The organism is Kitasatospora sp. NPDC034533 (assembly GCF_055575155.1).
Map to the genome: position 1 here is coordinate 1 of NZ_JBVITE010000030.1, position 97,319 is coordinate 97,319.

Consider the following 97,319-nt stretch of genomic DNA (forward strand, 5'->3'; position numbering starts at 1 on the left):
GATGGGAGGGGGGGTGTGGCACCGCGGAGGGTACGGGGGGGGGGGAGGGGGGGAGAGGGAAGAGAGGGGGGGAACCGGAAGCGCCCCCCCCTCCTTCCCCCGCTGCCCTCCTTGTCCGAACCGTCGGTCCGCCCTCGCCGGCGGGCCGACGGGCTACCGCGCCGGGTGCTCGACCGTCCGCACGGCCGCCGCACGGGCGTTCGCCCGACGGGCCGTCACTCCACCTGGGCGCCGGCCTCGACCGGCGCGCCGGGCCGCTCGGCCGGCTCCTGCCCGGCCCGCGCCTCCTCGGCCTTCCCGCCGGACCCGGGCACCGGCCCGGCCGACTCGGCGTGCACCTCGACGGTGGTGTCCACCGCGACCACCACCTGCTCGCCCGAGCGCTGCCCGGCCCGGATCGAGTCGATCCTGGCCAGCACCTTGCCGCGCAGGTCCGCCGGGGTGTCGTCGCACCCGCAGGAACGCTTGATCAGCGCCTTGATGGCCTGCTCCAGCCCGTACTGCTTCAGGCACGGCGAGCACTCCTCGAAGTGCACCCGCAACTTTGCGCAGTCGCCCTCGGGCATCTCGTTGTCGAGGAATTCATAGAGGTGGTCGAGGACCTCGCCACACTCGGTTTCGTGCGGATCGCCGCAGCTCATGAGCCCGAGCCCTTCGCTTCCTGCCCTGCCCCGCTGCCGGCCGGGACGAGCCCGCGCTCACGGGCGTAATCCTCCAGCATGCCGCGCAGCTGACGGCGGCCGCGGTGCAGTCGGGACATCACCGTACCGATGGGAGTACCCATGATGTCCGCGATCTCCTTGTACGCAAAGCCTTCTACGTCCGCGAGATACACGGCGATCCGGAATTCCTCCGGAATGGCCTGGAGCGCGTCCTTCACATCGCTGTCGGGGAGGTGGTCGAGCGCCTGGGTCTCCGCCGAGCGCAGACCCGTCGACATGTGCGACTCGGCCCGGGCCAGCTGCCAGTCCTCGATCTCCTCCGCCGCGGTGCGCTGGGGCTCCCGCTGCTTCTTGCGGTACGAGTTGATGAACGTGTTGGTGAGGATGCGGTACAGCCAGGCCTTGAGGTTCGTGCCCTCACGGAACTGGTGGAACGACGCGTACGCCTTGGCGAACGCCTCCTGGAGCAGGTCCTCCGCATCGGCCGGGTTGCGCGTCATGCGCAGCGCCGCCGAGTACATCGGATCCAGGTAGCCCAGGGCGTCGCGCTCGAAGCGCTCCCGCCGGGCCTCCTCGCTCTCCTCCGCCGACACCCGGTAGGTGTCCTCACCGATCGCCTCGGCCAGCTCCTCACCGGTGAGCGCCTCACCCGCAGGCAGGGCCTCCTCCGGGCCACGGCCCGGGTCGGCCTCGTGCTCGGTCCCGACGACCGGACCCACCTCCTCGGCATGACGGGAACGGCCCACGGCGGGCCGCCCAGAAATGGAGGATATCGGGCTGACGGGCTTCTCGCCCGCGTCGAGCCACTCCGACCAGGAGGGGGCGAACGCCGTGGCGGCCTCGCGCTCCTCAGGCCGTTCGGGGCACGCGATCGAACCCATCTGCCCTGCCTCTCACCGGTGACTCGTTGCTGACGGACACGACAACCACCGCCACCCCGCGCACATTCCCGCCCATCCACACCATTCACTCGCACGAGTGATCGAGCGGCAGCGGCCCGCGTCCACGGGCACGGACACGGACACGACCGCGGTCACAGCAGCGCCAGCACCCAGTCCCCCACCGACGAGCAGATCAGGTCCAGCACCTCCTGCTGCCCCACCGACGCCCGCTTCGGCACCTCGAAGCCGTGGTTGCCGTACGGCAGCGCCACCAGCTCGTGCCCCCGCGGCAGCTCCGGGAACTCCTGCGGCCCTCCGAACGGATCCGCCGCCCCCTGCACCACCAGCGTCGGCAGCCCCGACCCCAGCAGTTCCTCGGCCCGGCTCTTCTCCGGCCTGCCCGGCGGGTGCAGCGGGAACGCCAGCGCCACCACCCCCACCGCCCCGGTCTCCGCCCCCGTCCGGCACGCCACCCGCGCCCCGGCGCTGCGCCCGCCCACCACCAGCGGCAGCCCCTGCCCGGCCAGCAGCTCGGCCACCGGCCGCCAGCCCAGGTCCAGCGTCCTCGGCGCCGGGCCCACCTTCCGGCCCGCCACCCGCCACGGCTGCTCGACCAGCGCCACGGTGATCCCCCGGGCCGGCAGCCGCCCGGCCAGCGCCACCAGGTCCCGGGCCCCGGTCCCGCCGCCCGCGCCGTGCCCGAGCGCCAGCACGGCCCGGGGCTCGGCGGCCCGGTGGTAGGTGATCCGGGCCTCGCCGGCCTCGGTGGGGACGAGTTCGGTGGTGCTCATCTCGGTGACTCCAGGAACGTGACGTGGCGTGCGGAACGGCCTCGGAACGGCGGCCCCAGGCCGGGGCGGCGGTCTCAGAACAGCGTGGACTCGACCTCCTCCCAGGGCTCCTTGAGCTCCGGGCCGTTGTTGCGGATGCTGCCGACCGCCGGCGACACCGGGGTGGCCAGCAGGGCGCCCGGCGGCGGGGGCGTCAGCAGCCGGCGCGCGGCGTCCGGGTCGGTCAGCCGCGGGTCCAGCCACGCGTCCCAGTCCCCCCGGTCCAGGAACAGCGGCATCCGCTCGTGGATCGGCGCCAGCGACTCCTCGGCGTCCGTGGTGACGATCGTGAACGTCACCAGCCAGGCCCGCGGATGCCCCGGCGGCACCGCCCGGTCGCGCCAGAACTCGTACAGCCCGGCCAGCGCCAGCGGAGCGCCGTCCACCCGGGAGACGAAGTACGGCTTCTTGCGCGCCCTGCCGCGCTCCCCCGGCACCGTCTGCCACTCGTAGTAGCCGTCCACCGGCAGGATGCACCGGCGCGCGGCGAAGGCCTGCCGGTACGAGGGCTTCTCGTGCACCGTGTCCGACCGGGCGTTGATCATCTTCACCGCCGTCTCGGCGGAGTCCGACCACTGCGGCACCAGCCCCCAGCGCAGCACCCGCAGCTGCCGCACCGCCCGCGGCCGCTCCTTGGCCAGCCGCTCCAGCACCACGAAGGCGCTGTTCGTCGGCGCCACGTTCCAGTTCGGGTCCAGGGTCTCCTCGGGCTCCCAGTGCTCCACGTCGAACAGCTCGACGAGGTCCTCGGGCTTGCTGCTGGCTGCGAACCGACCGCACATGCGGGCCAGCTTGCCATGCCGCCGGTCCTCGGGACCTCCTCGTCCCCACACCGCAACCGCCCGCTCCCGCCCGGCCGTCCCCCCATGGGAGGCTGCCCCGAACGGCCCAACGCGACGGGCCCGGCGCGACGGGCCCACACGACTTGGCCCGGCACAAAGGCCCGGCACGACGGACGGAGGCGGAGAGACACCGATGAACGCGAACGACCAGACCCTCGGCGACCTGTGGAACCAGGTCAGCGGCACCCAGACCGCCCCACCCGGCTGGCTGGTCCTGGCCACCGGCGCCGCCGCCCTGCTCACCGTCCTCGCCCGCCCGCTCTGGCACGTCGCCCGCAACGCCGTGACCATCGCCCACGAGGGCGGCCACGGCCTGATCGCCCTGGTCACCGGCCGCAGACTGGCCGGCATCCGGCTGCACTCCGACACCTCCGGCCTCACCCTCTCCTACGGCCGCCCCACCGGCCCCGGCATGGTCCTCACCGCCGCCGCCGGCTACACCGCCCCCGCCCTGCTCGGCCTCGGCTGCGCCGCGCTGCTCGCCGCCGACCGGATCACCCTGCTGCTCTGGCTCGCGGTCGCGCTGCTGCTCGCCCTGCTCGTGCGCATCCGCAACGCCTTCGGCTTCCTCACCGTGCTGCTCGCCGGCGCCGCCTTCTTCCTGGTCTCCTGGTTCGGCAGCGCCGAGGTCCAGGCCGGCTTCGCCTACCTCGGCTGCTGGTTCCTGCTCTTCGGCGCCGTCCGCCCCGTCCTGGAGCTCCAGCACCAGCGCCGGATCGGCTGGGCCCGCGACTCCGACGCCGACCAGCTGGCCCGGATCACCCACGTCCCCGCCCTCGCCTGGGTCACCGTCTTCCTGCTCGTCGCCCTCGCCTGCCTGGGCCTCGGCGCCTCCTGGCTCCTCCAGCCCCTGCACTAGGCCGCCCCCGTCCGAGCGACACGGGTCGTTCCGGTACGGCCCCTAGACTTGCCCCATGACCGAGACCCTGTGGCCCGCCCCCGTCGCGACCAGCCCCGTCGACGCCACCGTCACCATCCCCGGCTCCAAGTCGGTCACCAACCGGGCCCTGGTGCTGGCGGCACTCGCCGACGGACCGGGCTGGGTGCGCCGCCCGCTGCGCAGCCGCGACTCCCAGCTGATGGCCGACGGCCTGCGCGCCCTCGGGGTCACCATCGAGGAGAAGGTCAACAACGACTCCGGCGGCACCGGCGGCGGCGAGGCCTGGCGGGTCATCCCCACCCCCGTGCTGCGCGGCCCGGCCTCCGTCGACGTCGGCAACGCCGGCACGGTGATGCGCTTCCTGCCGCCGCTCGCCGTCCTCGCCGACGGCCCGGTGCACTTCGACGGCGACCCGCGCTGCTACGAGCGCCCCCAGCACGGCGTGATCAACGCCCTGCGCGAGCTCGGCGCCCGGATCGAGGACGGCGGCCGCGGCGCCTTCCCGCTCACCGTGCACGGCACCGGCTCGCTGGACGGCGGCCCGGTCGAGCTGGACGCCTCCTCCTCGTCCCAGTTCGTCTCCGCCCTGCTGCTCTCCGGCGCCCGCTACAACCACGGCATCGAGGTCCGCCACGTCGGCGGCCCGGTCCCGTCGCTGCCGCACATCCGGATGACGGTGGAGATGCTGCGGCTGGCCGGCGCCCAGGTCGACGCCCCCGAGGACGGCGGCGAGAAGGACGTCTGGCGGGTCACCCCCGGCGCCCTGATCGGCCGCGACCTGGTGGTCGAGCCGGACCTCTCCAACGCGGCGCCGTTCTTCGCCGCCGCCCTGGTCACCGGCGGCCGGGTCACCGTGCGGGACTGGCCCGCGCACACCACCCAGCCCGGCGACCGGCTGCGCGAGATCTACACCCGGATGGGCGGCGCCTGCGAGTTCACCGACGAGGGCCTCCAGTTCACCGGCACCGGCCGCGTCCACGGCATCGAGGCCGACCTGCACGACGTCGGCGAGCTCACCCCGGTGATCGCCGCCGTCGCCGCGCTCGCCGACTCCGAGTCCCACCTGTACGGGATCGCCCACCTGCGCCTGCACGAGACCGACCGGCTCGCCGCGCTCGCCAAGGAGATCAACGACCTCGGCGGCGACGTCACCGAGACCGAGGACGGCCTGCGCATCCGCCCCCGCCCGCTGCGGGGCGGCATCTTCCACACCTACGAGGACCACCGGCTCGCCACCGCCGCCGCCGTCCTCGGCCTCGCCGTCCCCGGCGTCGAGGTCGAGAACGTGGCCACCACCGCCAAGACCCTGCCCGACTTCCCCGGAATGTGGGCCGAGCTGCTCGGCGAAGCGGCGGCGGACCTCTGAGCGGAGACTGAGCACATGCGCCGCTACGGCAAGGACGCCGACGAGGACGACATCCGCAACCGCCCCGCCCGCCGGGGCTCCCGGCCGCGGACCCGGATCCGGCCCAAGCACGAGGACGCCGCCGAGGCGATGGTGCTGACCGTCGACCGCGGCCGGATCACCTGCCTGATCGACCCGGGGACGAAGCAGGAGCGCGAGGTCGTCGCCATGAAGGCCCGCGAGCTGGGCCGCAAGGGCGTCGTCGTCGGCGACGTCGTCAACCTGGTCGGCGACCTCTCCGGGGACGCCGACACCCTGGCCCGGATCGTCCGGGTCGAGGAGCGCAGCTCGGTGCTGCGGCGCACGGCGGACGACGACGACCCGTACGAGCGGATCGTGGTCGCCAACGCCGAACAGCTGGCCATCGTCACCGCGCTGGCCGACCCGGAGCCGCGCCCCCGGCTGATCGACCGCTGCCTGGTGGCCGCCTACGACGCGGGCATGGAGCCGCTGCTGGTGCTCACCAAGTCCGACCTCGCCCCGGCCTCGACCCTGCTGGACTCCTACGCCCCGCTCGGCATCACCTACGTGGTCACCCGCCGCGACGAGCTGGAGACCACCGGCGCCGAGGCCGTGCGCGAGCACCTGCGCGGGCGCTCCACGGTGTTCATCGGCCACTCCGGCGTCGGCAAGACCACCCTGGTCAACGCGCTCGTCCCGGACCGCCGGCGGCAGACCGGCCACGTCAACGCCGTCACCGGCCGCGGCCGGCACACCACCGTCTCCGCCCTGGCGCTGCGGCTGCCCCCGCCGCCCGGTGCCAAGCCGGGCTCGAAGAAGGCGCTGAACCCCGGCTGGGTGATCGACACCCCCGGCTTCCGCTCCTTCGGCCTCTCGCACATCGACCCGTCCCGGGTCATCCACGCCTTCCCCGACCTGGAGCCCGGCACCGTCGACTGCCCGCGCGCGTGCAGCCACGACGAGCCGGACTGCGCGCTGGACGCCTGGGTGGAGGACGGCCACGCCGAGGCCGCCCGGCTCTACTCGCTGCGCCGCCTGCTGGCCAGCAAGGAGGGCGAGGCGGACTGAGGGCGTTTCCCGCCCCCGGGAAGGTTGTCACCCGTTCGAGGTGTCGGAGCGGCCCGCCCTGGCGATCATAGGAAGGTCGGGCCGAGTTACGGTCCGATCTTCGATCCGACAGGGAGGGCACGCGATGGCATGGGCCCTGGTGGTCCTGGCAGGCCTGCTGGAGACCGGCTTCGCGGTGAACCTCAAGCTCAGCGAGGGCTTCACCAAGCTCTGGCCCACCGTCAGCTTCTGCGTGTTCGCCCTCGGCAGCTTCGGTCTGCTCACCCTCTCCCTGAAGAGCCTGCCGGTCGGCCCCGCCTACGCGGTGTGGACGGGCATCGGCGCGGCCGGCACCGCGATCTACGGCATGGTCTTCCTGAACGAGACCAGCTCGGTGCTCAAGCTGGTCTCGATCTCCCTGGTGATCGCCGGCGTCATCGGCCTCCAGCTCAGCGGCACGGCGCACTGAGCGGCAAGCACGCCCGCACCCGCCCGTCCGCCCGCACCGACGCCCGCCGCGTCCCGCTCCGCGAGCCCGGCTGTGCCGATCGGGGGAGGCTCGCTAGGGTTTCGGACATGGCCGACTACCACGACGATCTCCGACTCGCCCATGTCCTCGCCGACTCGGCCGACTCGGTCACCCTGGAGCGCTTCCGCGCCCTCGACCTGCTGGTCGAGACCAAGCCCGACCTCACCCCGGTGAGCGACGCCGACAAGGCCGCCGAGGAGCAGGTGCGCGGCGTGCTCCAGCGCGCCCGCCCGCGCGACGCCGTGCTCGGCGAGGAGTTCGGCCTCCAGGGCTCGGGCCCGCGCCGCTGGGTGATCGACCCGATCGACGGCACCAAGAACTACATCCGCGGCGTCCCGGTCTGGGCCACCCTGATCGCCCTGCTGGAGGACGGCCCGGACGGCGTCGAGCGCCCGGTGGTCGGCATCGTCTCCGCCCCGGCGCTCCAGCGCCGCTGGTGGGCGGCCAAGGGCCTCGGCGCGTTCGGCGGCCGCAGCCTGGCCAAGGCCTCCCGGCTGCGCGTCTCGGGCGTCTCCCGGATCGAGGACGCCTCCTTCTCGTACTCCTCGCTCACCGGCTGGGAGGAGCGCGGCCGACTCGACCCGTTCCTGGACCTCACCCGCGCCTGCTGGCGCACCCGCGCCTACGGCGACTTCTGGTCCTACATGATGGTCGCCGAGGGCGCCGTCGACATCGCGGCCGAGCCCGAGCTGTCGCTGTGGGACATGGCCGCCAACTGCGTCATCGTCGAGGAGGCCGGCGGCCGCTTCACCGGTCTGGACGGCATCCCGGGCCCCGGCGGCGCCGACGCCGTCGCCTCCAACGGCCTGCTGCACGAGGAGGCCCTGCGCCGCCTCTCGGTCTGAACGTGGTCGCGGCCCCCGTGGCCGGCTCGCAGCCGGTCACGGGGGCCGCCGCTCGTCCGGTCCGGCCTACCGCTCGCGCAGCTCCCGGACCGCCGCCTCCAGCCGCTGCCCGAAGTCGGCGTCGGCCTTGCGGAAGTTGTCGATCGCCCGCTCCACGATGTCCTCGCGGCCGGGCGAGACCTTGGCGATGAAGCCCGCCAGGTTGCCGATCAGGCGCTGCTTCTCCTCCTCGGAGTACAGCCGGTAGAGGGCGCCCGCCTGCCCGAAGTCGTCGTCCTCGGCGTGCGAGGGCGCGACGTGGTTGCCGGTGACGCCGTCGACGGCGGTCGCGGCCCACAGCGGCCGGCCGGTCTGCACCGGGCCGCCGAAGCTGTTCGGCTCGTAGTTCTTCTGGCGCCCGTGCCGGCCGTCGTACAGGTGGCCGTCGCGGCCGTGGGTGCGCGCCTCGGTGGCGTGCGGACGGTTCACCGGCAGGTGGTCGGCGTTGATGCCGACCCGGTAGCGGTGGGCGTCCGCGTACGCGAACAGGCGGCCCTGGAGCATCTTGTCCGGGGACGGGCCGATGCCGGGCACGAAGTGCGCCGGGGAGAAGACCGACTGCTCGACCTCGGCGAAGATGTTGTCGGGGTTGCGGTTGAGCTCCAGCTTCCCGATCTCGATCGGCGGGTAGTCGGCGTGCGGCCAGACCTTGGTCAGGTCGAAGGGGTTGAAGCGGTAGGTCGCCGCGTCGGCCGCCGGCATGATCTGGACCTGCACCGTCCAGCTGGGGAACTCGCCGCGCTCGATCGCCTCGCGCAGGTCGCGCTGGTGGCTGTCCGGGTCCTCGCCCGCGAGGACGTTGGCCTCGGCCTGGGTGAGGTTGCGGATGCCCTGGTCGGTCTTGAAGTGGTACTTGACCCAGAAGTGCTCGCCGGCCTCGTTCTGCCACTGGTAGGTGTGCGAGCCGTAGCCGTTCATGTGCCGGTACGAGGCGGGGATGCCGCGGTCGCCGAACAGCCAGGTCACCTGGTGGGTGGCCTCGGGCGACAGGCCCCAGAAGTCCCAGACGTTGTCCGCCTCCTGCGAGCCGGTGTACGGGTCCCGCTTCTGGGTGTGGATGAAGTCGGGGAACTTGATGGCGTCCTTGATGAAGAACACCGGGGTGTTGTTGCCGACGAGGTCGTAGTTGCCCTCCTCGGTGTAGAACTTCACCGCGAAGCCGCGCGGGTCGCGCACCGCGTCGGCCGCGCCGAGGTTGCCGGCCACGGTGGAGAAGCGCAGGAAGACCTCGGTCTGCTTGCCGACCTCGGACAGGAAGGCCGCCCGGGTCCAGGGCGTCACGTCGGCGGTGACGGTGAAGGTGCCGTACGCCCCCGCGCCGCGGGCGTGCACCACGCGCTCCGGGATCCGCTCGCGGTTGAAGTGCGCGAGCTTCTCGAACAGCAGCTGGTCCTGGATGAGCGCCGGACCCCCGACACCCGCCGTCTCGGTGTTCTGGTTGTCGGCGACGGGGGCGCCCGCCTCCGTGGTCAGGGTCGGGCGCAGCTCGTCCTGGGTCGTCATGGCAGTGCCTCCGCGGTATCCGGTCGTAATGACACGATCCTAACTTGGACTCTGTCCAAGTCAATACTGGAACCAATCCCGGAGCCTGACTTACTCTGGATGGCATGAGTGACCTGCTGGAGAGACTGCGCGCGAGAGGCTGGCGGCTGACCTCGCAGCGCCGGGTCGTGGCCGAGGTCCTGGACGGCGACCACGTCCACCTCACCGCCGACGAGGTGCACGCCCGCGCGACGGCCCGCCTGCCGGAGATCAGCCGCGCCACCGTCTACAACACGCTCGGTGAACTGGTCGTCCTCGGCGAGGTCCTGGAGGTCGCCACCGACGGCCGCGCCAAGCGCTACGACCCCAACGCCCACCGCGCACACCAGCACCTGGTCTGCTCCGGCTGCGGCGCGGTCCGCGACGTCCACCCCCGCGGCGACCTCCTCGCCGCCCTCCCCGCCGACGAGCGCTTCGGCTTCACGGTCACCGCCGCCGAGGTCACCTACCGCGGCCTGTGCCCCGCCTGCCGCCCCTGACGCAGCCTGCCGCCCGCCGCCCCTGACCGGGCGGCCGCCGCTCGGGCCCGGGAGCGTTACGCGCTCAGCTCCGCGCTGAGCGCGCCCAGCAGCCGGCCGGCCCGCTCGGACACCTCGGCCGGGCCGTAGTCGATCGCCCGCCGGCACCAGTTCTCCGCCTGCGTCGGCTCGCCCCGGCGCAGCGCCAGCAGCGCCAGGCGCAGCGCCGCCCGGCCGTGCCCGGCGTCCGCCGCCCGGGTGTACCAGAGCATCGCCTCGGCCTCGCTGTCCTGCCGGGCCAGCAGCAGCCCCAGGTTGAACGCGGCACTGCGGCTGCCCGCCTCGGCGGCTCGCCGGTACCAGCTCTCGGCGATCTCCAGCGCCCCGCGCTCGGCCGCCCGCACGCCCATCCGCACCTGCGCCCGGCGGTGCCCGGCGTCCGCCGCCACCGCGTACCAGTGCTCGGCCTCGGCGTCCGCGTCCCCGCGCCGGTCCAGCAGCGAGGCCAGCCGGAACGCCCCCTCGGCCGAACCGCCGGCCCCCGCCTGCCGGTAGCGCTCCAGCGCCCCGGCCAGGTTGCCGCGCTGCTCCTGGACGACCGCGAGTTGCAGGGCCGCCTCGCCGTGCCCCTCGGCCGCGGCCCGCGCGTACCACTCCTGGGCCTGCTGGTGCTCGCCGCGCCCGGCGTGCAGCACGCCCAGGTTGAACGCCCCGTCCACGCTGCCGGCCTCGGCGGCCTTGGAGAACCAGGGCTGGGCGCCGGACTCGTCGCCGCGCTGGAGCAGGACGACGGCCAGCGCGTTGCAGGCCTCCCGGTGCCCCGCGTACGCGGCCCGGCGGTACCACTGCTCGGCCTGCTGCTCGCGGCCGGTGCCGGCGCAGAGCAGGCCGAGGTTGAACGCGCCGTTCTGGTCGCCCGCGTCCAGCGCGAGGCGGTACCAGCGCTCGGCGGCGGCGGCCTCGCCGCGGCTCGCGTGCAGCGCGCCCAGCGCGTTGGCGGCGTTGCCGTCCCCAGCCTCGGCGGCCTCCTGCCACCACTCGGCGGCGGCGGCCGTGTCCCCGGAGTCGCGCAGCAGGAAGCCCAGCGCACAGGCCGCGCGCGGCTCCCCGTTCTGCGCGGCCTGCCGGTACCAGCGGGCCGCCTCGTCGAGCAGCGACTGGTCGGTGCGGGCGCGCTCCTCCAGCAGCACGCCCAGGCGCAGCGCGGCGCGGGCGTGGCTGCGGGCGGCGGCGGTGCGGTACCAGGCCTCGGCGGTCTCCTTGTCCCCGGCGGCCTCGCGCATCCGGGCCAGCCGGTAGGCGGCCTCCCGGTGCCCGGCGTCGGCGGAGACCTTGAACCAGCGCTCGGCGCGCACGTCCCGCCGGTGCTCCATCAGGTCGCCCAGCGCGTAGGCGCCCAGCGGGTGGCCGTGGTCGGCGGCGAAGTGCAGCCAGTACTCGGCGGCCTCCTCCTCGCCCTGGTCGCGCAGTTGCAGCCCGAGCGCGTGGGCGGCCGGCGCGCTGCCGGAGACGGCGGCCTGGCGCCACCACTGACCGGCCTCGGCCCGGTGGCCCTGCTGGTGCAGCAGCACGCCGAGGTTGTTGGCGGCGGCGCGCAGCCCGGCGGCCGCGGCGGTGCGCAGGTAGGGCTCGGCGTCCTCCAGTTCGCCGCGGCGCAGCAGCAGGGTGCCGAGCCGGCAGGCGGCGTCCGGGTCCCCGGCGTCGGCGGCCTGCCGGTGGCGGGCCTCCAGGGCGGCGGACTCCCGGGCGGCGAGGGCGGTCTCGAAGCTGGTCGTGTCGAAGCCGGCCGAGTCCAGCGCGGTGCCGGCCGTCCGGTCCCCGTCGGCCTGCTCGCCGTAGGCGCCGACGGCGGCGGCGAACTGACGGGTCGAGACGTGGACCAGGCTGTCGGGCCCGTAGCCCGGGGTCGGGGGGCGCTCGGACAGTCCGCTGGTGCGCTGGGCGGGAAGGGCTCCGGGGCGGTTCTCGGGGCTCTCGGCGCTCTCCGACCAGGCGTCGGTGTCCGCTTCGACGGCCGCCGCGGACTTGGCGCCTGACTTGCCGATCAGCCTCATGCCGACTCCCGCTCCCCCAGAGTGTCGCGGCATCGTGCCCCGGCGTGCGGCCGGGGGGACTCCCAGGGGAGGCGCCGGACCCGACGGGCGGTCAGCGACCGTGCACCGTCCCCCATGTGTCCCATCGTCGCATCACCCAGTACCCGCGTACACCTGCCCCGGCCGAATTCCGGCGGGGCCGACCCGAAGCCGACGAAATTGCTTCGGCGCTTTGTCGATTTCCCGACACTTCAACCCCACAAACCCCGCGGCCGTCCTCCTTGGCGACGGTCGATAGTACCGGAGCGGTTCCCACCGCTTCCGGGCGTGAACGGCCCGGAAACACCAGAGGCCCGGAGGAAGGATCCTCCGGGCCTCTGGCCTTTGTAGCGGGGACAGGATTTGAACCTGCGACCTCTGGGTTATGAGCCCAGCGAGCTACCGAGCTGCTCCACCCCGCGTCGGTGGTCAAACCATAGCACGGACGCGGGGTGGAACGGAAAACGGTTGCCGCAGCTCAGCGGGCTACGGCTGGGCCGGGGGCGATCCGCCGTTCGTGGCGCCCGGGGCCGGTGCGCCGGTCGGGGCCCCGGCCGGGCTGCCGCCGCCGGCCGCCGAGATCGCCTTCAGCGCGTCGCCGAGCGCCTTCTGGGCGTTGCCGTACGCCGCCCAGTCACCGTTCTTGATCGCGGTCTGGCTGTCGGTGTACGCCTTCTGCGCGTCCGTGATCGCCTTCTGGAGCTCCGGCGAGATCGTCCCGCCCGGCGCCGGCGTCGGCGGAGTGGTGGGCGCGGTCGGCGTCGCCGGGGGCGTCCCGGTGCCCGGCGCGGACGGCACGGTCGGCGTGGTCGACGGGGACGCCCCGCCGAACACCTTCTTCAGCGCGGCCTCCAGGGTGTCCTCGAACGCCACGTTGTCGTCCCCGTACACCGCCAGGACCTTCTGCATCGTCGGGTACTTGGCACCGCGACCGCGCACGTACACCGGCTCGATGTTCAGCAGACCGCCGCCGACCGGCAGGGTCAGCAGGTTCCCGTACTCCAGCTCGGCGTCACCGCCGCTCTTCAGCGCGAAGATCTGCTGGGCCACCTCCTGCCGGGAGTTGAACTTCGACTGCACCAGGCCGGGGCCGGGCGCGCCGCTCTCACCCGTCATCTTCAGGATGCGGATCTTCCCGTAGTCGTCCCCCGGGTCCGCGTTGACAGCCATGAACGCCGCCAGGTTGGGCCGCCCGTTGGGCACGAAGGTGCTGGTCAGCGAGAAGCTCGCCGCGCTGGTGTCCGGCATCCGCACCGTCACGTAGTACGGCGGCTGGACCTGCTTGGTGTCGCTGGTCGGGTCCACCGGCGTCTGCCAGATGTCACTGCCGTTGAAGAAGGAGTTCGAGTCGGTGACGTGGTACTGGCCGAGCAGGTCGCGCTGCACCTTGAACATGTCCTGCGGGTAGCGCAGGTGCGGCAGCAGCGTCTGCGGGATGTCCGCCTTCGGCTCCACGGTGCCGGGGAAGGCCTTCATCCAGGTCTTCAGCACCGGGTCCTTCTCGTCCCACTGGTAGAGCTTCACCTCGCCGGTGTAGGCGTCCACCGTGGCCTTGACCGAGTTGCGGATGTAGTTGACCTGGTTGGCGGCGGTCAGCAGCTCACCGCGCTGGTTGGTCAGCGAGTCCTTGGTCGCGGTGCCCAGCGTCGTCTTCGAGGAGAACGGGAAGCCGTCCGAGGTGGTGTAGCCGTCCAGCACCCACAGCACCCGGCCGTCCTGCACCACCGGGTACGGGTCGGCGTCGATCGACAGCCACGGCGCGACCTTCTCCACCCGCTCCTTCGGCGTCCGGTTGTAGATCACCTTCGCGCCGTCGGTGATCGCCCCCGCGTAGAGGATCTGCGGCTCGGCGAAGCGCACCGCGTACGCGGCCCGGGTCAGCGGGTTGTCCAGCGAGACCCCGCTGCCGCCGGTGTAGGTGTACTCGGCGTTCTGGCCGGTCTTGGGATCGGTGTAGTCGATCTCCTTGTTCGAGCCGCCGACGATCGAGTACGTCGAGGTCTTCTCGCCGTAGTAGATCCGCTGCTGGTAGTCGCCCAGCGTGCCGGAGGCCGGCAGGCCCGACTCGGTGAACACCGGCTGGCCCTTGTCGTCGACCTGGTTGCCCTTGGCGACCACCGCGCCGTACCCGTGGGTGTACTTGAAGTGGTCGTTGATCCAGTTGCGCTGCACGCCGTTGAGGTCGAGCTCGCGCAGGCCGATCACGCTGTCCTGCTTGTCCTGCCCGGTGCCGTAGCGGTCCACGTCCAGCGTGTTCGGGAAGGCGTAGTAGTTGCGCTGCTGCTCCAGCGACTGGAACGCCGGCGAGACGACGTTCGGGTCCAGCAGCCGGATGTCCGCGACGGTCTGCGCGTCCGGCTTGAGCGCCTCCGCGGTGGTCGTGCCCTGCGGCGAGTACTGGGTGGTCTGCGCGTCCGCGATCCCGTACGCCTGGCGCGTGGCGTCGATGTTCTTCTGGATGTACGGCGTCTCCTTGGCCTGCTCGTTCGGCTTGACCTGGAACTGCTGCACGATCGCCGGGTACAGCCCGCCGATCAGCACCGCCGACAGCACCATCAGCCCCAGGCCGATCAGGGCCGGCGCCCAGGTGCGGCGGATCGGGGTCAGGAAGAACAGCACCGCGCAGATGATCGCGACGAAGAACAGGATGGTCTTGGCCGGCAGGAACGCGTTGGCGTCCACGTAGCGCAGCCCCGTCCAGCCGGAGACCCCCTTGTACGAGCCCGTCTTCACCGCCAGCGCGTACCGGTCCAGCCAGTACGCGACGGCCTTCAGCAGCACGAACACGCCCAGCAGCACCGCCAGGTGCCCCTGCGCGCCCGCGCTCGCCCGACGGCCCGGGCCCTGGAGCCGCAGCCCGCCGTACAGGTAGTGCACCAGCGCCGACGTCAGCAGCGAGACGATCACCGCGCTGAACGCGAAGCCCAGCACGAACTCGTAGAACGGCAGGTCGAAGGCGTAGAACGAGACGTCCATGCCGAACTGCGCGTCCTTCTCGCCGAAGGAGGTCGCGTTCGTCCACATCAGCCAGGTCCGCCACTGCCCGGAGGCCGCCGCACCGGCCACCAGGCCGATCACCAGCGAGATGCCGATCAGCGCCCAGCGCTTGAACGGCGCCAGCCCCGACCGGTAGCGGTCCAGGCTCTGCTGCTCCACCGACATCGCCGACAGCGGCGGCCGCAGCCGGTGCGCCAGCCAGATGTTGAAGCCGACGATCACCGCCATCAGCAGCCCGAACACCGCGAACAGGCCGACCTTCGTCCACAGCTGGGTGGTGAACACCGAGGAGAAGCGGACCGACCGGAACCACAGCCAGTCCGTCCAGAAGCCCGCGAACATGATGAACAACAGGAAGAGCACCGCGAGCACGCCCAGGGTCAGCAGGGCCACCCGCGCCCGCCGGGAGGGCGGGCCTACCCTGCGCCGGAACACCGGCCCTGACCGTTCGGGCATCTGGAAGACCACGGTGGCACCTCGGCTGTGTCGTCTGGATGGGCTAGGTCGTCAGAGAAACTTAACCAGGCTTTGGCCGAGTTCCCACCGTTAGCAGACGGTTACGACCGTCACCCGCCCCGGCCGCCCAGGGCCGCGGCCCCGGGCGGACCGCCCGGCGAGCGCGCCCCGCCCGCCGTGTGAGGATTGAGGCATGTCCGACGCGTCTGATCTCAACAACTCCCCCGACGACGTCTCCAAGCTCCCGGCCGCCACCCCGCTGACCCGGGCCGCGCTGGAGATCGACGAGTACGCCGCCACCCTCGGCTGGGACCTCCCCGCCCGGCTGTTCGCCCTGGTGGACAGCGCCGCCCTGCGCAAGGCCAACCCGAAGATCGCCGAACAGCTCGGCCTCGCCGAGGGCGACGAGAGCGGCCTCACCCCGATCGAGCAGGACGAACTGCCGGCCGGCATGGAACTCGACAAGTTCCTCGGCACCATCGCCTGGCCCGACGCCGTGGCCGGCTGCGCCCTGGTCGTCGAGCGCCTGATGCTGCCGCCGGGCGCCGAGCAGTCCCGCCCGCGCGGCGCCTCCGACGCCCAGCTCGCCGACTGGGTGGCCAACCACCCCGACCGCGAGGAGGTGCGGATCACCGCCGCCGTGCTGCGCGACGGCAAGAAGGAGATCGCCCTGCGGCTGCGCTCCAAGGACGTCGCCCGCGAGGTGCTGACCGGCCCGGACCTGGTGCCCGGCCTGACCGACGCGCTGCTGGCGACCTTCGCGTAGGCCCCGCCGCCGCGGCGGGCCCCGTCATCCGGCCGGGCCCGCTGTCCGACGGGCCGCTGGTCACCCGGCGGCCCCGCTTACCGGGCGGCTCCGTCTACCCGGCGGCTCCGTTTACCCGGCGGCGCAGGACGGCAGCGCGGAGGTCTGCCCGGAGCGGACCTTCTCCAGCGACTTCAGCGCGCCGTCCAGCGTGTCCGCCTTGATCAGGGTCAGCCCGGACGGGACGTTCTTGGTGGCCTCGGCGCAGTTCGAGGACGGGGTGAAGAAGTACTCGGCCCCGGCGTCCCGGGCGGCGATCAGCTTCATCGAGATGCCGCCGATCGGCCCGACCTTGCCGTCGTCGTCGATGGTCCCGGTGCCGGCCACGAACTTGCCGCCGGTGAGGTCGCCGCCCGGGGTCAGCTTGTCGATGATGCCGAGCGAGAACATCAGGCCGGCGCTCGGGCCGCCGACGTCCTGGAGGCCGATGTCGATCTGGAAGGGGTAGGTGTGCCGGATCCCGGTGCCGATGCCCACCACCGCGAGCTCCGCCCGCTCGGCCGGGGCCTTCGGGTCGAGGTCCTTGGCCCGTACGGTCGGGACGGTGACGTCGGTCCTCGTTCCGGGGCTGGCGCCGTCGGCGTCCTTGACCCGCGGCACGACGGTGAAGACCACCGACTCGCCCGGCTTGTGCTTGGTGACGGCGGCGACCACCTGGTCGACCGCGCCGACCGGGGCGCCGTCCACGGCCACGATCTGGTCGCCCGCGTGCAGCCGCCCCTCGGCCGGGGCGCCCGCGGTGACCGACTTCACGATCAGCTCGTCGCCCACCGGGATGCCCAGCTGCTTGAGCGCCGCGGTGCGCGCGCTGTCCTCGGAGGAGGCGAACTCCTCGGCGTTCTGCTTCTTGGCGTCCGCGTCCGACTGCCCCTTCGGGTAGACGTTGTCGTGCGGCACCACCAGCACGTCGTCCCGCAGCCAGCCGACCACCGCGTTGACCAGGCTGGGCTCGTACTTGGCCCCGGTGACCTGGACGGTGGTCATGTTGAGGTGCCCGCTCGTCGGGTACGAGTCGTGCCCGCTGATGCTGATCACCGGCTTCCCGCCCTGGTCGCCGAGCGTGTTGTACGTCGGCCCCGGGCTCATCTCCGTGTACGGCACCTTCATCAGCACCGAGACGCAGAGCAGCGCTATGAGCAGCAGGGTGGCAGCGAGCATCGTCGCGGAGCGGCGTGGCATGCCTCGACAGTACGGGACGGGCGCGACGGGACGCCCGCCGGGCCTACCTGCCGGAGCGCTCGTTCGGAGCGGCGGTGCCGGCGGTGGTGCGCTCCATGGCGGCCATGAAGCGCTGGTGTTCGGCGAGTGAGGCGGGGTCCCCGGCGGCCTTCGGGGCCCGCTGGGCCCACAACGCCCAGAGGCCGGCGGCCACGCCGGCGACACCCGGGATGATCAACCAGGCGAGCGCACCCATAGCAGTACTCCCAGCTCGTCGTGTCTATGAGCAGATTAACCACTCCGGCGGACAACGCGGCCGACGCCGTCCGGGTTACGGGACGGCCGATCGGCTCACTTCCAGGGAGTATTCGGGGCTCCGCCACCGACCCGTTCGAGTGAGACCACGGCGCGCCTGACCCGACGGACGCGCGGGATGTGCGGATCGGTTCCGGCGGATTCCCTCCGGCCGCTCGGTTCCGGCCAACCCGGACGCGGCCGTACCGGTTCCGGTGCGCCGGCCCCGTGCCCGTGTCGGTGCCCGCTGCCCGGTGCCGGTGCCTGGTGCCCGTCTCGCGGCGACCGGGTCAGCAGCCGCCCGCGCCGACCCACTCCTCGGCGCCGTCCGAGAAGACCTGGTGCTTCCAGATCGGCACCTCGCGCTTGAGGTCGTCGATCAGCCGGCGCGCGGCCGCGAAGGCCTCGCCGCGGTGGGCGCAGGAGACGGCGACGATCACCGCCTTGTCGGAGATCTCCAGCCGGCCCACCCGGTGGACCGCGGCGAGCGCCCTGACGGGGAAGTCCGCGGCCACCTTCTCCGCGATCCGGCGCATCTCCCGCTCCGCACTGGGGTGGCAGCTGTACTCCAGCGCGGAGACCGACTTGCCGCCGTCGTGGTCCCGGACCGTCCCGACGAAGACGGTGGTGCCGCCGGCCGCGTCGTCGCCGACCGCCTCGTACACCTCGTCCAGCGACAGCGGGGTGTCACGGATGGCGAGCAGGCGGATGGGGTCGTGGTTCTCGGACATGGCCCCATGATTCCCCATCCGGGACGGTGGGCGGCAAACGCCTTCCGCACCATGCCGCCGGGCTCCCCTTCCCCGCACGGCGCCTCTCGCCCCGCCTCGCCTCGCGGGAGTCGAGCGCCCCGCCGCCGGCGGCCGGTTCCCCGGACGCTCAGAACCTCCGCCGCTTGCGGGCCCGGCGCACCAGCGCCGCCGTCCCGACCAGCGCCACCGTCGCCCCGGCCGCGCCCAGGCTGGTCGCCGCCTCCTTGCCGCCCAGCCGCCGCCCGGCCACCGCGTGCTTGCCGGACACCTGCTCCAGCAGCTCCGCCAGCACCTGCTCGTTGGTGTGCTCCGGGCGCCAGCCCGCCTCGTGCAGCCGGCTGCCGGACACCACCCACGGGTACATCGTGTACGCCAGGTCCCCGGCCGGGGCCGGGGTCAGGCCCAGCCGGTGCAGCCGCGCCGCCGTCCCGAGCGCCAGTGAGGCCGGCAGCTCCATCCGCCGGATCCCGGACAGCCGCTCGACGTCCTCCTGTTCCAGCCAGCCGTCGCAGCCGACCGTCACCTCGCCCTCGACCAGCCCCAGCGCCGCGTACTCCAGCGCCGCCGCCAGGTCGTCCACGTGACAGAACTGCCAGCAGGGCCGGGATCCCGCCACCACCAGCAGCCGGGGCGCCTCGAAGTGCCGGGTCAGCACGGTGTCCACGCCCGGGCCCACCACCACGGCCGGACGCAGCACCGTCACCTGGAGGCCCGGGTGGGCGCGCGGCGCCCGGCGGGCCAGCCGCTCGATCTCCAGCAGGTCCCCGACCAGCGAGGCCTCCTCGGTGGCCCGCAGCTCGGAGTCCTCGGCCAGCGGCACCTCGTTGTCGGCCAGCGCGCCGTAGACCATCGCCGAGGTGCACAGCACCACCCGGTGCACCCCGGCGGCCGCCGCCGCGGTCAGCACGGTCTGGGCGCCGCGCACGTTGTAGGCGCTGCGGGCCCGGGGGTCGGACTCCATCCCGAAGTCCATCGCCAGGTGCACCACCACGTCGACCCCGGCCAGCCGCTCGGCCACCGCAGGGTCCCGCACGTCGAGCACCCGCCACTGCACCCCGGGGACCTCACCGCGCCGGTCGTCCACGGCGAGGACCCTGCGCACGTACGGGGAGGCCACCAGCCGGGCGGCGACGCGCTCGCCCAGCACGCCTGCGGCGCCGGTGACCGCCACGGTCAGCGGCCGTCCGCCGTAGGCTGGAGACGGTGACGCCGTGGTGTCCGACGCGTCCTCTCCTCCGGTCAGCCCAGAGCGAACGTCCGAGGGCGGGGAACTCACCGGCCATCCTCCACGGTTAGCTTTATGTGCGTACGGACGTGTGTCACGTACGTCCATCCTGCCCGAGGCGAAGGCCCGGCGGTGCACCCGGCGCGGGCCTGCCGCGCGGGAGCCGCCCCCGAGTCCCCCACTCCGCCGCCGCCCCGGGCGCAGATTTTTCCGCCACACCCGTATGACGGCCGACCGGATCGAGGACCCCGTGAGCGACCTTCCCTTCGGATTCGGCGTTCCGCCCGAGGAGCCCGAGGACGGCAAGGCCAAGCCCGACGACGCCCAGAAGAAGAAGGACCAGGACCCGGCCGGCGGCCAGCAGCCGTTCGGCTTCGGGGGCGGCAACCCCTTCGGCGCGATCTTCGGCATGCCCGGCGCCCCGGGCGGCCCCGGCGGCGCCGGCGCCGACAACCCCTTCGCCGCGATGTTCGGCGGCATGAACCCCGGTGACCTCGGCGCCGCGTTCCAGCAGCTCGGCCAGATGCTCTCGTTCGAGGGCGGCCCGGTGAACTGGGACCTCGCCACCAACATCGCCCGCCAGACCGTGGTCGCCGAGCCCGCCGAGGGCAAGAGCAAGGACCGCTCGGTCAGCGCCGCCGAGCGCTCCGCCGTCGCCGAGGCCGTCCGCCTGGCCGACCTGTGGCTCGACGGCTCCACCGAGTTCCCCTCCGGCGCCGGCACCGCCGTCGCCTGGAGCCGGGCCGAGTGGATCGAGGCCACCCTCCCGGTCTGGAAGGACCTGGTGGACCCGGTCGCCGAACGGGTCGGCAACGCCATGGGCGGCGTCCTGCCCGAGGAGATGCAGGCCATGGCCGGCCCGCTGATGGGCGTGATGCGCTCGATGGGCGGCGCCATGTTCGGCACCCAGATCGGCCAGGCGCTCGGCGCGCTCGCCGCCGAGGTGGTCGGCTCCAGCGACGTCGGCCTGCCGCTCGCCCCGGCCGGCAAGGCGGCGCTGCTGCCGCAGAACGTCGCCGAGTTCGGCGAGGGCCTGAACGTTCCTGCGGACGAGGTCCGCCTCTACCTCGCCCTGCGCGAAGCCGCCCACCAGCGGCTCTTCGCCCACGTGCCGTGGCTGCGCGCCCATCTGCTGGGCTCCGTCGAGGCCTACGCCCGCGGCATCAAGGTCGACACCTCCCGGATGGAGGAGCTGGTCGGCCAGCTCGACCCGAGCAACCCGGAGGCCCTCCAGGAGGCGCTGGCCGGCGGCCTGCTCCAGCCCGAGGACACCCCCGAGCAGAAGGCCGCGCTCGCCCGCCTGGAGACCGCGCTCGCACTGGTCGAGGGCTGGGTCGACGCCGTCGTGCACGCCGCCGCCGAGCCGCACCTGCCCCAGTCGGGCGCGCTGCGCGAGACCGTCCGCCGCCGCCGCGCGGCCGGCGGGCCCGCCGAGCAGACGTTCGCCACCCTGGTCGGGCTGGAGCTGCGCCCGCGCCGGCTGCGCGACGCCTCCCGGCTCTGGGCGCTGCTCGCCGACGCCCGCGGCATCGAGGGCCGCGACGCGCTCTGGGAGCACCCGGACATGCTGCCCACCGCCGCGGACCTGGACGACCCGGACGCCTTCGTGCACCGGGGCTCCGCCGACGGTCTGGAGGGCGGCATCGACTTCGACGCGTTCGACAAGCTGCTCGGCGAGGCCGCGGCCGGCAGGCCTGACCTCAGGAAGCCCGACCCGGGCAAGGAGGGCCTCGGCCAGGAGGAGCGGCCGAAGACCGACGAGGACGGCGGCACCGACGGAAAGGGCGAGCCCACCGCATGACGGCCACCGACACGCCCGCCGCCACCCTGCACGCGGACGCCGTCCGCACGCTGTCCGGGTGGCGGCCCGCCGACGAGGACCAGGACCGGCTGCGGCTGGACTACCTGGAGCACCTCGCCGCGCAGCCCGAGGGCCTCTACCGCTCCTGCCTGCCCGCCCACATCACCGCGAGCGCGGCGGTCGTCGACCCGGCGGCCGGGCGGGTGCTGCTCACCCTGCACCCCAAGGTCGGCATGTGGCTCCAGATGGGCGGGCACTGCGAGCCCGGCGACCGCGACCTCGCCTCCGCCGCGCTGCGCGAGGCCGTCGAGGAGTCCGGCATCCCCGACCTGGTGCTGCTGGAGGCGGACGGCGGCCCGGTGCCCGCCAAGCTGGACCGGCACCTGGTGCGCTGCACCGGCAAGGACCGGCCGGAGAACACCCACCTGGACGTCCAGTACATCGCGCTGGCCCCGGCCGGCGCGCAGGCGCTGATCAGCGAGGAGTCGCTGGACCTGCGCTGGTTCGACTACGACCGGCTGCCGGAGCTCACCGACCACTCGGTGCGCGACCTGGTGGCCCGGGCGAGGCAGCTGACCGGCTGAGGTGTGGCACGGGGAAGGGGCGCGGACCGACATGGTCCGCGCCCCTTCCCGTTGCGCCCCCGATCGGCCCGTCCCTCCCCCGGTCCCGGTCCGCCTCCGTCCCGGCCCCGTTCCGCCCCGGCCTCAGCCTCGTGCCGTTCCGTCCTCAGCCGCAGGAGGCGGCCTGGTCCGCCCCGGTCGGGCCCGGGCCCGCGTGCCGCGCGCCGGGGATGTGCGGCAGCCGGCCGGCGGACACCACGCCCTCCAGGTAGCCGCGGGCCCGCTCGGTCCGCGGGTAGGCCTCCAGCAGGGCCCAGAACGCCGGCCCGTGGTCCGGCACCAGCAGGTGCGCCAGCTCGTGCAGCAGCACGTAGTCCAGCACGTACTCGGGCATGCCCTGAAGACGGTGGGAGAGGCGGATCGTCCCCTCGCTCGGGGTGCAGGAGCCCCAGCGGGAATTCTGGTTGGTGACCCAGCGGACCTGGCTGGGCCGGGCACGATCGCCCAGGTAGGCGGCCGACAGCTCGCGGGCCCGGGTCATCAGGGCCTCGTCCCCGGGGATCCTCCGGGACTCCTGGGCGGCGAGCTTCTCCAGCATCTGCGTGACCCAGCGCTGTTCCTCGGCGTGCGACATCCGGGCCGGGATCAGCACGACGGTGCGGTCGCCCTCGCGGTAGGCGGAGACGGTACGGCTGCGGCGGGCACTGCGGCGCACCTCGACCCGGCTGCGGTCGTGCGCCTCGGGCGCAACGGCGCCGGGCGGTGGCTGCGGCGGCGCCGGTCTCGGCTGCTGCCGCTGGTCCGGGCGGCCGCGCGTGTTCGGCGCCGCGACCTGCGACCCGGACGCCGCACGGGCACGCCGACGCGACGCCGGTGGATGGGAGTCCCGCTCGGCTGCCATGGCACACGACGTTACCGGCTACCCAGGACAGAAGTCCGCTGCCATGGCCGGAATCTTTCATGGAATGATCGGGAACGGAAAGTCGACGGCGGGTGTCCGGAAAGCGGCGCCGGAGAGGATGGCCGGTTATCCACAGGGTGTGCAAACCGATGGTCTGATCATGCGGGCAGGCCTGTGGATAACTTTCCGCACCGCCTCCCCACGATGGGGCATGCTGCGGTCAGCCGTCCGGAAACGATCCGAAGGGAGATCGTCGTGCGCCTCGCCCTCAAGCCCGCGCTGTCCCGCAGCTGGCGGGACTCCGCAACTTTGCAGTTCGGCACCGTCACCCGCTTCGCCGGGGTGCTCGGCAACGCCGACAAGACCCTCTGCGACTTCCTCGCGCTGCTCGACGGGACGCGCGACCGGCCGGAGCTCCTGGACGAGGGCGAACGCATCGGGCTCGGCCGCGAACCGGCCGACGCCCTGCTCACCGGCCTGGAGGAGACCGGCCTGCTGGACGACGCGGCCGCGGCCACCCGGGCCCTGGCCCGCTACCCCGATCCGCACCGGGACCTGCTCGGCCCCGACCTCGCCTCGCTCTCCCTGGTCCACTCCGGACCGGGCGCGGCGCCGGCGATCCTGGGCCGCCGGGCCGACACGCGGATCGAGGTGCGCGGCGCGGGCCGGGTCGGCGCCGCCGTGGCCGCGGTGCTCTCCGCCGGCGGCACCGGCACGGTCACCGTCGCGGACAGCGGCCGGGTCAAGCCCGACGACTGCTCGCCCGCGGGGCTGCCGGCCGCGGACATCGGGCGGCTGCGCTCGACGGCCGCGCGGGAGGCGGTGCAACGGGCCGCGGGCCGCAAGCCGGTGCCACTGCCACGGCACAAGCCCGACGGCCATCCACCGGACTTCGTGGTCCTCGCGCCGCGGGACGGCAGCGCCGCCTTCGCCGGCGGGACGTACGAGGCCCGGCTGCTGCTCCGGGCCGGGGTGCCGCACCTGTACGTGGGCGTGGTCGAGGAGTTCGGCGTCATCGGTCCGCTGGTGATCCCGGGGATGTCGGCCTGCGGGCACTGCCTGGTGCTGCGGCGGGAGGACGAGGACGAGGCCTGGCCACGGGTCCTGGCCCAGCTGGCCGACGGCGGCCCGGGGCGCGCCCGGACACCGGCCTGCGACACGGCCCTGGCGACGGCGGTCGCCGGCCTGGCGGCCCTGCACGTCCAGGTCTACCTGGACGGCGGCCGGCCGCCGAGCGTCGACGGGTACTGCGAAGTCTCGGCGCGGGACGGGATGTTCCGGCGGCTTCGGCTTCGCGGACATCCGGACTGCGGGTGTCTGTGGCAGCCACTGCCACCGGCGTGAGGAGGTGAGGGCGGACGACGGGAGGAGGGAGGACACAGGACGGAGGGTCGTCCCCGGGCGCGGGCCCGGCGGCTGCGAGGCTCGGCAGCCGCCGTACCCGGCCCCGGGACGGCCCAGGACGACCCGAGCGGGCGCCCGGCCGTGCGAGCCTGCGGCCGGTGAGCCGCCGACCGTACGAGCCGACGGTCGACGGCGGCAGCGGAAGCCCGCTCGACGGGCCCGCCCCCGCACGGGGCGGCGCGCGGGCCGAGGGCCGGGGCCGAGGCGCGGGACGGGCGATGCGGCATGGCCGCAGGGCCGGGACCGGGGTTCGGGTTCGGGGTCGGGGTCAGGGAATCGGGGCCCAGGGTGCGTGGGACGGGTGAGAGGTGGGTGTGGGCGGAGGGTGAGGTGGGTGTGGGCGGAGGGTGAGGTGGGTGGGCGGGAGGGGGAGGGGGGAGGGGGCCCCGGGGAAGCGAGCACCACCGCACCGCGCAGGAAGTCGGCCCCGCCGACTTCCTGCGCAGACCCTCCCCAAAGCCCACCCCCCACCCCCACCGGACCAAGCCTCCCAACTCCCCCCAAAAAGCACCGCGCTCCCGACCGCGCCCAGCCGAATTCCGCCAGGCAGGAGACGGCGAGCGGGCACAATGGCGTAGAGATGGTCGGCCGTCCGGAATCGGGGGGCCAGGGAATGGAGGCCCGGGTGAGCGATCTTCCGCGCAAGGCAGTGACCCGCACGGCACGGCTCGCCGCCCTGCCGCTGGGGATAGCCGGTCGCGCCACGCTCGGCCTGGGCAAGCGCATCGGCGGCCGCTCCGCCGAGGTGGTCACCGCCGAGCTCCAACAGGCCACCGCCGACCAGCTGTTCAAGGTCCTCGGTGAACTCAAGGGCGGGGCGATGAAGTTCGGGCAGGTGCTGTCCGTCTTCGAGGCCGCGCTCCCCGAGGAGGTCGCCGGGCCGTACCGGGCGGCGCTCACCAAGCTCCAGGACGCCGCTCCCCCGATGCCGGCCGCCAAGGTGCACACCGCGCTCGCCCAGCGGCTCGGCGACGACTGGCGCGAGCTGTTCCGCCAGTTCGACGACCGGCCCGCCGCCGCCGCTTCGATCGGCCAGGTGCACCGGGCGGTGTGGCACGACGGCCGCGAGGTCGCCGTCAAGGTGCAGTACCCGGGTGCGGGTGACGCGCTGCTCGCGGACCTCTCACAGTTGAGCCGGGTGGCCTGGCTGCTGGGCCCGTTGATCCCGGGGCTGGACATCAAGCCGTTGATCACCGAGCTGCGCGAGCGCGTCTCGGAGGAGCTGGACTACGAGTTGGAGGCGCAGGCCCAGCGCCGGCACGCCGAGGAGTTCGCGGGCGACCCGGACATCGTGGTGCCGCGCGTGGTGGCCCAGGCCGACCAGGTGCTGGTCACCGAATGGATGGGCGGCACCCCGCTGGCCGAGGTGATCGTGGGCGGCACCCAGGAGGAGCGCGACCGCGCCGGGCAGTTGCTGGCCCGGTTCCTGTTCGCCGGCCCGTCCCGCACCGGCCTGCTGCACGCGGACCCGCACCCGGGCAACTTCCGGCTGCTGAAGGACGACGGCCCGGTGTCGGGCTGGCGGCTGGGCGTGCTGGACTTCGGCACCGTGGACCGGCTTCCGGGCGGGTTGCCCGCGCCGATCGGCGCCTCGCTGCGGATGGCGCTGGCCGGGGACGCGGCGGGGGTGCTCCGGATGCTGCGCGACGAGGGCTTCGTGAAGCCCTCGATCCGGCTGGACCCGGACGCGGTGCTGGACTACCTGCTGCCGATCATCGAGCCGGCGGCGGTGGAGAACTTCCACTTCACCCGCGCCTGGATGCGTGCCCAGGCGGCCCGGATCGCCGATCCGCGCTCGCCCGCCTACAACCTGGGCAAGCAGCTGAACCTGCCGCCCGCGTACCTGCTGATCCACCGGGTGACGCTGAGCACCATCGGGGTGCTCTGCCAGCTGAGCGCCAAGGCTCCCTTCCGCGCGGAGATGCTGGAGTGGCTGCCCGAGTTCGCCGAGCAGCCACCCGTGAAGCCCACGGAGCCCGTGCAACCCACGAAGCCCACGAAGCCCACGAACGCGAAGACGACCGAGCCCGCAGAGCCCACGGAGACCACCAGGCTCGCGAAGCCGGCCAGGCAGCCCCGCCCGGCCCGCGAGGGCACCGAGCCCGCCCGGGCCCGCAAGGACTGAGGCGGCCCGACCGCACCACCGCCGCAACGACCGCAGGCCGCTCCCCACCAAGGGGAGCGGCCTGCGGCACGACGAAGGTCGGACCGGAGTCCGGCGGGGCGGGCACGGCCCACGCCCTGCGGCCGGGCGCCTTACATCAGCGCCACGGCGAGCGCCTTGCGCGCCCGCAGCGAGGCCCGCTCGGCCCGCTGCTTGAGCTTGCGGGCACGGACAATCCGGCCGACGAGGCGTTGGTTCTCGGCCTCGTGCATCCTGTCTTGCATATGGGCACGGGCCAGGGATTCGTGGAGAAGTTGCATCTCAAGGATCCTGTTCTGGGTCTGACGTTCGGTGGCCTGCTCGGCGCGGGCGGTGGGATCGACGGCGGCGGGGTTCATGTCGTGGTCCTGCTCGTGGTGCGTGCTCGGGAACGGGATGCTGGCTGCGGCGTCGGCCTTGGCGGCGGCGATCCGCACGGAGCGGCGGAGGGCGCTGTCCAGCGGGGGCTGCTCTCCCCGACGGACGGCCCTGGCCTCGTGGGCGGGGTTCACGCCATGACCTCGGTCTTGCGCGGACGGCCACGGGGACGCTTGCGGGCCACGACGACGCCCTGGACGAACAGCTCGCCACCCCAGACGCCCCACGGCTCACGCCGCTCCAGGGCGCCGGCCAGGCAGGCGTCCTTCACCGGGCAGGTGCCGCAGAGGGACTTCGCGTACTCGACGTCGGCGGGCGTCTCGGCGAAGAAGACCTCGGGGTCGAAGGCGCGGCAGGGGATGGGGAGACCGAGGGACTCGGCCTGCTCGATCGAGCTGAGCTGCATGGAAAGAACCTCCGGAGGGTCGGCCTGGTCGGCCGTGGTGATCTGGCTTGTCGGCGGTACGGACGGGGTGGGCGGTGTGATGACCGTGGACACTGTGGGCGTCTTCCTCGTCTTCTCAGTGGTTCCGGCCCAGCGGACTGGTGGTGCTGGGCCGGAGGCCCCGGAGGGCCTGGGTGGTCTTGCGTACCGGACAAAACAGAAGGGCCGCGGATCCCGGTGTGACGGGTTCCGCGGCCCTGGAGGTGCCGACCTGAGGATGCTCAGGTTCGTTCTCTCCAGGGTTCAGGGCCGCGGAAGGCCTGCATCCGGATGGCCTTGGCGCCCGCGAAGGCGGCCATGGCCTGGTTAATCTGCTGCTCGTTCTGCTTCGGGGCGTTTCCGGCACCGACGACCTGCGCATAGCCGCCATGCATGGCGGCGGCTACTGCTGCCTTCGGTGCCTGGGTCGGTCGCTCGTCGCGCACGGGACGCGACGTGCCGACCGACGCCCAATCACGGGACAGACCGGTCTCGACAAAGGTCCCCTCGACGCTTCCACTGCCCGTGCAGCACAGGTCAGTCTGACCAAGGCCACTGACAACGGAGACGACGCGGACACCGGTGGTGTCGAGACCCAGACCGGTTCCACCGAGTTCGGCGAGCGCCCGCAGACGGGCGGCACGCAGGGAGGCAGCGACAACGGTCTGGCCAGTCATTTTGGTGATCATGATGTTTCCCACTGTCTTCGCCTCCTCTCGGCGTCTCGCGGAGCCTGGTCTCCCTGGCTCCGAATGTTCGGATGTCTGTCTCGGTAAAGCTCTCGGACGAGGGGCATCCGCACAGGTTTCACCCCGTGCGACCGCGTCCCCTTGACCGCTCCGGCAGGCTATTGCGCTCCCGGTACGCGGCGCAAACTATTTTTCACGCGAGTTCTTCGGCACGTCACACGACGGGTTCCGTAGCCGCCCGAGCGGCCTCCCCGACCGCACCCGGACCGGCTCAGGCCGGATCGACCGGGCCGCCGTCCTCGACGTCGTCCGGATCCTCTTCGGGTTCCTCCCCCGCGCACAACGAGAGCACGTCGGCCCCGTACTTGTCCAGCTTCATGGCGCCGACCCCGGAGATGACGGCCAGCTCCTGGCGGTTGGCGGGCACGTCCTCGGCGATCGCCATCAGCGTCGCGTCGGTGAACACCACGTAGGCCGGCACGCCCTGCTTCTTCGCCTGCCGGGCCCGCCACTCGCGCATCCGCTCGTACAGCCCCTCGTCCATCGTGGACGGGCAGCTCTCGCAGCGGCGCAGCTTGCGCTCGACGGCCTCGGTGAGCACCTTCTCGCAGACCCGGCACTTGACCGGTCCGCGGACCCGCCGTGCGGCAGAGCGCTCGCCGGGCTCGACGCCCCCTCTGCCGCCTCGCGCGCCGGTGCGCGCGCCCGGTACGGCGGAGCCGGGGCGCAGCCCGTCCAGGAAGCGGCTGGGCTTGCGGGAGGCGCGGCCGCCCGGGGAGCGGGAGAGGGCCCAGGAGAGGGTGAGGTGCTTGCGGGCGCGGGTGACGCCGACGTAGAGGAGGCGGCGCTCCTCCTCGATCTGTTCGTCGGTCTTGGCGTAGATGATCGGCAGGGTGCCCTCGGTGAGGCCGACGAGGAAGACGGCGTCCCATTCGAGGCCCTTGGCGGCGTGCAGGGAGGCGAGGGTGACGCCTTCGACGGCCGGGGCGTGCTGGGCGGCGGCGCGGGCGTCGAGTTCGGCGACGTAGTCGGCGAGGGCGGTGCTCTGGCCGGCCGCGGCGCGGGTGCGTTCGAACTCCTCGGCCAGCCGGACGAGGGCGGCGAGCGACTCCCAGCGGTCGCGGACGGCGCCGGAGCCGGCCGGGGGCTCGGGGGTGAAGCCGCGGGCGGCCAGGACGGCGCGGACCTGGCCGGCGAGGTCGGGGGCGCCGTCGGTGAGCGGGTCGGAGCCGGCCCGGGCGGCGCCGCGCAGCAGGACGCCGGCGTCGCGGACCTCGGGGCGTTCGAAGAACCGTTCCGCGCCCTTGAGCTGGTACGGGACGCCGAGGTCGGCGAGGGCCTGTTCGTAGACCTCGGACTGGCCGTTGGTGCGGAACAGCACGGCGATCTCGCTGGCGCGCACCCCGGCGGCGAGCAGTTCCCTGATCCGGCGGCCGGTGGTCTCGGCCTCGGTGGGCTCGTCCTCGTACTCGGTGTAGACGGGCTCGGGGCCGGCCTCGCGCTGGGAGACCAGTTCGAGGCGGTGCCGGGCGGCCTCGCCGCGGGCCTGGGCGAGCAGTCCGTTGGCGAGGTGGACGACCTGGGGGGTGGAGCGGTAGTCGCGGACCAGTTTGACCACCGTCGCCTGCGGGTGGCGGCCGCGGAAGCCGAGCAGGTAGTCGGGGGTGGCGCCGGTGAAGGAGTAGATGGTCTGGCTGGCGTCGCCGACGACGCACAGGCTGGCGCCGCCGTCGGGGCCGGTCCACTGGTCGAGCAGGCGCTGCTGGAGGGGGGAGACGTCCTGGTACTCGTCGACGGTGAAGTGCCGGTACTGGGAGCGGACCTGGTCGGCGATGTCCGGGCGGTCCTCCAGGATCGCGGCGGTGAGCAGCAGGACGTCCTCGAAGTCGATGCTGCCGCGGCGGCTCTTGGTCTCCTCGTAGACGCGGTAGACCTGGGCGGTCTCGGCCGGGTCGCGGGGGGCGTCGCGGCCGGACTTGGCGACGGCGGCGGGGTAGTCCTCGGGGGCGGTCTGGGTGACCTTGGCCCACTCGATCTCGGCGGTGAGGTCGCGCAGTTCGGTGCGCTGGACGCGCAGGCCGCAGCGGCCGGCGGCTTCGGCGACCAGTTGGACCTTGCGTTCGAGGAGTTGCGGGACGGGGCCGCCGACGGCGCGGGGCCAGAAGTACTGGAGCTGGCGCAGTGCGGCGGCGTGGAAGGTGCGGGCCTGGACGCCGTCGGCGCCGAGTTGGCGCAGCCGGCCGCGCATCTCGCCGGCGGCGCGGGCGGTGAAGGTGACGGCGAGGACCTGCTGGGGGTGGTAGACGCCGCTGCGCACGCCGTAGGCGATCCGGTGGGTGATGGCGCGGGTCTTGCCGGTGCCGGCGCCGGCGAGGACGCAGACGGGGCCGTGCAGGGCGGTGGCGACGGCGCGCTGTTCGGGGTCGAGCCCGGCGAGCACGGCGTCGGGGCCGGTGGCGGCGCCGGGGTCGGCCCAGGGGGAGCCGGCGTGGGTGCCGTCGTGGAGGCTGCCGCTCAAGAGGTCTTCCTGCATGCGTTCCATCCTCTCAGCCCGGTGGGACAACCCGGGCGGAGTTGTCCACAGGCCGGGTGTGATCGCAGGATGATCACTCCGCGCGACGGTCGTCGGCGTGACGGAATGTCCGGCGCCCGGCGGGCGTTGCCTCCGGTGACCGTACGCATCCTCTTTCCGAAGGAGCCCCCTCGATGTCCGGCACCGTGACGATGTACAGCACGACCTGGTGTGGGTACTGCAACCGCCTCAAGAGCCAGCTGGACCGTGAAGGCATCGGCTACACCGAGATCAACATCGAGGAGGACCCGGCGTCGGCGTCCTTCGTCGAGTCGGTGAACGACGGCAACCAGACCGTCCCGACGGTGCTGGTGACGCCGGCGAGCGGTGGCGAGCAGGTCGTGATGACCAACCCGAGCCTGATCCAGGTCAAGAAGGCGCTGGCGGCCTGAGTCCGCTCGGCCGGGCACGGGTCCGTCCGGGGCCGGCGCGCGTCACGGCGCGTCGGCCCGGGCGGGGTCGACGGGCGCGGCGGGGGCGGGCAGGGTGGTGCGCGCGCCGAGGTCGCCGACGCCGTAGACGAGCCGGCTGCGGTCGGCCGAGTAGCGGGTCTCGATGACCCGGACGGGTCCGCGCCGGTCGTAGGTGACGCGGGTCTGGACCATGAGCGGCACGCCGGGGCCGCCCTGGAACCACTGGGCCTCCTCGGGGCCGGGCATGCGTGCGACCAGGTGGTCGACGGCGCCGATCTCGGTGCGTCCGAGGGTGGCGAGCACCGCCTCGTCGCCGCCTTCGACGGGGTCGGGTTCCATCAGCGGGGTGCCGGCGGCGAGGCCGGCCCGGTAGTGGCTCTCCTCGATGGAGTACGGCTCGCGGTCGAGCAGGCGCAGCTGGCGGCGGACGACGATGGCCTCGCCGGGGCGCAGTCCGAGGCGCTCGGCGATGTCCACCCGGGCCCGGACGATCATCATCTCGAAGTCGGTGCTGAGTTCCCGCCCGGCTTCGGCGGCCTCGCCGAGGTAGCCGGCGGAGGGTGCGGCGAGGCAGTCGCGGGGGGACGGGGGCAGGGTGGGCCCGTAGGCGTGGTGGTCCAGGACGGGGTGTTCGCGCAGGTAGGTGCCCTTGCCCTGGAGGCGGACCAGGCGGCCTTCGTTGACCAGGACGTCGACGGCGAGCCGGACGGTGTTGCGGGCGACGCCGTACTGGCGCTCCAGTTCGCTCTCGACCGGCAGGGCGGCGTCGGCGGTGAACTCGCCTTCGGCGATCCGGCGGCGCAGGTCGGCGGCGAGGCGCTGGTATTTGGGGGATTGGGCGGTGCCCCGGGGGATTGTCACCCTGGTGAATGTAGCGAGCGCGGGGAGGGGGTTTCAGCCGTTTCCGGCAATATCGTCCGTGCGGGTTGGTCGTGCGCCCCCGGACCCGATACCCGGTAGCAGAACTGGCCCGTCCGAACACGAACAGACGGGCGCGAGGAATTCCGGAAGGGCTTGGAAAGGGAAAAGGGGGCGCATGGAATTGACCACGCGCCCCCCGTGTGGGCCCTTGACGAGGCGTCTTTACCGCAGGACCACCGGACCGCAGGACCGTAGAACCACCTGACCGCGGAACCACCGGACGACGGGACCACGGGACCGCAGGACCACCGGACGACGGAACCACCGGACGACGGGACCGCCCGGACTACCAGCGCGCCGCCGAGGGCAGCGGCTCCCCGTACCAGAGCTCGACCAGGTGCCGGGCGATCGAGATGCCCGACGGCGGCAGGATCTCCCCCGCCTCCATCCCGGCCCGCAGCTCCTCGCGGGAGAACCAGCGCGCCTCGGCCAGCTCCTCGCCGTCCACGGTGATCTCGGTGCCGCCGGGCAGCGCCCTGCCCTGGAAGCCGAGCATCAGGCTGGACGGGAACGGCCAGGGCTGGCTGGCGACGTAGCGCACCTCGCCGACCCGGACGCCCGCCTCCTCGTGCACCTCGCGGGCCACCGCCTGCTCGATCGACTCCCCCGGCTCGACGAAGCCGGCCAACGTCGACCAGCGGCCCTCCGGCCACAGCGCCTGGCGGCCGAGCAGGCAGCGGTCCTGCTCATCGGTGATCACCATGATCACCGCCGGGTCGGTGCGGGGGTAGTGCTCGGCCGCGCAGGAGGTGCAGCGCCGCACGTGCCCGGCCCCGGCCTTCTCGGTCGGGTGCCCGCAGCGCGAGCAGAAGCTGTGCAGCCGGTGCCAGTGCTCCAGCGCCACCGCGTGCACCAGCAGCCCGGCGTCCCGGTCGGACAGCAGTCCGCCGACCTCGCGCAGCCCGGCCGGACGGGCGTCGCCGTCCAGGCGCCCGGGCAGGCTCTCGCCGGCCAGCGCGAAGTAGGAGACGCCGTCCTCGTCGGTGCCGAGGAAGTACCGGTCCCCGGTCTGCGGCGCCTCGAAGGAGGGCAGCAGCACGAGTTCGGTGCCCTGCGCGGTGTCGACCACGAACGCCTCGCCGCCGGCGATCGGCAGGACCCGGGTGCTCGGGTGGCTCCAGGCGGCCGCCAGCCACGGCTCGTCGAACCGGTGCTCGGCCGCCCGGTCGACCCCGGACCGGGCCAGTGCCAGGTGCAGCGGGCGCTCGGTCTCAGGCACGGTGCTCACGTCTGTTCCATCCCCACGTGGTGAATCATCCGGATGAGTGATCTGGCTGCCATGGTGCGCGCGGCGGGGGTCATGCCCCCGGCCGGAAGTTCTCGGCCAGGTCGCCCCAGAGGTACGCGGCGGTCTCCACGCCCTTGGCCAGCAGGTCCAGCTCGACCTTCTCGTTGACCGAGTGCCAGCCGTCCGAAGGCACCGAGATGCCGAGGAACAGCACCGGCGCGCCCAGCACGTCCTGGAGGTCGGCGGCGGGGCCGGAGCCGCCCTCGCGGGTGAAGAGGATCTTCTGCTCGAAGGCCCGCCCCATGGCGCGGACGGTGGACTGGAGCGCCGGGTGGTCCAGCGGGGTCAGGCAGGGCCGGGTGGCGCCCGGGAAGACCAGCTCGTACCGCACGCCCTCGGGCACCCGCTCGGCCACCCAGGCGCGGACGGCGTCGCGGACCTTCTCGACCTCCTGCCCGGCGACCAGCCGGAAGGACAGCTTGAGGTGCGCCGAGGCCGGGACGATGGTCTTGCCGCCGGGGCCGGTGTAGCCGCCCCAGATGCCGTTGACCTCGGCGGTCGGGCGGGCCCAGATCCGCTCCAGGGTGGAGTAGCCGGCCTCGCCGCGGGTGCCGTACGACTTGGCGACCTTCAGCCACTGCTCCTCGTCGAAGGGCAGCTCGGCGAACAGCTCGCGCTCGCGCTCGGTCAGTTCGATGACGCCGTCGTAGAAGCCCGGGATCGCGACCTTGCGGTCGCCGTCGTGCAGGGCGGCGGCCATCTCGGCCGCGACCTGGGCCGGGTTGGGGACGGCGCCGCCGAAGGAGCCGGAGTGGATGTCGGTGTCCGGCCCGTACAGGTCGATCTGGGCGTCGGCCAGACCGCGCATGCCGGTGCAGACGGTCGGCGTGGTCGCGGACCACATGCCGGTGTCCGAGATGACGACCACGTCCGAGGCCAGCCGCCCGGCCTCGCGCCGGACCAGGTCGGCGAAGTGCGGCGAGCCGGACTCCTCCTCGCCCTCGATCAGCAGCTTCAGGTTGACGGCCGGCGCGGTGCGGCCGGTGGCGGCCAGGTGGGCACGCACGCCCAGGGTGTGGAAGAACACCTGGCCCTTGTCGTCGGCGGCGCCGCGCGCGTACAGCCGGCCGTCGACCACGGTCGGGGTGAACGGCTCGGTCTCCCAGCCGTCCTCCTTCGCCGCGGGCTGCACGTCGTGGTGCCCGTAGACCAGGACGGTGGGCGCGGCCGGGTCCCCGGAGGGCCACTCGGCGAACACCGCCGGGAGTCCGTCGGTCTCCCACACCTCGGCCACCGGGAAGCCGGTCTCGCGCAGCTTGGCGGCGAGCCACTCGGCCGATCGCCGCACGTCGCCGGCCCGGGCCGGATCGGCGGAGACCGAGGGGATGGCCAGCCACTCGGAGAGGTCGGCGAGGAAGGCGGCCTGGTGCTGGTCGATGTAGGAGCGGACGGCGCTGTCCGGGGTTTTCGTCATACCGACGACTGTAGTTCGCCGGTGCGCCTGCCCGCCCCGGCCGTCCGGCTGCCGGGCCCCGTCAGGGCTGTAACCTCCGTCACCCCCGCCTCCCCGTCACCGCCGGAAGCCCGCCGCCCCCGCCACCGGAAGCGGCGGACGGGGGCGGCGGGCGAACGGCGGACGGGCCGACGGGCCGACGGGCGGGACGGCCGGGAGCCGGGCGCGGCCCTCAGCCCGAGCGGCGCAGCAGGGTGATCCGCGAGCGGGTCACCAGCGCCGCGAGGGCGGCGGCGAGGACCGGCAGCAGCACCACGGTGGCGGCGATGACGGGCCACGGGAAGACCAGGATCGCCTTGTCGGCGAGCTCCTCGCCGCCGCTCCCGGAGCCGCTGCCCGCCGCGGCCTGGACCTTGCGCAGCGCCACTCCGGGCACCAGCCCGCTGACCACGCCGAGCAGGGCGCCCATGGCGGCGATCACGCCGCACTGGAATCCGGACAGCGAGCGCCGGATGCGTGGTTCGGCGCCGACCGCCGCGAGGGTGGTCAGGTCGCGCTGGGAGTCGGCGGCGGCCAGCCCGGTGGCGATGCCGGCCGCGCCGAGGGCGACGAGCGCGGCGAAGACGTTCAGGCCGAGCCGGATCAGGTCGGTCCGGCTCTGGTAGCCGCGTTCCACCTCCAGCACGTCGTGGCTGCTGAGCTTGCCGAGCGCGCCGTTGGCCTTCTGCTGGGCGCTGTCGGTGGGCGCGGTCGCGGGCAGCCAGACCGAGCCGGCCGGGACCGTGCGGAAGCCGAGCCGGGCGGTGGTGTCCGGGCTGATCACGGCCATGCCGGAGGCCGGAACCGCGGCGTCGGCGACCACGGCGTCCACGGTGATCTCGGTCTGGACGGGCTTGTCCTGCGAGGCCGGGGAGGAGGGAGGGAGGGGAAGGGTCACCCGGAGGACGGCCTTGCCGTCCTTGACGTAGCGCGGGTCGAAGAGCACGGCCTTGCCGGCGGCGAGGGCCTGGGCGGCGCCCTGGTCGGTGACGCCGAAGAGGTTGCGCAGCAGGGTGGCGTCGCCGGCCGTCAGCTCGGGGAACCGGATGCCCCGGTTGCTGGTGATCTGGCAGCGCTTGTCCGATTTCAATGTCCGCGCCTGCTCCTCGGGTGAGGAGTCGTCGGCCGCTTCGAAGACGGGGCAGCGCTGTTCCTTGGGCAGTTCGACGCTGATGTTGCCGCAGTAGGCGCCTTCGACGCAGTCGGCCCTGGGGTCGACGCGCTGGACGTCGGCGCGCGGGCCGAGTTCGGGGATGCTGCGTTCGACGGCCTCGCGCATCTGCGGCAGCAGCTTGCTCTCGGGGCCGTCCATCCAGCCGTTGCCGAGCATGACGGCGCCGGCCGGGCCGGAGGGGAGGTAGTCGCGGCGCTGCTGCTCGTCGGAGCTGGCCACGTAGACGCTGACCGCGACGGAGCCGGCGACGGCGGCCATCACGGCGGCGACGGCGGGTGCGGTGCGGCCGCGGTGGCGGACCGAGTCGCGCAGGGCGAGCCGGGGGCCGAGCGGGAGCACGCGGCCGATCCGGCCGAACAGTCCGACCAGGTAGGGCACGAGGGCGACCATGCCGAGTTCGGCGACGGCCGAGCCGCCGAGGACGGCGAAGCTGCTGTTGCCGATGCCGCTGGTGGCGCCGTACAGGGCGAGGGCCGCGCCGCCGGCGAGCATCAGCAGGCCGAGGAGGGCGAGCTTGCGGCTGGGCGGCTTGAGGGTGTCGCGGCCGGTGAGCGCGGCGACGACGTCCTGGCGGGAGGCCTGGACGGCGGGCACGACGGCAGCCAGCAGTCCGGTGGCGAGGCCGACCAGGAGGATGCCGAGCAGGTCGAGCGGCGGCAGGGCGAAGTGGCCGAAGCGCTGGCCGGAGTACTCCTCGGCGTTGGTGCGCAGCAGGGCGACGAGGCCGATGCCGAGGCCGAGGCCGACGGCGGCGCCGGTGAGGCCGAGGACGATGCCGCCGCCGAGGACGACGGCGCGGACGTTGGCGCGGTCACCGCCCGCGGCGGCGAGCAGTCCGAGCTGGCGGCGGGAGCGGCGGGCGCCGACGGCGAAGGCGGGGCCGGCCAGGAGGACGATCTCCAGCAGGGCCATGCCGGCGACGGTGGCGAGGATGACGATGTCGGTCCGGTCGAAGTAGCTGGTCGGCGGGCCGCCGCGCTGCCTCGCCTCCGAGTAGTAGGGGACGTCGGCGCGGGCGGGCGGGTTCGCGAGGACGGCGCGTGAGGTGACTTTGAAGCCGTGCTCGTTGAGTTCCTTGACCTTGGGCCAGTCGAGGGTGGTGCCGGCCGGGAGCTTGACCAGCCAGCGGCTGGGTTCGTCGGAGTCCTTGCCGCCGGTGGTGACGGTGCCTGCCGACGGCTTGGGGAGCCGGCTGAGCAGGGTGCCGGGGCGGGCGGTGATCTCGGGGGCGGTCAGGTCGCCGGGGTACTCGTAGACGCCGGTGATGGTGAAGGGGGTGGCTTCCAGGCCGCGGACGGCGGTCCTGTCGCCGATCTTGAGTCCGGAGCGCTTGAGGAAGTCCCGGGTGACGGCGGCTTCGGTGTCGGCGGCGGGGGCGCGGCCCTTGACCAGGTCGATCCGGCCCTGCCAGACCGGGTCGGTCAGGTCGGCTTCGCTGACCCGGGTGTTGAGCAGGCCTTCGGCGCTGCTCGCGGCGGTGAAGGGGCCGGAGAGTTCGGGGACCAGGACCGCTCCGGCCGGGAGCAGCCGGCGGGCGAGGTCGGCGGGCGGGGTGTCGAGGGCGCGTTGCTGCGCGGGGGTGTACGTGGGGGCTGCGCCGTTCTTGGTGTCCTCCTTGGGGTCCTTGAGGCTGAATCCGTCGTCGGGGTCGGGGGCCTGGGTGACGGCGGATCCGCGTTCGACCATGGTGAGTTCGCCGGCCGCCTGGCCCATGAGCCGGACGGTGCGTTCGGCGGTGGTGAGTTCGGCGCTGCGGAAGACCACGTCGGCGCCGGTGACGCCGAGGACGGGCAGCGCCACCATGGCGATGACGAGGGCGCTGCGGCCCTTGGCGCGCAGGGCGTCGCGGCGGGCGATGCGCAGGGCGACCCTCCAGGCGCTGAGCTTCACTCGTCCACCTTCAGGCTGTTGCCGGCGGCGCTGACGAGCAGGCTGGCGGCGTCCTGGCTGGTGGACTCGTCGACCATCCGGCCGTCGCGCAGGAAGACGACCCGGTCGGCCCAGGCGGCGTGCCGGGCCTCGTGGGTGACCATCATGGCGGCGGCGCCGGCGTCGCAGCGGGCGCGCAGCACGGCGAGGACGGCTTCGCCGGTGGTGGAGTCGAGGGCGCCGGTGGGTTCGTCGGCGAGGACGAGGCGGCGGTCGCCGATCAGGGCGCGGGCGATGGCCACGCGCTGCTGCTGGCCGCCGGACATGTCGTCGGGGAAGCGGTCGGCGAGTTCGGGGATGCCGAGTTCCTGGAGGGCGGCGAGGGCCTCGCGGCGGGCGGCGCGGGTGGACAGCCCGTCGAGTTCGCGCGGCAGGGAGATGTTCTCGGCGGCGGTGAGCGCCGGTATCAGGTTGTAGTCCTGGAAGACGTAGCCGACGGAGCGGCGGCGGACCTGGGCGAGTTTCTTGCGGTTGAGGTCGCCGAGGGCGGTGCCCTCGACGAGGACCCGGCCGCTGCTCGGGGTGTCGAGGCCGCCGGCCAGGGTGAGCAGGGTCGACTTGCCGGAGCCGGAGGGGCCCATGACGGCGACGAACTCGCCGGGGTGGACCTTGAGGTCGACGCCGCGCAGCGCCTGGACCTCGGCGGCGCCGTGGCCGTGGACGCGGGTGACGTTCTCCAGGTGGAGCACCGGCGTCCGCCTGGACGGTTCGGTGTGGGACATGGATTCCCCCCTTGTGCTGGGTGTACGCCCGGTGTCGGGACCGGGTCTGGTGGTTCGGGTGCCGGGATCAGGCGCGCAGGCGGCGGCCTCGCCTGGTGGGCGCGGCGCCGTCGCGGGCGGCCTCGGCGGTGCGGGCCTGCCGCAGTTCGGCCTGCTGGGCGAGCCGGGTCTCGCAGTGGTCGAGCCAGCGGATCTCGGCTTCGGTCTGGAAGATCAGCTGGTCGAGGACGAGCAGCCAGGCGAGGTCGTTGCTCTCGGAGGAGGCGGTGCCGGGCCCCGGCTCGCCGGCCAGGGCGCGGCCCTTGAGCCGGGTGTAGTCCTGGAGCGCCTTGACGCTGTGGCGGCGCTGGCCCTGGACGACGGCGGAGACGTCCACTCCGGGGACGGTCACCGCCATGGCGAGCTTGATCGCCAGTTCGTCGCGCGGGGGGTTGGTCCGGGGCACCGGGGTGTCGAACCAGTTCCGCAGTTCGGCGCGGCCGGCGTCGGTCACGGCGTAGAACTGGTGGCCCTCGTCGTCCTCCCCCGCGGCTTCGACCAGTCCGTCGCGCTCCAGGCGCGACAGCGTGGTGTAGACCTGCCCGACGTTGAGTGGCCAGGTGGCGCCGGTGCGCGCCTCGAACTCGGTGCGCAGCTGGTAGCCGTAGCGCGGGCCCTGGTCGAGCAGGGCGAGCAGACCGTGACGGATGGACATACCGAGTATGTATACCCGGTATGCAGCACCGTCTCAAGCCGGACCCCCCTCCCCCGGCGACCGGGTACCGTCGTGCGGTGTGAGCCAGTTGCGCATCGCCACCTTCAACCTGCTGCACGGTCAGCCGCTCGCCCCGGACGGCGCCCCGCGGCCCTACCCGTCCGACGCCGGCGGCCCGTTGGCCGAGGCGGTGGCCGCCCTGGACGCCGACGTGCTGGCGCTCCAGGAGGTGGACCGGCACCAGTCGCGCTCGGGCGGCACCGACCAGGCCGCGGTGGCGGCCGCGGCGATGGGCGCCGGGGACTGGCGCTTCGCCGCGGCGCTGCACGGCCGCCCGGCGCCGGTGGCCGGCTGGGTGCCGGAGCCGGGCGGGCCGAACGGCCTGCGGGTGTACGGGCCGGGCGAGGTGGGGGACGGCGCCCTGCCCTCGTACGGGACGGCCCTGCTGACGAGGCTCCCGGTGCGGCACTGGCGGGCCCGGCGGTTCGCCCCGGCGCCGTTCGGGCTGCCGCTGCGGGTGGCCGGGCGGCGCGGGCTGACGCCGGTGCCGGACGAGCCCCGGGCCGCGCTGGCGGCCGTCCTGGAGGGCGAGCGCGGCCCGTTCACCGTGGTGGCCGCGCACCTGTCCTTCGTGCCCGGCTGGAACATGGCGCAGCTGGCGGGCATCCGGCGCTGGATCGCCGACCTGCCGCAGCCGTACCTGGTGCTGGGGGACTTCAACCTGGTCGGCGCGGTGCCGCGCACGGTGCTCGGCGGGGCGACGGCGCTGGAGCGCGGCGCGCCGCGGGTGCGGGTGCGCGAGCTGCGGGCGGCCCGGCGGGCCCGGCCGGCGCTGGCCGAACCGCGCCGGCGCCGGGTGCGCGAGCCGCGCGCCCGGCTCCAGGGCTGGTACGACCTGGCGCGCACTCCGACCTATCCCTCGCACCGGCCGGCGGTGCAGTTCGACCACGTCCTGGCGATCGGCGTGCCGCGCGCGGCGGTGGGCCCGGCGGCGGCGCCGCGCGCGGCGGTGTCGGACCACCGGCCGCTGCTGGTCGAGGTGTCCCTGTAGCGCCTGCCGGGTGCGCCGGGGCCCGTCTACTGGTGGGTCAGGACCCCGGCCTGCTGGGGGAGGTGGACGGCGTTCGCGAGCCGGACGGGGCCGCCGAGGGAGGGCGGGGGGTCGAACTGGAGGAGCAGCATGGCCGCGTCGTCGCCGAGTTGGCGTCCGACGTGGCGCACCACGTCCTCGTGCAGGCGCTGCAGGACGTCGGCCGGGCGGCCGTCGGCGCAGCGCGGGAAGCGTTCGGCGAGCGGGTAGAAGACGCCGGCGCGGTTGCGGGCCTCGATCACCCCGTCGGTGAACAGCAGGACCCGGTCCTCGTCCTGGAGCAGGATCCGGTGCACCGGCGGGCGGACGTCGGCCGGATCGAGGACGCCCAGCGGCGGTACGGTCTCGGCGAGTTCGAGCGGGCGGACGTCCTCGCCGCGCAGCAGCAGCGGAGCGGGGTGGCCGCAGTTGACGATCTCCGTGGTGCCGTCGGGGCGGACGCCGATCAGCACCAGGGTGACGAACTCCTCCTCCACGCCGGGGTGGTCGTTCTCGTGCAGGGCGCGGTCGAGGCTGTCGGCGAGCCAGCCGGCCACCCTGTCGAGGGCGGGTTCCTGGTGGGCGGCCTCCCGGAAGGCGCCGAGCACGGCGGCGGCGGTCTCCACCGCGCCGAGCCCCTTGCCGCGGACGTCGCCGACCACGGCCCGCACCCCGTGCCGGGTGTTGACGACTTCGTAGAGGTCCCCGCCGATCCGGGCGTGGGCGGCGGCGGCCTCGTAGTGGACTGCGGCCCGGACGGTGCCGACGCGTTCGGGGACGGGCCGCAGCAGGACCCGGCGGGCGATGGAGGCGACGAGCTGGGCGTCGGCCAGGGCCCGTTCCTGGCGCAGTCTCAGGGTGGCGCTGACCCAGCCGATCGCGGCCACGAGCAGGATCGCGAAGACGCTGGCGACGTGCACGGACTCGTCGAGGGTGTCGCTGCGGAAGGCCATCAGGAAGGCGGCGGCCTCGGTGCCCAGGCCGATGGCGAGCGGGTACCAGGTGCGGCGGCTGACCACGGCGGCCAGCGCGGGGACGGCGGTGAGGGCCGGTTCGACGGTCACCTCGGTGCCGCTGAGGTAGTCGAGGGCGACGATCAGCACCATGCCGATGAACGGCAGCGCCAGCGCCGTCCTCGGCCAGGTGCCGGTCGCGCGCGGAGCGGGGCCCGGGGTCGGCCCGGTGAACCGCTCTCTGATCCATCCGGTCGCGCTCAACTTCGGTTTCTCCAGCAGAAGACGCCGATGCCCAAGGGCACCTGCGGTGATGACTGAGGGTTAGGGAATGCGGGCCTCGCTGGCGGCCGGAGCTCGGGGGTTGACCGGTTACCGACCCCACAATAGGCGCGAAACGTGCACGACGCACAGGTTTCGGGCGCCGGCGTGATGACTTGGATGCTCTGCGTGACTCAATAGTCACTGTTCCCGATCAGAAGCCGTTCCAACTCTTTTCGGGCGGGAAGTCCTGCCGGGCGGACGATCCGGCCGCTGCGGACGTACAGGAACGAGGCCGTGACCTGCTCGGGATCGACGCCCGCGTGCTCGGCCCAGGCCAGCCGGTAGACCGCGAGCTGCAACGGGTCGGCGGTCTCCTCCCGGTGGGTCTTCCAGTCCACCACTTCGTAGCGTGACCCACCACCGGATTCCGACAACCCGTCATCTTCCCGGTAGACCGCGTCGATGCGACCCCGCACCACCCGGCCCGCCAGCACCAGCTGGAACGGCGCTTCCACCCGGTGGGGCTTGCGCTGGGCGTACGGGGTGCGCAGGAACGCCTCCTTGAGCCGCTCCAGGTCCTGCTCGTCCTCGATGCCGTCGTCGTCGGCGCCGGGCAGCGCGCCGGGCTCGACCAGCAGCAGCGGCTCGATCCGGGACTGCACCCAGGCGTGGAAGCGGGTGCCGCGCCGGGCCGCGGGCTGCGGGGGGCGGGGCATCGGGCGGGCCAGGTCGTGGGCGAAGCCGTCCGGGTCGGCGGCCAGCCGCAGCAGCTGGGTGGCGGAGAGCGCGGCGGGCAGCGGCACCTCCCGGGCGGTGCGCCGGGAGCGCTCCAACTCGCCCAGCAGCGCGGTCAGGTCGCGGTCCCAGGAGGCCACCTGGCGCTGGTCCTCGGGAGCCATCTCCTCGGGCTCCGGGGCCGGCGCCCCGGCGAGGCGGGCGCGCACCACCTCGGCGACCCGGCGGCGGGCGTGCTGGGCGGCCGGGTCCAGCGGCAGCGGCCAGGGGCGCTCGACCGGGGCGGCCAGCGCCGGGTTCTCGGCGCCCTTCTCCGGCTGCTCGGCCCAGTGCTCGACCTCGCCCGCGCCGGGCCGCTCGCAGTGCTCGCGCAGTGCCTCCAGGAAGGCGGAGGGGCCGCGGACGGTCTTCTGGCTCGGGCCCCACCAGTGCCCGGAGGCCAGCAGCAGCGACCGGGGCCGGGTGAACGCCACGTAGCCCAGGCGCAGTTCCTCGGTGGCGGAGTGCTCGGCCAGTTCCTTCCTGAACGCCGTCATCGACTTCCCGTTCCAGCCGCCGCGCACGTCGGGCAGGGTCGCGGCGTCGCCGCGCAGGGCGTGCGGGAGCACGCGCTTGGCGCTCGTCCAGCGTTCGCGCGGGCTCGACGACGGGAACGCGCCCCGCACCAGGCCGGGGACGGCCACCACGTCCCACTCCAGGCCCTTGGACTTGTGCGCGGTGAGCACCTTCACGGTGTCCTCTCCGCCGGGCAGGCTGCTGTCCAGGCCGCGCTCGTACTCCTGGGCGGCGCGCAGGAAGCCCAGGAAGGCGGCCAGGCCGGGGTCGCCGTCGAGATCGGCGAAGGAGGCGGCGACGTCCAGGAAGGCGTGCAGGGTCTCCCGCCGCCGGGCGGCCAGGGCCCGCGGGGAGGCGGCGAGTTCGACCTCCAGGCCGGTGACGGACAGCACCCGGTGCAGCACGTCCATCAGCGGGTCGGCGAGCGAGCGGCGCAGCTCGCGCAGCTCGGCGGCGAGGCGGGCGAAGCGCACCCGGGCCTCGGCGGAGAACGGCAGGTCGTCGGGCTGGTCGGGATCGAGGAAGGTCTCCACCGCGTCGGCCAGCGAGACCACCTCGGTCGGGTCGGCCTCGGCGACGGCCGCGGCCAGCGCCTCGACGCCCTCGGAACGGTCGGTCCGGACCAGGTCGGCGGCCCGGCGGCCGAGCAGCGCGAGGTCCCGCGGGCCTATCCGCCAGCGCGGGCCGATCAGCAGGCGCACCAGCGCGGCGTTGGCGGTCGGGTCCTGCAGCACCTCGCAGACCGCCACCAGGTCGGCCACCTCGGGCAGTTGCAGCAGCCCGCCGAGGCCCACCACCTCGACCGGCACCTCCCGGGCGACCAGCGCGGCGTGGATGTCCGGGAAGGCCGCGCCGCCGCGGCACAGCACGGCGATCCGGCCCGGCGCGGTGCCGGTGCGCACCAGGTGGGCGATCGAGTCGGCCAGCCAGCCGATCTCCTCGGCGTGGGTGGGCAGCAGCGCCGCCCGGACGAAGCCGTCCTGCTCGGCGCCGGGGGCCGGGCGCAGCGCCTCGACGCCCTCGTGCATCTCGCGCAGCGGGGCGGCGAGCTCGTTGGCGAAGGCGAGCAGGCGGCCGCCGCTGCGGCGGTTCTCGCTGAGCGCGTAGCGGTCGGCGGGGCGGCCGTCGGCCTTCGGGAAGTGCCGGGGGAAGTCGTCGAGGTTGGCGACGGAGGCGCCGCGCCAGCCGTAGATCGCCTGGCAGGGATCGCCGACGGCGGTCACCGGGTGGCCGCCGCCGGTGCGGGCGCCGTCGGCGGGCGCGGCGCCGTCGCCGGAGGAGGAGGAGGAGGCGCCCCCGGGCCCGGCGCCGAAGAGGCCGGCCAGCATCAGCCGCTGGGCGACCGAGGTGTCCTGGTACTCGTCCAGGAGCACCACCTTGAACTGGCCGCGCAGCAGCTCGCCGACCTCGGGGCGCTGCTGGGCCAGGCGGGCGGCGGCGGCGATCTGGTCGCCGAAGTCCATCAGCCCGGCGGAGCGCTTGCGCCGCCGGTAGTCCTCGACCAGGCGCAGCAGTTCCAGCCGGGCCCGGGAGGTGGCCGGGACGGCCCGCAGGTCGTCGTTGGTGAGCTTGACGGTGGCGAGGGTGTCCAGCAGCCGTTCGTCGAAGTCGCGCAGGGTCTGCGGCTCGACGAGGTGTTCGGCGAGTTCGCCGTCCAGCGCGGTCAGGTCGGCGACCAGGTTGGCGAAGGTGCCGGTGAGCGCGGGGAACGGGCCGCGGGCGGTGCGCAGCACCTTGGCGGCGAGCTGGAAGCGGGTGGCGTCGGCGAGCAGCCGCACGTCCGGTTCGATGCCGATCCGCAGGCCGTGCTCCTTGAGCAGGCGGCCGGCGAAGGCGTGGTAGGTGGAGATCTCCGGGTCGCCGAGCGGTTCGGCGGCGTCCCGGTCGCTGACGCCGGCGCGCAGCAGGGCGGCGCGGACGCGTTCGGCGAGTTCGCCGGCGGCCTTGTTGGTGAAGGTGAGGCCGAGCACCTCCTCGGGCCGCACCGCGCCGGAGCCGACCAGCCAGACCACCCGGGCGGCCATCACGGTGGTCTTGCCGGAGCCGGCGCCGGCCACGATCACGGCCGGTTCCAGGGGGGCCCCGATGGCCGCCATCTGCTCCCGGTTGAACGGGATCCCCAGCAGCTCCTTGAGCTGGTCGGGATGGCTGAGCACGGCGGTCACCACGCAACGGTAACCGGAGCGGCGGACATTCCCGGCCGACCGGCCTCACTCCACCAGCTGGGCACCGTCGCGCTGGGCGGAGCAGCTGCGGCGGAAGGAGCAGCGGTCGCAGCCGCCGCCGGTCCGCGGGACGAAGCGTTCGGCGAGGACCTTCCCGGCCGCCTCGGCGAGCAGGTTCTCGATCCACGGCTCGCCCTCGGGCGGCTCCTGGCGCTGCACCTTGGGGGTGTCCTGGGCGGCCTTGGCGGCGGGCTCGCGCAGGTGGACGAGTTCGGCGCCGCCGGTGTCCGGCGCCTTCCCGTCGAAGCCGGGGAGTTCGTTGAGGGCGCCGGCCCGGACGGCGAGCTGGTAGACGGCGAGCTGCTTGTGCTCGGGCAGCGACTTGTCGGCGGGTATCTGCTTGCCGGTCTTGAAGTCGACGACGTAGGCGCGGCCGGCGGTGTCCTTCTCCACCCGGTCCATCGAGCCGCGGATGCGGACCTGGACGCCGCCGACGTCGAGGGTGACGTCGAAGCCGTGCTCGGTGGCGACCAGGTCCCGGCCGCGTTCCAGGACGTGCCAGTTGAGGAAGCGCTCCAGGGCGGCCCGGGCCTCGGACTTCTCCTGCTGGGACTTCCAGGGCGCGTCGAAGGCCAGCGCGTCCCAGACGGTGTCCAGCCGTTCCATCAGCACGGCGAGGTCGGCGGGGGTGCGGCCGGAGCCGACCTCGTCGGCGAGGGCGTGCACCACGTTGCCGAAGCCCTGGGCGGCCGAGCCGGCTCCGCGCGCCTTGACCTCCTTGTCCAGGAACCACTGGAGGGAGCAGTTCTCCAGCTGTTCCAGGCCGCTGCCGGAGAGCCGGACGGGGGCGTCGGCGCTGCGCAGCGGCTCGGGGGCGGCGGTCGGGTCGTCCAGGCCCCACCAGCGCTCGGGGTGGGCGGCGGGCACCAGCGGCTGTCCGTCCTCGTCGGTGGCGGCGGCGAGGGTGGCGAGGCGTTCGGCGGCGGCGCGGCGCAGTTCGGGCGAGCGGGCGGGGTCGACGGTGACGGCGCGCAGTTCGGCGACCAGCGCGGCGACGGACAGCGGGCGGCGCGGGCGGTGGGTGACGTCCTCGACGGTGACCGGCGGGGTGCGGCGCACCGTCCTGCCGGTGGCGGGGTCGACGTCCTCGCGGTAGAGCTCGCGCAGGAAGCGGGAGGGTTCGTCGCCGTCGTCGGCGGGGGCCTTGACGGCGGTGACGATCAGGCGTTCCTTGGCGCGGGTGGCGGCGACGTAGAAGAGCCGGCGCTCCTCGCCGAGCAGGGCGCCCGGGGAGAGCGGTTCGGCGAGGCCGTCACGGCCGATCCGGTCGGCTTCGAGGAGGGAGCCGCGGCGGCGCAGGTCGGGCCAGAGGCCGTCCTGGACGCCGGCCACCACGACCAGGCGCCACTCCAGGCCCTTGGAGCGGTGGGCGGTCATCAGCCGGACGGCTTCGGGGCGTACGGCGCGGACGGTGAGGGTGTCGGCGGCGATGTCCTGGGCTTCGAGTTCGGCGAGCAGGTCGAGGGCGCTGCGGTGGCCGGTGACCTGTTCCTCGGCGCGGGCGGCGGTCTCGAACAGGGCGCACAGCGCGTCCAGGTCGCGGTCGGCGTTGCGGCCGGCGGCGCCGCCGCGCAGGGCGGCCCGTTCCAGGCGCTCGCGCCAGCGGCGGCTGCCGTCCCAGAGCTCCCAGAGCGCCTCCTCGGCGGTGCAGCCGCCGGCCAGCAGTTCCCGGACCTTGCGCAGCAGGGTGCCGAGGTCGCGGGCGCGGCGGGCGTGCGCGGGGTCGAGGGCGACGAGCCGCTCGGGTTCGGCGAGGGCCTCGCGGATGAGTTCGCCGGCCGGGCGGGGCGCGGTGGAGGGCCGGCCGTCGGCGCGCAGCGCGGCGCGTTCCTCCTCGCGCAGGGCGCGGCCGAGGCGGCGCAGGTCGGAGCCGTCGAGGCCGCCGAGCGGGCCGGTGAGCAGGGCGTGGGCCAGGTCGGTGGTGAGCGGGTCGGGGGCGTCCGGGTCGCCCTGCTTGTCGCGGGCGGCCTGCTGGGCGCAGACCCGCAGGGCGAGCAGCAGGTGGGCGACGGCCGGTTCCTCGCGCAGCGGCAGGTCGTCGCCGTCGATCTCCAGCGGGACGCCGGCGGCGCCCAGGGCCCGCCGCACGCCGGGGATGGAGCGGGCGCCGGCCCGGACCAGGACGGCCATCTCGCCCCAGGGGACGCCGTCCTCCAGGTGGGCGCGGCGCAGCAGGTCGGCGATCGAGTCGAGTTCGGCGCCGGGGGTCGGGTAGGTGTAGACCTCGACCCGGCCGCCCTCGCGGGAGGGCAGCAGGGCGCGGTGCTGGGCGAGCTTGTCGGCGGGCAGCCGGCCCATCGGCATCCGGCGGGCGATCTCGCGGGAGGCGGCGAGCAGGACGGCGCCGGAGCGGCGGGAGACCCGCAGGACCTTGACCTCGGCGGGGGTTCCGTCGGCGTTCCGGAAGGTCTGCGGGAAGTCGAGGATGCCGTTGATGTCGGCGCCGCGGAAGGCGTAGATCGACTGGTCCGGGTCGCCGACGGCGACGAGGTCGCCCCCGCCGCCGGCGAGCCGGCGCAGCAGCCGGACCTGGGAGGGGTCGGTGTCCTGGTACTCGTCGACGAAGACCACCTCGTAGCGGCGCCGCAACTCCTGTCCGACCTCGGGGCGTTCGGCGAGCAGCACGGCGCGGTGGACGAGTTCGGCGTAGTCGAGGACGCCGCGCAGGTCGAGGACGTCGAGGTAGTCGGCCAGGAAGTGCGCGGCGGCGGCCCAGTCGGGGCGCTGGACGCCCTGGGCGAAGCGTTCCAGTTCGGCCTCGCCGAGTCCGAGTTCGCGGCTGCGGGCGAGGACGGCGCGGACCTCGTCGGCGAAGCCGCGGGTGGTCAGGCAGGCCCGCAGGTCCAGCGGCCAGGCGATCCGGCTCAGGCCGCGTTTGGCGTCCTCGGCGCCGCCGGCGAGCAGTTCGCGGACCATGACGTCCTGTTCGGGGCCGGAGAGCAGCCGCAGGGGTTCGGCGTAGTCCTGGGGGTCCTGGTGGGCGCGCAGCAGGGCGTAGCAGAAGGAGTGGAAGGTGGTGGCCTGCGGGGCGGCGGCGGAGCTGCCGAGGCGGCCGGACATGCGGTCGCGCAGTTCCATCGCGGCCTTGCGGCTGAAGGTGAGGACGAGGATCCGCTCGGGGTCGGTGCCGTCCGCGATCCGCCGGGCGACGGCCTCGACGAGGGTCGTGGTCTTGCCGGTGCCGGGCCCGGCCAGGACCAGCAGCGGTCCGCCGGCGTGCTCGACCACGGCGCGCTGGTAGGCGTCCAGCACGGGCGGGTCGGGCTGGACGAGCGGGCTGCGCACGAGCCGGTAGGGGGAGGTCACGAACTCGGTCCTGGGGTCGAACGGTGGGGCGGGGCGGGGCACGGCGGGGGCGGGCCGCGACGGGCCCGCCCGCATCGAGCCTACGATCCTGCCCCGTCAATCCGGTCCGTGCGGCGGTTTCCGCTCACTCGCCCGTTCGCCCTCCCCGTTCACCGGCCGGGGAGCTCGCCGTTCCAACGGGCCCGCTTGAGGTCGACCCGGACGGGGTCGGCGAGCTCGCGCAGCGGGGTCCCCTCCTCGCCGTAGTGGGCGAGGGCGCGCCGTTCGTGGCCGGGCAGCAGGCGGCCGTCGGCGCGGACCACCCGCCACCAGGGCACCGAGCCGCCGTACAGGGCCATCACCCGGCCGACCTGCCGGGGGCCGCCCTGGCCCAGGTACTCGGCGACGTCGCCGTAGGTCATCACCCTGCCGGGTGGAATCCGCTCGGTCAGGTCGAGCACCAGTTCGGCGAAGGGGGGCAGGGCATCCGGGAGGCCGTCCTCTGTCGCGTCCGTCACCTGCGGCATTCTTCCCCAAGGAGGCGCGTCCGGGGGCCCGTGCGAACGATCCGCCGCGCCCGATCCGCCCCCTGTCCCGCGCGGGGAGCCGGAGCATGCCACCATCTTCCGGGGCGGTGAGTGGTGATACGAGGACAACAAGACCAGATGACCGGGACGGCTGACGTGGGCGTGGACAAGGACTCCGACGAGTCCTCCGCCGCCGTGCCCCCGGCCGCCGGCGACGAGGGTGAAGGCCGGCCCGGACCGGGGCCGACGCCGGAAGTCTCCCTGATCAAGGACCGGATGATCAAGACCCCCACCCCCTCGAAGACCCCCGGGAACACCTCCGGGAAGCCCCCCGCCCAGGAGCCCCCGGAGGAGACCCCCGCCCAGGGGCCCGGCCCCCAGGAGCCCGACGGCCCGCCCGGGCCCCGCGGCGAGGACCACGACGACGTCCACGGCCACGACCCGCTGGACGACGCCCCGCACCTGGACGTCGACGAGCCGCTGCTCGCCGCCCGCGCGCACCGCCCGTCCGACCTGATCCGCTTCCTGGCCGGCGTCCTCGGCATCGTCGCCGTCTTCGTGCTGGCCGGCATCGCGACCTCGACCACCACCGGCATCGAGCAGGACATCGCCACCAACGCGCCGCACTTCTCCGCGGTGCTCTCCACCATCACCGGCCTGGTCTCCAGCGTCGCCGTGCTCGCGGTGCCGCTGGCCTTCGCCGTCGAGCGGCTGATCAAACGCGACGGCCTGCGGGTCGCCGACGGCGTGCTCGCCTCGGTGCTGGCGTACGGCGTCTCGCTCGGCATCGACTGGTGGGTGGCCGAAGGCGCCTCCCCGCACATCCGGGACGCGCTGACCCGGCTGCCGCTGGACAGCAACGGCAGCCTCACCGACCCGGTGCACGGCTACCTCGCCCCGGTGATCGCCTACATGACGGCCGTCGGCATGTCGAGCAGACCGCGCTGGCGGGTCGCCCTGTGGGTGGTGGTGCTCTTCAGCGGCGTCACCGAGCTGCTCGGCGGCTACACCACCCCGATGTCGCTGCTGCTCACCGTGCTGATCGGCTGGTCCGTCGCCTACGGCACGCTGTACGCGATCGGCTCCCCCAACATCCGGCCCACCGGCCAGCACCTGATGATCGGCCTGCGCAAGGTCGGCTTCACCCCGGCCGGCGCCGTCCGCGCCCCCGACGCCCCCGGCGGCACCCGCCGCTACCACGTCACCCAGCAGGGCGGCCCCCCGCTGGACGTGCACATCATCGACCGCGAGCAGCAGGCCTCCGGCTTCTTCTACCGGGCCTGGCGGCGGCTGCGGCTGCGCTCGGTGGCCGTCCGCCGCAGCCCCCAGTCCCTGCGCCAGGCGCTGGAGCAGGAGGCCCTGATCGCGTACGCGGCGGCCGCCTCCGGCGCCCGCGCGCCGCAGTTGGTCGCCACCTCCGAGCTCGGCCCGGACGCCGCGATCCTGGTCTACGAGAACCTCGACGGCCGCACCCTCGACGAGCTGGCCGACGAGGAGGTCACCGACCGGGTGATGGCCTCGATCTGGCAGTCGGTGGCCGCCCTGCACGAGCGCCGGATCGCGCACCGACGGCTCACCGGCGAGTCGCTGCTGGTGGTGGACGAGCGGAGCGCCTGCCTGGTCAACCTCTCCGGCGGCGACATCGCCGCCACCGACCTGACCCTGCGGATCGACGTCGCCCAGCTGCTCACCACCTTCGCGCTGCGGATCGGCCCGGAGCGGGCCGTGGCCACCGCCAACGCGGTGCTGGGCGCCGAGCGGGTGGCCCAGGCCCTGCCGCTGCTCCAGCCGGTCGGGATGAGCCGCTCCACCAGGGTCGACCTGGCCAAGCTCACCAAGGAGCGCAAGGCCGCCGCCCGGGCCCGGGCGCTGGAGCAGGTCGCGGCCGGGGAGCGCACCCAGGAGCAGGCCGAGGAGGACATCGCGGCGGCCGGCGAGGACCTGCTGAGCCGCATCCGCGGCCAGATCCTCCAGATCGCCCCCGAGGCGCCGATGGCCCCGGCCAAGCTGGAGCGGCTGAAGCCGAAGAGCCTGATCATGGTGATCGCGCTCACCTTCGCCGCCTACCTGGCCCTGACCACCATCAAGCCGGCCCAGCTCAAGCTCTCCCAGATGAACTGGGCCTGGGCCGCCGCCGCCCTGCTCGCCGCCGCCTTCAGCTACGTCGCCGCCGCGATGAGCCTGACCGGCTTCGTCCCCGAGAAGCTGCCGTTCCGGCGCACCGTCGCCGCCCAGCTGGCCGGCTCCTTCGTCAAGCTGGTCGCCCCCGCCGCGATCGGCGGCATCGCGCTCAACACCCGCTACCTCCAGAAGGCCGGCATCCGCTCCGGCCAGGCGGTGGCCTCGGTCGGCGCCTCCCAGCTGGCCGGCCTGGCCGGGCACCTGCTGCTGCTGTTCAGCTTCGGCCTGATCACCGGCAGCCAGACCAACGGCGACCTCTCCGCCTCCCGCGCGGTGATCATCGGGGTGCTGACGGCCGCCGTGCTCGCCCTGGTGGTGGCCGCCGTCGCGCCGCTGCGCCGGTTCGTCCTGGGCCGGCTGCGCTCGCTGTTCTTCGGCGTGGTGCCGCGGATGCTCGACCTGATGCAGACGCCCAGCAAGCTGGTCACCGGCTTCGGCGGCATCCTGCTGCTGACGCTCTCGTTCACCGCCTGCCTGGACTTCTCGGTGCAGGCCTTCGGCGGCGACGTCAGCTTCTCCGCCGTCGCGGTGGTCTTCCTGACCGCCAACGCGGCCGGCTCGGCGATCCCGACCCCCGGCGGCATCGGCCCCGTCGAGGTCGCCCTGATCGGCGCCCTGACCGTCGCGGACGTCTCCCCCACCATCGCCACCCCGGCCGTCTTCCTCTACCGGGCGCTCACCTTCTGGCTGCCGGTGCTGCCGGGCTGGATCGCCTACAACGTGCTCCAGCGCAGGAACGCCCTCTGAGGGTCCGGGCCGACACGACGGAGGGCCCGCCGTTCCCGGCGGGCCCTCCTCACGTGGGTGTCGGTCAGTAGACCGGCTTGTGCGGCTCGATCTGGTTCACCCAGCCGAGCACGCCGCCGCCCAGGTGGACGGCGTTGGCGAAGCCCGCGGCCTTGACCACGGCCAGCACCTCGGCCGAGCGCACGCCCGACTTGCAGTGCAGCACGATCTTCTTGTCCTGCGGCAGCTTCTCCAGCGCGTCGCCCATCAGGAACTCGTTCTTCGGGATCAGCACCGCGCCGGGGATGTTGACGATCTCGTACTCGCCGGGCTCGCGGACGTCGATGAGGTAGATGTCCTCCTCGTCGTCCTGCCACTGCTTGAGCTGCTGCGAGGTGATGGTCGAACCGGCGGCGGCGGCCTGCGCCTCCTCCGAGACGACGCCGCAGAAGGCCTCGTAGTCGATCAGCTCGGTGACCGTCGGGTTCTCGCCGCAGACGGCGCAGTTCGGGTCCTTGCGGACCTTCACCTGGCGGTAGTTCATCTCCAGGGCGTCGTAGATCATCAGCCGGCCGACCAGCGGGTCCCCGATGCCGGCCAGCAGCTTGATCGCCTCGTTGACCTGGATCGAGCCGATGGACGCGCACAGCACGCCCAGCACGCCGCCCTCGGCGCAGGAGGGGACCATGCCCGGCGGCGGGGCCTCCGGGTAGAGGCAGCGGTAGCAGGGGCCGTGCTCGGCCCAGAACACGCTGGCCTGGCCGTCGAAGCGGTAGATCGAGCCCCACACGTACGGCTTGCCGAGCAGCACCGCGGCGTCGTTCACCAGGTACCGGGTGGCGAAGTTGTCGGTGCCGTCCACGATCAGGTCGTAGCCGGAGAAGATCTCCAGGACGTTGGAGTTGTCGAGGCGCTCCTCGTGCAGCACCACGTCGACGTACGGGTTGATCTCCTTGACCGAGTCCCGCGCCGACTCCGCCTTGGAGCGGCCGACGTCCGACTGGCCGTGGATCACCTGGCGCTGGAGGTTCGACTCGTCGACCACGTCGAACTCGACGATGCCCAGCGTGCCGACACCGGCGGCGGCCAGGTAGAGCAGGGCGGGCGAACCGAGGCCGCCGGCGCCGACGCACAGCACCTTGGCGTTCTTCAGCCGCTTCTGCCCCGCCATGCCCACGTCCGGGATGATCAGGTGGCGGGAGTACCGGCGGACCTCGTCAACGGTGAGCTCGTCGGCCGGCTCGACCAGGGGTGGCAACGACACGGGGACTCCGATGGGTCTTGTTCGGATGGCCAGGGCCAACCTCGCTGTGGGGTTGTTGCTCCGCCACTCGGGTGGCTCTCTAGGCCAACAGTGTCACGCCCCTCCGCTATTCCGAGACAGCCATTCCGGCATGCGAGACGGGCCGCGCCGGATGGTGGAAGCCCCGGAAGGCGCCCCGGGCCCGTGGTTGACGGGCCCGGGCACCACGCGGCGCGTTCACACCCGGCAGGCCGTCTCCAGCCAGACGTCGCCGAGCGACTCCTCCAGCGGCACCTGCGTCCGCCATCCGAGACGGTCCCGGGCGGTGCGCACGTCCGCCTGCCGCCACGGCACCGGCTCGCCCGGCGCGGGCCGGCCCTCCGGACGGTGCCCCTCCGGACGGTGGCCGGGCAGGTGGTGGGCGACGGGGTGGTGGCCGCCCTGGTGGTGGCCCGGCAGGTGGTCGCTGCCCGCCCCGGCGGCCTGCGCCGGCAGCAGGACCTGCCGGTTCTCCTCGACGATCGTCCCCTCGAAGCCCGAGGCCCGCACCAGCAGCTGGGCCGCGTCCCGGGCCCGGACGGCGTGCCCGCTGCCGACGTTGATCACCCCGGTGGCGGCCGACACCGCGGCCGCCTGGATGGCCCGCGCGACGTCCCGCACGTCCACGAAATCCCGGTATCCGGACAGGTCCGGCATCCGCACCTGGTGCTCGTCCCGCTCCAGCGCCCGCCGCAGGCCCTCCGCGAGCCGCCCGAACAGCGAGGCGGTCGGCGCCCCCGGCCCCACCACGTCGAACACCCGCAGCACCGCGGCGTCCAGCCCGGAGGCCAGCACCAGCTCCGTCCCGGCCAGTTTGGACACCCCGTACGGGCCGACCGGCCGCGGCTCGGCCTGCTCGGACACCGGCACCCCGCCGGGCACCGGCCCGTACTCGGCGGCCGAGCCGACGTGCACCAGCCGGGCCGGCTCCCGGCTGCGGCGGATGGCCTCGCAGACGGTCGCGACGGCCAGCGTGTTCGACCGGACCAGGGTGCGCGAGCTGCCGTAGGTGGCGCCCGCGCAGTTGATCACCACCTGCGGCGCGACCGCGTCCAGGAACCGGGCCAGCGCGCCCGGGCTCCCGGTGGTCAGGTCGAAGCGGATGTCGGCCGAGTCGCGCCGGCCGAGCACCGTCACCTGCAACTCCTGGTCCATCATCAGACGGTCGGTGACCCGGCGGCCGATGAAGCCGTCGGCGCCCAGCAGCAGCACCCTCATCGGGGGTGTCCTTCCACGAAGCCAGCTCGGGACGACCTGGCGGACTGAAATTCGACGAACGGGACGAAAGCGGGGATCCACGGAGGATCCCGGGTGGGTCGACGGCGGGGGCGGTCGGCCGACGGCGCTCAGCGGTACGAGTCGGCCCGGCCGAGCACCGCCACGGCGTACGCCAGCAGCGCCGCCGCGACGGTGCCGCCGCCGAACAGCCAGGCCTCCGCGGCGGAGCGCCCCAGCGCGAGCGGCCCGAGCACCGCGGCGGCCCCGGCCGACGCCCCCACCGCGGCGGCGGCCGGCCGACCGCACCGCGCCAGCAGCACCGGCAGCACCAGCAGCAGGCCCGACACGCCCTGCGCCGCCCACGGGCCGGGTCCGGCCCGCTCGGCCGCCAGGTGCACCAGCCCGCCGCCCGGCCCCGGGCGCGGCGCCACGACCGCCAGCACGGCCAGCGCGGCGAAGCTCAGCACCCCGAGCACCGCCAGGTGCAGGGCCAGCGCCACCGGGAGCACCGGCCGCATCCGGGCCCGGAACCCGGCGAGGGTGTCGGCCGCACCGAGGTGGCCGCGGCCGACCTCCCGATACCAGCGGGCCACCCCCTCGGCCGGCCCCACCGAGACCGCCGCCGCCAGCGCCAGCGCGACGGCCGCCGGACGGTCCCCGCCCGAGGCGGCCGGCGGGAGCAGCAGCAGCGCGGCCAGGCCCGGCCCGTGCCCCGGCACCGCCGGGCGCGGCCGGGGCGACGGCCCCGCGCCGTCAGGCCCGACGCCGCACGGCAGCGCACCGGGTACGGCGCCCGGCGCCGCGGTGCGGACGGCCGCGCCCGGCGGCGCCGGGCGACGGGCGCCGAGCGCGGCCCGGACGGCGTCCCCGCCCGGCCGCCTCGGCACCGGCCCGGGCACCGGCGGGCGCCGGGGCACCCGGGCGTACAGCTCCTCGGCCAGCGCGAACAGGTCGGTGTGCCGGCAGCGGGCGGCGGCGTCCGCGCCCAGCCCGGCCTCCTCCAGTCCGGCGGCGATCTCCAGCGGGTCGACGGCGCGCTCGCACAGGTCCCGGTGCTCCGCCATGACCTCGCGCACCGGGTCCGCGCTGCCGCCGAGCGGCGTGCCGCCGGGCATCAGACGGCCCCCGCGAACTCGGCCGGCTGCCGCGGACCGGCCGGCGCGCCATCGCCGGCTCCCCCGACGGCCGGTCCCCCGACGCCCGAGCCCCCGACGGCCGGTCCCCCGACGCCCGAACCTCCGACGCCCGCACCGGCCGGACGGTCGGCCAGCCAGTACTCGGCGGGGCGGGCGAACGGGCGCGGCACCGGCCCGCCCCCGCCCCCGCCGCCCGGGAAGGCCGGGTACCGCGAGACCAGCTCCAGGTAGATCTCCCGGAACGCGTCGATCACCGGCTCCACGGCGAAGCGTTCCTGCGCCCGCAGCCGCCCGGCCAGCCCCAGCCGGCCGCGCCGCTCCTCGTCGCGCAGCAGCGCCAGGCAGGCCCCGGCCAGGGCCCCCGGATCGCCGGCGGGCACCAGCAGCCCGGTCGGCCCGACCACCTCGCGGGCCGCCCCGACGTCGGTGGAGACCACCGCCCGGCCGCTGAGCATCGCGTCCACCAGCAGCCGGGGGTCGCGCGGGGAGGGCTCCGGGAAGACCACCACCGTGCCCGACTCCCAGACCCCGGCGAGCGGGCCGGGCCGTCCGGCGAAGTCCACCGCCTCGGCCATCCCCAGCCGCCGCGCCACCGCCGCGCGGTGCGCCCGGTGGCCGGGCGCGGCCTCCTCGCCGTACAGCACCAGCCGGGTACCGGGCAGTTCGGCGCGGACCAGGGCGAGGGCGCGCAGCGCGGGTTCCGGGTCCCGGCCCGGCTCCGGTCCGCCGGCCCAGACCAGGGTCGGCGTCGCGGGCTCCGGCCCGGCGGCCGGGCGGTCCACGGCCGGGGTGCCCTCGGGGACCACCCGGATGCGCGCCGGGTCCGCGCCGCAGCGGAGCTGCCACCGCAGGTCGTGGGCGCTGCCGGGGGTGAGCAGCGCGGCGCGCCGGTAGGTCTCCCCGGTGAGCTCCCGGGAGAAGGCGAGCAGCAGGGCCCGCACCGGCCACCGGTACGGCCCCTCGCGGTGGCCGAGGTACTGCTCGCGCAGGTGGAGCCGGTGCTCGGTGACCACGAAGGGCACCCCGTGCAGCTGCCGGGCCACCAGGGCGGGCAGCGCGGCCGGGCCGCCGCCGACCACGTGGCACAGGTCGGCCGCGCCGAGGCCGCCCGGGCCGGTGCCGTACCAGGGCGCGGCCAGCGGGCGCAGGCACCGCTCCAGCAGCTCCGCCGCGACCGCCACGTCGTACGCGGACGGCCGCCCGGCCGCGGTGTCCGCGCCGGGCAGCCGCCAGGCGCGCTCCAGCAGCCGGCGGGCGGGTTCGGAGGCCAGGAAGGCGGACAGCGCGCCGTCCTCCCGGGCGAGCGCCGCCAGCCGGTACAGCGCGGGCCCGAAGCCGGCCCGTTCCCCGGGCAGCACCAGGGCCCGGAGCAGTCGCTCGTACGCCCCGGCGTACCGGCGTCTGCGCCGCGCCCCCGGGGCCCGGCCGCCCGGCCGGAGCGCCCACGGTGCCCACCGGTGGCCGCGCCGGGTGGGCGCCGGGTGGTCGTCGGCGTCCCGGCTCCACGGCCCGATCGCCGGGTACCGCTCGAACTCGTGCTCCGGCAGGCCCTGGACCAGCCGGTCGCACCAGTCTCCGGCGCCACGCTGGGGATGCGGACGGGCACCCTCGGTGAGCAGGGTAACGCGCACGGGAGACCTCCGGGGCAGAGCGGATTCGCTGGCGGGATCACGGGACGGATCGACGGATTTCCGGGCGGAGCGGGCGGTCGCCCGGGGCGCCCGGCACGGCGGCGGGGGCGGCCGGTCCGGAGTGCCGTGTTCCGTACCCCCGGGCAACCGCCCGCTCCGGCGGTCGGGCCCGACCCGCCGGGACCTCTCGGCCGCGGCCGCCCTCCGGTTCCTCCGGCGGCCGCGACTCCCCCACACCTGTTCGGTCCGACAGCAGAAAGGTAGGACCGGCCCGGGCCGATCCATCGGTCACATGCCTGCCTGCCACCTGATCGAGTGAACCGCAGTGACCTCGGCCCGAACCGGGCCGTTACCGGGCGGTATGCGCGGCCGCCCGCGCGCGCCCGACCCGGCCCGCCTCGGGCCCCGGGCCGCGGTCAGGCTCCGGCCCGCCTCGCCCCGGGCCCCGCCGCGGTCAGGCCCGGGCCCGCCTCGCCCCGGGCCCCGCCTGCCCCGGTCAGCCCCTGGCGCGCCCGATCAGCTCCCGCACCGCCCGGGCGACGTGGTCGGGGTGCTCCATCATCGCCACGTGCCCGGACTCCGGCAGCACCAGCAGCCGGGCGTCCGCGAAGACCTCGCAGGCCCGGTGGGCCGAGCGGTAGGAGACCAGCCGGTCACGCAGCCCGTACACCAGCAGCACCGGCGCCTTCACCTGCCCGGCCTGCCGCCACAGCGCCTGCTCGCCGCGCTCGGTGTACGCCGAGACGATGCCGCGGGCCGAACCGACCAGCGCCTGCATCGCGTGCGGCACCTCCAGCCGGCGCCGGTACTCGGCCACCGCCTCGGCCCGGACCTCCGGGCTCAGGCCCTCCGGGTCGCCGTAGACCAGCCGCAGCAGGTCCGCGGTGGCGGCCTCGGCGTCGCGCCCGCCCGCGGACAGCCGGCGCAGCAGCGCGGGCACCCCGGGCACCGCGAGCAGGCCGGTCGGCCAGGCGCTGCGCTGCGGCGGCAGCTCGGGCAGGGCCGGGGAGACCAGGGTGAGGCTGCGCACCAGGTCCGGGCGCAGGACGGCCAGCCGGACGGAGACCGCGCCGCCGAGGGAGTTGCCGAACAGGTGGACGGGGCCGCGGCCGGAGGCCTCCAGGTAGCCGATCACCGCGCGGACGTGACCGGAGACGGTGAGGTTGCCATCGGTGGGCGGGTGGGAGCGGCCGAAGCCGGGCAGGTCCAGGGCCTCGCCGTCGACCACCGCGGAGAGCCGGTCCATCAGGGCCTTCCAGTTGGCGGCCGAGCCGCCGAGGCCGTGCACGAAGAGCCCGGGCTCGCGCCCGTCGGCGGCGCCGTCCGTGAGCGGGCGGTGCACCGCGAGCACCGCACCCGGAACCTCGACCGTACGTACCTGCTGCTCAGCGCTGCTCATGGTGGACGATGGTAGTGAGCCGGGCCCGCGGGCCGACGCGGCGGGCACCCGGGGCCCGCCCGCGGCCGGCCGCCGCCTCCGCCGCACCACTGCCGACGCCGAGGTCAGCGCCGTATTGTGGGCTCCTGACAACCAGGACGATCGTCTTTTCTCGCCTCCGCCGAACGCGGTCACGGTTACCGAAAAGTAGAATCGGCCATCTTGCCAGCCCCGAACAGACCCCGAAGTGAGGAGCGCCGTGACGGCCATCCAGGAGGCGCAGGAGCGCCCGCGCGGTGCCCGCCTGCCGCGAAGCGCCCGCCGTGAACAACTGCTCGGTGCCGCCCAGGAGGTGTTCGTCGCCCAGGGCTACCACGCGGCCGCCATGGACGACATCGCCGACCGCGCCGGGGTCAGCAAGCCGGTGCTCTACCAGCACTTCCCCGGGAAGCTGGAGCTGTACCTGGCCCTGCTGGACAAGCACTGCGACGCCCTGGTCGACTCGACCCGCGAGGCGCTGTCGGCGACCACCGACAACAAGCAGCGCGTGGCCAACACCATGGAGGCGTACTTCAACTACGTCTCCAGCGAGTCCGGCGCCTTCCGGCTGGTCTTCGAGTCGGACCTGACCAACGAGCCGGCCGTGCGCGAGCGGGTCGAGCGGGCCTCCGAGGCGAGCGCGACGCTGGTGAGCAAGGTGATCCAGGAGGACACCGACCTGCCCGAGGCGGAGTCCAAGCTGCTCGCCGCCGGGGTCTGCGGCCTGGCCCAGATCACCGCCCGGTACTGGCTCTCGCAGGGCCTGGAGATCCCGCGCGACGAGGCGATCCGGCTGGTCGCCAGCCTGTCCTGGCGCGGCCTGAAGGGCTTCCCGATGCACCCGGGCGAGCAGTCCGGCGAGGGCGCCGCCCAGTAGGACCGGCCCACCGGCCACCGGGGCCGATCAGCCGACCTTCGCCGGGCCGGTGATCCGGTGCTCTATGGTGAAGCCGTACGGCGCGGTCGCCGCGAACGCTTGTCCCAGGCGGTCCGGTGCCCGTGCGTGGAGGCTGCAACCCCGGAGGGACGGAAGCCGTGGAGGTCAAGATCGGCGTGCAGAACGCGCCGCGCGAGATCGTGATCGAGAGCTCGCAGACTGCCGATGAGATCCAGAGCGCGGTCACCAAGGCGCTGGAGGGCTCGGAGAAGATCTTCGCGCTGTCCGACGAGCACGGCCGCCGCATCATCGTCCCGGCCGAGCGCCTGGCGTACGTGGAGATCGGCGAGCAGGCCGCCCGCAAGGTCGGCTTCGGCACCCTCTGAGGCGCCGCGCGAGATCGTTCCGGTGCCCCGTTCCCGCGAGGGAGCGGGGCACCGTCGCGTGTACGGCCGGGTGGGGCGGGGTACGGCGACAGTTGTGACGCCGGTGTCGCACGCCCGTTCCCCCCGGGAGGCAGCCTTGCTGGTCGAGTGGATCGCCTTCGCCCTGGTCGGCCTGGCCACGGGCGCCGCCGCCCTGCTGGCCCTGCCCGCGTACTACCGGGCCGCCCGGCGGATGACGCTGGGCACCGCGCTGGCGGCGGCGCTGCTCGGCGGGCTGGTCGCGCACTTCAGCCTGGACGGGCGCTACCCGGCGGCGTCCGTCGCGGCCGCGGCGGTGGCCTCGGGCGTGCTCACCTCGCTGCTGGCCCGGCCGGACCTCGCCGCCGGGCGCGCCCCGGCGCACCGGCACCACCCGCACCGGGGCGGCGCCCACCGCGCGCGGCGGCACCGGCCGGTGTGAGGGCGGGCGCGGGGGCTCCGGTCAGGAGGCCAGGCCGAGGGCGGCCATCCGCTTGGTGTGCGCCTCGGTGATCCGGTTGAACATCTTGCCGACCTCGACCAGGTCGAAGCCCTGCACCTGGACGCCGCCGACCAGCAGGTTCGACAGCGCGTCGCGCTCGGCGACCACCCGCTGGGCCTGGCTGAGCGCCTCGCCCATCAGGCGCCGCCCCCACAGGGCGAGCCGCCCGCCGGCCCGCGGGTCGGCCTCGATGGCCTGGCGGACCTTGTCGACGGCGAACTGGGCGTGGCCGGTGTCGGACATGACGCTCAGCACCAGGTCGCGGGTGTCGTCGTCCAGCCGGACGGCCACCTCGCGGTAGAAGTCGGTGGCGATGGCGTCGCCGACGTAGGCCTTGACCAGGCCCTCCAGCCAGTCGGAGGGCGCCGTCATCCGGTGGAACAGCTCCAACGGCTCGACGAACGGGCGCATCGCCTCCTGCGGGTCCGCGCCGATCTCGGCCAGCCGGTCGTGCAGGCGCTGGTAGTGCTGGAACTCGGCGGAGGCCATCCGGGCCAGGGCCGCCTTGTCGGCGAGGTCGGGCGCCAGCTTGGCGTCCTCGGCGAGCCGCTCGAAGGCGCTCAGCTCGCCGTACGCGAGCGCGCCGAGCAGGTCCAGCACGGCCGCCCGGTAGCCGGGTTCGGCCGAGCACGCGGCCCAGTCCCCGATCGAGCCGGCCGCCGTTTCCTGCGTCTCACCATGGGTCTCCATGACCCGCCACCTTAGTCCCGCCCGGCCCGCCCGGCCGTCACCGGGCACGCGCGGTGACCGGCCGGAACGACCGGCCCGGCGGCAGTTGCCGGGGGCAATGTCAGACGCGTCACGTGTTCGAGTCGTCGCCTGACTGTATGGTGGTACGGAGCCCCGTCGTGTTCGCACGGTGTCACCGCCGTCTCGGTAACCCGCGCGAGCCCGCTCCGGAGCGGGCCGTCCCATCGGACGTGTCCGCACGGAGGACGGTACTCACGTACGCGGATGCCCGGTCGGAGAGCCGATCGGCTCCGACCATGGCTTGGACTTCAAGCCTTGGCACCGCATCAGTGGCCGAGCGAGGGCCGCCGAGACCACGCCCCGAGGCGGAGGTCCCGCGCAGGTCCCTCACGGGAACCTTCCCCGACGCCGCCGGCGACGCGCCCCGCACCGGGGCAGCGCGCACCGGCCGGCCGCAGGGACCGGCGCGGTTGTGCGTTCGCGCAGCTGTATCAGGGCCACCCAGGCCCGTACGCAGCCGTGCGGCTGCCCGCCCGCCGCTCGCTCTCGGCCCCTCCACACGGAAGAGGCAGCACCCTGTCCACCACCGCTGAACCCGTCAAGACGACCTTCCGGGACCTGGGAATCCTCCCGGAGACCGCCGAGGCCCTGGAGGCCGTCGGCATCGTCCACCCCTTCCCCATCCAGGAGATGACCCTCCCGGTCGCGCTGACCGGCCACGACGTCATCGGCCAGGCCAAGACCGGCACCGGCAAGACCCTCGGCTTCGGCCTCCCGCTGATCGAGCGGGTCGTCGTGCGCGCCGACGTGGACGCCGGCCGGGCCGCCGAGGAGCAGCTCTCCGACTTCCCGCAGGCGCTGATCGTCGTCCCGACCCGCGAGCTGTGCACCCAGGTCACCAACGACCTCCAGACCGCCGGCAAGGTGCGCGACGTGCGCGTCCTCGCCGTCTACGGCGGCCGGGCGTACGAGCCGCAGGTGGAGGCGCTCACCAAGGGCGTCGACATCGTGGTCGGCACCCCGGGCCGGCTGCTCGACCTGGCCGGGCAGAAGAAGCTGAACCTGTCCAAGGTCCGCGCGCTGGTCCTGGACGAGGCCGACGAGATGCTCGACCTGGGCTTCCTGCCCGACGTCGAGAAGATCATCACCATGCTGCCGGCCAAGCGGCAGACCCTGCTGTTCTCGGCCACCATGCCGGGCCAGGTGATCAGCCTCGCCCGCCGGTACATGAGCCAGCCGACCCACATCCGGGCCACCGCCCCGGACGACACCGGCACGACCGTCGCCAACATCGAGCAGCACATCTTCCGTGCGCACTCGCTGGACAAGGTCGAGATGGTCTCGCGCATCCTCCAGGCCGAGGGCCGCGGGCTGGCGATGATCTTCTGCCGCACCAAGCGCACCGCCGCCGACGTCTCCGACCAGCTGACCCAGCGCGGCTTCGCGGCCGGCGCGGTCCACGGCGACCTCGGCCAGGGCGCCCGCGAGCAGGCGCTGCGGGCCTTCCGCAACGGCAAGGTCGACGTGCTGGTCTGCACCGACGTGGCGGCCCGCGGCATCGACGTCGAGGGCGTCACCCACGTCATCAACTACCAGTGCCCCGAGGACGAGAAGACCTACCTGCACCGGATCGGCCGCACCGGCCGCGCCGGCGCCTCCGGCACCGCCGTCACCCTGGTCGACTGGGACGACATCCCGCGCTGGCAGCTGATCAACAAGGCGCTGGACCTGTCGTTCAACGACCCGGAGGAGACCTACTCCACCTCGCCGCACCTGTACGAGCTGCTGAAGATCGCGCCGGGCACCAAGGGTGTCCTGCCGCGCTCGGAGCGCACCCGTGCCGGGCTCAGCGCGGAGGCGGTCGAGGACCTCGGCGAGACCGGCGGGCGCGGTGCCCGTTCGGCCCGCGGCGGTCGCGGTGGCCGGGACGGGCGCGGCGGGCGGGACGGCTCCGGCCGTCCGGGCGGCGCCGCGGTCGAGACCGAGGAGCAGAAGCCGCGCCGCACCCGTGAGCGCCGCCGCACCCGTCGGGGCTCGGCGGTCGAGGGCGGCGAGGCCGCTGCCGTCGTGACCGAGGCCGCCGTGGTGGCCCCGGCCGTCGAGGGCACCGAGGGCGAGGCCGCGCCGCGCCGTCGTCGCCGCCGCTCGCGCGGTGGGGCCGGGCTGGGCGAGGCCGCGGTGGCGGTGGAGGCGGCTCCGGTCGCCGAGGCCGTCGTGAGCGAGGCTGTCGTGGCCGAGCCCGTCACGGTCGAAGCGGTCGTCGAAGCGGTCGTCGAGGCTCCGGCCCCGGCGAAGAAGACCACCCGGGCCCGCAAGCCCAAGGCGGAGGCCGTCGAAGCCGCTGCCGAGGCGATCACCGAGGCCGCTGCCGAGGCTCCGGCCCCGGCGAAGAAGACCACCCGGGCCCGCAAGCCCAAGGCGGAGGCCGTCGAAGCCGCCGTCGAGACGGCCACCGAGGCTCCGGCCCCGGCCAAGAAGGCCACCCGGGCCCGCAAGCCCAAGGCGGAGGCCACCGAAGCCGCCGTCGAGACGGCCACCGAGGCCGCTGCCGAGGCTCCGGCCCCGGCAGCGGCCAAGAAGGCCACCCGGGCCCGCAAGCCCAAGGCCGTCGCCGAGACCGCCCCGCAGGCCCCGGCCGCCGAGGCCGCCGTCGAGACGGCCGCCGAGGCTCCGGCCCCGCGCAAGCGCACCCGGACCCGCAAGGCCGCCGCGCCCGCGGAGGCCACCCCGGAGAGCTGACACCCCGCGTCTCCCCCGAGGGGGCGGACCAGGCCACTACGGCCCGGCCCGCCCCCTCGGGCGTTCTCCCGGCCCCGCGCCCCGCCGAACCCCCGCCACACGCCCGGCTCCACCCACCGCCCGGCCCGGCCCACCCTTCCGGCGTTCTCCCAGCCCCGGCCCCTCTACCGAGGGGCACAACCGGGCCGCCACGTGCACGGCGCCCCGCCGAACCATCACGCCGCGCGCCGCCACCCAGCCGCATCCACGGCCCAGCCCACTGCGCGGCGAACGACGCCCCCAGCGCACCGCGCCCTACGGGCACCACCACGCCACACACCACCACCCCACCCGCGCCCGAGGCCGCCCCTCGGCGAACGACACCCCACCGCCCACCCACCCGGGCCCACGGGCCCAAGCCCCAGCCCGCTGCACGGCGAACGCCCCCCAGCGCACCGCGCCCCACCGGCGCCACCACGCCACACACCACCACCCCACCCGCGCCCGAGGCCGCCCCTCGGCGAACGACACCCCACCGCCCACCCACCCGGGCCCACGGGCCCGAGCCCCCGTTCGCTGCGCGGCGAACGACGCCCCCAGCGCACCGCGCCCCACGGGCACCACCGCGCCACACACCACCACCCCACCCGCCCCCCACAAGCCCGGCCCGTCCCCTCGGGCGTTCCACGCCCTAAGCTCGGGGCCACCGGGCCTTCGCCGGTTGGAGAGCAGGGAGAGCAGCCCATGAGCAAGCCGCCGTTTCTGACCCTGCCCGCCTGCGCGCGCGCCGAGCGGCTGGTGACCGCGCGCGGCGAGTTCGCCGCGCTGCGGGCGGAGCCGGACGGGCCGGTGCGCGGTTCGGCGCTGCTGGTGCCGGGCTTCACCGGCAGCAAGGAGGACTTCGTCGCGCTGCTGGAGCCGCTGGCCGCCGCCGGGTACCGGGTGACGGCCGTGGACCAGCGCGGGCAGTACGAGAGCGGCGGCCCGGACGACCCCGCGGCGTACGGCGTCGAGGCGCTCGGCGCGGACGTCCGGGCGCTCACCGACGCGCTGGCGGCCGAGGGCGGGCCGCTGCACCTGCTGGGGCACTCCTTCGGCGGCCACGTGGTGCGCGAGGCGGTGCTCGCCGCGGCCGCCGAGGGCCCGCTGCCCTGGCGGTCGCTGACCCTGATGTCCAGCGGCCCGGGCGCGATCGACCCGGCCGAGGCGGCCCGCACCAAGCTGCTGCTGGACGCGCTGGGGGTGATGGACCTGGAGCAGATCTGGCAGGTCATGCGGCAGCTGGAGGCGGAGAGCGGGCAGCCGGCGCCGGCCCAGGATCCGGCCGTCGCGGAGTTCCTGCACCACCGCTGGCTGGCCAACGTGCCGCGGTCGCTGTCCGTCACCGGCGGTCACCTGGTGGCCGCGCCGGACCGGGTGTCGGAGCTGGCCGCGGCCACCGCCGGGCTGCCGCTGCTGGTGCTGTCGGGGGTGCGGGACTACGCCTGGCCCGTCCCGGAGCAGACCGCGATGGCCGAGCGCCTGGGCGCCCGCCGGGTGCTGGTGGCCGACGCCGGCCACTCCCCCAACGCCGAGCAGCCGGCCGCGACGGCCGAGGCGCTGGTGGCGTTCTGGGGCTGACCCGCCCGCGCGGGACGGTCCCGCGCCCGTCCCGGTTCCCGCCGCCCTCCAGAAGTGGTCTGTACCACTTCTCCGACTCCGATCGACTTCAACGCGGGACAAAATTCGTTAGTTACGGTAATCTTTGATTCTGTCCGGGAATCATCGCCGGCTTCCACTCCGGCATCGACCATCCGAAACCCGGACGTCACGGACGGGCAACGGCCCGGTAGCACCACCACGTCACCGTGGTTCACGAGGCACTGGACGCACCAGGCAAGCAGGGGGAGCCCTTGCCGCAGCAGACCGCCGCACGCGCGACTACGCACCGCCCGATCCGGCCGCACCGCCGGATCCGCAGAACCGCCGAAGGGCTGATACCGACTCAGCCGCGACCGCCCCGCACGCCGGGGCCAGGAAAGGAGACGCCCATGACGAAGACCATGCGTTTCGAGATCGTCCGCCTCGACGACACCACCGCCGACCCGCTGATCGCCGACGCCGCCACCGTGCGCGAGTTCGTCCAGGCCGCCGCCCGCACCGGCGAGCGCCTGCGCATCCGTCCGTGCCCGACCGTCTGACCCGGCGCGGCGCCTCCGACCGGGAGCCCTCACCCGCCGCCGACGAGCCGGGAGCGTCCGATCCGGACGTTCCGATACCCGACTGACGCCCCGTCACCGCGTTCGACGATGACGGGGCGTCAGTGTGTCCGGGAGCGAAGGCCCGGACGTTTGCCGCCGCCCGGGACGGGACATCCCCCAACGGGAGCCGCCCGCACCGCGCCCGCCCGGCGCCGGAGGGGCCGTCCGCCACCGACAGGTGCCGCCGAGCCCTCCGTACGGGTGATCGTCCTTGACGCGGCGGTCCGGAGGGAGGAGCGTTGTCGGCTATGAGGGGCGAGCCAAGCTGCCCGAGGTGCGCCGGTCGGGTCCGCGCCCCCGGTCTGTTCTCAGACACCTGGCAGTGCGACCGGCACGGAGCGGTGCACCCGATGCAGCCGGTGCTGCCGCCGAGTGTGGAGGCCCTCGGCGTCGCCGTCGCCCGTTCCCAGGTCCCCGTCTGGCTGCCCTGGCCGCTCCCCGTCGGCTGGCTCTACACCGGCATCGCCCACGTCGGCGACGACCTCTCCGGCGCCCGGGCCACCGCCGTCGCCTGCTCCGGGCCGGCGCCGCTCGGCGGCTTCGGCGAACTGGTGCTGGTCGCCGAGGAACTGGGGGTCGGACTCGGCGCCCGCTACGCCGGCCTGCCCGGGCCGGACCCGGGCGACTCCGTCGGCCTCTACAAGCCCGCCGACGCCAAGCTGATGGCCGCCGGGCGGCCCACCCCGATGTTCCACGTCCCGGACGCCCCCGCGGACCGCGCGGTGTTCGTCGGCGAGGCCCGCGGGCTCTGGCTCTGGGCGGTCGCCTGGCCCGAGCAGTCCGCCCTGGTGATGTACGACGAACTGGTGCTGACCGACCTGCGCGAGGCCGGCGCCGAACTGGACCTGCTGCCCTGCGGGGCCCTCTCCCCCCGGCTGCTCGGCTGACGGGCCTATCCTGGGCGGCACCCACGCCACCGAGGAGCCAGATCCGTGCGCATCGACCTGCACGCCCACAGCAACGCCTCCGACGGCACCGACAGCCCGGCCGAGCTGGTCGCGGCGGCCGTCGCCGCCGGCCTCGACGTGGTGGCGCTGACCGACCACGACACCGTGGCCGGTCACGCCGAGGCGGCCCGGGCGGTGCACGCGCTGCCCGCCGGCACCCGGCTGACCGTCGTCCCGGGCGCCGAGCTGTCCTGCGTCGTGGACGGCATCAGCATGCACCTGCTGGCGTACCTGTTCGACCCCGAGGAGCCGGAGTTCGCGCGCGAGCGGGAGCTGGTGCGCACCGACCGCTTCCGGCGCGGGCGGGCGATCGTCGAGCGCTGCCGGGAACTCGGTGCGGAGATCAGCTGGGAGCAGGTGCGGCGGATCGCCGGGGCCGGCTCGGTCGGCCGCCCGCACATCGCCAGCGCGCTGGTCGAGGCGGGCGTGGTGGCCACCGTCTCGGACGCCTTCACCGCCGACTGGCTGGCCAACGGCGGGCGGGCGGACGTCCGCAAGCACGAGACCGACCCCGTCGAGGCGGTCCGGCTGGTCCGGGCGGCCGGCGGGGTGCCGGTGTTCGCCCACCCCGGCGCCGTCAAGCGCGGCCTGACGGTCTCCGACCAGGTGATCGCGGACCTCGCGGCGGCCGGTCTGGCCGCGCTGGAGGTCGACCACACCGACCACGACGAGGAGACCAGGGTGCGGCTGCGCGGCCTGGCCGGCGAACTCGGCCTGCTGGTCACCGGATCCAGCGACTACCACGGCACCCGCAAGACCGTGCGGCTGGGCGAGCACACCACCGATCCGGCGGTGTACGAGGCGCTGCTGGCGCAGGCCACCGGCGCGAAGCCGATCGAGCACTGAGCCGACGCCGGGAAAACCCCGACCAGGGGATCATGAGTCCCTTGGTCGGGGATGAGCCGGCGGGCCGGAGTGCGCGCCCGGCGCTCGGACCGGTTCGCGCGCCGTGCCTGATCGGTCGTCAGTCCAGTCGCACGCCGCGCCGGTCCGGGTCACGCAGGTCGGTGCCCTGGTCCAGCCAGCGCTCCTGGAGCGCGGCCGCGCCGTGGACCCGCTTCCAGCCCGCCTCGTTGGGCGTCATCGGCAGCAGCGGCAGGAAGCGGACCGGGTCGGCCGGGGCGGCCAGTTCGAGGTCCTCGACCAGGCCGCCCGGTTCGGCGGCCAGCACCGAGGTGAAGGGCGCGCCGTCCCAGAGCGGGGAGCCGAGGTCCAGCGAGCCGCCCGGGGCCACCACCAGGCCCTCGACCTGCGGGGTGGCGGCGAAGGTGGCCAGGGTGCGCAGCACGCTGTCGCGCCCGCCGCGGACGGTCAGCACCAGTTCGGCGCGCGGGCCGCGCAGCTGGTCGGCGACCGGCGAGGTCGGGTCGGCCATCGGCGCGGCGGACATGCCGAGCGTCGCGTACCGCACCAGGCCCTCGGCGTCCGGGCCGAAGCGCAGCACCTCGATCCGGTCCGCGCCGAGGAAGGTGACGGCGGCGCGGCCGCCCGGTTCGCCGAAGGTGGCGATCAGCCGGGCCTCGACGGCGGCCAGCACCGCCTCCCGGCCGAGCTCGGGGGAACTGCCGCCGTGGGGATCGCCGAAGGGCGGGAAGTCGTGCGCCATGCCGGTGAGCGTAACCCCCGGGGCCCGTGGGGCCGCGTGCGGGCGGGCCCGGAGGCGGTCGAAGGCCCGGCTGCGCCAGGGGCCCGTAAAGCCTTCGGAAACCCTCGGGAACTCCTCGGGTTCGATGGCCGGTCAGATGTTAGGGTGAGCGACTGGCCACCGGAACCGCTTCGTTCCGGGGCGGCGGCGTGAAGGAGGTGGTTGCGGTGGATACCGGCCGACCATGCAGTACCGGCAGCTCTGCCCGGCCCCGACCTCCCCGTACCCCTCGCCCCGCAGGCCAAACCGGCTGAATCAGCCGCGGTAGCCCCGGGCGCGGACGCACGGCGAACGGCCGGCCGGGAGAGCACATCCATCCCCCGTTTCACCGGTGTTCTCCGCCGTCGTACCGCGGCCGGACGTTCTTCCCTCCGTGCCGCCGCGCGACGGCTCCTGCCTCTGGGAGCCTGCCATGTCGATGATCAACAGCCTGCGCGCCGCCGTCCGCACCAACCGCCGCCGTGGCGCGGCCGGGGTCTACGACGCCCTGCCCGAGGGTGCCACCTCGGCGGTCGTGGACTGCGCGGTCTACCAGCACGGCAGGCGCAGGGGCGAGACGTGCAGCCCGCGCGAGGCCGCCCACCGGGTCAAGGCCGCCCACCAACTCCCCGAGGGGGAGGGCTCGTTCAGCTGGATCGGGCTGCACGAGCCGACCGAGGCCGAGTTCGAGGGGATCGCCCAGCGCTTCGGCCTGCACCCGCTCGCGGTCGAGGACGCGGTGCACGCGCACCAGCGGCCGAAGGTCGAGCGCTACGACGACGTGCTGTTCGCCGTCTTCAAGACCATCCGCTACGTCGAGCACGACCAACTCACGCCCACCAGCGAGGTGGTGGAGACCGGCGAGCTGATGGTCTTCGCCGGGCGGGACTTCGTGATCACCGTCCGGCACGGCGGCCACGGCTCGTTGCAGGAGCTGCGCCACCGGCTGGAGGCCGACGCGGACGAGGCCGGGCTGCTCGCCAAGGGCCCGTCGGCGGTGCTCCACGCGATCGCCGACCACGTGGTGGACAACTACCTGCTGGTCGCCGAGCGGCTCCAGACCGACGTGGACGAGATCGAGTACGGCGTCTTCTCGGCCAAGGGCGGGCGCAGCGCCGACGTCGGCCGGGTCTACCAACTCAAGCGCGAGGTTCTGGAGTTCAAGCGCGCCGTGGCGCCGCTGCTGCGTCCGATGCAGCAGCTGTCCGAGCCGCTCCAGCGGCTGGTCGACCCGGACGTCCAGAAGTACTTCCGGGACGTCGCCGACCACCTGGCCCGGGTCGCCGAGCAGGTGCACGGCTTCGACGAGCTGCTGAACTCGCTCCTCCAGGCGAACCTGGCGCAGGTCTCGGTGGCGCAGAACGAGGACATGCGCAAGATCACCGCCTGGGCGGCGATCTTCGCGGTGCCGACCATGATCACCGGCGTCTACGGCATGAACTTCACGCACATGCCGGAGCTGGACACCGAGTACGGCTACCCGACGGTGCTCGGCGCGATCGTGCTGATCTGCGTTGGGATGTACCGGGGCTTCCGCCGCAACGGCTGGCTGTGACCGCCCGCTACCGGCGTCCGCCGCGGGCGACCAGGACCAGGCCGAGCAGGATCAGCACCACCGCCGGGTACGCGGCGGCCGGGGGCCACTGGCCCAGCCAGAGCGCGGCGATCAGCGTCGCGCCCGGGGTCTCCAGCAGGATCGCGGTGGAGGTGATCGACGGCCCGAGGCTGCGCACCACGCGGTTGCTCAGCGAGTGGCCGAGCAGCTGGGCGGCGACCATCAGCAGCACGATCTGCCACCACACCCCGGCCGGCCACCCGGCCAGCGGCGTCCCGGCGACCAGGCAGATCCCCAGCAGCACGGCCGCCGTGGTGGCGTAGCAGACCAGGGTGTACGCGGTGGTGCTGACGGTCCTGCGGACCTCGGCGCCCAGCAGCACGTACCCGGCCGCGGCCAGGCCCGCGGCGAGCGCGAGCGCGTCGCCGAGCAGCGCGCGCGGCGAGAGCGAGAGGTCCACGCCGGTCAGCACCAGCACCCCGGCGAAGGCGACGACCGTCCCGAGCCAGACCAGCCTCGGCGCCCGGACGCCCATCAGCCGCATCAGCAGGATGGTCCACAGCGGGGTGGTGGTGACCAGGGCGGTGGCGGAGGCCACCGAGGTCATCCGCAGGCTGGGCATCCAGAGCGCGAAGTGCACGGCGAGCAGCGCCCCGGCGGCGACCGCGAGCAGCAGCGCCCGCCGGCCGATCCCGCGCAGCTCGGCGCGGTGGCGCAGCAGCGCGTACGGGCCGAGGACGCCGACCGACATGACGTTGCGCCAGAAGGCGATCGCCAGGGCGGGTGCGGCGGTGGCGCTGATCAGCGGGCCGGAGAGGGAGATGCCGCCGATCGAGACGGCGAGCAGTAGCAGGTCGAGGGTGGGGAGCGGATGTGCCGGACGCGGGTCGGCGGCCGCGGTCGCGGGGGCGGTGGTGGGGGCGGTCGCGGGCCGGGCGGCGGGCACGGCGCTCCTTGCTGGTCGCGGTGGCGGGGTGGCGGTACGGCGGGGCGGTCATACCGTAAGGCCCGTGGCGCGGCAATGGAACTGTCGCCCGGAGGCTGAGACATCCCGTGGACGGCGGAAGCCGTACGCTGTCCGCCATGGACCGTACGCCCGCCGCCGCGACCGCCGACGACTTCCTCGACCAGGCCCTGCTGGAGGAGGCCGCGAAGAAGTCCGGGCTGCTCTGGGTGCGCGCGGACGGGCAGGAGCAGGCCCGGCCGCTGTGGCACGCCTGGCACGACGGCGCGGTCGTGGTGGTCGGCGGGGGCGGCGAGCAGCCGCTGCACGGCCTGGAGCCGGGCACCGGCGCCACCGTGACCGTCCGCAGCAAGGACAAGGGCGGCCGGCTGACCGGCTGGAGCGCCCGGGTGGTCGAGCTGGCCCCGGACAGCGAGGCCTGGCGGGGCGCCGTCGAGGAGCTCAAGGGCAAGCGGCTGAACGCCCCCGACACCGAGGCCATCACCGGCCGCTGGGCCCGGGAGTGCCGGGTGCTGCGGCTGGAGCCGGCCGGTCCGCTCACCGAGCGCCCGGGGGCGATGCCGGACGGCTCGCACGCCGCCCCGCCGATGCCCACCCCGGCCACCACCCGCCTGCCGATCCCGGCCGGTCTGCCCAAACTGCTGTTCAAGCGCCGCTAAAGGCCCTCCAAGCGTTCAGGAAAGAATGCTGCTCAGGACTCCTCCGGCGGCTACCGTGCCTCCCGGCCGAGCCCGCGGCACGCGGGTAGCCTTGGCCACGGGTGCGCCCCCGGCGCGCCCGCTACGGCGTCGAGCGAGTCGAGGGAGTCCATGGCGGGACCAGGCACCCGGGTCTTCATCTCCCATCTGTCCGCCATCGCGGTCTTCGACCCCAACGGCGACCAGGTCGGACGGGTCCGGGACGTGGTCGTGTCGCTGCGGCTCGGCGCCCGCCCGCCGCGCGTGCTCGGCCTGGTGGTCGAGGTGGTCGGCCGGCGCCGGATCTTCCTGCCGATGACCAGGGTGACCAGCCTGGAGTCCGGCCAGGTGCTCACCACCGGCGTGATCAACATGCGCCGCTTCGAGCAGCGCCCGTCCGAGACCCTGGTGCTCGCCGAACTGCTGGACCGCACCGTCACCTGGTCCAAGACCTCCGAGCAGGTCACCGTGCTGGACGTCGGCATGGTGCAGACCCGGCTGCGCGAGTGGGAGATCAGCAAGGTCTTCGTCCAGGTCGGCCGGGCCGGCCGGCTGCGCAAGGGCAAGGGCGAGCGGCTCACCCTGGACTGGCAGGACGTCACCGGCTTCTCGGTGCCCGAACAGGACCAGGGCGCGGCCAACCTGCTCGCCACCTTCGAGCAGCTGCGCCCCGCCGACCTGGCCGGCGTGCTGCACCACCTGTCGGCCAAGCGCCGCGCCGAGGTGGCCGCCGCCCTCGACGACGAGCGGCTGGCCGACGTCCTGGAGGAGCTGCCCGAGGACGACCAGGTCGAGATCATCGGCAAGCTCAAGGAGGAGCGCGCCGCCGACGTCCTGGAGGCGATGGACCCGGACGACGCCGCCGACCTGCTCTCCGAGCTGCCCGGCGAGGAGGCCGAGCGGCTGCTCCAGCTGATGGAGCCCGAGGAGGCCGCGCCGGTGCGCCGCCTGCTGACGTACGAGGAGGACACCGCCGGCGGTCTGATGACCACCGAGCCGATCGTCCTGGAGCCGGACGCGACGGTGGCCGAGGCGCTGGCCCGGGTCCGGGTCAGCGACCACAAGCCCGCCCTGGCCGCGCAGGTCTTCGTCTGCCGCCCGCCGAACGAGACCCCCACCGGCCGCTACCTGGGCACCGTGCACTTCCAGCGGCTGCTGCGCGAGCCCCCGTACGTCCTGGTCGGCTCGCTGGTGGACGACGACCTGGACCCGCTGCCGCCGGACACCCCGCTGTCGCTGATCACCAGCTACCTGGCGACCTACAACCTGGTGGCCGCGCCGGTCGTGGACGAGGCGGACCACCTGCTCGGCGCGGTGACGGTCGACGACGTGCTCGACCACCTGCTGCCGGACGACTGGCGCGACGCCGCGCTGCACGCCCATGACGAGGCCCGTGACGACGAGAGCGAAGGGGTGGCCGGTGGACGGTGACCGCAACGGACGGCCGGACGACTCCGCGCGCCGGCGCCTCCAGGGCGAACTGCGCCAACTGCGTCAGCTGCGCGAGCTGCGCACCCGCGAGGGCGGCCGGGACCGGCGCCCGGAGACCGCGCCGATCACCGGCACCGGCCGCGCCCGGCTCGACCAGCCGCGCACCGCCCGGCCCGGCCTGATCACGCTGCCCTCCTACGACCCGGAGGCCTTCGGCGTCCTGTCCGAACGGATCGCCCGCTTCCTCGGCACCGGGCGGTTCATCGTCTGGATGACGGTGGTGGTCGTCGTCTGGATAGCGTGGAACACCCTGCTGCCGAGCAACGTGCGCTTCGACCAGTACCCGTTCATCTTCCTGACCCTGGCGCTGTCGCTCCAGGCCTCGTACGCGGCCCCGCTGATCCTGCTGGCGCAGAACCGCCAGGACAACCGGGACCGGGTCAACATGGAGCAGGACCGGGCCCGCAGCGACCGCAACATCGCCGACACCGAGTACCTGACCCGCGAGGTCGCGGCCCTGCGGCAGGGGCTCGGCGAGGTCGCCACCCGGGACTTCGTCCGCAGCGAACTCCAGTCCCTGCTCAGGGAGATCGACGAGCGCCGGGAGGCCTCCGGGACGCTGTGACCGGGGGCACCCTACCGACGGGTCACGCGGTTCGCCCGGCGCCGTACCATCAAGGCATGGCCAACGAGACAGAGGTCGCGGCCGGCGTCACGGAGGAGTCCGTACGCCAGGCGCTGGCGACCGTCAACGACCCGGAGATCAACCGCCCGATCACCGAGATCGGCATGGTGAAATCGGTCGAGATCGCCGAGGGCGGCGCGGTGCGCGTCGCGGTCTACCTGACGGTCTCCGGCTGCCCGATGCGCGAGACCATCACGGCCCGGGTGCGCGAGGCGGTCGGGAAGGTCCCCGGCGTGACCGGCGTCGAGGTCGAGCTCGACGTGATGAGCGACGAGCAGCGCAAGGAGCTGTCCCAGCTGCTGCGCGGCGGCGCCCCCGAGCGGGAGATCCCGTTCGCCAAGCCGGGCACGCTGACCCGGGTCTACGCCGTCGCCTCCGGCAAGGGCGGCGTCGGCAAGTCCTCGGTGACCGTCAACCTGGCGGCCGCGATGGCCGCCGACGGCCTGAAGGTCGCCGTGGTCGACGCCGACATCTACGGCCACAGCGTGCCGCGCATGCTGGGCGTCGAGGGCCGGCCGACCCAGGTCCAGGACATGATCATGCCGCCGCAGGCGAACGGCGTGAAGGTCATCTCGATCGGTATGTTCACCCCTGGCAACGCCCCGGTGGTCTGGCGCGGCCCGATGCTGCACCGCGCGCTCCAGCAGTTCCTCGCCGACGTCTACTGGGGCGACCTGGACGTGCTGCTGCTGGACCTGCCGCCGGGCACCGGCGACATCGCGATCTCGGTGGCCCAGCTGGTCCCCAACGCGGAGATCCTTATCGTCACCACCCCGCAGATGGCCGCCGCCGAGGTGGCCGAGCGGGCCGGCACCATCGCGGTGCAGACCCACCAGAAGATCGTCGGCGTGATCGAGAACATGTCCGGCATGCCGTGCCCGCACTGCGACGAGATGATCGACGTCTTCGGCACCGGCGGCGGCCAGACCGTCGCGGACGCGCTGACCCGCACCGTCGGCGCCACCGTCCCGGTGCTCGGCTCCATCCCGATCGACGTGCGGCTGCGCGAGGGCGGCGACGACGGCCGCCCGGTCGTGCTCGCCGCGCCCGACTCCCCGGCCGGTGCGGCGCTGCGCGCGGTGGCCGGCAAGCTCGGCGGCCGCCAGCGCGGGCTGTCCGGGATGTCGCTCGGCCTGACGCCCAAGAACAAGTTCTGAGAAGGCGGTTGACGAGGGGCCGGGTGGTTCGCCACCCGGCCCCTCGTCGTCCCGGCGGCCCTACAGCCGGGTGTAGGAGCCCAGGTCCGGGACGGTGGCGAAGCCGAGGCCGTAGGCGCTGACGCCGCGTCCGTAGGCGCCCAGCAGGACGCCGGGGGCCTCGCCGGCCAGCACCCAGCCGTACTCGGACTCGCGGTAGCGGAAGGGCTGGGGCAGGCCGTTGACCGGCAGGCTGAGGGCGGACCAGCCGGGGCCGGCCAGGTCGTCGGCGAGGTCCCAGGCGAGGCTGCTCTGCTGGTCCAGCCAGTCCTGGCGCAGCGCGCGGTCCAGCTGTCCGGGCCAGGTCGCGGCGAGCAGGCCGGAGCCGGCCAGCCAGGCGGCGGAGGAGGCGGAGGTCGCCTCCAGGGTGCCGGTGTTGTCCGCGCTGCGCCGGCTGTCCCGGCGGGCCACCGTGACGACGACGGCGAACTTCCGCACGTCGCGCGGCTCGTACCGCTGGGCCGGCTCGTCGCCGTGGCCGAGCGAGCCGTAGTCGACGCTGCCCGCGGCGCGGGCCCCGGCGCCGGCCTGCACCAGGAAGCGACGGCCGGTCCAGCCCTCGTCCAGCCCGTACCAGGGGAAGTCGGCGGACAGGTAGGGCACCAGCGGGTCCGCCGGGCCGGCCTGTCCGCCGACCACCGGGCCGCCGGCCGTGGCCGTCGCCCCTCCCGCCTGACTCGTAGCGTCCATCCCCGGGCCTCCTCAAACACACGTTTGCCTGCCGTGGCGCGCTCCCATGGTGGCGTACCGCGCCGTTCCCGGGGGCCGTTCCTGGACCGCGACGGGGCGCGATGTGACGGACGGCTCAGCGGGAACAATCAGCACAATAGCGGCGCGCACGCCACCGCCCCGCTCAGCCGGGTGGCCGGGCGGGGCGGTGGCGCGGCGCCGGGGCGCCGGAGGCGGTGCCGATCAGGTGGCGTCGGGGTCGAACGGGGGCCGCTCGCCGGGCGCCAGCGGGGCTCCGGTGGAGGCGGGCGCCGGGGCGGACTTCTCGAAGCTGACGCTGCCGCTGCGCCCGTTGACCGGCGCCGCGGGCTTGTCGTCGAGCACGGAGCGGATGTCCAGCGAGTCCTTCATGTCCTTGAGGCCCAGCGGGTCGTCCTGGTCGCCCAGGAGCTGCTTGCGGACGAAGGTCTTGGGGTTGAGGTCCTCGAACTCGAAGTCCTTGAACTCCGGGCCCAGCTCGCTGCGGATGTCCTCCTTCGCGTTGTCGGCGAAGGAGCGGATCTTCCGGATGAAGCCCATGGTGTCCTGGATCAGCTTGGGCAGCTTGTCCGGACCGAAGATGATGATCGCCATCACGACCAGGGTCAGGAGCTCCAGCCCACCTACGTCGCTGAACACCTTTGCTCCCTAGCTCGTCGGACGACGGTTCCTATCAGGGTAATGGCCACCGGCGAGTCCCTGGTCCACGCGGGGATGAAGCCGTGGTAAAGACCTGCCGGTGGCCGGGGCGTCCGGAGCGGGACACCGGTGTCCTTCGAGCGCCGCCCTACCGGGCCTGGTGGCGCAGCGCGGCGATGTCCGCGGCGGAGCGGTCCGGGGAGCCGGTCGGGGTCGCCTCGCGGGTCGCGGCGACCGGGTGGCCGACGAAGTCCACCGGGACCTGGGCGGTCATGGGGACGAGACCGCCGCGTCCGGTGCCGGAGCCGGGCGGGCTGACGGTGGTGCCGTGGCGCTCCTCGCCCTGGGTGCTGAGCCCGCCGACGCTGCCGAGCGTCACCGCGGCGACGGAGAAGGCGCCCGCGGCGGCGAACACCAGCCGGCGTCCGCGCGCGGTCGACCGGACGGCCGCCGCGGCCGGCTGGGGCCGGGCGGGGGTGGCGGCGGCCTCCGGGCGGGCGGAGCGCCGGCCCATCAGCGGCCGCAGCACCGCGCCGCGCCCGAAGGCGCGCGGGTCGATCCCGGGGACCGGGGAATCGGCGCCGAGCGCGCCCGCGCCGAAGGAGGCCCCGGCGCCGCGGCCGAAGGAGCCGCCGTCGAGCCGGCTGCCGCCGAGCGTGCCGGTGGCCGCGACCCCGCCGCCGGGCAGGTCGTCGTCGTCATCGCGACGGCCGCGTCCGGTGGGCCGGCCGCCGTCCGCCGGGGCGTCCTCGGGGAGGTTGCCGACGGCCATCAGGCGGGCCATCAGCGAGGAGGACGGGCCGGGGGTGCCGGTGCTGCTCAGCAGGTGCTTGAGGGCGCGGTCCTCGTCGGCCTCGGCGAGGCACTGGGGGCAGGTGGCCAGGTGCGCCTGGACGCGGTCGCGCGAGTCGTGGCCGAGTTCGCCGTCCACGAAGGCGGAGAGGCGCTCGCCGAGGTGGTGCTCCTCGGCGGCGGGTGCGGCGGGGCGTACCGGGAGCGCGCGCAGCGCCGTGTCCGCGGGCAGCGCCACCGCGGCGGGCGGTGCGGGCTCACCGGGGTCGTCACCCCCGCGACGGCCCGGCAGGGCCCAGCCCCGTCGGGTCAGGGACCGGTCGGAGGCGTCCGACCGGTCTGAACCGGACCGGCTGGTTCCGCTCACGATCGCCTCCGTCCGCGCCCACCGGGCGCGACCGCGGCCTCGACCGCGCCGACGCCGACCGGCACCGGCTCCGGCTCCTCCGAGCCGCCGCGGCGCTCACGGCCGGGGGCCGAGCCGGGGGCGCGGTGCTTGAGCGCGGCGCGCAGGTGCGAGCGGCCGCGGTGGATGCGGCTGCGGACGGTGCCGAGCTTGACGCCCAGCGTGGCGGCGATCTCCTCGTACGACAGGCCCTCGATGTCGCAGAGCACCACCGCGGCCCGGAACTCCGGGGCCAGGGTGTCCAGGGCCTGCTGCACGTCGGCGTCGAAGTGGGTGTCGCTGAAGTGCTGGGCCGGGCTGGGCTCGCGGGAGGCGAGCCGCTCGGCCGCGTCCTCGCCGAGCGCGTCGAAGCGGATGCGCTGGCGGCGGCGGACCATGTCCAGGAAGAGGTTGGTGGTGATCCGGTGCAGCCAGCCCTCGAACGTGCCGGGGGTGTAGGTGGACAGCGAGCGGAACACCCGGACGAAGACCTCCTGGGTCAGGTCCTCGGCGTCGTGCTGGTTGCCCGTCAGGCGGTAGGCGAGCCGGTAGACGCGGGCGCTGTGCGCCTCGACGATCTCCTCCCAGGTGGGCGGAGTCCAGGTCTGCGCGTCGGGACCCTCGGAGAAGGTCGCGAGAGCGGGGGCCCCGGTGGCACCGGCGGCCGCGGGCTGGTCCAGGTCGGTGTGCGCAGGCTGGTTCATCACGGGCTTCGGCGTACGGGTCGACGCGGTGCCGCGGGAGTGCCGCCGCACAGGGATGTCGCCCTCGGCCACACCTCCTCGGTCGGCTCTTCTGCCCAGCAGGGCCACCACCATATCCACCTCACCCGTCAAGCCCGGATAAAAGTGCCCGGGCTGCATCTCGCACCCGGTCCGTCCTGACAACGGCCCGCCGCCGTACGCGGTTCCCGGTCGGCCAGTAATCTGTGCCAGGAAATATCGACATCCCTCGGCACCGGGCCGCCGCCCGGGGCTCCGAAAGAGGCAGCCATCAGCGAGTTCGGGCCCGCGCGCGCGGCCCTCGCCGACACCTACGTGGGCGAGGACGCGGTGCTGACCTACGCCCGGGCCCAGTCCGCGCGGACCGGGATACGGGCGATCGGACCGAGCGGCGGGGCCTGTCTGCGGCTGCTGGCGGCCGCGCTGGACGCCAAGGCGGTGGCCGAGATCGGCACCGGCACCGGGGTCTCCGGGGTCTACCTGCTGCGCGGCATGCGGCCGGACGGCGTGCTCACCACGGTCGACTCGGAACCGGTGCGCCAGCAGCTGGCCCGCGAGGCGTACCAGGCGGCCGGGTTCGCGGCCAACCGCTCCCGGTTCATACCGGGCCGGGCGCTGGAGGTGCTGCCCCGGCTCGCCGACGGCCAGTACGACCTGGTGTTCTGCGACGGCGACCCGGCCGAGTCCTGCGAGTACCTGCTGGAGGCGCTGCGGCTGCTGCGGCCCGGCGGGATGGTCTGCTTCGAGGGGGTCTTCCAGGAGGGCCGGCTGGCCGAGCCGGACCTCCAGGACCCGCAGACCGGCGCGGTGCGGGACCTGGTGCGGGACGTGCGGGAGAGCGAGGCCCTGCTGCCGGCGCTGCTGCCGGTCTCGGACGGACTGCTCTGCGCGATCAAGCGCTGACCGGCCGGGACGCGCGGGAGCGCGGAAAACGCGCGGGCCCGGGCCGACATGACGTCGTACCCGGGCCCGGCGGCACATCTCCAGGAGATGGCGAGCACCTGCTGCGGTCAGCCGCAGGCCTTCTTCAGGGCCTCGCCGAGGGCGTCGGCCTCGTCAGGCGTGAGCTCCACCACAAGGCGCCCGCCGCCTTCGAGCGGAACGCGCATGATGATGCCGCGCCCCTCTTTGGTGACTTCGAGCGGGCCGTCACCCGTCCGCGGCTTCATGGCCGCCATGCTCGTTCCCCTTCCTGCAACCGCTCAGCTACGCACCGGCAGTCCGTCCACCGCCGGTATCGAACGCATTGATCGGAAGCCATTATCCCGCATGCCACGGGCTGATGACCAACATCACTCTCGGTGCAACCACGGCCGGACCGCCCCCAACCGCCGCAAACCGCTTCATAAGCCCCGGCGTGGCGGCGGCAAGGACACCACCGGAGGGTGCGATACCTCACACTCCCCAGGCCCCCGCGTGCTCCGGCATCCTGACACACAGCACCGACACCGCCACGACTCCGGGAGCCCTCACCCATGTCCGATTCCGTGCAGTACGAGCTGGACGGCGGCCTGGCCGTCATCACCATCAACCGCCCGGAGGCGATGAACGCCCTGGACGTCGCCACCAAGGTCGCGCTGCGCGACACCGTGACCGCCGCGGCCTCGGACCCGGCGGTGCGCGCCGTCCTGCTGACCGGCGCGGGCGAGCGGGCGTTCTGCGTCGGACAGGACCTGAACGAGCACCTGGCGATGCTGAAGCGGGCCGAGGAGACCGGTGAGGGCGCGCTGCGGACCGTCGCCGAGCACTACAACCCGCTGGTGCGGGCGCTGGCCGGGATGCGCAAGCCGACCGTCGCCGCGGTCGGCGGGGTGGCGGCCGGCGCGGGCGCCTCGCTCGCCTTCGCCTGCGACTTCCGCATCCTCTCCGACCGGGCGGGCTTCAACACCGCCTTCGCCGGGATCGGGCTGACCGCCGACTCGGGCGCCTCCTGGACGCTGCCCCGGCTGGTCGGGCACGCCAGGGCCACCGAGCTGCTGATGCTGCCCCGGACGGTGAAGGCCGCCGAGGCGATGGAGCTGGGCCTGGCCACCAAGGTGGTGGCGGCCGAGGAGCTCGCCGCCACCGCCCGGGTCTTCGCCCGCGAGCTGGCCGAGGGACCGACCGTCGCCTACGGCGCCATCAAGGAGTCGCTGGCCTACGGCGCCTCCCACTCGCTGGACGAACTCCTCGACAAGGAGGACGAGTTGCAGACGCTGGCGGGCGAGAGCGAGGACCACCGGATCGCGGTGCGCGCCTTCATCGCCAAGGAGCGGCCGAAGTACCTGGGGCGCTGAGGCTCAGCGACCCGCCCCGATGCGGACGTGGCAGTCCGCCAGGTGGTCGTCGACCAGTCCGCAGGCCTGCATCAGGGCGTAGGCGGTGGTCGGGCCGACGAAGCGGAAGCCCGCCTTCTTCAGCGACTTCGCCAGCGCCGTCGACTCGGGGGTGACGGCCGGCACCTCGGCCGGCGTGCGGGGGGCCGGCCGGTCCGGGTCGGCGGCGAACCGCCAGATCAGCGCGTCCAGGCCGCCCTCCAGGTCGAGGGCGGCCCTCGCGTTGGCGATCGCCGCCTCGATCTTGGCCCGGTTGCGGATGATGCCGGTGTCGGCGAGCAGCCGCTCCTTGTCCGCCTCGCCGAACTCGGCGACCCTGGCGATCTCGAAGCCGGCGAAGGCGGCCCGGAAGCCCTCGCGGCGGCGCAGGATGGTCAGCCAGGACAGGCCGGACTGGAAGGCCTCCAGGCAGACCCGTTCGAAGAGGGCGTCGTCGCCGTGCACCGGGCGGCCCCACTCGGTGTCGTGGTAGACCCGGTAGTCGTCGGTGGACTCGCCCCAGCCGCAGCGGCGCAGACCGTCCGCACCGAGCACCGCGCCGTCCGTCACCGCTCCCGCCCCGGCTTCGCGTCCTCCGGCGCGGGCTCCGCGGCCGGCTGCTTGGTGAGCGCCACGGCCGGCTCGGCCACCCGGGCGAACTGCTCCAGGCCGGGCAGCGGTTCGGCCGCCGGGTCGGGGGCGCCGGTCGCCTCGACCGCGCCGCGCAGGTGGGCGGCGGCCTCCAGCTCGGCGATCCGCGCGTCCCGGTAGGCGAGTTCGGCGCCGAGGCGGTCCAGGACGTCGTCCACCTCGTCCATCCGGTAGCCGCGCAGCGCCATCGGCAGGCGCAGGTCGTCCACGTCCGCCTTGCCCAGCGGGCGGTCCCGCGGCAGTCGCGCGGACAGGCGGTCCGGTGCCGCCTCCGGCATCGAGCCGCCGCCGCCCAGCGCCACCAGGGCGGCGCCTCCGACCACCACGGCCATGGCGACCACGATCACCCAGAACACGAGCTGTCCTCCCGAACTCCCGGCCGGTCCGCTATGTGGTGGCAGGTAACCACACTGATCATGACAGCATGGTCCCTTAGTGAGGCCGGGGGCCATCATCGCACCCGCAGGAGCTCTGGAGGAGACATCGGTGGCACTGCGCCTGGGACCGCGGGAATTCGGTGACGACGAGCTGGTGATCATGGCGATCGTCAACCGGACGCCGGACTCCTTCTTCGACAAGGGGGCGACCTTCGCCGACGAGGCCGCCTTCGCCGCCGCCGACCGGGCGATGGCCGAGGGCGCCGCGATCCTGGACATCGGCGGGGTGAAGGCCGGGCCCGGCGACGAGGTCACGGTCGAGGAGGAACTGGGGCGCACCGTCCCCTTCGTGGCCGAGCTGCGCAAGCGCCACCCCGAGGCGGTGATCAGCGTGGACACCTGGCGGCACGAGGTCGGCGAGGCGGTCTGCGAGGTGGGCGCCGACCTGCTGAACGACGCCTGGGGCGGGGTGGACCCGAAGCTCGCCGAGGTGGCCGCCCGGCACGACGTCGGGCTGGTCTGCACCCACGCGGGCGGCGCCGAGCCGCGCACCCGGCCGCACCGGATCGGGTACGAGGACGTGATGGCGGACATCCTGCGGGTCACCGTGGGGCTCGCCGAGCGCGCGGTGGGGCTGGGCGTGCGGCGGGACGCGGTGATCATCGACCCGGGGCACGACTTCGGCAAGAACACCCGGCACTCGCTGGAGGCCACCCGGCGGCTGCCGGAGATGACCGCGACCGGCTTCCCGGTGCTGGTCTCGCTCTCCAACAAGGACTTCGTCGGCGAGACCCTGGACAGGCCGGTGAACGAGCGGCTGCTCGGCACCCTGGCCACCACGGCGGTCTCGGCCTGGCTGGGCGCCCGGATCTACCGGGCGCACCAGGTCGCGGAGACCCGCCAGGTGCTGGACATGGTCGCCTCGATCCGGGGCACCCGCCCCCCGGCGGTCGCCCGCCGGGGGCTGGCCTGAGGAACCGCCGTCAGATCTCGCCCGCGGGCCGGCGGGCGTCGGCGAGGATCTTCATGACCTCGTCGACCTCGTCGGTGATGTGGAACAGCTCCAGGTCGTGCGGGGCCGCCTTGCCCTGCGCGACCAGGGTGCCCTTCAGCCACTCGAAGAGGCCGCCCCAGTAGGCGCTGCCGAAGAGGATCACCGGGAAGCGGGTGACCTTCTTCGTCTGCACCAGGGTGAGCGCCTCGAACAGCTCGTCCAGCGTGCCGAGGCCGCCGGGCAGGACCACGAAGCCCTCCGCGTACTTCACGAACATCGTCTTGCGGACGAAGAAGTAACGGAAGTTCAGCCCGAGGTCGACGAACTCGTTGAGGCCCTGCTCGAAGGGCAGCTCGATGCCGAGCCCGACGCTGAGGCCGCCGGCCTCCGAGGCGCCGCGGTTGGCGGCCTCCATCGCGCCCGGGCCGCCGCCGGTGATCACCGCGTAGCCGGCCTCCGCGAGGGCCCGGCCGATGGCGACGCCCGACTGGTACTCGGGCGAGTCGACCGGGGTCCGGGCGGAGCCGAACACGCTGATCGCGGGCGGGAGTTCGGCAAGGGCACCGAAGCCCTCGACGAACTCGGAGGTGATCCGCAGCACCCGCCACGGATCGGTGTGGAGCCAGTCGGTGGGACCGGTGGTGTCCAGCAGGCGCTGGTCCGTGGTGCTCGTGCCGACCTGGTCCCGGCGCACCAGCACCGGGCCCTTCTGCTTCTCGGGCCAGGCCTTCTTCTTCCGCGGTACCCCGACCTGCTCGGGGCCGTGACCGTACTGCTTCTCGTCTCCTGTGCCTGTCATGACGGAACCCTACGCCGACCTCCCCCCGTTCCCGGACAACGGGGGAAGGTCGGTTGGGCATCCGGAAGGTGGCTTTCGGCTGTTGGTCGGACGAGCGCCACCGTCGGCGGTCAGCTGGTCAGCCAGGCGCGCAGCCGCTCCTCGACCTCGGCGATGGCGCTCAGCGAGCAGTGCTCCTCGCGCTTGTGCGCCAGGTTCGGGTCACCGGGGCCGTAGTTGACGGCCGGGACGCCGAGCGCGCTGAACCGGGCGACGTCGGTCCAGCCGAACTTGGCCCGGGCCTGGCCGCCGGTGGCCTCCAGGAAGGCCTGGGCGGCCGGCTGGGAGAGTCCGGGCAGGGCGCCCGGGGCGAAGTCGGTGACGGTCAGCTCGAAGCCGTCGAAGACCTCGCGCACGTGCTTCTCCGCGTCCGCCTCGCTGCGGTCCGGCGCGTAGCGGAAGTTGACCGTGACGACGCACTCGTCCGGGATCACGTTGCCGGCCACGCCGCCGTCGATCCGCACCGCGTTCAGGCCCTCGCGGTACTCCAGGCCGTCGATCTCCACCCGGCGCGGCTGGTACCGCGCGAGCCGGGTGAGCACCTCGGCGGCGTGGTGGATCGCGTTGTCCCCCAGCCAGCTGCGGGCCGAGTGGGCGCGCACGCCGGTGAGCCGCACCTGCGCCCGCAGGGTGCCCTGGCAGCCGCCCTCGACCATGGCGCCGCTCGGCTCCATCAGCACCGCGAAGTCGCCGGCCAGCCACTCCGGGTGGTCCTTGGCCAGGTGCCCCAGGCCGTTGCGGTGGGCCTCCACCTCCTCGCAGTCGTAGAAGACGAAGGTGAGGTCGCGGTTGGGCTCGGGCACGGTGGCGGCGAGGCGCAGCTGGACGGCCACGCCGGACTTCATGTCGGAGGTGCCGCAGCCGTAGAGCAGGTCGCCCTCGACGTACGAGGGGACGTTGTCGGCGATCGGCACGGTGTCCAGGTGTCCGGCCAGCACGACCCGTTCGGCGCGGCCCAGGTTCGTCCGGGCGACCACGTTGTTGCCGTGGCGGTCCACGGTGAGGTGCGGGTAGCCGCGCAGGGCGGCCTCCACGGCGTCGGCGAGCGCCTGCTCGTCGCCGCTCACCGAGGGGAAGTCGACGAGCCGGGCGGTCAGCGCGCCGCCGTCGAGAGTGAGGTCCAGGGGCGTCGGGTTCGGGCTGCTCATGCCGCCAGCCTAGTCCGCCCGGTGTGGTCCTCCCGTGACACGGATCGGCTCCGGTTCGGCAACCGGGAGGCGCCGCACATCCGTCCGAGTGGGTACGGTGTCGGATCAAGGAGCAGGCGCGAGAGGGGCGAGGGTGGCCAGGAGAAGGAGCGGCGAGGAGCTGGGGGACGAGGCGGAGGAGCCTCGTCGCCGCGGGCCGCTGCGCGCCCTGCTGATGGTGATCGTGGGGCTGCTCGGCCTCGCCCTGGTCGCCGGCCTGGCCGTGGTCGGCGTCTGGTGGTTCGGCTTCAAGCCGGGCGTCTCCGAGGAGTGCACGGTGAAGACCGCGGCCGGCAACGGCACGCTGGAGCTGCCGCAGGCCGCCAACGCCGCGACGATCGCCGCGGTGTCGCGCTCGCGCGGGCTGCCGGACCGGGCCACCACGATCTCGCTGGCGACCGCCATGCAGGAGTCCAAGCTGCGCAACCTGGCGGGCGGCGACCGGGACTCGATCGGCCTCTTCCAGCAGCGGCCGTCGATGGGCTGGGGCACCCCGGCGCAGATCTCGGACCCGGTGTACGCGACCAACAAGTTCCTGGACGGCCTGGTCAAGGTCCCCGGCTACACCCGGCTGCCGCTGACGGACGCCGCGCAGGCGGTGCAGAAGAGCGGCTACCCGCAGGCCTACGCCAAGCACGAGACCAAGGCGACGCTGCTCACCTCGGCGCTGGCCGGCCGCGAGCCCGCCTCGTTCTCCTGCGTGGTGCACGACTACGCCAAGCCGGATCCGGCGGACTCCCCGGGCGCCTCCCCCACCGCGGGCGCCACCCCCGTGGCGGCGGCGGACCGGACGCAGGTGCTGTCCGACCGGGTGCGCCGGGAGTTCGGCCGGACGGTGACCCCGGCGGCCGGCTACGCCTCGACCATCAAGGGCGCCGAGAACGCCGTCTCGCTGACCCCGGACCCGGCCGGCGCGGCGCTGACCTCAGCCTCGGACGCCGGGGCGGACGGCGGGGTGAGCGCCGAGCGGGCCAGCGGCTGGGAGGTCGCCCACTGGGCGGTCGCCCAGGCCCAGCAGCTGGGCATCGCGACGGTCGCCTACGACGGGAAGATCTGGCGCAAGTCCAAGTCCGAGGACGGCTGGCAGACCCAGGCCTCGGGCACCTCGACCAAGCTCGTCCAGGTCACCCTGGCGCCGGCCGACAAGAGCTGACGCACGGGTGTTCGGGTTGCCGCCGAACGGGTGATTCCGGTCAACTCCGGTGGACCGACCGCCCGTTCCGGCGAACCAGGCTGGAGAACCGTCACTTCCCATGGCCGGGGCCGCTTCGGCGGCGTCCGGCCGACCCGGGGGTGACACCATTTCCGGTCATACGATCTGATCGTCAGCTGGGCTTCTTCCTTGCACCGGCCGAAACCTTCTGGCTTCTCAAGCGGTAACAACGTCGTCCGCCCGGTCGGCCACGCCCGGCCCTCCCGGGTGGACGGGACGGACCCAGACCCCCCTTCGAGGAGCCCCATGTCTCACCCCCTCACGCGCCGGATCGCCCAGGCCGCGCTCATCGTGGCCGCCGGAGCGACCCCGCTGGTCGCGGCCGGCTCCGCGTCCGCCCTGGGCGGGGACGCCCTGCTGCCCAAGAGCGACCTCGCGGCACCGCTGGGCCAGCTGACCAACACCGACACCGGTTCCACCCTTCAGCACACCACCCACCAGCTCGGCCAGGCGGCCGGCAGCACCGGCGCGGCCACCGTCGCCGCCGGCGTACCGGCCTCCGCCGACGCCGCGGGCAACATCGTCGCCCAGCAGCTCCCGGAGGCGAACGAGAAGGCCGGCTCGCTGACCGCCCCGGTCGACCAGACCGCGGCCACCGCCGGCCAGCTGTCCTCGGTCACCCCGAAGGTCGCCTCGACGCTGGCCGGCAAGCTCGGCGAGGCCGTCACCGGCAAGGCCGACGCCGCCCCGCGCAGCGCCACCGCCGGCACCGGCCCGCTCGACGGGCTCACCCAGACCGGCTCGGTCACCCAGGCCCTGCCGGCCGCCGGCACGCTCACCGGTGCCGTCCCCGGCGGCACCGCCGTCGCCGACGCGCTGCCGGTCGGCGCCGTGCAGCGCGCGCTGCCGCTCGGCTCGGTCGAGCGCGCCCTGCCGTCCGACGTGCCCGCCACCGACGTGCTCGGCCTGGCCGAGCACGGGTCGGCCAACCGCCTCGGCGGCGCCGACCTCGGCCAGAACAACCCGCTGTCCGGCCTCACCGGCGCCCTCGGCCCGCTGGGCGGCGTGCTGAACAGCCTCGGCGGCGGCGGCCTCAACGGCGGCAGCCTCAGCGGCCTGCCGCTGTAGGGCTCGGCGGCCTGCCGGCCGCGGGGCTCAGCGCTGTAGGGCCCATCCGCTGTCGGCCCCACCGCAGTCGGCCCCGCTTCGACGGGAACCCCGAAGGGGGCCGGTGTCCGTGACACCGGCCCCCTTCGCCGTACGGTCCGCCGGGACCGGTCAGCGCGCCGCGCCCAGCCGCTCCACGGCCGCGGCGACCCGCTCGTCGGTCGCGGTGAAGGCGACCCGCACGAAGCGGTCGCCGGCCGGCCCGTAGAAGTCGCCGGGCGCGACCAGGATGCCCAGCGCGGCCAGTTCGGCCACGGTCTCCCAGCACGGGCGGTCCTGGGTCGCCCACAGGTAGAGGCTCGCCTCGGAGTGCTCGATCCGGAAGCCGTAGGCCTCCAGCGCCGCCCGCAGCGCCGAGCGCCGGGCCGCGTACCGCTCCCGCTGCTCGGCCACGTGGGCGTCGTCCGCGAGCGCCGCGACGGTCGCCGCCTGGACGGGCGCCGGCACGATCATGCCGCCGTGCTTGCGCACCTCCAGCAGTTCCCCGACCACCACCGGGTCGCCCGCCACGAAGGAGGCGCGGTAGCCGGCCAGGTTGGAGCGCTTGGAGAGCGAGTGGACGGCCAGCAGGCCCTCGTGGCCGCCGCCGCAGACGTCCGGGTGCAGGACGGAGACCGGGTCGGCCTCCCAGCCCAGCTCCAGGTAGCACTCGTCGCTGACCAGCAGCGCCCGGTGTTCCCGCGCCCACTCGACGGCGCGGCGCAGCTCGTCCGCGCCCAGCACCCGGCCGGTCGGGTTGGACGGCGAGTTCACCCAGAGCAGGCGCACCCGGGAGCCGTCCAGCTCGTCCACCGAGTCGTACTCGACCGGCTCGGCGCCGCACAGCCGGGCGCCCACCTCGTAGGTCGGGTACGCCAGGCGCGGGTAGGCGACCTGGTCGCCGGGGCCGAGGCCGAGCTGGGTCGGCAGCCAGGCCACCAGTTCCTTGGAGCCGACGGTCGGCAGCACGGCCCGCGGACCGAGCCGGGCGCCGAGCCGGCGGTGCAGCCAGCCGGCGATCGCCTCGCGCAGCTCCAGCGGACCCCAGACCGTCGGGTAGCCGGGGGTGTCGGTGTGCGCGGCCAGCGCCTTCTGGACCACCTCGGGGACCGGGTCCACCGGGGTGCCGACGGAGAAGTCGCAGAGGCCGCCGGGGTGGGCCAGCGCGGTCTTCTTGTACGGCTCCAACTTGTCCCAGGGGAACACGGGGAGCCGGTCCGAAACGCGGCGCGCCGCCCCCGGGTGGCCCGGGAACGGCGCGTGCGTGCTGTTGGTGCTCACAGCTGATGTGCCACCGATCGTCAGTGGTCGGCGTTCTGCGGCGGCAGAGCGGCGATGAACGGGTGGTCACGCTCGATCAGGCCGAGCTTCGAGGCGCCGCCGGGCGAGCCCAGGTCGTCGAAGAACTCGACGTTCGCCTTGTAGTAGTCCTTCCACTCCTCCGGAGTGTCGTCCTCGTAGAAGATCGCCTCGACCGGGCAGACCGGCTCGCAAGCGCCACAGTCGACACACTCATCCGGGTGGATGTAGAGCGATCGCTCGCCCTCGTAGATGCAGTCAACCGGGCATTCTTCGATGCACGCCTTGTCCTTCACGTCGACACAAGGCTGCGCGATGACGTAGGTCACGCTGTCGTTCCTCCTCGGAAGGGCCTCGCGGCCCGTTCTGTTCTGCTGCCGTGCGCGGTGAGCGCGGCGTCGTCGATGCCCGCCCCTAGTATCGCGGGTCGGAGCCCGCAAATGCACAGGAGGTGGCCAGATGCCGATCGAGAACCCGCCAGGCGACCGCCCGGAAGTCCGGATAGATCGCTCTGACGTGGGACGACGCGTGTCCGTCCGGCGCCTCGCGGAGTTCGTGGACGACCGGCCGGTGTTCCGGGATGCGATCGGCGTGCTCACATCGTGGGACGATCTTGGGTTGACGGTCGCCCCGCGCTCCGGCGAGCCGGTCTCTTTCCCGGAGAAGCTCCTGGTCGCGGGCAAGGTCGTGCCGCCGTTCCCGGCCCGGCGCGCCCCGCTGCCGGCCGCCACCGCCGTCGAGCTCCAGCGGATCGCCGGGCGCGCCTGGCCCGCCGTCGAGCAGGAGCCGCTCGGCGAGTGGACCCTGCGCGCCTCGGCCGGGTTCACCCGGCGGGCCAACTCCGTCCAGGCCCTCGGGGACCCGGGGATGGCGCTGCCTCAGGCACTCGCGGCCGTCCGCGCCTGGTACGCGCAGCGCGGGCTGCCCGCGTACGTCGAGGTGGTCACCCCCGGCTCACCGGAGCCGCTGGTCGCCGAGCTCGACCGGCTGGGGCCCGGCTACGCGCACTGCCGGGTGCGCACCGCCCCGCTGGCGGCACTCGCCCGGGCCGGCTCCGGAACGGACCGCGTGCGGCTGTCCCGGACGGCGGACGCCGCGTGGACCTCGATGTACCGGCGGGTGGGTGACGACCCCGCAGTGGAGGAGGCCGCCCGGCGGGTGCTGCACGGCGGCCCCTCGGTCTGGTTCGCCACCGTGCCGGGCGCGGCCGGGCAGCCGCCGCTGGCCATCGGACGCTGCGCCGTCGACGGCCCGTGGGCCTGCTTCGGTGCGATCGAGGTCCAGCCGTACGCCCGGCGGGCCGGACTGGCGACCGCCGTCATGGCGGTGCTCGCCTCGCGCGCCGCCGAGGAGGGGGCGAGCGGCGGGTACCTCCAGGTCGAGACGGGGAACGCGGGGGCGAACGCGCTCTATGACGGGCTCGGCTTCACGACCAGTCACACTTACCACTACGCCCTCCTCCCCCAGGAGTAGCGGCCGGCCCGTTCCGTCCCTCCGTTTGTCCGCCGTCTTGTCCGTCCGCCGTACGAAAGCCGTCGCCGTCACCGTGACCGAGCAGAGCAGAGACCGCTTCCGGACCGCCGCCCGCGCCGAGCAGCCCGACCCGGTGCTGCTGTGCCTGCTCGCCGCCGCCGAGCACGGCATGGTGCCCGACCCGGGCGACCCCGGCGAACCGCCGGAGGTGGACGCGCTGCTCGCCGCCTGCGAGGCCGCGCTGGAGCGGCACGCGACGGCCGTGCGGCTGGCGGTCGCCGAGCGGGCGCCCACCGGGCCGGAGGAGACCGCCGCCCTGCTCGCCGCGGTGCTCGGCGGGCGGGAGCGCTTCCACGGGCGGCAGGCGGACTACCGGCGGCTGGAGTCCTCGCTGCTGCCCGACGTGCTGCGGCGCCGGCGCGGACTGCCGATCATGCTCTCGCTGGTCTGGATGGCGGTCGGACGGCGGGCCGGGCTGACCGTCCACGGCATCGCGCTGCCCGGCCACTTCATCGTCGCCGTGGGCGGCCCGGGCGCCGGCGAGGAGTACGTCCTGGCCGACCCCTTCCACGGCGGCCGGCTGCTCGACCAGGAGGACGCCCGGCGGCTGGCCGCAGCGGCCGGGCAGGAGTTCACCCCCGCCCTGCTCACCCCCGCCCAGCCGCTGGACATCGTGCTGCGGGTGCTCGGCAACATCCGCGCCTGGGCCGCCGACCGCCCCGAGCACGCCCGCACCCAGCTCTGGGCCACCGAACTCGCCCTGCTGCTGCCCCGGCACCCGGCCCAGCTGCGCCTGGAACGGGCCGAACTCCTCGTCCGCACCGGGGACTTCCTCGGCGGCTCGGCGGAGATGGACGCCTACGCGCGGATCCTGGACGCCTTCGACCCGGACACCGCGGCCAAGGTCCGCCAGGAGGCCCGGGCGGCCCGGCACCGGCTCAACTGAGCCGGCCCGTCAGAGCCAGCCCTTCTCCCGGGCGATCCGCACCGCCTCGGTGCGGTTGCGCGCCTCGGTCTTCTGGATCGCCATCGACAGGTAGTTGCGGACCGTCCCCTCGGACAGGTGCAGCCGCCTGGCGATGTCCGCGTTCACCGCGCCGTCGGCGGCCGCGCCCAGCACGTCCCGCTCGCGCGCCGTCAGCGGGTTGGCGCCCTCCGCCAGGGCGGCGGCGGCCAGCGCCGGGTCGATCACCCGCTCGCCGCGCAGCACCCGGCGGATCGCCTCGGCCAGCTCGGCGGCGGGCGCGTCCTTCACCAGGAAGGCGTCCGCCCCCGACTCCATCGCCCGGCGCAGGTAGCCGGGGCGCCCGAAGGTCGTCGCGATGACGACCTTCGTCCCGGGCGCCCGGCGGCGCAGCTCGGCGGCCGCCTCGATGCCCGTCATCCCCGGCATCTCGATGTCCAGCACGGCGACCTGCGCGTCGCTCGCGAGCGCCGCCGCCACCACCTCGTCGCCGCGGCCGACCTGGGCGACGACGTCGATGTCCCCCTCCAGCCCGAGCAGCGCGGCCAGCGCCTCCCGGACCATCCCCTGGTCCTCGGCGAGGAGGACCCGGATCGAGGCCCCGTTGTCAGTGTCGTTCATGGCCACGACCTTAGGGGGTGCCCGACCCGACCGGCGGGGTTGAGTCTCCCCCGGGGGGAGACGCCAAGGTGGCCCCATGGACGGCAGCGACACGCTCTACTCGATCGGCGACCTCGCCCGGCGCACCGGACTCACCGTCAAGGCCATCCGGTTCTACGCCGACACCGGCCTGGTGCCGCCCACCGGCCGCACCGCCGCCGGCTACCGGCGGTACGACGTCCACGCGCTCGCCCGGCTGGACCTCGTCCGCACCCTGCGCGAACTCGGGCTCGACCTGCCCGCGATCCGCCGGGTGCTGGAGCGGCAGGCCCCGCTGCGCGAGGTGGCCGCCGCGCACGCCGAGGCGCTGGAGGTGCAGATCCGCACCCTGCGGCTGCGCCGGGCGGTGCTGCTCGCCGTCGCCCAACGCGGTTCCACACCCGAGGAGACGAGACTCATGCACAAGCTCGCCGAGCTCTCCGACGCCGAACGGCGGCGCCTGGTCCACGACTTCATCGACGAGGCCTTCGGCGGCCTGGACGCCAACCCGGAGTTCGTCGCCATGATGCGCTCGGCGATGCCCGAACTCCCCGACGAGCCCACGGTGGAGCGGGTCGAGGCCTGGGTCGACCTGGGTGAACTCGTCCAGGACCCGGACTTCCGGGCGGCGGTCCGCCGGATGGCCGAGCAGCAGGCCGCGGAGCGCGCCGACGGCGACCGGAGCGGACTGCACCACGCGCTCACCGAGACCGTGAGGACCCTGGTCACCGGCGCCCTGGCGGACGGCATCGACCCCGCCTCCCCCGCCGCCGACCCGGTCCTCGCCGCGCTCACCGCCGCCTACGCCGAGGCCTTCGGCCGCCCCGACGACACCGCCCTGCGGAGCTGGCTGCTCGGCCGCCTGGAGACCGCCGGGGATCCGCGCGCCGAGCGCTACTGGCAGCTGCTGGCCACCGTCAACGGCCGGCCCGTCCCGGAGAGCCTGGCCGGGGTATTCCGCTGGCTCACCGAGGCCCTGCGCGCCAGACTGGCGTGATGCCCACCCTGGAACCGCTGCGCCCCGACCACGCCGACGCCCTGCTGGCCTTCGAACGCGCCAACCGCGCGTACTTCGCCCGCAGCGTCCCGGACCGCGGCGACGCCTACTTCGCCGGGTTCGCGGACCGCCACGCCGCCCTGCTCGCCGAGCAGGCCGAGGGCACCTGCCGGTTCCACGTCGTGCGCGACGCGGCCCGCGAACTGGTCGGCCGGGTCAACCTGGTCGACCTCGCCGACGGCAGCGCCGAACTCGGCTACCGGATCGCCGAGTCCGCCGCCGGGCGCGGCGTCGCCACCGCCGCCGTCGCCGAGGTCTGCCGCCTCGCGGCCACCGCCTACGGGCTGACCGTCCTCACCGCCGTCACCACGGTGGACAACCCGGCCTCCCGGGCCGTCCTCGCCCGCAACGGCTTCCGGCTCGCCCGCGAGTTCACGCTCGGCGACCGCCCCGCCCTCGCCTTCCGCCGTTCCCTGGCCGACCTCGTGGCGTAGGTCCCGTCCGGCCGGTCCCGGCGGAGCGGCCCGCGGCGCCGGGCGTCGGCCGGGCGTGCCGGCGGACCGCCCTCGTACGGGTGCACTCGGTCGGCTCGCCGGTGCGTCCGGGCGGGCTGCCCAGGGCCCGGGCGCCCGGCCGGGCCGGTGCCCTACTGCGGCAGCCAGCGCCGGGCGGCTTCGAGGCTGTCCGCGATGCTGGTGTTGAAGGCGAGGGCGGCCCCGGGGGCGTGGCGGCGGACCAGGTTGACGACGAGCTCGAAGAAGGGCAGCGCCGGCTCCGGCTTGCGGATGCCGCCGCCGATGACGACGACGTCCCAGTCCCGGCCGGTCAGGGCCGCCACGACGGCGGGCTCGGCGGTGTCGTCGGGGGCGACCAGGGCCGTGGCGACGTCGATGCCGTGCTCGGCGAAGCGGGTGAGTTCGTGGTCGAGGACGGCTTGCATCGCGTCGCCGTCCATGCCGGGGACGGCATGCGGGTCGAAGCCGAGGATGAGTACGGTGGCCATGCCCGACAGGACGTCAGTCGCCGTCGGAGGGTTCCCCGCCGAGGAAGCGGGCGGCGTCGGCGAGGGTGAGTTTGGGGTCCGTCCAGGAGCAGACCTCCAGCCAGGAGAGCCGGCCGTCCTCCGCGAAGAGGAACACCTCGCCGTCGGAGCCGATCGCCGCCTCGGCGACCACGTCGGAGCGGGCGCCGTCCCCGACGCCGGCGAAGAGGGCCGTGCTGCAACCGCACCGGCAGCGGGACTCGACGCGCAGGTGCGGGAGCTGGGCGCGCAGGGGGTGGCCCTCGGGGAGGAGGACGTCGAGGACCCGGGCGACATCGGCGGGCAGGAGAGTCATCATCGTCTGCGCAATCGTGTGGTGAGGGCGGACAGTTCGTCGATCCGGAGCAGGTGGGCGAGCAGCAGGTAGCCGACGGCGAGGGTCCCGGCGGCCGGCAGGAGGCCCCACCGGGTGACCCACCAGGCGGCGGCAGCGGCCGGCAGGGCCGCCGACAGGACCTTCACGTGGTCGCCGAGGACCCGCAGCGGCCCGAGGCGTCGGCGCAGCAGCACGGAGGCGGCGACGACGGTCAGCAGGAACGACCCCCCGTAGCAGCCGGCCATCCCGGTGACGGCCCAGCGCAGCGGCAGCAGCCGGTGGCAGAGCACCGCCCCCAGCGCCGTCGCCGCGACGGGCAGCAGGTTGAGCAGGAACGGCGTCCGGCTGTCGCCGAGCGCGTAGAAGGTGCGGGTCAGCGCGTACGAGGCCGAGTAGAGGACCAGGCCCGGCGCGAAGGCGGTCAGCATCCCGGCGATGGCCCGGACGTCGGCGGCGCCGGTCCGCCCGTGTCCGAAGGCGAGGTCGCACAGCTGCGGCGCGAGCACCGCGAACGCGCAGGCCGCCGGGACGCTGACCACCGCGATCGTGCGGAGGCTGCGGGCCAGCAGGGCGCGCACGGCCCGCGGGGAGCCGGCGGCCGCGCTCAGCGCGGGCACGGCCGCCGTCACCACCGACACCGTGACCACCCCGTGCGGCACGATCCAGAGCAGGTACGCGCTGCTGTACGCGGTGTACCCGACGCCGGGCAGCCCGGCCGCGGCGGCCCGCTCGCCGGCCACGGTCGACAGCCTGGTCACCACCCAGTAGCCCACCTGGTCGCTGAGCACCAGCAGCAGCGTCCACCCGGCGGCGCGCAGCGGCTCGCCGAGCCCGGCCTCCCGCCAGTCCCAGCGCGGCCGCAGCCGCACCCCGGCGGCCTTCAGGCAGGGCAGCAGCACCAGGCTCTGCGCCACCACGCCGGCCGTCGTCCCGGCCCCGAGGACCGCGAGGTCACCGTCGTCGAGGGAGCGCCGGCCCAGGTACCAGCCGAACACCCCGATCACCACCAGGTTGTTCAGCACCGGCGCCCACGCCATCGGCGCGAACCGCCGCCGGGCGTTGAGCAGCTGGCCCAGCACCGTGAACAGCCCGTAGAAGAACACCTGCGGCAGGCAGAGGTAGGCCAGCAGCACCGTGCGGTCCAACTGCCCGCCCCCGTACGAGGTGTACGCCCGCACCACGTACGGCGCGCCCGGCACCACCACGGCGGTGAGCACCAGCAGGGCGACCACCAGCACCGTCACCAGCCGGTCGACGTGCGCGGCGCCGCCGTCCGCCGACTCCTCGGCCGCCCGCACCAGGTGGGGCACCAGCGCGGTGTTCAGCGCGCCGCCGATCAGGAGCACGAACAGGATGTTGGGCACCGTGTTCGCGACGTTGTACCCGTCCGCGAGCACCCCCGAGCCGAGGACGGCCACCAGGACCGCCGACCGTACGAAGCCGGTGCCCCGGGACACCACCGTCCCCGCCGCCATCACCAGGCTCGGCGGCAGGGCCCGGCGCGGTCTTCGGTGGCGGGCGGGCACGCCGGGGACCTCGACAACGGACATCCGCCGGCCCCTTCCGCCTCACACGCCGCCCCGAACGGATCGGCGAATCCGGCGAGAGCATGCGCCAAACCACCTGAAGCCAGGCTGAGAAAGCTGAAGACCGCTTAAGGAGCGGATCCGGCGCCGGTGGCATCCTGATCCGCATGGAGATTCTGGTGGTGGAGGACGACGCCCAGGTCGCGGCGGCCGTACGGCGCGGGCTGGAGGCCGAGGGCTACACCGTCGACCTCGCCCCGGACGGCCTCACCGGCCTGCGGCTGGCCCGGCGGCACGCCTACCGGGCCATCGTGCTGGACATCATGCTGCCCGGCCTGAACGGCTACAAGGTGTGCGAGGCGCTGCGCGCCGACGGCGTCACCACCCCGATCCTGATGCTGACCGCCAAGGACGGCGAGTACGACGAGGCCGAGGGCCTGGACACCGGCGCCGACGACTACCTCACCAAGCCGTTCTCCTACCTGGTCTTCCTGGCCCGCCTGCGCGCCCTGATCCGCCGCAGCCAGACCCCCGGCCCGCTGCTGCGGGTCGGCGACCTGTGGCTGGACCCGGCGGGCCGCCGCTGCGGCCGGGGCACCGCCGAGATCACCCTCACCGAGCGGGAGTTCGCCGTGCTGCGCTGCCTGGCCGAGCACCCCGGCGAACTGCTCTCCAAGCGCCGGATCGTCGACGAGGTGTGGGACATCGCCTTCGACGGCGAGGAGTCCATCGTCGAGGTGTACATCAGCATGCTGCGCCGCAAGGTGGACACGCCGTTCGGCGTCCGCTCGATCACCACCGTGCGCGGCGCCGGCTACCGCTTGGAGGCCTGACCGTGCTCAGCCGCCTCTCCACCCGCCTGCGCACCGCACTGGCGGCCGGTCTGACGGCGCTGCTGCTGCTCGGCGGCGGCGCCTGGTGGCTGCGCGGGCACCTGTACGACGCCCAGATGGAGGCCGCCGAGGCGGACGCGAGGGCGCAGTCCCGGGAGATCAGCAACGGCTACAAGCTCGGCCGGCAGGTGGTCGACGACTGGCAGCTGCCGTACGTGGTGCTGGGCAACGACGGCCAGGTGCTGTACACGGGCGGCACGCTGACCACCCAGCACCTGGCCGGGCCGCTGCCGGCCGCCGTACCGCACCTGGCGCCGGACAACTGGCAGTCGGTCCAGCGGATCACCATCGGCCCCGCGGGCGAGGCCGCGGCCAACCGCTACTCGGGGCGCACCTTCACCGCGATGGGCAGCTGGAGCCCCCTGCTGCGCAGGGACGGCGACCAGACGAAGCCGCAGGTCGGCCCGGTCACGGTGTACGTGCTGGCCACCCCGTTCGCCGCCGAGGCCTCGCTGCGCACCATCGACCCGGTGCTCCGGGTCGGGGTGCCCCTCGCCGCCCTGCTGGTCGCCCTGACGGCCTGGGCGGCGACCAGCCGGGCGCTGCGCCCGGTGGACGCGATCCGCGCCGAGCTGGCCGAGATCGGCGAGCACCGGCTGGACCGCCGCGTCCCGGTGCCGCGTTCCGACGACGAGATCGCCCGGATGGCCCGGACGACCAACGCCACCCTGGACCGGCTGGAGCGCTCGGCCGTCCAGCAGCAGCGCTTCGTCGCGGACGCCTCGCACGAGCTGCGCAGCCCGATCGCGGCGCTGCGCACCAACCTGGAGGTGTCGCTGGCGCACCCCGAGCGCACCGACTGGCCCGCGGCGACGGCGGAGGCGCTCACCTCCGTCGAGCGCCTCCAGCAGCTCACCGAGGACCTGCTGTTCCTGGCCCGGGGCTCGGACCCGGCGGCGGCCGGCCAGTTCACCGCCGTCGACCTGTCGGCCGTGCTGCGCGAGCTCGCCGACCAGTACCGTCCGGTCCTCGGCGCCCGGCTCGCCCTGCGGGTGGACGCGCCCGAGGCGGTGCCGGTGCGCGGCAGCCGCATCCGGCTGCACCGGCTGGTGCGCAACCTGCTGGACAACGCCCAGCGGCACGCGGACGCCGAGGTGGTGCTGTCCGCCCGGCGGACCGCGTACGGCGCCGTCCTGGAGGTCCGGGACGACGGCCCGGGCGTGCCCGCGGAGGACCGCGAGCGGATCTTCGAGCCGTTCACCCGGCTCGACGAGGCCCGCAGCCGGGACGCCGGCGGCAGCGGCCTGGGCCTGGCCATCGCGGCGGACGTCGCCGCCCGGCACGGCGGCACCCTGCGGGCCGTCCACGCGCCGTGCGGCGCCCGGTTCGTCCTGGAACTGCCGTCCGCCTAGATGACTGATGCCAAGGGCTCGCCTGCGCGCATGACATGAAGCGAGGGAGTCCAAAGATCGGTTGTGACGCCTGATCTGGACTCCCTCGCC

Annotated in this window: 87 protein-coding genes and 1 tRNA gene; 38 read left to right on the top strand and 50 right to left on the bottom strand. The window is 74.4% G+C overall.

What is annotated here, in order from left to right; genetic code table 11:
• Positions 1–215: 215 nt before the first annotated feature.
• The 4 genes from rsrA to ACZ55U_RS21125 form a co-directional block, all read right to left on the bottom strand.
• Positions 216–641 (bottom strand): mycothiol system anti-sigma-R factor, encoded by a 426-nt coding sequence (gene rsrA, locus ACZ55U_RS21110; protein ID WP_465527699.1) that lies wholly within the window; start codon positions 639–641, stop codon positions 216–218.
• Positions 638–1,288 (bottom strand): sigma-70 family RNA polymerase sigma factor, encoded by a 651-nt coding sequence (locus ACZ55U_RS21115; RefSeq protein ID WP_049655069.1) that lies wholly within the window; start codon positions 1,286–1,288, stop codon positions 638–640. The genes rsrA and ACZ55U_RS21115 overlap by 4 nt, the downstream gene beginning before the upstream one ends.
• Positions 1,289–1,695: 407 nt before the next feature.
• A complete protein-coding gene (locus ACZ55U_RS21120; protein WP_465527701.1) occupies positions 1,696–2,334 on the bottom strand; it encodes an alpha/beta hydrolase family protein in 639 nt (212 codons plus the stop codon).
• A 74-nt stretch (positions 2,335–2,408) separates the two neighbouring features.
• Complete coding sequence (locus ACZ55U_RS21125; protein WP_465527703.1) at positions 2,409–3,155, bottom strand: SOS response-associated peptidase; 747 nt, start codon at positions 3,153–3,155, stop codon at positions 2,409–2,411.
• Between the two features lie 193 nt (positions 3,156–3,348).
• On the opposite strand from ACZ55U_RS21125, the gene ACZ55U_RS21130 reads away from it, so the two are divergent.
• From ACZ55U_RS21130 to hisN, 5 genes are all read left to right on the top strand, one after another.
• The gene (locus tag ACZ55U_RS21130) at positions 3,349–4,074 is read left to right on the top strand and encodes a M50 family metallopeptidase (protein WP_465527705.1); all 726 of its coding nucleotides are present in this window, start codon (positions 3,349–3,351) and stop codon (positions 4,072–4,074) included.
• A 55-nt stretch (positions 4,075–4,129) separates the two neighbouring features.
• Positions 4,130–5,461, top strand: a complete 1,332-nt coding sequence (aroA, locus tag ACZ55U_RS21135) for a 3-phosphoshikimate 1-carboxyvinyltransferase (protein ID WP_465527707.1) — start codon at positions 4,130–4,132, stop codon at positions 5,459–5,461.
• A 15-nt stretch (positions 5,462–5,476) separates the two neighbouring features.
• Positions 5,477–6,529, top strand: a complete 1,053-nt coding sequence (gene rsgA / locus ACZ55U_RS21140) for a ribosome small subunit-dependent GTPase A (protein ID WP_465527709.1) — start codon at positions 5,477–5,479, stop codon at positions 6,527–6,529.
• Positions 6,530–6,653: 124 nt separating this feature from the next.
• Positions 6,654–6,977 (top strand): DMT family transporter, encoded by a 324-nt coding sequence (locus ACZ55U_RS21145; protein WP_380734797.1) that lies wholly within the window; start codon positions 6,654–6,656, stop codon positions 6,975–6,977.
• A 107-nt stretch (positions 6,978–7,084) separates the two neighbouring features.
• Positions 7,085–7,882 carry a histidinol-phosphatase gene (hisN, locus tag ACZ55U_RS21150; RefSeq protein ID WP_465527711.1) on the top strand — a complete coding sequence of 266 codons (798 nt, stop codon included), beginning with the start codon at positions 7,085–7,087 and terminating at the stop codon, positions 7,880–7,882.
• A 66-nt stretch (positions 7,883–7,948) separates the two neighbouring features.
• On the opposite strand, the gene ACZ55U_RS21155 is transcribed toward hisN, so the two are convergent.
• Positions 7,949–9,424, bottom strand: a complete 1,476-nt coding sequence (locus ACZ55U_RS21155) for a catalase (RefSeq protein WP_465527713.1) — start codon at positions 9,422–9,424, stop codon at positions 7,949–7,951.
• A 104-nt stretch (positions 9,425–9,528) separates the two neighbouring features.
• Here ACZ55U_RS21155 and ACZ55U_RS21160 point away from each other — a divergent pair, with 104 nt between their 5' ends.
• Positions 9,529–9,942, top strand: a complete 414-nt coding sequence (locus ACZ55U_RS21160; RefSeq protein ID WP_465527715.1) for a Fur family transcriptional regulator — start codon at positions 9,529–9,531, stop codon at positions 9,940–9,942.
• 56 nt (positions 9,943–9,998) lie between these two features.
• Here the strand turns inward: ACZ55U_RS21160 and ACZ55U_RS21165 are convergent, their stop codons facing one another.
• From ACZ55U_RS21165 to ACZ55U_RS21175, 3 genes are all read right to left on the bottom strand, one after another.
• Positions 9,999–11,975 carry a tetratricopeptide repeat protein gene (locus ACZ55U_RS21165; RefSeq protein ID WP_465527717.1) on the bottom strand — a complete coding sequence of 659 codons (1,977 nt, stop codon included), beginning with the start codon at positions 11,973–11,975 and terminating at the stop codon, positions 9,999–10,001.
• A 366-nt stretch (positions 11,976–12,341) separates the two neighbouring features.
• Positions 12,342–12,415 (bottom strand) — tRNA-Met (locus tag ACZ55U_RS21170).
• 64 nt (positions 12,416–12,479) lie between these two features.
• Positions 12,480–15,446, bottom strand: a complete 2,967-nt coding sequence (locus tag ACZ55U_RS21175; protein ID WP_465527845.1) for a UPF0182 family membrane protein — start codon at positions 15,444–15,446, stop codon at positions 12,480–12,482.
• A gap of 193 nt (positions 15,447–15,639) precedes the next feature.
• On the opposite strand from ACZ55U_RS21175, the gene ACZ55U_RS21180 reads away from it, so the two are divergent.
• The gene (locus tag ACZ55U_RS21180; RefSeq protein WP_465527719.1) at positions 15,640–16,212 is read left to right on the top strand and encodes a PPA1309 family protein; all 573 of its coding nucleotides are present in this window, start codon (positions 15,640–15,642) and stop codon (positions 16,210–16,212) included.
• A gap of 111 nt (positions 16,213–16,323) precedes the next feature.
• Here the strand turns inward: ACZ55U_RS21180 and ACZ55U_RS21185 are convergent, their stop codons facing one another.
• From ACZ55U_RS21185 to ACZ55U_RS21200, 4 genes are all read right to left on the bottom strand, one after another.
• Positions 16,324–17,430 carry a YlbL family protein gene (locus tag ACZ55U_RS21185; protein ID WP_465527721.1) on the bottom strand — a complete coding sequence of 369 codons (1,107 nt, stop codon included), beginning with the start codon at positions 17,428–17,430 and terminating at the stop codon, positions 16,324–16,326.
• 43 nt (positions 17,431–17,473) lie between these two features.
• Entirely contained in the window at positions 17,474–17,665 is a 192-nt protein-coding gene (locus tag ACZ55U_RS21190) for a hypothetical protein (RefSeq protein WP_465527723.1), read from the bottom strand.
• Positions 17,666–17,993: 328 nt separating this feature from the next.
• Positions 17,994–18,434: a molybdenum cofactor biosynthesis protein MoaE gene (locus tag ACZ55U_RS21195; protein WP_465527725.1), complete on the bottom strand. Its 441-nt coding sequence runs from the start codon at positions 18,432–18,434 to the stop codon at positions 17,994–17,996.
• A gap of 148 nt (positions 18,435–18,582) precedes the next feature.
• On the bottom strand, positions 18,583–19,731 hold the full coding sequence (locus ACZ55U_RS21200) for an NAD-dependent epimerase/dehydratase family protein (protein WP_465527727.1): 1,149 nt from the start codon (positions 19,729–19,731) through the stop codon (positions 18,583–18,585).
• 199 nt (positions 19,732–19,930) lie between these two features.
• Here ACZ55U_RS21200 and ACZ55U_RS21205 point away from each other — a divergent pair, with 199 nt between their 5' ends.
• Together ACZ55U_RS21205 and ACZ55U_RS21210 are read left to right on the top strand one after the other, a co-directional pair.
• A complete protein-coding gene (locus ACZ55U_RS21205; RefSeq protein ID WP_465527729.1) occupies positions 19,931–21,481 on the top strand; it encodes a zinc-dependent metalloprotease in 1,551 nt (516 codons plus the stop codon).
• Positions 21,478–22,065: an NUDIX hydrolase gene (locus ACZ55U_RS21210; RefSeq protein ID WP_465527731.1), complete on the top strand. Its 588-nt coding sequence runs from the start codon at positions 21,478–21,480 to the stop codon at positions 22,063–22,065. The genes ACZ55U_RS21205 and ACZ55U_RS21210 overlap by 4 nt, the downstream gene beginning before the upstream one ends.
• A gap of 145 nt (positions 22,066–22,210) precedes the next feature.
• On the opposite strand, the gene ACZ55U_RS21215 is transcribed toward ACZ55U_RS21210, so the two are convergent.
• Positions 22,211–22,759: a M48 metallopeptidase family protein gene (locus ACZ55U_RS21215; protein WP_465527733.1), complete on the bottom strand. Its 549-nt coding sequence runs from the start codon at positions 22,757–22,759 to the stop codon at positions 22,211–22,213.
• Positions 22,760–23,200: 441 nt separating this feature from the next.
• On the opposite strand from ACZ55U_RS21215, the gene ACZ55U_RS21220 reads away from it, so the two are divergent.
• Both ACZ55U_RS21220 and ACZ55U_RS21225 read left to right on the top strand, forming a co-directional pair.
• Positions 23,201–24,289 (top strand): TOMM precursor leader peptide-binding protein, encoded by a 1,089-nt coding sequence (locus tag ACZ55U_RS21220; protein WP_465527735.1) that lies wholly within the window; start codon positions 23,201–23,203, stop codon positions 24,287–24,289.
• Positions 24,290–24,974: 685 nt separating this feature from the next.
• Complete coding sequence (locus ACZ55U_RS21225; protein ID WP_465527737.1) at positions 24,975–26,474, top strand: ABC1 kinase family protein; 1,500 nt, start codon at positions 24,975–24,977, stop codon at positions 26,472–26,474.
• Positions 26,475–26,605: 131 nt separating this feature from the next.
• Here ACZ55U_RS21225 and ACZ55U_RS21230 read toward each other — a convergent pair whose 3' ends face one another.
• The 4 genes from ACZ55U_RS21230 to ACZ55U_RS21245 form a co-directional block, all read right to left on the bottom strand.
• Positions 26,606–27,004 (bottom strand): hypothetical protein, encoded by a 399-nt coding sequence (locus tag ACZ55U_RS21230; protein WP_465527739.1) that lies wholly within the window; start codon positions 27,002–27,004, stop codon positions 26,606–26,608.
• Positions 27,001–27,369, bottom strand: coding sequence for a WhiB family transcriptional regulator (locus tag ACZ55U_RS21235; protein WP_465527741.1), 369 nt, complete (start codon positions 27,367–27,369; stop codon positions 27,001–27,003). The genes ACZ55U_RS21230 and ACZ55U_RS21235 overlap by 4 nt, the downstream gene beginning before the upstream one ends.
• A 167-nt stretch (positions 27,370–27,536) precedes the next feature.
• On the bottom strand, positions 27,537–27,983 hold the full coding sequence (locus ACZ55U_RS21240) for a hypothetical protein (protein ID WP_465527743.1): 447 nt from the start codon (positions 27,981–27,983) through the stop codon (positions 27,537–27,539).
• A 271-nt stretch (positions 27,984–28,254) separates the two neighbouring features.
• Complete coding sequence (locus ACZ55U_RS21245) at positions 28,255–30,423, bottom strand: ATP-dependent DNA helicase UvrD2 (protein WP_465527847.1); 2,169 nt, start codon at positions 30,421–30,423, stop codon at positions 28,255–28,257.
• A gap of 266 nt (positions 30,424–30,689) precedes the next feature.
• On the opposite strand from ACZ55U_RS21245, the gene ACZ55U_RS21250 reads away from it, so the two are divergent.
• Entirely contained in the window at positions 30,690–30,947 is a 258-nt protein-coding gene (locus ACZ55U_RS21250) for a mycoredoxin (protein WP_465527745.1), read from the top strand.
• Positions 30,948–30,989: 42 nt separating this feature from the next.
• On the opposite strand, the gene ACZ55U_RS21255 is transcribed toward ACZ55U_RS21250, so the two are convergent.
• The 6 genes from ACZ55U_RS21255 to ACZ55U_RS21280 all read right to left on the bottom strand — a co-directional run bounded on the left by ACZ55U_RS21255 (position 30,990) and on the right by ACZ55U_RS21280 (position 39,128).
• Complete coding sequence (locus tag ACZ55U_RS21255) at positions 30,990–31,829, bottom strand: GntR family transcriptional regulator (RefSeq protein WP_465527747.1); 840 nt, start codon at positions 31,827–31,829, stop codon at positions 30,990–30,992.
• 346 nt (positions 31,830–32,175) lie between these two features.
• The gene (gene nudC / locus ACZ55U_RS21260) at positions 32,176–33,117 is read right to left on the bottom strand and encodes an NAD(+) diphosphatase (RefSeq protein ID WP_465527749.1); all 942 of its coding nucleotides are present in this window, start codon (positions 33,115–33,117) and stop codon (positions 32,176–32,178) included.
• Between the two features lie 70 nt (positions 33,118–33,187).
• Positions 33,188–34,591, bottom strand: coding sequence for a dipeptidase (locus ACZ55U_RS21265; protein WP_465527751.1), 1,404 nt, complete (start codon positions 34,589–34,591; stop codon positions 33,188–33,190).
• A 211-nt stretch (positions 34,592–34,802) separates the two neighbouring features.
• Positions 34,803–37,673 (bottom strand): ABC transporter permease, encoded by a 2,871-nt coding sequence (locus ACZ55U_RS21270; RefSeq protein WP_465527753.1) that lies wholly within the window; start codon positions 37,671–37,673, stop codon positions 34,803–34,805.
• Positions 37,670–38,434, bottom strand: a complete 765-nt coding sequence (locus ACZ55U_RS21275; RefSeq protein ID WP_465527755.1) for an ABC transporter ATP-binding protein — start codon at positions 38,432–38,434, stop codon at positions 37,670–37,672. Before ACZ55U_RS21275 ends, ACZ55U_RS21270 begins: the two co-directional genes overlap by 4 nt.
• A gap of 67 nt (positions 38,435–38,501) precedes the next feature.
• Positions 38,502–39,128, bottom strand: a complete 627-nt coding sequence (locus ACZ55U_RS21280) for a PadR family transcriptional regulator (RefSeq protein WP_465527757.1) — start codon at positions 39,126–39,128, stop codon at positions 38,502–38,504.
• 79 nt (positions 39,129–39,207) lie between these two features.
• On the opposite strand from ACZ55U_RS21280, the gene ACZ55U_RS21285 reads away from it, so the two are divergent.
• Positions 39,208–40,179, top strand: coding sequence for an endonuclease/exonuclease/phosphatase family protein (locus ACZ55U_RS21285; RefSeq protein ID WP_465527759.1), 972 nt, complete (start codon positions 39,208–39,210; stop codon positions 40,177–40,179).
• Between the two features lie 26 nt (positions 40,180–40,205).
• Here the strand turns inward: ACZ55U_RS21285 and ACZ55U_RS21290 are convergent, their stop codons facing one another.
• The 4 genes from ACZ55U_RS21290 to ACZ55U_RS21305 all read right to left on the bottom strand — a co-directional run bounded on the left by ACZ55U_RS21290 (position 40,206) and on the right by ACZ55U_RS21305 (position 48,741).
• Positions 40,206–41,414, bottom strand: a complete 1,209-nt coding sequence (locus ACZ55U_RS21290; protein ID WP_465527761.1) for a PP2C family protein-serine/threonine phosphatase — start codon at positions 41,412–41,414, stop codon at positions 40,206–40,208.
• 191 nt (positions 41,415–41,605) lie between these two features.
• Entirely contained in the window at positions 41,606–44,869 is a 3,264-nt protein-coding gene (locus ACZ55U_RS21295; RefSeq protein ID WP_465527763.1) for a UvrD-helicase domain-containing protein, read from the bottom strand.
• 45 nt (positions 44,870–44,914) lie between these two features.
• Positions 44,915–48,235 (bottom strand): ATP-dependent helicase, encoded by a 3,321-nt coding sequence (locus tag ACZ55U_RS21300; RefSeq protein ID WP_465527765.1) that lies wholly within the window; start codon positions 48,233–48,235, stop codon positions 44,915–44,917.
• Positions 48,236–48,384: 149 nt separating this feature from the next.
• Positions 48,385–48,741, bottom strand: coding sequence for an MGMT family protein (locus ACZ55U_RS21305; RefSeq protein ID WP_465527767.1), 357 nt, complete (start codon positions 48,739–48,741; stop codon positions 48,385–48,387).
• Positions 48,742–48,879: 138 nt separating this feature from the next.
• Between ACZ55U_RS21305 and ACZ55U_RS21310 the strand changes: the two genes are divergently transcribed.
• Positions 48,880–51,669, top strand: a complete 2,790-nt coding sequence (locus ACZ55U_RS21310; protein WP_465527769.1) for a flippase-like domain-containing protein — start codon at positions 48,880–48,882, stop codon at positions 51,667–51,669.
• A 64-nt stretch (positions 51,670–51,733) separates the two neighbouring features.
• On the opposite strand, the gene moeZ is transcribed toward ACZ55U_RS21310, so the two are convergent.
• From moeZ to ACZ55U_RS21335, 5 genes are all read right to left on the bottom strand, one after another.
• Complete coding sequence (gene moeZ / locus ACZ55U_RS21315; RefSeq protein WP_465527771.1) at positions 51,734–52,912, bottom strand: adenylyltransferase/sulfurtransferase MoeZ; 1,179 nt, start codon at positions 52,910–52,912, stop codon at positions 51,734–51,736.
• A 216-nt stretch (positions 52,913–53,128) separates the two neighbouring features.
• Positions 53,129–54,148 carry an NAD-dependent epimerase/dehydratase family protein gene (locus ACZ55U_RS21320; RefSeq protein WP_465527773.1) on the bottom strand — a complete coding sequence of 340 codons (1,020 nt, stop codon included), beginning with the start codon at positions 54,146–54,148 and terminating at the stop codon, positions 53,129–53,131.
• Between the two features lie 128 nt (positions 54,149–54,276).
• Positions 54,277–55,263: a hypothetical protein gene (locus tag ACZ55U_RS21325; protein WP_465527775.1), complete on the bottom strand. Its 987-nt coding sequence runs from the start codon at positions 55,261–55,263 to the stop codon at positions 54,277–54,279.
• A complete protein-coding gene (locus ACZ55U_RS21330) occupies positions 55,263–56,915 on the bottom strand; it encodes a DUF3492 domain-containing protein (RefSeq protein WP_465527777.1) in 1,653 nt (550 codons plus the stop codon). The genes ACZ55U_RS21325 and ACZ55U_RS21330 overlap by 1 nt, the downstream gene beginning before the upstream one ends.
• A 496-nt stretch (positions 56,916–57,411) precedes the next feature.
• Positions 57,412–58,314 (bottom strand): alpha/beta fold hydrolase, encoded by a 903-nt coding sequence (locus ACZ55U_RS21335; RefSeq protein ID WP_465527779.1) that lies wholly within the window; start codon positions 58,312–58,314, stop codon positions 57,412–57,414.
• Positions 58,315–58,552: 238 nt separating this feature from the next.
• Here ACZ55U_RS21335 and ACZ55U_RS21340 point away from each other — a divergent pair, with 238 nt between their 5' ends.
• The 3 genes from ACZ55U_RS21340 to ACZ55U_RS21350 all read left to right on the top strand — a co-directional run bounded on the left by ACZ55U_RS21340 (position 58,553) and on the right by ACZ55U_RS21350 (position 60,055).
• On the top strand, positions 58,553–59,209 hold the full coding sequence (locus tag ACZ55U_RS21340; RefSeq protein ID WP_465527781.1) for a TetR/AcrR family transcriptional regulator: 657 nt from the start codon (positions 58,553–58,555) through the stop codon (positions 59,207–59,209).
• A 158-nt stretch (positions 59,210–59,367) separates the two neighbouring features.
• The gene (locus tag ACZ55U_RS21345) at positions 59,368–59,595 is read left to right on the top strand and encodes a DUF3107 domain-containing protein (RefSeq protein ID WP_465527783.1); all 228 of its coding nucleotides are present in this window, start codon (positions 59,368–59,370) and stop codon (positions 59,593–59,595) included.
• 136 nt (positions 59,596–59,731) lie between these two features.
• The gene (locus ACZ55U_RS21350; protein ID WP_465527785.1) at positions 59,732–60,055 is read left to right on the top strand and encodes a hypothetical protein; all 324 of its coding nucleotides are present in this window, start codon (positions 59,732–59,734) and stop codon (positions 60,053–60,055) included.
• A 21-nt stretch (positions 60,056–60,076) separates the two neighbouring features.
• Here ACZ55U_RS21350 and ACZ55U_RS21355 read toward each other — a convergent pair whose 3' ends face one another.
• A complete protein-coding gene (locus ACZ55U_RS21355; protein ID WP_465527787.1) occupies positions 60,077–60,805 on the bottom strand; it encodes a ferritin-like fold-containing protein in 729 nt (242 codons plus the stop codon).
• Between the two features lie 690 nt (positions 60,806–61,495).
• Between ACZ55U_RS21355 and ACZ55U_RS21360 the strand changes: the two genes are divergently transcribed.
• From ACZ55U_RS21360 to ACZ55U_RS21380, 5 genes are all read left to right on the top strand, one after another.
• Positions 61,496–63,544 carry a DEAD/DEAH box helicase gene (locus ACZ55U_RS21360; protein WP_465527849.1) on the top strand — a complete coding sequence of 683 codons (2,049 nt, stop codon included), beginning with the start codon at positions 61,496–61,498 and terminating at the stop codon, positions 63,542–63,544.
• 723 nt (positions 63,545–64,267) lie between these two features.
• Positions 64,268–65,143, top strand: coding sequence for an alpha/beta fold hydrolase (locus ACZ55U_RS21365; protein WP_465527789.1), 876 nt, complete (start codon positions 64,268–64,270; stop codon positions 65,141–65,143).
• A gap of 410 nt (positions 65,144–65,553) precedes the next feature.
• Positions 65,554–65,703 carry a hypothetical protein gene (locus ACZ55U_RS21370; RefSeq protein WP_465527861.1) on the top strand — a complete coding sequence of 50 codons (150 nt, stop codon included), beginning with the start codon at positions 65,554–65,556 and terminating at the stop codon, positions 65,701–65,703.
• 308 nt (positions 65,704–66,011) lie between these two features.
• Positions 66,012–66,650, top strand: coding sequence for a DUF6758 family protein (locus ACZ55U_RS21375; RefSeq protein ID WP_465527791.1), 639 nt, complete (start codon positions 66,012–66,014; stop codon positions 66,648–66,650).
• Between the two features lie 45 nt (positions 66,651–66,695).
• Positions 66,696–67,556, top strand: coding sequence for a PHP domain-containing protein (locus ACZ55U_RS21380; RefSeq protein ID WP_465527793.1), 861 nt, complete (start codon positions 66,696–66,698; stop codon positions 67,554–67,556).
• A gap of 118 nt (positions 67,557–67,674) precedes the next feature.
• Here the strand turns inward: ACZ55U_RS21380 and ACZ55U_RS21385 are convergent, their stop codons facing one another.
• Positions 67,675–68,316 (bottom strand): suppressor of fused domain protein, encoded by a 642-nt coding sequence (locus ACZ55U_RS21385; protein ID WP_465527795.1) that lies wholly within the window; start codon positions 68,314–68,316, stop codon positions 67,675–67,677.
• Between the two features lie 451 nt (positions 68,317–68,767).
• On the opposite strand from ACZ55U_RS21385, the gene ACZ55U_RS21390 reads away from it, so the two are divergent.
• Positions 68,768–69,889, top strand: coding sequence for a magnesium and cobalt transport protein CorA (locus ACZ55U_RS21390; RefSeq protein ID WP_465527797.1), 1,122 nt, complete (start codon positions 68,768–68,770; stop codon positions 69,887–69,889).
• Positions 69,890–69,896: 7 nt separating this feature from the next.
• On the opposite strand, the gene ACZ55U_RS21395 is transcribed toward ACZ55U_RS21390, so the two are convergent.
• On the bottom strand, positions 69,897–70,835 hold the full coding sequence (locus ACZ55U_RS21395; RefSeq protein ID WP_465527799.1) for a DMT family transporter: 939 nt from the start codon (positions 70,833–70,835) through the stop codon (positions 69,897–69,899).
• Between the two features lie 137 nt (positions 70,836–70,972).
• Here ACZ55U_RS21395 and ACZ55U_RS21400 point away from each other — a divergent pair, with 137 nt between their 5' ends.
• The 4 genes from ACZ55U_RS21400 to ACZ55U_RS21415 all read left to right on the top strand — a co-directional run bounded on the left by ACZ55U_RS21400 (position 70,973) and on the right by ACZ55U_RS21415 (position 74,803).
• Positions 70,973–71,512, top strand: a complete 540-nt coding sequence (locus ACZ55U_RS21400; RefSeq protein ID WP_465527801.1) for a hypothetical protein — start codon at positions 70,973–70,975, stop codon at positions 71,510–71,512.
• 150 nt (positions 71,513–71,662) lie between these two features.
• Positions 71,663–72,961 carry a magnesium transporter MgtE N-terminal domain-containing protein gene (locus ACZ55U_RS21405; protein ID WP_465527803.1) on the top strand — a complete coding sequence of 433 codons (1,299 nt, stop codon included), beginning with the start codon at positions 71,663–71,665 and terminating at the stop codon, positions 72,959–72,961.
• Entirely contained in the window at positions 72,951–73,586 is a 636-nt protein-coding gene (locus tag ACZ55U_RS21410) for a DUF1003 domain-containing protein (protein WP_465527805.1), read from the top strand. Before ACZ55U_RS21405 ends, ACZ55U_RS21410 begins: the two co-directional genes overlap by 11 nt.
• A 56-nt stretch (positions 73,587–73,642) precedes the next feature.
• Positions 73,643–74,803, top strand: a complete 1,161-nt coding sequence (locus tag ACZ55U_RS21415) for an Mrp/NBP35 family ATP-binding protein (RefSeq protein WP_465527807.1) — start codon at positions 73,643–73,645, stop codon at positions 74,801–74,803.
• Between the two features lie 60 nt (positions 74,804–74,863).
• On the opposite strand, the gene ACZ55U_RS21420 is transcribed toward ACZ55U_RS21415, so the two are convergent.
• The 4 genes from ACZ55U_RS21420 to sigE form a co-directional block, all read right to left on the bottom strand.
• Positions 74,864–75,532 carry a hypothetical protein gene (locus ACZ55U_RS21420; protein ID WP_465527809.1) on the bottom strand — a complete coding sequence of 223 codons (669 nt, stop codon included), beginning with the start codon at positions 75,530–75,532 and terminating at the stop codon, positions 74,864–74,866.
• A gap of 222 nt (positions 75,533–75,754) precedes the next feature.
• Complete coding sequence (locus tag ACZ55U_RS21425; protein WP_465527811.1) at positions 75,755–76,189, bottom strand: sec-independent translocase; 435 nt, start codon at positions 76,187–76,189, stop codon at positions 75,755–75,757.
• Positions 76,190–76,337: 148 nt separating this feature from the next.
• Positions 76,338–77,348 (bottom strand): anti-sigma factor family protein, encoded by a 1,011-nt coding sequence (locus ACZ55U_RS21430; RefSeq protein ID WP_465527813.1) that lies wholly within the window; start codon positions 77,346–77,348, stop codon positions 76,338–76,340.
• Entirely contained in the window at positions 77,345–78,070 is a 726-nt protein-coding gene (gene sigE / locus ACZ55U_RS21435) for an RNA polymerase sigma factor SigE (RefSeq protein WP_465527851.1), read from the bottom strand. Before sigE ends, ACZ55U_RS21430 begins: the two co-directional genes overlap by 4 nt.
• Positions 78,071–78,358: 288 nt before the next feature.
• Between sigE and ACZ55U_RS21440 the strand changes: the two genes are divergently transcribed.
• Positions 78,359–78,991, top strand: a complete 633-nt coding sequence (locus tag ACZ55U_RS21440; RefSeq protein WP_188296514.1) for an O-methyltransferase — start codon at positions 78,359–78,361, stop codon at positions 78,989–78,991.
• A 107-nt stretch (positions 78,992–79,098) separates the two neighbouring features.
• Here the strand turns inward: ACZ55U_RS21440 and ACZ55U_RS21445 are convergent, their stop codons facing one another.
• Complete coding sequence (locus ACZ55U_RS21445; RefSeq protein WP_014137929.1) at positions 79,099–79,266, bottom strand: DUF3117 domain-containing protein; 168 nt, start codon at positions 79,264–79,266, stop codon at positions 79,099–79,101.
• A 297-nt stretch (positions 79,267–79,563) separates the two neighbouring features.
• On the opposite strand from ACZ55U_RS21445, the gene ACZ55U_RS21450 reads away from it, so the two are divergent.
• Complete coding sequence (locus ACZ55U_RS21450) at positions 79,564–80,364, top strand: enoyl-CoA hydratase-related protein (RefSeq protein ID WP_465527815.1); 801 nt, start codon at positions 79,564–79,566, stop codon at positions 80,362–80,364.
• A 3-nt stretch (positions 80,365–80,367) separates the two neighbouring features.
• On the opposite strand, the gene ACZ55U_RS21455 is transcribed toward ACZ55U_RS21450, so the two are convergent.
• Entirely contained in the window at positions 80,368–80,952 is a 585-nt protein-coding gene (locus ACZ55U_RS21455) for a DNA-3-methyladenine glycosylase I (protein ID WP_465527817.1), read from the bottom strand.
• Entirely contained in the window at positions 80,949–81,389 is a 441-nt protein-coding gene (locus tag ACZ55U_RS21460; RefSeq protein WP_465527819.1) for a DivIVA domain-containing protein, read from the bottom strand. The genes ACZ55U_RS21455 and ACZ55U_RS21460 overlap by 4 nt, the downstream gene beginning before the upstream one ends.
• A 181-nt stretch (positions 81,390–81,570) precedes the next feature.
• On the opposite strand from ACZ55U_RS21460, the gene folP reads away from it, so the two are divergent.
• A complete protein-coding gene (gene folP / locus ACZ55U_RS21465; protein WP_465527853.1) occupies positions 81,571–82,383 on the top strand; it encodes a dihydropteroate synthase in 813 nt (270 codons plus the stop codon).
• Between the two features lie 10 nt (positions 82,384–82,393).
• Here folP and ACZ55U_RS21470 read toward each other — a convergent pair whose 3' ends face one another.
• Both ACZ55U_RS21470 and dapE read right to left on the bottom strand, forming a co-directional pair.
• On the bottom strand, positions 82,394–83,203 hold the full coding sequence (locus ACZ55U_RS21470; RefSeq protein WP_465527821.1) for an LOG family protein: 810 nt from the start codon (positions 83,201–83,203) through the stop codon (positions 82,394–82,396).
• Between the two features lie 110 nt (positions 83,204–83,313).
• Positions 83,314–84,390 carry a succinyl-diaminopimelate desuccinylase gene (gene dapE, locus ACZ55U_RS21475; protein ID WP_465527823.1) on the bottom strand — a complete coding sequence of 359 codons (1,077 nt, stop codon included), beginning with the start codon at positions 84,388–84,390 and terminating at the stop codon, positions 83,314–83,316.
• A 214-nt stretch (positions 84,391–84,604) separates the two neighbouring features.
• Between dapE and ACZ55U_RS21480 the strand changes: the two genes are divergently transcribed.
• Both ACZ55U_RS21480 and ACZ55U_RS21485 read left to right on the top strand, forming a co-directional pair.
• Entirely contained in the window at positions 84,605–85,582 is a 978-nt protein-coding gene (locus ACZ55U_RS21480) for a VldE C-terminal domain-containing protein (protein ID WP_465527855.1), read from the top strand.
• A gap of 306 nt (positions 85,583–85,888) precedes the next feature.
• Entirely contained in the window at positions 85,889–86,710 is an 822-nt protein-coding gene (locus tag ACZ55U_RS21485) for a hypothetical protein (protein ID WP_465527825.1), read from the top strand.
• 150 nt (positions 86,711–86,860) lie between these two features.
• Here the strand turns inward: ACZ55U_RS21485 and dapC are convergent, their stop codons facing one another.
• Both dapC and fdxA read right to left on the bottom strand, forming a co-directional pair.
• Positions 86,861–88,009: a succinyldiaminopimelate transaminase gene (gene dapC / locus ACZ55U_RS21490; protein WP_465527827.1), complete on the bottom strand. Its 1,149-nt coding sequence runs from the start codon at positions 88,007–88,009 to the stop codon at positions 86,861–86,863.
• A 20-nt stretch (positions 88,010–88,029) separates the two neighbouring features.
• Positions 88,030–88,356: a ferredoxin gene (gene fdxA, locus ACZ55U_RS21495; protein ID WP_030061559.1), complete on the bottom strand. Its 327-nt coding sequence runs from the start codon at positions 88,354–88,356 to the stop codon at positions 88,030–88,032.
• Positions 88,357–88,492: 136 nt separating this feature from the next.
• Between fdxA and ACZ55U_RS21500 the strand changes: the two genes are divergently transcribed.
• Both ACZ55U_RS21500 and ACZ55U_RS21505 read left to right on the top strand, forming a co-directional pair.
• Positions 88,493–89,500, top strand: a complete 1,008-nt coding sequence (locus ACZ55U_RS21500; protein ID WP_465527857.1) for a GNAT family N-acetyltransferase — start codon at positions 88,493–88,495, stop codon at positions 89,498–89,500.
• 73 nt (positions 89,501–89,573) lie between these two features.
• The gene (locus ACZ55U_RS21505; protein ID WP_465527859.1) at positions 89,574–90,446 is read left to right on the top strand and encodes a transglutaminase family protein; all 873 of its coding nucleotides are present in this window, start codon (positions 89,574–89,576) and stop codon (positions 90,444–90,446) included.
• 9 nt (positions 90,447–90,455) lie between these two features.
• On the opposite strand, the gene ACZ55U_RS21510 is transcribed toward ACZ55U_RS21505, so the two are convergent.
• A complete protein-coding gene (locus ACZ55U_RS21510; protein ID WP_465527829.1) occupies positions 90,456–91,085 on the bottom strand; it encodes a response regulator in 630 nt (209 codons plus the stop codon).
• A 76-nt stretch (positions 91,086–91,161) separates the two neighbouring features.
• Between ACZ55U_RS21510 and ACZ55U_RS21515 the strand changes: the two genes are divergently transcribed.
• Positions 91,162–92,100 carry a helix-turn-helix domain-containing protein gene (locus ACZ55U_RS21515; RefSeq protein WP_465527831.1) on the top strand — a complete coding sequence of 313 codons (939 nt, stop codon included), beginning with the start codon at positions 91,162–91,164 and terminating at the stop codon, positions 92,098–92,100.
• Positions 92,100–92,594 (top strand): GNAT family N-acetyltransferase, encoded by a 495-nt coding sequence (locus tag ACZ55U_RS21520; RefSeq protein ID WP_465527833.1) that lies wholly within the window; start codon positions 92,100–92,102, stop codon positions 92,592–92,594. The genes ACZ55U_RS21515 and ACZ55U_RS21520 overlap by 1 nt, the downstream gene beginning before the upstream one ends.
• A gap of 152 nt (positions 92,595–92,746) precedes the next feature.
• On the opposite strand, the gene ACZ55U_RS21525 is transcribed toward ACZ55U_RS21520, so the two are convergent.
• From ACZ55U_RS21525 to murJ, 3 genes are read right to left on the bottom strand one after another with little or no spacing between them, the layout of a single operon-like run.
• Entirely contained in the window at positions 92,747–93,103 is a 357-nt protein-coding gene (locus ACZ55U_RS21525) for a hypothetical protein (protein ID WP_465527835.1), read from the bottom strand.
• A gap of 13 nt (positions 93,104–93,116) precedes the next feature.
• The gene (locus tag ACZ55U_RS21530; RefSeq protein ID WP_465527837.1) at positions 93,117–93,440 is read right to left on the bottom strand and encodes a hypothetical protein; all 324 of its coding nucleotides are present in this window, start codon (positions 93,438–93,440) and stop codon (positions 93,117–93,119) included.
• Positions 93,437–95,008: a murein biosynthesis integral membrane protein MurJ gene (gene murJ, locus ACZ55U_RS21535; RefSeq protein ID WP_465527839.1), complete on the bottom strand. Its 1,572-nt coding sequence runs from the start codon at positions 95,006–95,008 to the stop codon at positions 93,437–93,439. The genes ACZ55U_RS21530 and murJ overlap by 4 nt, the downstream gene beginning before the upstream one ends.
• Positions 95,009–95,151: 143 nt before the next feature.
• On the opposite strand from murJ, the gene ACZ55U_RS21540 reads away from it, so the two are divergent.
• Positions 95,152–95,817, top strand: a complete 666-nt coding sequence (locus ACZ55U_RS21540) for a response regulator transcription factor (protein ID WP_465527841.1) — start codon at positions 95,152–95,154, stop codon at positions 95,815–95,817.
• A gap of 2 nt (positions 95,818–95,819) precedes the next feature.
• Positions 95,820–97,229 carry a sensor histidine kinase gene (locus ACZ55U_RS21545; RefSeq protein WP_465527843.1) on the top strand — a complete coding sequence of 470 codons (1,410 nt, stop codon included), beginning with the start codon at positions 95,820–95,822 and terminating at the stop codon, positions 97,227–97,229.
• The last annotated feature ends 90 nt before the right edge of the window (positions 97,230–97,319 follow it).

What these genes read in the sequence shown, in the direction of transcription:
- rsrA (WP_465527699.1), bottom strand. Translation starts at nt 641, where the DNA reads ATGAGCTGCGGCGATCCGCACGAAACCGAGTGTGGCGAGGTCCTCGAC.
- ACZ55U_RS21120 (WP_465527701.1), bottom strand. Translation starts at nt 2,334, where the DNA reads ATGAGCACCACCGAACTCGTCCCCACCGAGGCCGGCGAGGCCCGGATC.
- ACZ55U_RS21125 (WP_465527703.1), bottom strand. Translation starts at nt 3,155, where the DNA reads ATGTGCGGTCGGTTCGCAGCCAGCAGCAAGCCCGAGGACCTCGTCGAG.
- ACZ55U_RS21130 (WP_465527705.1), top strand. Translation starts at nt 3,349, where the DNA reads ATGAACGCGAACGACCAGACCCTCGGCGACCTGTGGAACCAGGTCAGC.
- aroA (WP_465527707.1), top strand. Translation starts at nt 4,130, where the DNA reads ATGACCGAGACCCTGTGGCCCGCCCCCGTCGCGACCAGCCCCGTCGAC.
- rsgA (WP_465527709.1), top strand. Translation starts at nt 5,477, where the DNA reads ATGCGCCGCTACGGCAAGGACGCCGACGAGGACGACATCCGCAACCGC.
- ACZ55U_RS21145 (WP_380734797.1), top strand. Translation starts at nt 6,654, where the DNA reads ATGGCATGGGCCCTGGTGGTCCTGGCAGGCCTGCTGGAGACCGGCTTC.
- hisN (WP_465527711.1), top strand. Translation starts at nt 7,085, where the DNA reads ATGGCCGACTACCACGACGATCTCCGACTCGCCCATGTCCTCGCCGAC.
- ACZ55U_RS21155 (WP_465527713.1), bottom strand. Translation starts at nt 9,424, where the DNA reads ATGACGACCCAGGACGAGCTGCGCCCGACCCTGACCACGGAGGCGGGC.
- ACZ55U_RS21160 (WP_465527715.1), top strand. Translation starts at nt 9,529, where the DNA reads ATGAGTGACCTGCTGGAGAGACTGCGCGCGAGAGGCTGGCGGCTGACC.
- ACZ55U_RS21165 (WP_465527717.1), bottom strand. Translation starts at nt 11,975, where the DNA reads ATGAGGCTGATCGGCAAGTCAGGCGCCAAGTCCGCGGCGGCCGTCGAA.
- ACZ55U_RS21175 (WP_465527845.1), bottom strand. Translation starts at nt 15,446, where the DNA reads ATGCCCGAACGGTCAGGGCCGGTGTTCCGGCGCAGGGTAGGCCCGCCC.
- ACZ55U_RS21180 (WP_465527719.1), top strand. Translation starts at nt 15,640, where the DNA reads ATGTCCGACGCGTCTGATCTCAACAACTCCCCCGACGACGTCTCCAAG.
- ACZ55U_RS21185 (WP_465527721.1), bottom strand. Translation starts at nt 17,430, where the DNA reads ATGCCACGCCGCTCCGCGACGATGCTCGCTGCCACCCTGCTGCTCATA.
- ACZ55U_RS21190 (WP_465527723.1), bottom strand. Translation starts at nt 17,665, where the DNA reads ATGGGTGCGCTCGCCTGGTTGATCATCCCGGGTGTCGCCGGCGTGGCC.
- ACZ55U_RS21195 (WP_465527725.1), bottom strand. Translation starts at nt 18,434, where the DNA reads ATGTCCGAGAACCACGACCCCATCCGCCTGCTCGCCATCCGTGACACC.
- ACZ55U_RS21210 (WP_465527731.1), top strand. Translation starts at nt 21,478, where the DNA reads ATGACGGCCACCGACACGCCCGCCGCCACCCTGCACGCGGACGCCGTC.
- ACZ55U_RS21240 (WP_465527743.1), bottom strand. Translation starts at nt 27,983, where the DNA reads ATGATCACCAAAATGACTGGCCAGACCGTTGTCGCTGCCTCCCTGCGT.
- ACZ55U_RS21250 (WP_465527745.1), top strand. Translation starts at nt 30,690, where the DNA reads ATGTCCGGCACCGTGACGATGTACAGCACGACCTGGTGTGGGTACTGC.
- ACZ55U_RS21265 (WP_465527751.1), bottom strand. Translation starts at nt 34,591, where the DNA reads ATGACGAAAACCCCGGACAGCGCCGTCCGCTCCTACATCGACCAGCAC.
- ACZ55U_RS21275 (WP_465527755.1), bottom strand. Translation starts at nt 38,434, where the DNA reads ATGTCCCACACCGAACCGTCCAGGCGGACGCCGGTGCTCCACCTGGAG.
- ACZ55U_RS21280 (WP_465527757.1), bottom strand. Translation starts at nt 39,128, where the DNA reads ATGTCCATCCGTCACGGTCTGCTCGCCCTGCTCGACCAGGGCCCGCGC.
- ACZ55U_RS21305 (WP_465527767.1), bottom strand. Translation starts at nt 48,741, where the DNA reads ATGCCGCAGGTGACGGACGCGACAGAGGACGGCCTCCCGGATGCCCTG.
- ACZ55U_RS21310 (WP_465527769.1), top strand. Translation starts at nt 48,880, where the DNA reads ATGACCGGGACGGCTGACGTGGGCGTGGACAAGGACTCCGACGAGTCC.
- ACZ55U_RS21320 (WP_465527773.1), bottom strand. Translation starts at nt 54,148, where the DNA reads ATGAGGGTGCTGCTGCTGGGCGCCGACGGCTTCATCGGCCGCCGGGTC.
- ACZ55U_RS21325 (WP_465527775.1), bottom strand. Translation starts at nt 55,263, where the DNA reads ATGCCCGGCGGCACGCCGCTCGGCGGCAGCGCGGACCCGGTGCGCGAG.
- ACZ55U_RS21335 (WP_465527779.1), bottom strand. Translation starts at nt 58,314, where the DNA reads ATGAGCAGCGCTGAGCAGCAGGTACGTACGGTCGAGGTTCCGGGTGCG.
- ACZ55U_RS21355 (WP_465527787.1), bottom strand. Translation starts at nt 60,805, where the DNA reads ATGGAGACCCATGGTGAGACGCAGGAAACGGCGGCCGGCTCGATCGGG.
- ACZ55U_RS21360 (WP_465527849.1), top strand. Translation starts at nt 61,496, where the DNA reads ATGACCCTCCCGGTCGCGCTGACCGGCCACGACGTCATCGGCCAGGCC.
- ACZ55U_RS21365 (WP_465527789.1), top strand. Translation starts at nt 64,268, where the DNA reads ATGAGCAAGCCGCCGTTTCTGACCCTGCCCGCCTGCGCGCGCGCCGAG.
- ACZ55U_RS21370 (WP_465527861.1), top strand. Translation starts at nt 65,554, where the DNA reads ATGACGAAGACCATGCGTTTCGAGATCGTCCGCCTCGACGACACCACC.
- ACZ55U_RS21375 (WP_465527791.1), top strand. Translation starts at nt 66,012, where the DNA reads ATGAGGGGCGAGCCAAGCTGCCCGAGGTGCGCCGGTCGGGTCCGCGCC.
- ACZ55U_RS21385 (WP_465527795.1), bottom strand. Translation starts at nt 68,316, where the DNA reads ATGGCGCACGACTTCCCGCCCTTCGGCGATCCCCACGGCGGCAGTTCC.
- ACZ55U_RS21390 (WP_465527797.1), top strand. Translation starts at nt 68,768, where the DNA reads ATGTCGATGATCAACAGCCTGCGCGCCGCCGTCCGCACCAACCGCCGC.
- ACZ55U_RS21400 (WP_465527801.1), top strand. Translation starts at nt 70,973, where the DNA reads ATGGACCGTACGCCCGCCGCCGCGACCGCCGACGACTTCCTCGACCAG.
- ACZ55U_RS21405 (WP_465527803.1), top strand. Translation starts at nt 71,663, where the DNA reads ATGGCGGGACCAGGCACCCGGGTCTTCATCTCCCATCTGTCCGCCATC.
- ACZ55U_RS21415 (WP_465527807.1), top strand. Translation starts at nt 73,643, where the DNA reads ATGGCCAACGAGACAGAGGTCGCGGCCGGCGTCACGGAGGAGTCCGTA.
- ACZ55U_RS21420 (WP_465527809.1), bottom strand. Translation starts at nt 75,532, where the DNA reads ATGGACGCTACGAGTCAGGCGGGAGGGGCGACGGCCACGGCCGGCGGC.
- sigE (WP_465527851.1), bottom strand. Translation starts at nt 78,070, where the DNA reads ATGAACCAGCCTGCGCACACCGACCTGGACCAGCCCGCGGCCGCCGGT.
- ACZ55U_RS21445 (WP_014137929.1), bottom strand. Translation starts at nt 79,266, where the DNA reads ATGGCGGCCATGAAGCCGCGGACGGGTGACGGCCCGCTCGAAGTCACC.
- ACZ55U_RS21450 (WP_465527815.1), top strand. Translation starts at nt 79,564, where the DNA reads ATGTCCGATTCCGTGCAGTACGAGCTGGACGGCGGCCTGGCCGTCATC.
- folP (WP_465527853.1), top strand. Translation starts at nt 81,571, where the DNA reads ATGGCGATCGTCAACCGGACGCCGGACTCCTTCTTCGACAAGGGGGCG.
- ACZ55U_RS21470 (WP_465527821.1), bottom strand. Translation starts at nt 83,203, where the DNA reads ATGACAGGCACAGGAGACGAGAAGCAGTACGGTCACGGCCCCGAGCAG.
- dapE (WP_465527823.1), bottom strand. Translation starts at nt 84,390, where the DNA reads ATGAGCAGCCCGAACCCGACGCCCCTGGACCTCACTCTCGACGGCGGC.
- ACZ55U_RS21480 (WP_465527855.1), top strand. Translation starts at nt 84,605, where the DNA reads ATGGTGATCGTGGGGCTGCTCGGCCTCGCCCTGGTCGCCGGCCTGGCC.
- ACZ55U_RS21485 (WP_465527825.1), top strand. Translation starts at nt 85,889, where the DNA reads ATGTCTCACCCCCTCACGCGCCGGATCGCCCAGGCCGCGCTCATCGTG.
- ACZ55U_RS21510 (WP_465527829.1), bottom strand. Translation starts at nt 91,085, where the DNA reads ATGAACGACACTGACAACGGGGCCTCGATCCGGGTCCTCCTCGCCGAG.
- ACZ55U_RS21515 (WP_465527831.1), top strand. Translation starts at nt 91,162, where the DNA reads ATGGACGGCAGCGACACGCTCTACTCGATCGGCGACCTCGCCCGGCGC.
- ACZ55U_RS21520 (WP_465527833.1), top strand. Translation starts at nt 92,100, where the DNA reads ATGCCCACCCTGGAACCGCTGCGCCCCGACCACGCCGACGCCCTGCTG.
- ACZ55U_RS21525 (WP_465527835.1), bottom strand. Translation starts at nt 93,103, where the DNA reads ATGGCCACCGTACTCATCCTCGGCTTCGACCCGCATGCCGTCCCCGGC.
- ACZ55U_RS21530 (WP_465527837.1), bottom strand. Translation starts at nt 93,440, where the DNA reads ATGATGACTCTCCTGCCCGCCGATGTCGCCCGGGTCCTCGACGTCCTC.
- murJ (WP_465527839.1), bottom strand. Translation starts at nt 95,008, where the DNA reads ATGTCCGTTGTCGAGGTCCCCGGCGTGCCCGCCCGCCACCGAAGACCG.
- ACZ55U_RS21540 (WP_465527841.1), top strand. Translation starts at nt 95,152, where the DNA reads ATGGAGATTCTGGTGGTGGAGGACGACGCCCAGGTCGCGGCGGCCGTA.